Origin of the sequence: Salibacterium salarium (genome assembly GCF_030813635.1) — a bacterium.
GTDB classification, from domain to species: Bacteria; Bacillota; Bacilli; order Bacillales; family Marinococcaceae; genus Salibacterium; species Salibacterium salarium.
In genome coordinates this window covers 980,418-1,095,760 of the sequence record NZ_JAUSUM010000001.1, presented here as the reverse complement: position 1 = coordinate 1,095,760, position 115,343 = coordinate 980,418, and the positions used below count along the sequence as shown (strand labels likewise).

105 protein-coding genes, 1 tRNA gene, 1 pseudogene and 5 other annotated features (2 of these 112 cut by a window edge) are annotated in these 115,343 nt (G+C 39.5%); of the genes and pseudogenes, 14 read left to right on the top strand and 93 right to left on the bottom strand.

Translation table 11 applies throughout. The features are described 5' to 3' along the window. The 19 genes from ilvN to J2S78_RS05165 form a co-directional block, all read right to left on the bottom strand. Nucleotides 1-467, bottom strand: partial view of an acetolactate synthase small subunit gene (gene ilvN, locus J2S78_RS05255; protein ID WP_125556993.1) — the 5' portion only. Its footprint begins 55 nt before the window's first position; only the first 467 of its 522 coding nucleotides appear in the window; its start codon is at nt 465-467; its stop codon lies off the left edge, out of view. Then, entirely contained in the window at nt 464-2,191 is a 1,728-nt protein-coding gene (gene ilvB / locus J2S78_RS05250) for an acetolactate synthase large subunit (protein ID WP_306896883.1), read from the bottom strand. Before ilvB ends, ilvN begins: the two co-directional genes overlap by 4 nt. Nucleotides 2,192-2,284: 93 nt before the next feature. Next, nucleotides 2,285-2,545, bottom strand: a binding site (T-box leader). A 60-nt stretch (nt 2,546-2,605) separates the two neighbouring features. Further along, a complete protein-coding gene (gene ilvE, locus J2S78_RS05245) occupies nt 2,606-3,517 on the bottom strand; it encodes a branched-chain-amino-acid transaminase (RefSeq protein ID WP_306896882.1) in 912 nt (303 codons plus the stop codon). A gap of 257 nt (nt 3,518-3,774) precedes the next feature. Next, on the bottom strand, nt 3,775-4,470 hold the full coding sequence (locus J2S78_RS05240; RefSeq protein ID WP_306896881.1) for a class I SAM-dependent methyltransferase: 696 nt from the start codon (nt 4,468-4,470) through the stop codon (nt 3,775-3,777). An 89-nt stretch (nt 4,471-4,559) separates the two neighbouring features. Then, nucleotides 4,560-4,694: a sporulation histidine kinase inhibitor Sda gene (gene sda, locus J2S78_RS05235; protein ID WP_125556987.1), complete on the bottom strand. Its 135-nt coding sequence runs from the start codon at nt 4,692-4,694 to the stop codon at nt 4,560-4,562. Between the two features lie 270 nt (nt 4,695-4,964). Then, nucleotides 4,965-5,041, bottom strand: a tRNA-Arg gene (locus J2S78_RS05230). Nucleotides 5,042-5,203: 162 nt separating this feature from the next. Further along, a complete protein-coding gene (locus tag J2S78_RS05225; RefSeq protein ID WP_306896880.1) occupies nt 5,204-5,719 on the bottom strand; it encodes a metallophosphoesterase family protein in 516 nt (171 codons plus the stop codon). A gap of 26 nt (nt 5,720-5,745) precedes the next feature. Beyond that, complete coding sequence (locus J2S78_RS05220) at nt 5,746-6,336, bottom strand: XTP/dITP diphosphatase (protein WP_306896879.1); 591 nt, start codon at nt 6,334-6,336, stop codon at nt 5,746-5,748. After that, nucleotides 6,336-7,094: a ribonuclease PH gene (rph, locus tag J2S78_RS05215; protein ID WP_125556981.1), complete on the bottom strand. Its 759-nt coding sequence runs from the start codon at nt 7,092-7,094 to the stop codon at nt 6,336-6,338. The genes J2S78_RS05220 and rph overlap by 1 nt, the downstream gene beginning before the upstream one ends. A 203-nt stretch (nt 7,095-7,297) precedes the next feature. Next, nucleotides 7,298-8,404 carry a GerMN domain-containing protein gene (locus tag J2S78_RS05210; protein WP_306896878.1) on the bottom strand — a complete coding sequence of 369 codons (1,107 nt, stop codon included), beginning with the start codon at nt 8,402-8,404 and terminating at the stop codon, nt 7,298-7,300. A gap of 142 nt (nt 8,405-8,546) precedes the next feature. Next, entirely contained in the window at nt 8,547-9,353 is an 807-nt protein-coding gene (gene racE / locus J2S78_RS05205) for a glutamate racemase (protein ID WP_306896877.1), read from the bottom strand. A 23-nt stretch (nt 9,354-9,376) separates the two neighbouring features. Continuing rightward, the gene (locus J2S78_RS05200) at nt 9,377-9,841 is read right to left on the bottom strand and encodes a MarR family winged helix-turn-helix transcriptional regulator (RefSeq protein WP_306896876.1); all 465 of its coding nucleotides are present in this window, start codon (nt 9,839-9,841) and stop codon (nt 9,377-9,379) included. Nucleotides 9,842-10,031: 190 nt separating this feature from the next. Further along, complete coding sequence (gene ptsP, locus J2S78_RS05195; protein ID WP_306896875.1) at nt 10,032-11,756, bottom strand: phosphoenolpyruvate--protein phosphotransferase; 1,725 nt, start codon at nt 11,754-11,756, stop codon at nt 10,032-10,034. Further along, entirely contained in the window at nt 11,756-12,019 is a 264-nt protein-coding gene (locus J2S78_RS05190) for a phosphocarrier protein HPr (RefSeq protein WP_125556973.1), read from the bottom strand. Before J2S78_RS05190 ends, ptsP begins: the two co-directional genes overlap by 1 nt. A gap of 394 nt (nt 12,020-12,413) precedes the next feature. Further along, complete coding sequence (locus J2S78_RS05185; RefSeq protein ID WP_370871521.1) at nt 12,414-12,629, bottom strand: helix-turn-helix domain-containing protein; 216 nt, start codon at nt 12,627-12,629, stop codon at nt 12,414-12,416. Nucleotides 12,630-12,921: 292 nt separating this feature from the next. Then, nucleotides 12,922-13,683: a succinate dehydrogenase iron-sulfur subunit gene (sdhB, locus tag J2S78_RS05180; protein WP_306896874.1), complete on the bottom strand. Its 762-nt coding sequence runs from the start codon at nt 13,681-13,683 to the stop codon at nt 12,922-12,924. Next, a complete protein-coding gene (sdhA, locus tag J2S78_RS05175; RefSeq protein WP_306896873.1) occupies nt 13,683-15,449 on the bottom strand; it encodes a succinate dehydrogenase flavoprotein subunit in 1,767 nt (588 codons plus the stop codon). The genes sdhB and sdhA overlap by 1 nt, the downstream gene beginning before the upstream one ends. A 14-nt stretch (nt 15,450-15,463) precedes the next feature. After that, the gene (locus J2S78_RS05170; protein ID WP_125556965.1) at nt 15,464-16,093 is read right to left on the bottom strand and encodes a succinate dehydrogenase cytochrome b558 subunit; all 630 of its coding nucleotides are present in this window, start codon (nt 16,091-16,093) and stop codon (nt 15,464-15,466) included. Nucleotides 16,094-16,532: 439 nt separating this feature from the next. Beyond that, entirely contained in the window at nt 16,533-17,885 is a 1,353-nt protein-coding gene (locus J2S78_RS05165; protein WP_306896872.1) for a TrkH family potassium uptake protein, read from the bottom strand. Between the two features lie 115 nt (nt 17,886-18,000). Here J2S78_RS05165 and J2S78_RS05160 point away from each other — a divergent pair, with 115 nt between their 5' ends. Together J2S78_RS05160 and J2S78_RS05155 are read left to right on the top strand one after the other, a co-directional pair. Further along, the gene (locus J2S78_RS05160) at nt 18,001-18,234 is read left to right on the top strand and encodes a DUF2507 domain-containing protein (protein ID WP_306896871.1); all 234 of its coding nucleotides are present in this window, start codon (nt 18,001-18,003) and stop codon (nt 18,232-18,234) included. Further along, nucleotides 18,231-18,380: a hypothetical protein gene (locus tag J2S78_RS05155; protein ID WP_306896870.1), complete on the top strand. Its 150-nt coding sequence runs from the start codon at nt 18,231-18,233 to the stop codon at nt 18,378-18,380. The genes J2S78_RS05160 and J2S78_RS05155 overlap by 4 nt, the downstream gene beginning before the upstream one ends. A 59-nt stretch (nt 18,381-18,439) precedes the next feature. Here the strand turns inward: J2S78_RS05155 and uvrC are convergent, their stop codons facing one another. The 16 genes from uvrC to J2S78_RS05075 form a co-directional block, all read right to left on the bottom strand. Continuing rightward, a complete protein-coding gene (gene uvrC, locus J2S78_RS05150; RefSeq protein WP_370871507.1) occupies nt 18,440-20,158 on the bottom strand; it encodes an excinuclease ABC subunit UvrC in 1,719 nt (572 codons plus the stop codon). 69 nt (nt 20,159-20,227) lie between these two features. Further along, a complete protein-coding gene (locus J2S78_RS05145) occupies nt 20,228-20,596 on the bottom strand; it encodes a DUF488 domain-containing protein (protein ID WP_306896868.1) in 369 nt (122 codons plus the stop codon). Nucleotides 20,597-20,673: 77 nt separating this feature from the next. Continuing rightward, the gene (gene trxA, locus J2S78_RS05140; protein WP_306896867.1) at nt 20,674-20,988 is read right to left on the bottom strand and encodes a thioredoxin; all 315 of its coding nucleotides are present in this window, start codon (nt 20,986-20,988) and stop codon (nt 20,674-20,676) included. Between the two features lie 162 nt (nt 20,989-21,150). Further along, on the bottom strand, nt 21,151-22,122 hold the full coding sequence (locus tag J2S78_RS05135; protein ID WP_306896866.1) for an electron transfer flavoprotein subunit alpha/FixB family protein: 972 nt from the start codon (nt 22,120-22,122) through the stop codon (nt 21,151-21,153). A 14-nt stretch (nt 22,123-22,136) separates the two neighbouring features. Beyond that, complete coding sequence (locus J2S78_RS05130; RefSeq protein WP_306896865.1) at nt 22,137-22,910, bottom strand: electron transfer flavoprotein subunit beta/FixA family protein; 774 nt, start codon at nt 22,908-22,910, stop codon at nt 22,137-22,139. A 68-nt stretch (nt 22,911-22,978) separates the two neighbouring features. Further along, on the bottom strand, nt 22,979-23,578 hold the full coding sequence (fadR, locus tag J2S78_RS05125; protein WP_306896864.1) for a fatty acid metabolism transcriptional regulator FadR: 600 nt from the start codon (nt 23,576-23,578) through the stop codon (nt 22,979-22,981). Nucleotides 23,579-23,728: 150 nt separating this feature from the next. Beyond that, nucleotides 23,729-25,444, bottom strand: coding sequence for a long-chain-fatty-acid--CoA ligase (locus J2S78_RS05120; RefSeq protein ID WP_306896863.1), 1,716 nt, complete (start codon nt 25,442-25,444; stop codon nt 23,729-23,731). Between the two features lie 136 nt (nt 25,445-25,580). Beyond that, nucleotides 25,581-27,284 carry an AMP-binding protein gene (locus tag J2S78_RS05115; protein WP_306896862.1) on the bottom strand — a complete coding sequence of 568 codons (1,704 nt, stop codon included), beginning with the start codon at nt 27,282-27,284 and terminating at the stop codon, nt 25,581-25,583. Between the two features lie 465 nt (nt 27,285-27,749). Next, a complete protein-coding gene (locus tag J2S78_RS05110) occupies nt 27,750-28,148 on the bottom strand; it encodes a DUF350 domain-containing protein (protein ID WP_125557134.1) in 399 nt (132 codons plus the stop codon). Between the two features lie 39 nt (nt 28,149-28,187). Continuing rightward, nucleotides 28,188-30,545, bottom strand: coding sequence for an endonuclease MutS2 (locus J2S78_RS05105; protein WP_306896861.1), 2,358 nt, complete (start codon nt 30,543-30,545; stop codon nt 28,188-28,190). Nucleotides 30,546-30,597: 52 nt separating this feature from the next. Beyond that, nucleotides 30,598-32,316, bottom strand: coding sequence for a DNA polymerase/3'-5' exonuclease PolX (polX, locus tag J2S78_RS05100; RefSeq protein ID WP_306896860.1), 1,719 nt, complete (start codon nt 32,314-32,316; stop codon nt 30,598-30,600). Nucleotides 32,317-32,377: 61 nt separating this feature from the next. After that, on the bottom strand, nt 32,378-32,917 hold the full coding sequence (locus J2S78_RS05095; protein WP_306896859.1) for a CvpA family protein: 540 nt from the start codon (nt 32,915-32,917) through the stop codon (nt 32,378-32,380). A gap of 3 nt (nt 32,918-32,920) precedes the next feature. Further along, a complete protein-coding gene (gene zapA / locus J2S78_RS05090) occupies nt 32,921-33,181 on the bottom strand; it encodes a cell division protein ZapA (protein WP_306896858.1) in 261 nt (86 codons plus the stop codon). A gap of 177 nt (nt 33,182-33,358) precedes the next feature. Then, nucleotides 33,359-35,779: a phenylalanine--tRNA ligase subunit beta gene (gene pheT, locus J2S78_RS05085; protein ID WP_306896857.1), complete on the bottom strand. Its 2,421-nt coding sequence runs from the start codon at nt 35,777-35,779 to the stop codon at nt 33,359-33,361. A 14-nt stretch (nt 35,780-35,793) separates the two neighbouring features. Beyond that, nucleotides 35,794-36,828 carry a phenylalanine--tRNA ligase subunit alpha gene (gene pheS / locus J2S78_RS05080; protein ID WP_306896856.1) on the bottom strand — a complete coding sequence of 345 codons (1,035 nt, stop codon included), beginning with the start codon at nt 36,826-36,828 and terminating at the stop codon, nt 35,794-35,796. A gap of 52 nt (nt 36,829-36,880) precedes the next feature. After that, nucleotides 36,881-37,115, bottom strand: a binding site (T-box leader). A gap of 80 nt (nt 37,116-37,195) precedes the next feature. Then, nucleotides 37,196-37,960 carry a TrmH family RNA methyltransferase gene (locus tag J2S78_RS05075; RefSeq protein WP_306896855.1) on the bottom strand — a complete coding sequence of 255 codons (765 nt, stop codon included), beginning with the start codon at nt 37,958-37,960 and terminating at the stop codon, nt 37,196-37,198. 116 nt (nt 37,961-38,076) lie between these two features. Here J2S78_RS05075 and sspI point away from each other — a divergent pair, with 116 nt between their 5' ends. Next, complete coding sequence (gene sspI / locus J2S78_RS05070) at nt 38,077-38,283, top strand: small acid-soluble spore protein SspI (protein WP_306896854.1); 207 nt, start codon at nt 38,077-38,079, stop codon at nt 38,281-38,283. A gap of 217 nt (nt 38,284-38,500) precedes the next feature. Here sspI and J2S78_RS05065 read toward each other — a convergent pair whose 3' ends face one another. Continuing rightward, a complete protein-coding gene (locus J2S78_RS05065) occupies nt 38,501-39,589 on the bottom strand; it encodes a M42 family metallopeptidase (protein WP_306896853.1) in 1,089 nt (362 codons plus the stop codon). A gap of 76 nt (nt 39,590-39,665) precedes the next feature. Beyond that, on the bottom strand, nt 39,666-40,145 hold the full coding sequence (locus J2S78_RS05060; protein WP_306896852.1) for a dUTP diphosphatase: 480 nt from the start codon (nt 40,143-40,145) through the stop codon (nt 39,666-39,668). A gap of 144 nt (nt 40,146-40,289) precedes the next feature. Here J2S78_RS05060 and J2S78_RS05055 point away from each other — a divergent pair, with 144 nt between their 5' ends. Next, complete coding sequence (locus tag J2S78_RS05055) at nt 40,290-40,688, top strand: sigma-w pathway protein ysdB (protein ID WP_306896851.1); 399 nt, start codon at nt 40,290-40,292, stop codon at nt 40,686-40,688. On the opposite strand, the gene J2S78_RS05050 is transcribed toward J2S78_RS05055, so the two are convergent. The 11 genes from J2S78_RS05050 to nrdR form a co-directional block, all read right to left on the bottom strand. Continuing rightward, complete coding sequence (locus J2S78_RS05050) at nt 40,629-40,907, bottom strand: DUF1294 domain-containing protein (protein WP_306896996.1); 279 nt, start codon at nt 40,905-40,907, stop codon at nt 40,629-40,631. The genes J2S78_RS05055 and J2S78_RS05050 overlap by 60 nt on opposite strands. Nucleotides 40,908-40,996: 89 nt before the next feature. After that, nucleotides 40,997-41,353, bottom strand: coding sequence for a 50S ribosomal protein L20 (rplT, locus tag J2S78_RS05045; RefSeq protein ID WP_125556922.1), 357 nt, complete (start codon nt 41,351-41,353; stop codon nt 40,997-40,999). Between the two features lie 39 nt (nt 41,354-41,392). Continuing rightward, entirely contained in the window at nt 41,393-41,596 is a 204-nt protein-coding gene (gene rpmI, locus J2S78_RS05040; protein ID WP_125556920.1) for a 50S ribosomal protein L35, read from the bottom strand. 49 nt (nt 41,597-41,645) lie between these two features. After that, complete coding sequence (gene infC, locus J2S78_RS05035; protein ID WP_125556918.1) at nt 41,646-42,158, bottom strand: translation initiation factor IF-3; 513 nt, start codon at nt 42,156-42,158, stop codon at nt 41,646-41,648. Nucleotides 42,159-42,356: 198 nt separating this feature from the next. Then, nucleotides 42,357-42,477 (bottom strand) — a sequence feature (ribosomal protein L20 leader region). Nucleotides 42,478-42,551: 74 nt separating this feature from the next. Beyond that, the gene (locus J2S78_RS05030; protein WP_306896850.1) at nt 42,552-44,660 is read right to left on the bottom strand and encodes a sensor domain-containing protein; all 2,109 of its coding nucleotides are present in this window, start codon (nt 44,658-44,660) and stop codon (nt 42,552-42,554) included. A 256-nt stretch (nt 44,661-44,916) separates the two neighbouring features. Next, nucleotides 44,917-46,860 (bottom strand): threonine--tRNA ligase, encoded by a 1,944-nt coding sequence (thrS, locus tag J2S78_RS05025; protein WP_306896849.1) that lies wholly within the window; start codon nt 46,858-46,860, stop codon nt 44,917-44,919. Nucleotides 46,861-46,916: 56 nt separating this feature from the next. After that, nucleotides 46,917-47,156: a binding site (T-box leader), on the bottom strand. A 53-nt stretch (nt 47,157-47,209) separates the two neighbouring features. Then, nucleotides 47,210-48,067, bottom strand: coding sequence for a sporulation protein YtxC (ytxC, locus tag J2S78_RS05020; protein ID WP_306896848.1), 858 nt, complete (start codon nt 48,065-48,067; stop codon nt 47,210-47,212). A gap of 236 nt (nt 48,068-48,303) precedes the next feature. Further along, nucleotides 48,304-49,413 (bottom strand): cyclic dehypoxanthinyl futalosine synthase, encoded by a 1,110-nt coding sequence (mqnC, locus tag J2S78_RS05015; RefSeq protein WP_306896847.1) that lies wholly within the window; start codon nt 49,411-49,413, stop codon nt 48,304-48,306. 144 nt (nt 49,414-49,557) lie between these two features. Continuing rightward, entirely contained in the window at nt 49,558-50,490 is a 933-nt protein-coding gene (gene dnaI, locus J2S78_RS05010) for a primosomal protein DnaI (protein WP_306896846.1), read from the bottom strand. 11 nt (nt 50,491-50,501) lie between these two features. Next, entirely contained in the window at nt 50,502-51,938 is a 1,437-nt protein-coding gene (locus J2S78_RS05005; RefSeq protein ID WP_306896845.1) for a replication initiation and membrane attachment family protein, read from the bottom strand. A 56-nt stretch (nt 51,939-51,994) separates the two neighbouring features. Then, the gene (gene nrdR, locus J2S78_RS05000) at nt 51,995-52,456 is read right to left on the bottom strand and encodes a transcriptional regulator NrdR (protein ID WP_125555126.1); all 462 of its coding nucleotides are present in this window, start codon (nt 52,454-52,456) and stop codon (nt 51,995-51,997) included. A 198-nt stretch (nt 52,457-52,654) separates the two neighbouring features. Between nrdR and J2S78_RS04995 the strand changes: the two genes are divergently transcribed. Then, on the top strand, nt 52,655-53,140 hold the full coding sequence (locus J2S78_RS04995; protein ID WP_306896844.1) for a CBO0543 family protein: 486 nt from the start codon (nt 52,655-52,657) through the stop codon (nt 53,138-53,140). 103 nt (nt 53,141-53,243) lie between these two features. Here J2S78_RS04995 and J2S78_RS04990 read toward each other — a convergent pair whose 3' ends face one another. From J2S78_RS04990 to dnaE, 20 genes are all read right to left on the bottom strand, one after another. Next, nucleotides 53,244-54,269, bottom strand: coding sequence for a glyceraldehyde-3-phosphate dehydrogenase (locus J2S78_RS04990; protein ID WP_306896843.1), 1,026 nt, complete (start codon nt 54,267-54,269; stop codon nt 53,244-53,246). Between the two features lie 241 nt (nt 54,270-54,510). Then, nucleotides 54,511-55,104: a dephospho-CoA kinase gene (gene coaE / locus J2S78_RS04985; RefSeq protein WP_306896842.1), complete on the bottom strand. Its 594-nt coding sequence runs from the start codon at nt 55,102-55,104 to the stop codon at nt 54,511-54,513. A 28-nt stretch (nt 55,105-55,132) separates the two neighbouring features. Beyond that, a complete protein-coding gene (gene ytaF, locus J2S78_RS04980; protein WP_306896841.1) occupies nt 55,133-55,777 on the bottom strand; it encodes a sporulation membrane protein YtaF in 645 nt (214 codons plus the stop codon). Between the two features lie 72 nt (nt 55,778-55,849). Then, on the bottom strand, nt 55,850-56,677 hold the full coding sequence (gene mutM, locus J2S78_RS04975) for a DNA-formamidopyrimidine glycosylase (protein WP_306896840.1): 828 nt from the start codon (nt 56,675-56,677) through the stop codon (nt 55,850-55,852). 12 nt (nt 56,678-56,689) lie between these two features. Next, nucleotides 56,690-59,314, bottom strand: coding sequence for a DNA polymerase I (polA, locus tag J2S78_RS04970; RefSeq protein ID WP_306896839.1), 2,625 nt, complete (start codon nt 59,312-59,314; stop codon nt 56,690-56,692). A gap of 117 nt (nt 59,315-59,431) precedes the next feature. After that, on the bottom strand, nt 59,432-60,370 hold the full coding sequence (gene hflC / locus J2S78_RS04965; protein ID WP_306896838.1) for a protease modulator HflC: 939 nt from the start codon (nt 60,368-60,370) through the stop codon (nt 59,432-59,434). Next, nucleotides 60,360-61,367, bottom strand: coding sequence for an FtsH protease activity modulator HflK (hflK, locus tag J2S78_RS04960; protein WP_306896837.1), 1,008 nt, complete (start codon nt 61,365-61,367; stop codon nt 60,360-60,362). The genes hflC and hflK overlap by 11 nt, the downstream gene beginning before the upstream one ends. Nucleotides 61,368-61,745: 378 nt before the next feature. Then, complete coding sequence (gene pnpS, locus J2S78_RS04955) at nt 61,746-63,503, bottom strand: two-component system histidine kinase PnpS (RefSeq protein WP_306896836.1); 1,758 nt, start codon at nt 63,501-63,503, stop codon at nt 61,746-61,748. Continuing rightward, nucleotides 63,500-64,204 (bottom strand): response regulator transcription factor, encoded by a 705-nt coding sequence (locus J2S78_RS04950; RefSeq protein WP_125555116.1) that lies wholly within the window; start codon nt 64,202-64,204, stop codon nt 63,500-63,502. Before J2S78_RS04950 ends, pnpS begins: the two co-directional genes overlap by 4 nt. Nucleotides 64,205-64,331: 127 nt before the next feature. Continuing rightward, on the bottom strand, nt 64,332-65,276 hold the full coding sequence (gene mdh, locus J2S78_RS04945; RefSeq protein ID WP_306896831.1) for a malate dehydrogenase: 945 nt from the start codon (nt 65,274-65,276) through the stop codon (nt 64,332-64,334). Nucleotides 65,277-65,300: 24 nt separating this feature from the next. Continuing rightward, nucleotides 65,301-66,569 (bottom strand): NADP-dependent isocitrate dehydrogenase, encoded by a 1,269-nt coding sequence (gene icd, locus J2S78_RS04940; protein WP_306896827.1) that lies wholly within the window; start codon nt 66,567-66,569, stop codon nt 65,301-65,303. Nucleotides 66,570-66,625: 56 nt separating this feature from the next. Next, the gene (gene citZ / locus J2S78_RS04935) at nt 66,626-67,741 is read right to left on the bottom strand and encodes a citrate synthase (RefSeq protein WP_306896825.1); all 1,116 of its coding nucleotides are present in this window, start codon (nt 67,739-67,741) and stop codon (nt 66,626-66,628) included. Between the two features lie 242 nt (nt 67,742-67,983). After that, nucleotides 67,984-68,457: a DUF441 domain-containing protein gene (locus J2S78_RS04930; protein ID WP_125555152.1), complete on the bottom strand. Its 474-nt coding sequence runs from the start codon at nt 68,455-68,457 to the stop codon at nt 67,984-67,986. A gap of 84 nt (nt 68,458-68,541) precedes the next feature. Then, entirely contained in the window at nt 68,542-68,937 is a 396-nt protein-coding gene (locus J2S78_RS04925) for an FxsA family protein (protein WP_306896823.1), read from the bottom strand. A 162-nt stretch (nt 68,938-69,099) separates the two neighbouring features. After that, on the bottom strand, nt 69,100-70,854 hold the full coding sequence (gene pyk, locus J2S78_RS04920; protein WP_306896821.1) for a pyruvate kinase: 1,755 nt from the start codon (nt 70,852-70,854) through the stop codon (nt 69,100-69,102). Between the two features lie 64 nt (nt 70,855-70,918). Next, a complete protein-coding gene (pfkA, locus tag J2S78_RS04915) occupies nt 70,919-71,878 on the bottom strand; it encodes a 6-phosphofructokinase (protein ID WP_306896819.1) in 960 nt (319 codons plus the stop codon). Between the two features lie 159 nt (nt 71,879-72,037). Further along, entirely contained in the window at nt 72,038-73,015 is a 978-nt protein-coding gene (gene accA / locus J2S78_RS04910) for an acetyl-CoA carboxylase carboxyl transferase subunit alpha (RefSeq protein ID WP_306896817.1), read from the bottom strand. 20 nt (nt 73,016-73,035) lie between these two features. After that, on the bottom strand, nt 73,036-73,896 hold the full coding sequence (gene accD, locus J2S78_RS04905) for an acetyl-CoA carboxylase, carboxyltransferase subunit beta (RefSeq protein ID WP_306896814.1): 861 nt from the start codon (nt 73,894-73,896) through the stop codon (nt 73,036-73,038). Nucleotides 73,897-74,075: 179 nt separating this feature from the next. Next, nucleotides 74,076-75,344: an NADP-dependent malic enzyme gene (ystJ, locus tag J2S78_RS04900; protein ID WP_306896812.1), complete on the bottom strand. Its 1,269-nt coding sequence runs from the start codon at nt 75,342-75,344 to the stop codon at nt 74,076-74,078. Between the two features lie 83 nt (nt 75,345-75,427). Next, nucleotides 75,428-78,751 (bottom strand): DNA polymerase III subunit alpha, encoded by a 3,324-nt coding sequence (dnaE, locus tag J2S78_RS04895; protein WP_306896810.1) that lies wholly within the window; start codon nt 78,749-78,751, stop codon nt 75,428-75,430. A 155-nt stretch (nt 78,752-78,906) separates the two neighbouring features. On the opposite strand from dnaE, the gene ytrH reads away from it, so the two are divergent. Both ytrH and ytrI read left to right on the top strand, forming a co-directional pair. After that, on the top strand, nt 78,907-79,245 hold the full coding sequence (gene ytrH, locus J2S78_RS04890; RefSeq protein WP_125555106.1) for a sporulation membrane protein YtrH: 339 nt from the start codon (nt 78,907-78,909) through the stop codon (nt 79,243-79,245). Continuing rightward, entirely contained in the window at nt 79,242-79,748 is a 507-nt protein-coding gene (gene ytrI, locus J2S78_RS04885; protein WP_306896807.1) for a sporulation membrane protein YtrI, read from the top strand. Before ytrH ends, ytrI begins: the two co-directional genes overlap by 4 nt. 30 nt (nt 79,749-79,778) lie before the next feature. On the opposite strand, the gene J2S78_RS04880 is transcribed toward ytrI, so the two are convergent. Continuing rightward, nucleotides 79,779-80,729 carry a DHH family phosphoesterase gene (locus J2S78_RS04880; RefSeq protein WP_306896805.1) on the bottom strand — a complete coding sequence of 317 codons (951 nt, stop codon included), beginning with the start codon at nt 80,727-80,729 and terminating at the stop codon, nt 79,779-79,781. A gap of 103 nt (nt 80,730-80,832) precedes the next feature. Between J2S78_RS04880 and J2S78_RS04875 the strand changes: the two genes are divergently transcribed. Continuing rightward, nucleotides 80,833-81,144, top strand: coding sequence for a YtpI family protein (locus J2S78_RS04875; RefSeq protein ID WP_306896803.1), 312 nt, complete (start codon nt 80,833-80,835; stop codon nt 81,142-81,144). Nucleotides 81,145-81,273: 129 nt separating this feature from the next. On the opposite strand, the gene J2S78_RS04870 is transcribed toward J2S78_RS04875, so the two are convergent. From J2S78_RS04870 to J2S78_RS04855, 4 genes are all read right to left on the bottom strand, one after another. Beyond that, nucleotides 81,274-82,584, bottom strand: a complete 1,311-nt coding sequence (locus J2S78_RS04870; RefSeq protein WP_306896801.1) for a CBS domain-containing protein — start codon at nt 82,582-82,584, stop codon at nt 81,274-81,276. 277 nt (nt 82,585-82,861) lie between these two features. Further along, nucleotides 82,862-83,545 (bottom strand): metal-dependent hydrolase, encoded by a 684-nt coding sequence (locus tag J2S78_RS04865; RefSeq protein WP_306896799.1) that lies wholly within the window; start codon nt 83,543-83,545, stop codon nt 82,862-82,864. A 106-nt stretch (nt 83,546-83,651) separates the two neighbouring features. Next, the gene (locus tag J2S78_RS04860) at nt 83,652-84,026 is read right to left on the bottom strand and encodes a hypothetical protein (protein ID WP_306896797.1); all 375 of its coding nucleotides are present in this window, start codon (nt 84,024-84,026) and stop codon (nt 83,652-83,654) included. A 63-nt stretch (nt 84,027-84,089) separates the two neighbouring features. Beyond that, complete coding sequence (locus J2S78_RS04855) at nt 84,090-84,848, bottom strand: SDR family oxidoreductase (RefSeq protein WP_306896795.1); 759 nt, start codon at nt 84,846-84,848, stop codon at nt 84,090-84,092. Nucleotides 84,849-85,017: 169 nt separating this feature from the next. On the opposite strand from J2S78_RS04855, the gene J2S78_RS04850 reads away from it, so the two are divergent. After that, nucleotides 85,018-85,455: a universal stress protein gene (locus tag J2S78_RS04850; protein WP_306896793.1), complete on the top strand. Its 438-nt coding sequence runs from the start codon at nt 85,018-85,020 to the stop codon at nt 85,453-85,455. A 71-nt stretch (nt 85,456-85,526) separates the two neighbouring features. Here the strand turns inward: J2S78_RS04850 and J2S78_RS04845 are convergent, their stop codons facing one another. From J2S78_RS04845 to J2S78_RS04775, 15 genes are all read right to left on the bottom strand, one after another. Then, nucleotides 85,527-86,663, bottom strand: a complete 1,137-nt coding sequence (locus tag J2S78_RS04845; protein ID WP_306896791.1) for a zinc-dependent alcohol dehydrogenase — start codon at nt 86,661-86,663, stop codon at nt 85,527-85,529. A 118-nt stretch (nt 86,664-86,781) separates the two neighbouring features. Beyond that, nucleotides 86,782-88,161, bottom strand: coding sequence for an argininosuccinate lyase (argH, locus tag J2S78_RS04840; RefSeq protein ID WP_306896789.1), 1,380 nt, complete (start codon nt 88,159-88,161; stop codon nt 86,782-86,784). Beyond that, nucleotides 88,158-89,363: an argininosuccinate synthase gene (locus tag J2S78_RS04835; RefSeq protein ID WP_306896787.1), complete on the bottom strand. Its 1,206-nt coding sequence runs from the start codon at nt 89,361-89,363 to the stop codon at nt 88,158-88,160. Before J2S78_RS04835 ends, argH begins: the two co-directional genes overlap by 4 nt. Before the next feature lie 528 nt (nt 89,364-89,891). Then, nucleotides 89,892-91,079, bottom strand: a complete 1,188-nt coding sequence (locus J2S78_RS04830) for an acetate kinase (RefSeq protein WP_306896785.1) — start codon at nt 91,077-91,079, stop codon at nt 89,892-89,894. Nucleotides 91,080-91,302: 223 nt separating this feature from the next. Further along, on the bottom strand, nt 91,303-92,295 hold the full coding sequence (locus J2S78_RS04825; RefSeq protein WP_306896782.1) for a class I SAM-dependent methyltransferase: 993 nt from the start codon (nt 92,293-92,295) through the stop codon (nt 91,303-91,305). A 275-nt stretch (nt 92,296-92,570) separates the two neighbouring features. Further along, nucleotides 92,571-93,071 (bottom strand): thiol peroxidase, encoded by a 501-nt coding sequence (tpx, locus tag J2S78_RS04820; RefSeq protein WP_306896780.1) that lies wholly within the window; start codon nt 93,069-93,071, stop codon nt 92,571-92,573. Between the two features lie 124 nt (nt 93,072-93,195). Then, the gene (ytfJ, locus tag J2S78_RS04815) at nt 93,196-93,627 is read right to left on the bottom strand and encodes a GerW family sporulation protein (protein ID WP_306896778.1); all 432 of its coding nucleotides are present in this window, start codon (nt 93,625-93,627) and stop codon (nt 93,196-93,198) included. After that, entirely contained in the window at nt 93,627-94,307 is a 681-nt protein-coding gene (locus J2S78_RS04810) for a DUF2953 domain-containing protein (RefSeq protein ID WP_306896775.1), read from the bottom strand. The genes ytfJ and J2S78_RS04810 overlap by 1 nt, the downstream gene beginning before the upstream one ends. Nucleotides 94,308-94,588: 281 nt before the next feature. After that, complete coding sequence (locus J2S78_RS04805; protein WP_306896773.1) at nt 94,589-95,113, bottom strand: RDD family protein; 525 nt, start codon at nt 95,111-95,113, stop codon at nt 94,589-94,591. A 12-nt stretch (nt 95,114-95,125) separates the two neighbouring features. After that, nucleotides 95,126-96,130, bottom strand: coding sequence for a signal peptide peptidase SppA (gene sppA / locus J2S78_RS04800; protein WP_306896771.1), 1,005 nt, complete (start codon nt 96,128-96,130; stop codon nt 95,126-95,128). A 2-nt stretch (nt 96,131-96,132) separates the two neighbouring features. Beyond that, nucleotides 96,133-97,743 (bottom strand): amidohydrolase, encoded by a 1,611-nt coding sequence (locus J2S78_RS04795; RefSeq protein WP_306896769.1) that lies wholly within the window; start codon nt 97,741-97,743, stop codon nt 96,133-96,135. 113 nt (nt 97,744-97,856) lie between these two features. Next, nucleotides 97,857-99,068: a tRNA uracil 4-sulfurtransferase ThiI gene (gene thiI / locus J2S78_RS04790; RefSeq protein WP_306896995.1), complete on the bottom strand. Its 1,212-nt coding sequence runs from the start codon at nt 99,066-99,068 to the stop codon at nt 97,857-97,859. Further along, a complete protein-coding gene (locus J2S78_RS04785) occupies nt 99,065-100,216 on the bottom strand; it encodes a cysteine desulfurase family protein (RefSeq protein ID WP_306896768.1) in 1,152 nt (383 codons plus the stop codon). Before J2S78_RS04785 ends, thiI begins: the two co-directional genes overlap by 4 nt. A gap of 206 nt (nt 100,217-100,422) precedes the next feature. Continuing rightward, nucleotides 100,423-100,863: a hypothetical protein gene (locus J2S78_RS04780; RefSeq protein WP_306896766.1), complete on the bottom strand. Its 441-nt coding sequence runs from the start codon at nt 100,861-100,863 to the stop codon at nt 100,423-100,425. Nucleotides 100,864-100,970: 107 nt separating this feature from the next. Then, entirely contained in the window at nt 100,971-102,656 is a 1,686-nt protein-coding gene (locus J2S78_RS04775) for a septation ring formation regulator EzrA (RefSeq protein WP_306896764.1), read from the bottom strand. 201 nt (nt 102,657-102,857) lie between these two features. On the opposite strand from J2S78_RS04775, the gene hisJ reads away from it, so the two are divergent. After that, complete coding sequence (gene hisJ, locus J2S78_RS04770) at nt 102,858-103,655, top strand: histidinol-phosphatase HisJ (RefSeq protein WP_306896762.1); 798 nt, start codon at nt 102,858-102,860, stop codon at nt 103,653-103,655. A gap of 13 nt (nt 103,656-103,668) precedes the next feature. Here hisJ and refZ read toward each other — a convergent pair whose 3' ends face one another. Then, complete coding sequence (gene refZ / locus J2S78_RS04765) at nt 103,669-104,319, bottom strand: forespore capture DNA-binding protein RefZ (protein WP_306896760.1); 651 nt, start codon at nt 104,317-104,319, stop codon at nt 103,669-103,671. Nucleotides 104,320-104,494: 175 nt separating this feature from the next. Between refZ and msrC the strand changes: the two genes are divergently transcribed. After that, the gene (msrC, locus tag J2S78_RS04760; RefSeq protein WP_306896758.1) at nt 104,495-104,980 is read left to right on the top strand and encodes a free L-methionine (R)-S-oxide reductase MsrC; all 486 of its coding nucleotides are present in this window, start codon (nt 104,495-104,497) and stop codon (nt 104,978-104,980) included. 150 nt (nt 104,981-105,130) lie between these two features. On the opposite strand, the gene J2S78_RS04755 is transcribed toward msrC, so the two are convergent. After that, the gene (locus J2S78_RS04755; RefSeq protein WP_306896756.1) at nt 105,131-106,891 is read right to left on the bottom strand and encodes a sensor domain-containing diguanylate cyclase; all 1,761 of its coding nucleotides are present in this window, start codon (nt 106,889-106,891) and stop codon (nt 105,131-105,133) included. 454 nt (nt 106,892-107,345) lie between these two features. Between J2S78_RS04755 and rpsD the strand changes: the two genes are divergently transcribed. Next, complete coding sequence (gene rpsD, locus J2S78_RS04750) at nt 107,346-107,948, top strand: 30S ribosomal protein S4 (protein WP_306896754.1); 603 nt, start codon at nt 107,346-107,348, stop codon at nt 107,946-107,948. An 83-nt stretch (nt 107,949-108,031) separates the two neighbouring features. Here rpsD and J2S78_RS04745 read toward each other — a convergent pair. Beyond that, a pseudogene (locus J2S78_RS04745) lies at nt 108,032-108,358 on the bottom strand (DUF3658 domain-containing protein); the annotation flags it as partial. 129 nt (nt 108,359-108,487) lie between these two features. Next, nucleotides 108,488-109,762, bottom strand: coding sequence for a tyrosine--tRNA ligase (gene tyrS, locus J2S78_RS04740; RefSeq protein WP_306896752.1), 1,275 nt, complete (start codon nt 109,760-109,762; stop codon nt 108,488-108,490). A gap of 196 nt (nt 109,763-109,958) precedes the next feature. Further along, nucleotides 109,959-110,179, bottom strand: a binding site (T-box leader). 223 nt (nt 110,180-110,402) lie between these two features. Between tyrS and J2S78_RS04735 the strand changes: the two genes are divergently transcribed. Next, nucleotides 110,403-113,312 carry a transglycosylase domain-containing protein gene (locus J2S78_RS04735; protein WP_306896749.1) on the top strand — a complete coding sequence of 970 codons (2,910 nt, stop codon included), beginning with the start codon at nt 110,403-110,405 and terminating at the stop codon, nt 113,310-113,312. Between the two features lie 31 nt (nt 113,313-113,343). Here J2S78_RS04735 and acsA read toward each other — a convergent pair whose 3' ends face one another. Then, the gene (gene acsA, locus J2S78_RS04730) at nt 113,344-115,062 is read right to left on the bottom strand and encodes an acetate--CoA ligase (protein WP_125555079.1); all 1,719 of its coding nucleotides are present in this window, start codon (nt 115,060-115,062) and stop codon (nt 113,344-113,346) included. Nucleotides 115,063-115,324: 262 nt separating this feature from the next. On the opposite strand from acsA, the gene J2S78_RS04725 reads away from it, so the two are divergent. After that, nucleotides 115,325-115,343, top strand: partial view of a GNAT family N-acetyltransferase gene (locus J2S78_RS04725; RefSeq protein WP_306896747.1) — the 5' portion only. The gene runs 614 nt beyond the window's last position; 19 of the gene's 633 nt are visible here — the first part of the coding sequence; it begins with the start codon at nt 115,325-115,327; its stop codon lies beyond the right edge, outside the window.

Below are 115,343 nucleotides of genomic sequence, written 5' to 3'. Positions count from 1 at the left end.
TTAAAGGCTGTAATACCTGTTCTTGCGAGTTCCTTGATGCCATATGGTTTGAGCAAATCAATCAATGCCTCTACCTTTTGCTGATCCCCTGTTACTTGAAGGGTAATACTTTCTCTACCAACATCAACAACGGAAGCACGAAATGGTTCAGCAAGAGCGGATATTTCTCCGCGATGTTGTGGAGCAGACACTACTTTAATTAGTGCAAGCTCTCTTTCAACCGTCGCATCATCGGTAATATCGCGCACTTTCAGCACATCCACTTGTTTATTCAATTGTTTTATAACTTGATCAAGCCCGCGTTGGTTATCTACACTTACAACAAATGTCATTCTTGATACCGATGGGTTTTCAGTCATCCCTACAGTTATGCTGTCAATGTTAAATTGGCGGCGGGCAAATAACCCTGTTATGCGATTCATTACGCCGGATGTGTTATTTACTGTTGCTACAATTGTTCGTTTCACGGTTTGATTCCCTCCATTTCATGATGACCTTTACCAGGGGCAATCATTGGATATACATTCTCATCTTTTTCTACGCGGCAATCCATCAAAACAGGTCCTTCATAATCTAAAGCTTCTCTTAAAGCCGCTTGCATTTCATTTGGATCCTCTATCTTCCAACCTTTAATATTATAAGCATCAGCCATTTTCACAAAATCTGGCTGTATAGGAAAGATAGAATTAGAATAGCGCTGATCATAGAATAACTCTTGCCATTGACGGACCATTCCAAGAGAAGCGTTATTCACAAGAATGATTTTTACTGGTAAATTCAATTCCTGCAAAATGGACATTTCTTGAGCTGTCATTTGAAAACCAGCATCTCCGAGAACCGCTACTACTTGTTTATCCGGCGCCGCAAATTGTGCTCCTATGGCGGCCGGGAAACCAAAGCCCATCGTTCCTAGGCCGCCTGAGGTAACCCAACAGTTCGGGTTATCAAACTTATAATATTGAGCAGCCCACATCTGATGTTGGCCAACGTCTGTGGTAACAACCGCTTCTCCTTTTGTTTCTTCATAAATCATCTCCATAAGACGTTGGGGCTTTAACGATTCACCTTCTTCTTTGTACCAAAGTGGGTATTCCTCTTCCCAGCTGTTTAGTTGTTCTTTCCAAGCTGAAAACTCACCCGGCGTGCCGTCATATTCATTCAACATACGCAATGCTTCTTTAGCATCTCCAACAACAGGAATTTGTGTTTCAATATTTTTTCCGATTTCTGCCGGATCGATATCAATATGGGCTACTTTTGCATTTGGTGCGAAGTATTTCAAATTGCCGGTTACTCGGTCATCAAAACGGGCCCCAATACTGATAAGTAAATCCGCTTCATGTAGTGCCATGTTCCCAGTATACGTGCCGTGCATCCCTACCATCCCGAGAAACAGTTCATGGTTCCCCGGGAAAGCACCTAAACCAAGTAAAGTACTTGCTACCGGGATTTGCTGCTTTGTAATATACTCCATCAATTCATCAGCACCATGTGCGTGGAGAATACCGGCACCAGTTAACACCACCGGCTTTTTCGCTTCTGTTACTGCGTCGGCTAACTTTTTAATTTGAAGTTTATTTGGAATAACAGTTGGCTGATAACCCGGCAAATCTATGGATTGCTCATAATTGAAAATGCCAGAGGTACTTGCTACGTCTTTAGGAAGATCAATCAAAACCGGTCCCGGCCTCCCTGTCGTCGCGATATGAAAGGCCTCTTTAATCATTCTTGGTAAATCTTCAACTTCGCGTGCTTGGAAATTGTGTTTTGTGATTGGCATTGTTACTCCAATGACATCCGCTTCCTGAAATGCGTCTGTTCCGATTGCAGAAGTAGCGACCTGACCTGTAATAACAATTAAAGGCAGAGAATCAATCATTGCATCTGCAATGCCCGTCACAACGTTAGTAGCTCCCGGACCAGATGTAACAACGCAGACTCCCGGTTTTCCTGAAACTCTTGCATAACCTTCTGCTGCATGGACTGCTCCTTGTTCATGACGAGCCAATACGTGATGAATTCCGGTTCTATAAATTTCATCATAGGTAGAAAGGTTGGCTCCGCCTGGATAGCCAAAGATGACATCCACTTTCTCCCTGCCCAATGCTTGAATAAGCATGCTAGCCCCCGTCATTTCTTGATATTCTTCTTTTAGCTTGCGACCCTGTACCTCTTCCATTTTAGGACCCATCTTTGCTTCCTCCCTTTCTCCAATTTTTAATGTTTTCATTATCCTGTAGATATAAAAAAATCTTTCCACCCCTTCGACCAGAGATTAGCTGGTCAAAGGGGTGAAAAGATTACTTTCACGGTACCACCCTTTTTCACGGTTTTCACAACCGCCTCAAGACAGAACATGTTGCTCCGTCTGTTTATTTAACGAGTGAGTCGTTCATACTTGTCACCCGGCCTAAATTACTAACTGTCGTTTTCACAAAGGCACTCGGAGGCGAGTTCGTTCATGGTGGTTTTACCGCTTCTCAGCTCTAACGGTTCTCTGTAAAAACTCAGACCAAAAACTACTTTTCCTCTTCTACGTTTTATAATATTCTGTTTTATTAGTGTATGATACTTCTTTAAAATATTGTACATCTTCAGAAATAATTTATCCGATTTCTATTTCAGATTCTGTTTCTTTTGGATAAACACTTACGCCGTCTTCAACTACTTTTTTACGAAAAGCATCAAGTAAGCGCTGTGTTTCTGTACCAGGTTTCCCGTCTCCTATAATACGGCCGTCTACTTTCACTACTGCTATGACTTCAGCAGCAGTACCTGTCAGGAACACTTCGTCGGCTGTATATACATCATGACGAGTAAAAGGTTCTTCTCTCAAATCATAACCTAATTCTTTTGCAAGTTCAACTATTGCTTGGCGGGTTATACCTTCTAAAGCTCCTATATATCCTGGCGGCGTATAAAGTACACCACCCCGGAGAATGAAAATATTGTCCGCAGAGCCTTCCGCTACATACCCCTCGTTATTAAGCATTAAAGCTTCACTAACACCGGCAAGGCTGGCTTCAATTTTCACAAGAATATTATTAAGATAGTTAAGAGATTTTACTTTTGGGCTTAAGACGTCCGGTCGATTTCTTCTTGTTGCAACCGTAATAATGTCAAGGCCATTTTCATAAAATTCTTTTGGGTAAATGGCTAATTCTTCTGCGATAACGACAATTTGAGGGCTTGAACACGATGCAGGATCCAATCCCAGATTACCAACTCCACGAGAGATAACCAGACGGATATAAGCATCACGTAATTCATTTTTTTTCAAGGTTTCGATTATAATTTCCGTCATTTCATCCATCGTATGCGGTATTTCAAGCATAATTGACTTGGCGGAATTATAAAGACGTATGAGATGTTCATCTAATTTATACACATTACCGTTATAAACCCGAATGCCTTCAAAAACACCATCACCGTACAAGAAGCCGTGGTCAAAAACGGAAATTTTTGCATCTTCTTTCCTTACAAATTCTCCGTCTAAATATATCCATTGCTCCTCCATGGCTGATCACCTCTGATGCTTCTCTTTAAATTTATTTCAATGTTGTTATATGGTTTATTTCAGCGAAATAATTAATATTTTATATCATTATCGTATTTGACGTTTATAATACGCCGATTGACGTTGTTGGTCAACCGTTTTTTTAAAATTATTAGACGATTCAAACAAGCGTGTAAATAAATGAATACGCTTACGCTATATATATGTCAAGGTTTTGTGTCAGTTTTTCTCTCAAAAAAAAGAAGCCAGTCAAATGATTAATATTTTTGTGCAAGAAAAGTTATTACTTTTTTTGACTGTTCAATCGTTCGTTGTTCGCGGTTAACAACATTGTAATGTTGCTCTTCTTTTTCGACTACAATACGCCAGGACGCAAATGCTTGCCGTAAATATTTTTTCATTTCGGATGCTTCCATATTTTGTTCAACGAGAGGTTCCAACATCTTTTGTGTTCCTGCTTCTCTTTCTTTAACGTCTGTGTCAATTACAAATGTGACATAACGCTTTGAAATGACACCGGCTTCTATACGCAGAAGTAATTGTAAAAGGGCTGTTTCAGAAGATACATGCTCAAGCAGAGAAACTGCAAATACCCAATCGAAATTTTGTTCAGGTATGTCGATATTTTCTACTTCTGCCACCTCAGTCTGAACACTATTTTCTACTTCATATTGAAAACTGTACATTTTTAATTGTTCAATGGCCTCAGGCAGATAATCAACAGCCACTACTTGTCCACCTTGAGGAGAGATAGCCTTAGCTACAGGAATAGCATGACGGCCAGGTCCGCATCCTAAATCCAAAACTTTGCTATGTGGCGTTTTTTGGATAACCGGAATGTATTTTTGAATGGTTTCCGAAGGGGTTTCAAGCCATGAACCCTTTTCGAATAATGTGTGATTGTGGTAAAGATGGGTATAGTAATAACGTGCTCTTTCTCTGATTTGACTCATTTTTTTCATCCTTATCTCTATCTAAATTCTTTCATCCCTATTATATCGTCCCCCATTACTAAAAAATAGGGAACGATGCATTTGCGGTATTATTTGGTTGTTGTATATAGGCGGTTCTCTAACATTTCTTTTAATACAAGAATAAATTCATCATTAAGATCCATTTCTTTAGCCTTCTGGTAGGATTCTAAAAGTACAGAGGTTGATACTCGTTTTAACTCCATCGATTTTCCTCCTATAGTTATTTTATATACCTCGTTAAGTATAAACTAATATTCTAATATTTCAAACATTTTTAAATCATTATATATTAAATGTTTTTTATTATCATTTAATTTTAATACCACACACTAAATAAGACAAAACCTGCTTGTATGATACAAATAAAAAATACCTCTTTTGTCAGACAGTTAAGTCTAATAAAAGAGGCATGAGATTCCACTATATTATACGATGTAAATACGGATATATTTATCATTTCGTATGTATTAATTTGGTGTCCCAGGCAGGATTCGAACCTGCGACCTACGGCTTAGAAGGCCGTTGCTCTATCCAGCTGAGCTACTGGGACATTTTTTATCTCTGTTTTGCAGCGACATAAATAATTTTATTACACTCAAGATGTGAAGTCAACCGGTTTTTTATGGTTCCATTATTTAATTTGTAATACGAGAAAGTAACGTTTGCTGCTGTCATCAAAACCTTAGATGACAGCAAGAACGTCTTTTTATTATTATTTCGGGAACGATTGATAAAGATCTTTCAATTCTTCCCCTGATTTTCTTTCTAAAAATCGAATTTCTGCTCCTCCATTTGTATCAAACGAAGCTATAGCATATGTTTGCTCAGGACGGCTTCTTGGTTGCAGTAGACTGCCTGGATTTACGAAAATAACGCCATTCTCTTCAAAAGCGGCTGGGACATGGCTATGGCCAAAGCAAGCCATACGAGCTTCTTTTTCCTCCGCTCGATAAGAAAGCGGCACGTGAGTCATTTTAATGTTGTATAGATGCCCATGGGTAATATACACCCGTATTCCCTTTATTTCTTCTGTTCTATCTTCTGGGAACTCCCCTGGAATATCAACGTTTCCCTGCACCGGATATGTATAACGAAGGATCGAAGAGGATTGTTTTAGTTCAGAATCTCCACAATGAAAAATAGCATCTACGGATGAGCGATGTCGCTCTATCACTTCTTCTAATTCTTGTTCACTGCCATGACTATCACTAATGATTAAACACTCCATACATAAGTCTCTCCTTTTAAACAACATTAACCATAAATATTATTCCAGTTTTGTACAAGTTTCTGAAGGGCATGGTGTCTGTGGCTGATTGCATTTTTTTCTTCGGATGAAAGTTCAGCCATTGTAGCATTTTTTTCTGGTACAAAAAATACAGGGTCATAGCCAAATCCTTCTGTTCCTTTTTTTGAAAACGCTATCTGTCCTTCACACGTTCCCCGATACGTCTTTGTTTCTTTCCCAGGAACAGCTGCTGCCATGACACAAACAAAACGTGCCGAACGATCTGACTCTGGAACTTGTTTTAATTCTTCGAGTACTTTTGTTATGTTATTTTCATCATTTTTGTCCTCTCCGGCATATCGTGCAGAATACACTCCAGGACGCCCATTTAAGGCGTCTATTTCAAGCCCAGAGTCATCAGCTATAGCCGGAAGATGGTATGCATTTACAATGGCCTCCGCTTTAATGACGGCATTTTCTTCGAATGTTTCTCCCGTCTCTTCGATATCTTTCACTTCCATGTCAAGTAAAGATTTCACTTCAACCTTAGGACCAAACATTTCTTGAAACTCTTTGATTTTACCTTGATTTTTCGTAGCAATAATTATCTTTTCCATTATTCCGCTTCCTTTAAATTGGTTATATGATCGGCTGTGCTCCCAAGCAATTCGCGCTGCAGGTTAAACAACTCCTGCATCCCTTTCTCTCCAAGGTCTAACATGTGGTTAAGTTGTTCTCTTGAGTAAGAAGCTTCTTCACCGGTACCCTGCAACTCTACAAACTCTCCTGTACCTGTCATGACAATATTCATATCAACCGCCGCCGATGCGTCCTCTTTATAGCATAAGTCTAGCAATTCTGTCTGTTCCGGGTCAACTCCAACCGACACAGCTGCTAAAAAATCAGTAACAGGCCATGATTTAATCTTTTTAAGATCAATAAATTCTTTAATCGCCATTGTCATTGCTACAAATGCCCCTGTAATCGATGCCGTTCTAGTTCCTCCGTCTGCTTGGATTACATCACAATCAATCCAAATCGTACGTTCTCCAATTTTTGTTAGATCAACAACAGAACGTAGCGAACGACCGATAAGACGTTGAATTTCCATCGTCCTTCCACTTAATTTTCCTTTTGCTGCCTCACGAATGTTTCGTTGTTCTGTTGCTCTTGGCAGCATTGAATATTCTGCAGCAATCCATCCCTTTCCCGAGTTTCTCATAAAAGGGGGGACACGATCTTCAATGCTGGCGGTACAAATTACTTTCGTGTCCCCAACTGTAATCAACACAGATCCTTCCGGGTGTTTTAAATAATCGGTATCCATCGTTATCGGCCGCATTTCATTGTTTTCTCTTCCATCAATACGTGTCATTCTTTTTCATCCTCCTGATGTTGCCGAGAGCAACAACTTTTTTAATTCATGTCTCGTTTTTGCAAATAAAACTCGGCTTATCACCAGTAGTACTAAGGTGCAAGCCGAAGTATTTAATATTTGTTCAATATTTCAATAATATACACATATCAAAGTTTATCGATGAAGACATCGCTCTATTATTTCATTTCGCTCCTGCTTCGTCAAAGGTCAGCGTTAACAAGAGCAGGACGAGCTAAAGGCTCCACAGATTCGCCGTTGACTTTAACGACATCATCTACTCCTTCTACATTTAATTCAACTTCTTCAATACCCTCAAACTCCGTTGCAGAAAGGGCAATAGCATGTAGGGCCTCGTCCGAGACAGCAGTTCCTTCTTGCTCGGTTAAAAGACCTTCGTCAAAAGAGAGAGACGCTGTTTTTCCATCAATTATTACTTCATCTGCTAAAGAAGTACCTTCACGAAACACATCATAAAGAGAACTTTCCGGAGACGGACCTTTTACTAGTTCTTCCATAGCTGCACCTAAAAGACTTCCGTCTTCTTGCCCTTTGATTCTGCGAGTCACCGGCACATAATAAGATTCATCCTGATTTTGGGATAAAAAGTATATTGTTACACTGTCACTACCAGTCATATCACTAACTTGACCATTTTCTAGATTAATCCCATTTTCTCTGCTGTACGATTCACCAATAGGAGTGTCATTTACAGGCATCGTTTCTTGCTCATACCCATTTATTTGAAAGGATACATCGTCAACATTTTCAAATTGCGTCAATGTCCAAGTTACAGCTTGCAAAATAGATTGTTCATGCTTTGGATCATAATCTCTAAACTCAGGTGAAAAATCAGTGATTGCTGTTCCATCTTCCGTTAGATGAACATCCACTTCAGTACCAGCAGGAAGTACAGCCTGAAAACCATTAGGAAGCATAGATGTCAATGGACCTTCGGATACAAGATATTCGAGAGATTGATTCAGTACCCCTTCCTCTTTAGGAAGTTCAAATGTTTGCGGAACGACCATACCTTCTTCATCCAACAAATATAACTCTCGCTCTACTGTATCTGTGTTCCCATCCGTTTCATCCCCCTCTTCAGAAGATGATCCTTCCATTTCTTCTTCCTCCGTGTCACCTTCTTCATCACCTGATTCTAAGTCTTCCCACTCAATCTCTTCTGTAACTTCTTCAGGCGGCTCATCCATCTCCTCAGAACCTTCATTATTGCCAAAACCGCATCCTTGTAAAACAAAGGGTACGATAAGGAATGCTGCTGCCCCACTTATCCATCTTGTTTTCATCATCCATTCCCTCCCAGACCAGTTTGTACTAATATTTATACGAGCCTAGAAAAGAAATAGACCTAACAATCAATGAAAATTTGTAAGAAAAAGTGGAAGACCCATTATACACAATCCTGTTACGATATGTACCTGAGATTTTGTTTTATACTACTTCGCCGAGATGAATCGATTGAACATCTGTAGCGTGTCCATCGAGCCAGCGATTAGCTATAAGTCGAAAATGATCTGCCTTGCCGGTTGTATAAAATGTATGATCAGACGAAGGAGCACCAGTATACAATATTCCATTGTAATGAAGAATTGTGCTAACTTCTCTTGCTGTTTCATCCCCTGAAGAAATTAAAGAAATTGATTGTCCAACAACATCCTGTATTACTTCAGAGAGAAGCGGATAGTGAGTACAACCAAGAATTAGTGTATCATATGATGATGTAGCAAGCGGGGTCAATGTATTTCGTACGATAGATACTGCTTCTTCCCCTTCACATATGCCTTGTTCTACAAGCGGGACAAAAGGCGGACATGCCAATGTATCTACTTCTACCTCCCCATTAATGGTCCGTAAAGCTTTCTCATAGGCACCGCTTGCAATCGTTCCTTCGGTTCCTATGACAGCTACATGATTATTCTTTGTGATTTTCAATGCTGTAATTGCCCCTGGTTGAACAACCCCCACTACTGGAATGTCTAGTTTTTCTTTCACCTCATCGAGTAAAACGGCAGTAGCTGTATTACAAGCAATAACAAGCATTTTTATATTTTCTTGCCGTAGTCGTTCGATCATTTCCCATGTAAACTGTTGAACCTCTTGCACAGGACGCGGTCCATACGGACAACGAGCAGTATCACCTATATATATAATCCTTTCTTTAGGAAGCTGACGTGCTATTTCGCGAGCAACAGTCAATCCTCCGACACCAGAGTCAATGATTCCAATTGGTTGATTCACGAGATGTCCCTCAATTTCTATTATTATTTAATATCTTCACGTTCTTTTTCGATTTCTACCGATGTCATACAGTCATGAAGCATCATGATGCTTTGTTCCACATTACGTACCTCTTCGGTGGAAAAATGACCTAATATATTATGCAAATAGAGCTGCCTTTCCTTCACCACTTCTTTAATAATATTTTCCCCTTTTTCGAGCAGATGAATATAAACAACTCTACGATCTTTTTTATCTTTCACACGTTCGACTAAATCGTTTTTTTCCATTCGGTCTACTAAATCAGTTGTAGTGCTGCATGCCAAAGAAATTTTTTGTGATAAACCACCAATCGTCATTTCTCCTTCTTCTTGGAGCCATTGCAATGCAACGAATTGAGGCGGCGTGATAGGAAATTGATTTAAAATTTCTCTTCCTTTTTGTTTGACGATATAAGACACGTGCCTTAATGATTTTTCAATCCCTGTTACTTGGGTTTGATCCGCCATAATTTTCCTCCCTGTTTATCTATCTTTTTACATTTTCTCTTTTTTCAATCTACATTGCAAGAATTCTAAGGGCATCGTCACAGCTTTGTAAGGCCGTTACCTATATATTATGTTGTCTAGCGTTCAACAGCCACATCTAATACGAAAAAAACTACCGACACGCATTATCCGTACCGGTAGTTCATCATTCTCAAGAGACAATAAAACCTTTTTTCTCAACTAATTCAGCTACTTCTTTAGAAGTTGGTAACTGTATTGCTTCTTCTGCTAATAATTCTGTATCCTGTTTGGAAAGACTTCGAACCTGACTTCTTGCCGGAAGTACAGAGGTAGCACTCATGCTGAACTCATCAAGGCCTAAGCCTAGGAGCAACGGAACTGCTGTTTCTTCGCCTGCCATTTCGCCACACATCCCTGCCCACTTTCCTTCTTTATGAGCAGCTTCTATAACGTTTTTGACAAGACGGAGAATAGCTGGGTGATAAGGCTGATAGAGATGAGCCACTTTCTCACTCATTCTATCTGCTGCAAGAGTGTATTGAATTAAGTCATTCGTACCAATACTGAAAAAGTCCACTTCTTTTGCAAACAAGTCAGCAATGGCAGCAGTGGAAGGGATTTCCACCATAATTCCAGTCTCAACTTTTTCTGCAACAGCCTGTCCTTCTTTAAGAAGATCTTTTCTAACATCATCCACCATTGATTTTGCTTCCCTGAATTCTTCAAGTGTAGCTACCATCGGAAACATTATTTTTAAATTCCCAAACGCGCTTGCTCGAAGCAGTGCTCTTAACTGCGTTCGGAACATGTCCTTTTCCTCAAGACAAAGCCTGATAGCACGAAAACCGAGGAATGGATTTAACTCGTGGGGCAGGTTTAAGTAAGGAAGTTCTTTATCTCCACCTACATCAAGAGTACGGATAACAACTGGTTTACCTTCCATTCGTTCAAGAACAGTTTTATAAGCTTCGAACTGTTCTTCTTCGCTCGGTAGTTCGTTACGACCCATGTATAAAAATTCTGTACGGTATAAACCAATGCCTTCCGCTCCGTTGGATAACACACCATCTAGGTCATTAGGAGTACCAATATTGGCGGCAAGTTCTACTTGATGTCCATCGGTCGTTATCGATTTTTCATTGACAAGTTTCGCCCATTCTTCTTTTTGACGAATGTATTCCGCTTGTTTTTCCTTATAAGAATCTACAACAGTTTGTTCCGGATTCACAAGGACATGACCTTCCATCCCGTCAATAATGATCGTATCACCTGTTGAAACAGCTTTTGTAGCTTCTTTCGTCCCAACAACCGCTGGGATCTCCATCGAACGTGCCATAATTGCGGAATGGGAAGTTCTTCCACCAATATCCGTCGCAAAACCTAGAACATAATTAAGATCTAACTGTGCAGTATCAGAAGGAGTCAAGTCTTCAGCAATGACCACAGTTTCTTCCTGTATAGCTGCCAAGCTTGTGTTCTCCACACCTAGTAAATGCAGTAATATGCGCTGGGAAACATCCCGAATATCGGATGCCCGTTCTTTCATGTAGTCATTATCCATGCCTTCAAACATCGTGACATACATATCAGATATTTCTTTCATCGCATGTTCAGCATTTACGCTGTCTTCCTTAATTTTAGAAGATACTCCATCAATGATTTCCGGGTCCTCTAAAACGAGCAGATGGGCCGAAAATATTTCAGCTTTATCTTCTCCCATTTCTTTTAACGTTTTATCCTTAATAATTTGAAGTTCTTCTTTTGAGCTGTTCACAGCTTCTTTAAAGCGGTTGATTTCAGAATCCTGATTGGTTATTTCTTTTTTTTCAATAGTCATTTCTGGTTGCTCAAGGACAAAAGCCTTTGCGAAAGCAATTCCTTTCGAGGCTGCAATGCCCTCTAAGGTATTAGCCATTACTCTCCAAGCCCTTCTTTCACAACTTCGTCTACCGCTTTCATTGCTTCTTCTTCGTCCGAACCTTCAATTTTAATAGTAACTTCTGCATCTTTCCCTACACCAAGGGACATAACACCCATAATTGACTTTAAGTTTACAGATTTACCATTGTACTCTAATGTTACTTCAGAAGAAAATTGTCCGGCTTTATTAACTAACTGAGTTGCTGGTCTAGCGTGAATCCCTGTATCGTTGGTAATAGTGTACTTTTGTTCTTTCATTATAGAAACCCCTTTTCAAAAAATTTATATCGCTTACATAAACATACTAAGTAATGCAGCATCTAGTCAAGCGGGATACCCGTCCTAGTATGGACTATCAAATATGTGTTAAAAAGTAAAAAAGCATGAGCAAACGCAAAAGGCTAGTGTAGAAATAAGCCTATAACCATACTCATTTCTTCCTGATGCATTTACTCATGCCTGATCATATCAGTAACACGTAAACAAAACATATTTTGACTAAAACGCACTGCAAACTTTGTTAATAATTATAGCATCCCCTAAAAAAACTAGCAAGTCATATTCCTTCAGTTTGTGTATTATTTTTGTGTTAACCATATTTCTTTAAAATACCGGCTTTTCCAAAATAATAAAAGAAAAGCCGGCTTCTAAATTAAATAGTAAGTTCCCCTAGTTTTATTAGCTCAATTACAGCTTGGGAACGCCCCTTCACTCCCAGTTTTTGCATCGTATTGGATATATGGTTACGAACTGTTTTTTCACTTATAAATAACTGGGCAGCTATTTCTTTAGTCGTCTTATCCTGGACGAGTAATTCAAAGACTTCCCGTTCCCTTTTAGTAAGCAGATTACGGTAGCCTCTGTCCATCTCCCTCAATGGCTTCACCCTTTCTTGACAAGGCTGTCCCCGTCCTATGCCTGACGGCGTAAGGGTCGGAGTATGGAAAGAATATAGTCAGCATATTTTATGCTTACTTAAGGCGGTCTGTTACGGGCTAGTGTCGTTATCCAACGCCCTTTTGAAGTTATTTCTTTATAGATTTACATATCAAAACAGTCTGTAAGCGGAAAGGAGAAGGATTCTATAATCCTGAAAAACTTATATCAAAAAAAGCTGTTCTGTACGGAAAACCCGTATCAGAACAGCCAAAAATAATAATTTATGCTTTGTCGCTTCCGAAGAAATTTTTAAATGCTTGTAAGGATGTGTCACGGTTCATCGCTGCAATAGACGTTGTAAGCGGAATACCTTTTGGACAGGATTCTACACAATTTTGAGAGTTCCCGCAGCTTCCAAGTCCACCTTCTCCCATTAAACTTTCCAACCGCTCAGATTTGTTCATCTCGCCGGTTGGATGAGCGTTAAACAAGCGAACTTGTGACAACGCTGCAGGTCCGATAAAGTCGGAATTGTCGTTAACGTTCGGACAAGCCTCTAAACAAACACCACATGTCATACATTTTGAAAGCTCATATGCCCATTGCCGTTTGTTTTCTGCCATCCTCGGCCCTGGCCCTAAATCATAAGTCCCATCAATCGGGATCCATGCTTTTACTTTTTTCAAAGAATCAAACATTCTACTCCGATCTACTATTAAATCTCTCACAACCGGAAATGTTTTCATAGGTTCAAGGCGTATAGGCTGTTCAAATTGATCGATAAGTGCGGTACAAGACTGTTGTGGTTTTCCATTAATGATCATTGAACAAGCGCCGCATACTTCCTCTAAACAATTCATATCCCACACAACCGGTGATGTTACATTACCATTTGCATCTACCGGATTACGGCGAATCTCCATAAGTGCGGAGATAACGTTCATATTAGGACGATACGGCAATGCAAATTCTTCGGTATATGATTCACCTTCTGGATTATCTTGACGAGTTACAATTAGACGGATGTTTTTTTCTTCACTCATTATTTACCAGCTCCTTGTTTCCCTTTTGAATAATCCCGTTTGCGCGGCTTAATAAGGGAAGTGTCCACATCTTCATACTCAAAATCAGGACCGCCTTTGGCTGCATTGTATTTTGCCTTCGTTGTTTTCAAGAATTCTTCATCATTTCGTTCAGGGAATTCTGGTTTGTAATGGGCACCGCGACTTTCATTACGATGGTACGCACCAAGAGTCATCACGCGAGCTAAATTAAGCATTCCCTTTAACTGACGAGTAAAGGAAGCAGCTTGGTTACTCCAGCGTGCCGTATCCGTCATGTTAATATTTTCATAACGCTCCATGAGTTCTTGAATTTTCTCATCTGTCTTGAGAAGTTTTTCATTATCTCGTACTACCGTTACGTTACTAGTCATCCATTCGCCCAGTTCTTTATGAAGAGCATAGGCATTTTCTTCGCCTTCCATATTAAGTATTTTTTCAAATTCTTCTTCTTCTTTCTTTTTATTTTTATCATAAATATCAGAAGGAAGATCATCAGAAAGCTTGTCTAGTCCATTAACATATTCTGCCGCACTTGGTCCGGCAACCATACCGCCATAAATAGCGGATAAAAGCCCGTTTGCACCAAGACGATTAGCACCGTGTTGTGTATAATCACATTCACCCGCTGCAAACAATCCAGGAATGTTGGTCATTTGATCATAGTTCACCCACATACCACCCATTGAGTAGTGAACCGCCGGGAATATCTTCATTGGAACTTTACGAGGATCATCTCCCATGAACTTTTCGTAAATCTCCATAATACCTCCCAGTTTAACATCTAACTCTTTCGGGTCTTTATGAGACAGATCCAGGTATACCATGTTCTCGCCGTTAATACCGAGTTTTTGGTTCACACACACATCAAAAATTTCACGTGTCGCAATATCACGCGGAACAAGATTTCCGTATGCCGGATATTTTTCCTCAAGGAAATACCAAGGCTTACCATCTTTATATGTCCATACACGTCCACCTTCACCGCGAGCAGACTCACTCATCAGACGAAGCTTATCGTCCCCAGGGATAGCCGTCGGGTGAATTTGAATAAATTCTCCATTCGCATAATACACGCCTTGTTCATACAAAGAAGCTGCAGCAAATCCAGTGTTAATCATCGAGTTAGTCGATTTACCAAAAATAATACCAGGACCACCTGTAGCTACAATAACAGCATCCGCACGGAATGTTTCAATCTCCATCGTTGTTAAATTCTGAGATGTAATCCCACGACAGGTACCGTCTTCATCAAGAACAGCCGAAAGAAATTCCCAGCCTTCGTATTTATTAACAAGTCCCTCTACCTCATATCGACGAACTTGTTCATCCAATGCATAAAGCAATTGCTGTCCACTAGTCGCACCAGCGAAAGCTGTACGGTGATGCTGTGTCCCACCAAAACGGCGGAAATCAAGCAAACCTTCAGAAGTTCTGTTAAACATAACACCCATGCGGTCCATCAAATGGATAATTCCCGGCGCTGCTTCCGTCATCGCTTTGACCGGAGGCTGGTTTGCCAAAAAGTCACCGCCGTATACTGTATCATCGAAATGTTCCCACGGAGAATCCCCTTCCCCTTTTGTATTCAACGCTCCATTAATGCCTCCCTGGGCACAGACGGAGTGAGAACGTTTCACGGGAACAACAGAAAAAAGTTTAACGTTTTTTCCGGCTTCTGCTGCTTTTATCGTCGCCATCAGTCCGCCAAGACCACCGCCGACTACAATAATATTACCATCGCTCATGTACCATACACTCCTTACAAATTGGCTAAATCGGGATTAATAAACGCTAATAAAGCACTCATTCCAATTACGGACAAAGCAACAAAAATAACCGCTGTCGCATAAGTCGCAATTCTTTGAGAACGAGGATTGACTGTAATTCCCCAAGATACCAAGAAAGACCACAGCCCGTTGGAAAAATGAAATGTAGCTGCTAAAACTCCAACGATATAAAAGACAAGCATGAAAGGACTGCTAAGTATATCTGCCATCATATCATAATTCACATTTGCGCCTAAAGCAGCCTGCACTCGAGTCTGCCAAACGTGCCAGGCTATAAAGATTAATAAGTAAACACCTGTTATACGCTGAAATAAAAACATCCAATTTCTAAAATACCCAAATCGTCTTGTATTGCTCTTCCCTTGAAAAACAATAAAAAGACCATAAATAGCGTGAAACAAAATAGGAAGATAAATAACAAATATTTCTAAGAAAATACGGTACGGTAAAGATTCCATAAAATGAGCAGCTGCGTTAAATGAATCCGCGCCGCGCGTAGCAAAAAAGTTTACCGTCAAATGCTGGATAAGAAAGACGCCGATAGGAATAACGCCCAGCAAGGAATGCAGTCTGCGATTCATAAATTCACGGTTTTCAGCCATGCCAATGTTCCCCCTAATAATTTTTTGCTTCTTTGTTTTGTCGAAATCACTGCATATTACTTCTTTTCAATGAAACGACCTCCTGCCTTTCCCAGAGAGAACTAACATTCCCCACAATGAAGAAAACAGCTTTCTAGTTTACCTAGACTGTTCATTTTTTATCAATCATACTATGTATAGGGGATGTACCTTTCTCCTCTAGTAATAATTGTTACTCTTGTCCTAGTTAGCCTTGTTATTTTCAAGATTAACAAAACAATCGCTGGCCAAATAGTCTAACTACTCCACAAAATATTTTTTATCTTTCAGAATTCCGACAAATTTATTGTACTCCCAGTTTCACGGCGAGTCAAGAAACCGGATACAGTCATATATACGATTTCCGATAAGAAAAACCGGCCTTTTCAATCACTGACCGGTCTTTCATTAGTTTCTCTTATTAACCAATAATCATGCGTTCTGTTGGATAACGATAATGAGACTTCGTTTCTTTACGTTTCACCGAAAATAATAACACCAAAATCCCGACACGTCCGATGAACATAAGAGTCATTAATAAAACGAGACTGGCAGTTGATAAACTGTTCGTAATGCCCGTTGACAAGCCACTTGTTCCAAAGGCGGAACTTGTTTCAAAAATAATATCTATCAGCTCCACGTTTTGGTTCCCCTGTTCAAATGCACTGATTAATATTACGGCACTGAACAAACCAAACAAGAAAAATGACAAGACCATAAACGCCTTTTGTTTATCTTCTGGATGAATTTCTCGTCCAAACACTTTCACTTCACTTTTTCCAAGAGCAAAACTGCGAATAGACAAAAACATGACAGCAAGTGTCGTCGTTCGAATACCTCCCCCCACACTCGAAGGACTTGCTCCTATAATCATGAGTGAAGATATGAACAACAATGTGGGCAGTGTGAAGGATGACACTTCCATTGTAGACAAGCCGGCACTTCGAGCTGTTGCTGAATTAAAAATAGAATAGAAAAACTGTTGATGCCATGACATACTCTCATAAAACATATTTTTTTCCAGTACCCAAATACCAACAGCTCCTACAACAAAAATAAGAAAATACGTCGTCACTGTTACTTTTGTAAACAAACTGAATCTAAAGAGATTTCCCTTCGTCATGAAATATTCTTTAATTTCCATCAAGACCGGAAACCCAATTGCACCAGCAAAGATCAGTAACAAAACAATAAATTGTACGTAATAGTCATTAGCAAACGGTATCAAAGATTCCCCTGTTACATCAAAGCCCGCATTGGTAAATGCACTAAGTGCTGCAAAAGAGCCTTGATAGTAAGCTTCACCAACCGTATCAAAATGTTGAAGGTAGTAAGTACCCAAAATAAGTGCTCCCACAGCCTCTATTGCAAGTGCAAGCAGTAATATACCACGCATCAATTTGACCATACCAGAAAATTGATATTGGTTTTGGTCAACCATTATTAATAAACGCTGGGACAAATTAATTTTCCGCTTAAACAGCATCCACACAAAAGTACCGAGTGACATAATACCGATACCGCCAACCTGCATGGCGAGCGCAAGGATGAACACACCGACGTAGCTTAATGTATCGGATATGTCAACCAAAGTCAGCCCCGTCACACTTACCGCAGAAACAGAAGTGAAAAAAGACTCGAAGTAAGAAAGATTTACTCCAGGCTGATGAGAAAATGGCATCCATAATAAAAAACTGAATAAAAACATCGATAAAATATACGCAACAATAATCATCCGAAACGGTGTCATAAATTGTTCTAATCCCTTTTTCATTTCTCTTACCTCCGAAAGAACTCGGGCTTCAGTATATCATTTCTACTATACGTTAGCTATAGAGATTTCCACTTTTTAAAGTTATAATAATATGAGGAGAAAGGGTGAAAATATTATGAGTTATCCAGATAATCAAGAGCTTCATTTCGGGTATAATTTATTGAGGGAAACGTTGATTCCAGAATTGTTAGGAAGTGAAGAATCCGATATTTTGTATTGGGGCGGAAAACGAATTGCCCGCAAATATCCAGCTGCTGATATAGATGAAATGATACATTTTTTTCAAGAAGCGGGATGGGGACATCTTGAATGGACAAATGACAAAAAAAAGAGAGTCAATTTGAAATGAGCCTGATGCCATCAAAAGAATCAATCGACCGTCACATGGAAGCGGGATATCTTGCTCAACAGATAGAATATCAAAAGGGAAAACCAGCAGAAACTTTTATTATAGAAAAACGAAAACGGATTATGTTTCAAGTACAGTGGGATTAAAAACGCCAAATACTACCCTTACATAAGTAAACCGCTGATTTTCATACGAATCAGCGGTTTTACTCTGTTTCCTGCAGACGCTGCATTAATTCACGTGACACATTATCAGGAATGGAGATACCTCTGAAATCTTCAATAGACGCTTCTTTCATCTTTTTAATGGAACCAAAATGACGAAGTAGTAATCTCTTTCGTTTTTCACCAATCCCGGAAACATCATCGAGTATAGAAGTGAACATGTTTTTTTGGCGGGTTTGGCGGTGAAAAGTTATCGCAAACCGGTGAACTTCATCTTGAATTCGTTGGAGCAAATAAAAGGAATGGCTGTTTCTTTTTAGTGTAATCACTTCAGCCGGGTCCCCCATGATAAGCTCCGATGTTTTATGCTTATCATCCTTGGCCATACCAGCAACCGGCAAAAGCAGCCCCAACTCATCTTCAATAACACTTTTCGCAGCGCTGAGCTGCCCTTTTCCACCATCGATTAATATTAAATCGGGCAAGGCAGTTTTTTCTTTTAAGATTCGCACGTAACGACGGCGAATAACCTCTTTCATAGATGCGTAATCGTCTGGTCCCTCAACACTTTTAACTTTGTACTTACGATAATCTTTCTTAAACGGTTTGCCGTCCAAAAAGGTAACCATCGCTGCAACTGGATCTGTCCCTTGAATATTTGAATTGTCAAATGCTTCTATACGGAACGGCGTATCAATTTTCATCGTTTCTCCCAGTTGTTCCACTGCTTTGATCGTTCGTTCTTCGTCTCTTTCAATCAGTTGAAAACGCTCCGTCAATGCCTGTTCTGCATTCTTTTCTGCCAGACGGACTAATTCCCGCTTTTGTCCTCTTTTTGGCTGCAGCACTTTTACGGAAAGAAGCTGTTCGGCCATATCTAGGTCAATGCCTTCTGGTACTAACACTTCCCTTGGGAGCATATGCTCTTCTTTTAAATAAAATTGACCTAAAAAAGTTAAAAAGTCTTCTTGGTGGTCTTGATAAAACGGAAAAATGGATACGTCACGTTCTATTAATTTGCCCTGGCGCACAAAGAACACTTGTACACACATCCAACCTTTATCATAAGAATAAGCAAATACATCTCGATTCATCTGATCATTGATAGTCATTTTTTGTTTTTCCATGACGGCATCAATATGCTGAATTTGATCACGCAATTCTTTTGCCCGCTCAAAATTTAATTCTTCTGCTGCTTCTTCCATTTTTTCCTTTAAGTCCGTTTTTACTTGTTGATGCCCATTGTTCAGAAACTTTGTCATTTCTTGAACAAGATTGTGATTCGTTTCTTCGGATACATGAAATTCACACGGCGCCAAACATTGTCCGATATGATAATACAAACATACCCTATCAGGAAGCGTCCGGCATTTTCTCAAAGGGTAAAGACGATCAAGTAATTTTTTTGTTTCATTTGCTGCTCCAGCATTGGGATAGGGCCCGAAATATTTCGCCCCATCTTTTTTCACTTTTCTCGTTATAATTAAACGCGGATGTTCTTCGTTTGTAATTTTTAAATACGGATAAGATTTATCATCTTTTAAAATAACATTATACTTCGGTTCGTGCTTTTTGATTAAATTCATCTCTAAGATAAGGGCTTCTACGTTTGAAGACGTAATAATATATTCAAAATCGGTAATCTCGCTAACAAGCTGTTGTGTTTTTCCATCATGAGATCCGGTGAAGTATGAACGGACACGATTTTTCAACACTTTAGCTTTGCCTACATAAATAATCGTGCCATGTTTATTTTTCATTAGGTAACATCCCGGCTGTGCCGGAAGCACTGCGAGTAGTTCCTTTATGGTGGACAAGTCCGGTCACCTCTACTCCTTTTCTAACTTTTCTTCCATCCATTGCTGTAACAGCACAGCATGATTGTATTTTTCATCTTTGGCAGCAAAAACCAGAGTTACCTCTTTATCTACTGCTATATTTGTAAGCTCATTTAGTTTTTGTCTTCCTTCTTTGTTTGATTGTAATTCTTTTTTATATTCCTCTGCAAATACGATAAATTTATCTTTTTCATGATTAAACCACTTTCTCAGCTCCGGAGTTGGAGTTATCTCTTTGGCCCATTCATCAAGTTTTGCACGTTCTTTTGAAACACCACGCGGCCATACTTTGTCAACCAATACTCTATAACCGTCTTTTTCAGACACTTGTTCGTATATTCTTTTTATTTGAACAGGCATTTTCAACCCTCCCTCGGCGGCTTATAGTTCTTATCTGATTAAAAAAACTGCTGAGTAAATATCAGCAGTTTTTTATATTAAACATGTTTGTTAATAAGTTCCACCAATTGTTCTTTTGGCTGGAAACCAACGATTGTTTCCACCACTTCTCCATCTTTAAACATAAGAAGTGTTGGAATACTCATTACTCCGTATTTACCAGCAGTTTCTTGGTTCTCATCAACATCGAGTTTGGCGATTTTGACTTGATCTCCCATTTCCGAATCAATTTCTTCAAGTACGGGAGCAATCATTTTACAAGGTCCGCACCATGTAGCCCAGAAGTCAGCCAATACGACTCCTTCTGATGTTTCTTCAGCGAAACTTTGATCTGACACATTTACTATTGCCATTGTAATTGTCCTCCTTTTTAGCTAACAATCTGAATCTATTTTTCATTATAGCATCATGATTTATTCGTTGCGAATAAATTGCTTTAAATAATTTACCCAAGATAAAAATGAGTAAAACATTAAAAATGGGTTCCTTAAAAGAAAACCCATTTGTTTATTTTCTTATGTGGTTACGTTTTTGCATTCTTCAGTCAGCATCGGGATGACTTCAAAAAGATCCCCGACAATGCCGTAATCTGCCACATCAAAGATAGGTGCTTCTGGATCTTTGTTTATCGCAACAATTACTTTAGCATTAGACATACCGGCTAGATGTTGAATCGCACCAGATATACCGGCTGCGATATAAAGGTCCGGGGTGACGACTTTACCGGTTTGCCCGATTTGCAAAGAGTATTCACAATACTCTGCGTCACAAGCGCCTCTTGACGCCCCAATTGCCGCCCCCAGTACGTCCGCCAATTGTTCAAGCGGCTTAAATCCTTCCGCACTTTTTACGCCGCGGCCGCCGGCGACAATAATATTTGCTTCTGCCAAATCCACACCGTCGGTTGTTTTTTTCACCACTTCTTTAATCGTTGTTCGTAAGTCCTTCAGCTCTACATCCATACTGGTAATTGTACCCGTTCTCGATAAATCTTCAGTGCGTGCAGGAATATTATTCGGACGAATCGTTGCAAAAATAATGCCCTCTTCCATTATTTTCTTTTCAAATGCCTTCCCTGAATAAATAGGACGTGTGAACACGGGTGTTCCCGAGTCATTTTCTATAGCAACAACATCTGAAACGAGTCCATTGTTCAACTTTGCTGCTAACCTAGGTGCTAAATCTTTACCAACAGATGTATGAGCAAGAATAATTCCATTTGGCTTTTCTTGTTCATACACTTGTAAAAATGCCTGGCTGTAGGCATCCGTTGTATAATCTGCTAATTCTTCCCTCTCAACCGTAATGATACGGTCCGCTCCATAATGGATCATCGCTTTTGCGTGACTAGTCAGATTTTCTCCAAACAACACCCCGACAATCTCACCACCATCTGCTATATTCATAGCAGCAGCAATCGTTTCAAACGAAACATGACGCAATGTGTTATCTTTGACTTCCCCTACTACTAACATTTTCCTTGTCATAAGATATCCCTCCGTTATATAACTTTGGATTCATTCCGTAATAAACCAACCAGTTCCCTTACTTGATCCTTCGTTTCCCCTTGAAGTACTTTGCCTGCTTGCTTTTCTGGAGGAAGAAAACGATCCAGCGTATTTGTTTTAGCTTCTATTTTTTTCTCATCCAAATCGAGTTCATCTACGTCTATGGTCTCTAACGGTTTCTTTTTTGCCTTCATTATACCGGGAAGGGAAGGATATCGTGGTTCATTTAACCCCTGTTGACAAGTGACAACGAGCGGGAGGGAAGCCTCTACATATTCCACATCCCCTTCTACTTCTCTTTCTATTTTCACATCTCTATCTTCCACTTCTATTTTTGTAATCGTCGTTACCTGATTGATGCCTAATTTCTCTGCCACACGTGGAGCTACTTGACCAGATCCATCATCAACAGCAACATTGCCACCAAGAATGATATCTATTTCTTTGTCTATAAAATAAGCTGCTAATACCTCGCTAACAGAATAGTGATCCACTTCTCCTTCTAATTCTTCTATATCTAACAGGACAGCTTGGTCTACCCCCATCGCCAGTGCTGTGCGCAGTTCCTTTTCAGCCTCTTCCTCTCCTACAGTTACAACAGTTACTGTCCCGTCGTGTTTGTCACGCAAAACAATCGCCTCTTCTAAGGCATATTCATCGTAAGGATTGATAATAAATTCTACATCTTCTTCATCAATGCTTCCATTTTCAATAACAACTTTTTCCTCTGTATCAAACGTCCTTTTCATAATTACAAAGATATTCATTTTTCCTCCCCCTCATTTTGTAAAGGTTTTCAAAAAATAATAAACAATATGGCAAATTCAACGGCTTTTTATAAAACATCTTCTCGTAACTTAAATCCTTGTAAAAGCATATCAAATACCGGTTTTGAAAGAGACTCTAAATCATATTTACAATCTTTCATAACCCAATTTGTGGTTACTTCATCTAACGTTCCAAATATCATCTGGCGCGCCAATTTATCATTTACATCTTGTGAAAATACATTGGATGCTTTTCCTTTTTCAATAATACTTTCCATCACGCTTAAATATTCTTTCAACACTTCGTTAATACGTTGGCGCAACTTATAATTAGACTGTCTAAGTTCCAATTGCGTCACCACGGCAAGGTTTTTATCCGCAGCTAATTGCTTCAAATGCATTTCCACTAAGAACTGAAGCTCTTCTTCAATTGTGTTTGCTTCCGTGAGCTTAGAACGGATATGATCGACAAATGTTCCCATTTTCTCTTCAAACAAAGATATTAAAATATCTTCTTTATTTTTGAAATACAAATAAATTGTTCCATCTGCTACACCTGCTTCTTTTGCTATTCTTGAAACTTGTGCCTGATGGTAACCATTTTGCGCGATAACAGTTACTGCTGCATCTATAATTTGATCATACTTGGGTCCTTTTTTCGTAGCCATTGTTTAACGTCCTTCCTGTCCGCTTATCTTGTTTGTTTTCCTATGTCAGCCTTCAGATATGAATGAACAATCATTCATATCTGTGTTTTAATTGTAAAAAAACTGTTCTATTCTGTCAATAGGTGAACGAAGCATGGGCAGAAGAACCCTTTAACTCCGTTCTTTTTCTTCTTTGATTAACACTCTCTTCAAAATCTTTCCCACGCTCGTTTTTGGCAGCTCGTTACGAAACTCATACGTACGCGGTACTTTAAAAGAAGCCAGTCGATTTCTAGAAAACGTGTTTAAATCGTCCTCACTCAATTGCTCTCCTTCTTTTTTTACGACGATTGCTTTAACTGTTTCACCTCTGTATTTATCGGGGACACCGATCACTACTGCTTCTTGTACCGCCTCATGTTCATACAGAACTTCTTCAATTTCTCTAGGATAAATGTTAAAGCCTCCAGCGATAATCATATCTTTTTTTCGATCAACAATGTAAAAATATCCTTCTTCATCCATATAGCCCATATCCCCTGTTAACAACCAGTCGTTTCTAAACGCAATATCGGTTTCCTCCGGTCGGTTCCAATACCCCTTCATTACTTGCGGGCCTTTAACAACAATTTCTCCGACCTCCCCTGGTTCAGCAAAATCTCCTCCTTCTTGAGAAAGTATAGCTGCTTTGGTATCAGGCCATGGTAAACCAATACCTCCATCTTTTCTCCTTCCCCAAATTAAATTACAGTGTGTCACAGGAGAAGCTTCTGTCAATCCATATCCTTCGACTAGTTTGCCACCGGTTAACGCTTCAAATTGTTGCTGAACTTCTCGTGGAAGTGAAGCTGAACCGCTAATGCAAGCCTCGATGGAGGAGAGATTGTAGTCGTTAATATTTTTCTGGTTTAATAAACCGATATACATAGTAGGAGCTCCGGGAAACAGAGTTATTTTTTCTTTCTCTATCGTCTTCAATACTTTTTCGGGATCAAATTTCGGTAATATAACAAGCTCCGCTCCATGCATAATGGATAAATTCATGGATACCGTCATTCCATAAACATGAAAAAAAGGTAGCACGGCTAACGTTTTTTCTTGTCCCTTTTCTAGTTTATACATCCACTGCAAACATTGAGTAGTATTAGCAACAAGATTATGATGGGTGAGCATTACTCCTTTAGCTGGTCCTGTTGTCCCACCTGTGTATTGTAGCAACGCTATATCCCGCCTCGGTTTGATCTCTACTTCAGGAACAATACAGCTTCCCCGTTGGATTAGCTTTTCAAAGCGGTGAACATTTTCATCATAATTAATGTTCACTTTCATTTGTTGTGACCTCTTTTTTGTAAGCGGATACAATAAGTTTTTCGGAAAAGCTAGAGCATCTTTCACTCCTGTAACAATGATATTCTCAATCGATGTATTCTCCAGTACCTTCATGACACGCGGAAAAAGCGTATCTAAACATACAATCACTTTTGCGCCGGAATCTATTAGCTGATGTTCAAGCTCTCTTTCAACATATAAAGGATTGGTTTGCACTACAATAGCACCAGCCATTAATACTCCGTAATAACTTATAACGGATTGTGGCGTATTCGGCAACATAATCGAAACTCTGTCCCCTTTTTCAATCCCAAATGTCTTTATGAGCTGATTTGAAAATGCCGCCGCTTCTTTCAAGAGCTGTTCATACGTCCATTGATTTCCGTGAAAGCTCATTGCCTTGTGATTCGGGAAATCAGCAGCCGTCGTACTTAAAATGCCATGCAAAGGCGTATCAGGGTATGAAATAGTAGAGGGAATGTCCTTTGGATATTGTTGAAACCAGATGTCTCCCATTTTTGTTTGCAACCAATCGTCCTCCTCTTTTCCCTCTTTCATTTAAAAGCGTCTCCTCTTTCCTTTTATTATACTGAATAGCAATTCATTTTCATAGCGTTTTTTATGTAAAGATTATCACTCCACCTAAATTTCTTTTATTACAATGAAATTCAGGCGGAAATGATGATTTTTGCTCTTAATGGTTCCCTGTAGTCTCATCGCTTTGAAGCTTTTTCTTTTCTTCTTCCAGTAGAACACGCCTTAATACTTTACCAACCATCGTTTTTGGAAGCTCATCTCTGAACTCAAATAACCTCGGTACTTTAAACGAGGCCAAACGTTTACGACAGAAAGCTTGAAGTTCATCACTTGTAAGACGTTGATGTTCTTTTAATACAATAAACGCTTTAACTGTTTCGCCCCGGTATGGATCTGGGATACCAATGACTACAGCTTCTTGTATACCGACGTGTTCGTATAACACTTCCTCAATTTCACGTGGATAAATATTGAATCCGCCTGCAATAATTACATTCTTTTTGCGGTCGACAATGTAAAAATAACCATCCTCATCCCGGTAACCCATATCTCCTGTTAAAAACCAGTCTTCATTAAACGAAGCGGCTGTTTCTTCCGGCTGATTCCAATATCCTTTCATCACTTGGGGCCCTTTTACTATTATTTCACCAATTTCACCATCTTTAGCAGATTGATTTGTTTGAATAGATAAAATGTCTGCATCCGTATCCGGCCAAGGTATGCCTGTGCTCCCTATTTTTTGCTTTCCCCAAATGGGCATCGACATAACAACCGGAGAGGTCTCGGTTAATCCGTAGCCTTCTACTAGTTTTCCTCCCGATAGTTTCTCAAACCTTTCTTGAACTTCTAAAGGAAGAGGAGCTGATCCACTTAAACAGACTTTAATAGAGGATAAATTATATTTTTTCATAGAGGGTTCATTTATAAGACCAACATACATCGTCGGTGTGCCTGGAAAAAGTGTAATATCATGTTTATCAATGGCTTTAAGTGCCTGCACTGGATCAAATTTTGGCAAAATAATCATTTTTGAACGATACATAATTGAAAAATTCATAACAACAGTCATTCCATACACGTGAAAAAATGGCAGTGCTGCTAACGTCCGTTCTTCTCCCGCTCGCATTCGGTACATCCAAGCTCCAGCTTGCTGGGTATTTATAACAAGATTAGAGTGTGTCAGCATCACTCCTTTAGCCAAGCCCGTTGTCCCACCTGTATATTGCAGTAACGCTAAATCCTCACTTGGATCCACCGTAACTTCTGGTTCCACAGCTTGCCCTGACGTTAGTATAGATGTCAGATGATGAGTGTTGTCATTATAATCAATAGTTACTTTCATTCCTGTCTGTCTTTTTTGAACAAACGGATATATAAGATTTTTAGGAAAAGAAAGATAGTCTTTTATACTTGTTACAATGACATGTTCAAGACTGCTATTTCCACGAATCTTTTCCACCCTGGGAAATAAAGCATCCAGACAAATCATTACCTTTGCTTCTGAATCATTGACTTGATGTTCAATTTCACGTTCAACGTAGAGAGGGTTTGTTTGGACAACAATAGCTCCTGACATAAGAACCCCGTAATAACAGATGACAGCTTGTGGGGAATTAGCCAACATCACAGCTACCCTGTCTCCCTTTTTTATGCCAAGCAATATTAACTGGTTTGCAAGACGCAGTGCTTCATCGTACACCTCATGATATGTCATTGTTTTCCCAAGAAAATCGAGTGCTTCTTTATTTGGAACCGCATGAGCAGCTTCTTTTAAATAGGAATGTAAGGTTTTATTTTCATATGAAAGCGATGAGGAGATTTGATCAGGATAATGACGTAGCCATATTTTGTCTGTGGTCACCGGTTGGTCCTCCTTTATGTGAAAAAATAGCAATATCTTCTTTCTTTATCCTCTATTACTGTATGAGAAGCGAAGAGTCCTCATCCATATTATTTTCATTTAAAAGAAGGCGCTTACAACAAAGGTGCGATAACAGGGAGATACAATATTCGATACTATAAAATTATAATCATTCAAAACCGCTCCCTTATTACTGTCTACGCAAGAAAAACGGAATCTGGTAACCAGAGTTCCGTCTTGTGTGGGGCCACACTTTTTTTAAATATGCTTCTATCCACATCCGGTGGAACGCCCGTCTTCCGCTCCTGCTAAACGCCCAAAATATAAATCGCGTAAATTCTATCTTCTCCTATCTAACTAAAAAACAAAAGGTAAACTGCTCCAGACAGTACGAATAATATACAACAAATAATTAATATTTTTGAGAGACGCTCCACTTAACTTTCCTCCATATCTTATACTCTCTTACGCTAAGATACCTGCTCCGATGACAAATGACATTCCCGTAGAAATAATGAACGAAATAAAGCCCACCGCACGATTGTCTTTTGCTATTTCATCGTCTACTTTAAACATAGGTGTTAAAAACTCGAACATAACATAACTGAACACTAACAGAATAAATCCATAGGTTCCCCATAATACCATGGTTAAAACAGCATCATTATGTTCAATTGAAAAATGAAGAATGTTGGCCACCCCAAAAATTTTCCCGCCTGTGGCAAGGGCGACTGCAATATTACCATTTTTGATTTCTTCCCAATTTCGATAAGATGTAATCGTTTCAAAGATTGCCAGAAAAACAATAAGAGACAAGACCGCTACGCTAAAATGAGCGGCTGTTTCTACGAATGCATTTTGCATCAATGCTTCCACGTCTGTTCATCCTCTCTTACAGCCTGTTTATTTTAATTGAGCAACGGTATTTCCAATCCCGCCCTCATTCATTCCACCATCTCTCGTTTCTGCGACACTAGGATGCTTTTTCAACAGCTCTTTAACCCCTTTGCGCAATGCACCAGTGCCTTTACCGTGAATGATATGAACTTGTGGATAGCCTGCAAGAACTGCGTCATCTAAATACTTTTCGACTTTTCTCATTGCATCTTCATAACGAACGCCTCGCAAATCAAGCTCTGGTTTAACCGTTGTATTGGTCGAAACTGTAGAAACTGGGCGCGTCGGTTGAGACACAGATTCCTGTTTCACCTTTTCCATATCCTCTGCTTTTACATTTACTTTCATAATACCAAGTTGTACCCGATATTCTTTGTCATTTGATTTCTCTAGTATTTGACCTTGTTGACCAAAGCTTAGGACCCGTACTTCGTCTCCTGGTTCAAAAGACTGCTGTTTTTGAGCTTGTTTTTTTATTTGTTTTTGACGTTTGCTTAGTTCAGGAGCAGCAGTTTCCATTCGCTTTTTAGCATCAATTAATTCGTGCTCTTTTACACTGTGTCCCTGTTTTTGTAATTCTCTTAAGTCATGGATAATAGAATCAGCTTCATTACGCGCTTTATCCAACTCTTTTTGTGCCTTGTCTTCGGCGGATTTGAGAATGTCGTCTTTTTTCTTTTCTAACTCTTTCATTTTTTGGTCAAGATCATGATGAAGTTGTTCTGCTTCATATCTCGTTTTTTGGGCTTGTTTCATTTCTTCTTCGGCTGACCGCTGCTTTCCCTCAAGGGAGGTAATCATATTTTCCACTTGGCGGCTTTCAGCATTCACTTCTGATTCTGCCGCTTCAATAATCGATTCGTCGAGGCCAAGCCGTCGTGAAATTGCAAACGCATTACTTCGACCTGGAATTCCTGTTAACAGTCGATATGTCGGACGCAGCGTTTCTACATCAAACTCTACACTTGCGTTCATGACACCTTCACGATTATACGCATAACCCTTCAATTCGCTATAGTGTGTGGTGGCGACAAGTTTTGCACCGCTGTTGTACACATAATCAAGAATGGAAACGGCTAATGCAGCACCTTCTGTAGGATCCGTTCCTGCCCCTATTTCATCAAACAGGACAAGACTTTCATGATCCACCTGCTGTAAAATATCAACAATATTCGTCATGTGGGAAGAAAATGTACTTAAGTTTTGTTCAATTGATTGTTCATCCCCTATATCGGCAAACACGCTCGAGAACACAGCTGCTTCCGAGTCTTCTTCAACAGGCAAAAATAGACCAGATTGCGCCATTAAGGTAAGTAGCCCTACCGTTTTTAATGTAACAGTCTTACCACCTGTGTTCGGCCCTGTTATGACAAGTGATGAGAAATCCGTACCAAGTTCCACATCAATGGGAACTACTTCATCTTCAATTAAGAGAGGGTGCTTGGCATCTTTAAAGTGTAGCCGTCCCGTTCCGTTTAACCGTGGCTGTGTCGCTTTCATTTCTCTAGCATAGTAAGCTTTGCTAAAGAGGAAGTCCAGTTCTGCCAGATAGTTGATATTTTGTAACAATTCTTCCGTATATTCTTGCACTTGAGCCGACAGTTCTTTTAAAATTCTTTCTATTTCCTGGCGTTCTTTGCCTTTTGCTTCATTCAACTGATTGTTCATGGTGACAACAGCCTGAGGTTCAATAAACAGCGTCGCACCAGAAGCAGATTGGTCATGAACTATACCGCCGAATGAAGAACGATATTCTTGTTTTACCGGTACAACATAACGATCATTACGAACGGTCACAATCGAATCTGATAATTTTTTTTGCTGTTCAGATGACCTTGTCATTCGTTCCAATTTCGAACGAATTTCTGCTTCACTGCTTCTTATTTGCTGACGAATACCTCGAAGTGTGTGACTCGCGGAATCTAATACTTCTCCGTGGTCATCAATACATTGTTTTATCGTACGTTCCAAATCTGTAAGCGGTGTAATATATTCAACAAGATCAGCTAACAAAGGAACTTCTATTTCCTCTTCCACCATTGTTTCAACAAAAGATTTCATTCTCCGTCCGCCATACACCGTATCTGCTATTTCCATTAATTCACCTGCATTAAGCGTTCCGCCAATTTGTGCTCGTTTCAGGTGAGCATGAATGTTTCGAATGCCTCCTAAAGGTACTTGTCCTTTAAGACGAAGAACTTTTGCTCCTTCATAGGTTCTGCTTTGTTCAAGCTGGGCTGTCTCAAGATTAGTGTGGGGCTGAAGCTTTTCCACCCTACTTCTGCCAAGCGATGATGCTACGTGCGTTTTTAACTGTTCTTTCATTTTTTCGTATTCTAGCACACGGTTTACTCGTGCGTTCATGCCTGTCATCCTTTCAAGCTTTATAAACTGAAGTTGAGTAGTCTGTTCTGTTTTACCTGCTCCGTTTTTCCCGCAGAAAAGACAGAAGAGACGCATAGCTCCGCGTATTTACAATTTGGTCTTTTGTGAGCAAAGCTTTTCTTGCAATACCCGCCCCTATTTCCATATGACTTAACATGTCCGGCGAATGTGCGTCTGTATTTATCGTAATCACCGTGCCAATCTCACCAGCTTTACGAAGCCATTCCGCCGATAAATCAAGTCGATTTGGGTTTGAATTCAACTCAAGTGCGGTGCCAGTTGAGGCTGCTTGCTGCAACAGTGATTCTACGTCTACTTTGTAACCATCCCGCCGTCCAATCAAGCGCCCAGTCGGGTGAGCAATAATATTTACATATGGACTGTATAACGCTGCTTTCATCCTGTTCATAATTTCTTCTTCTGATTGTGAAAAAGACGAATGAATCGATGCAATCACAACATCAAGTTTTTCAAGTACAGTTTCTTCTAAATCAAGTGTTCCGTCCGGACGAATGTCCATTTCAATTCCAGCCAACACTTCGATGTCATCATACTTATTGTTTACTCTGCGAATTTCTTCTATTTGTCGAAGAACTCTTTCTTCATTCAAACCATGAGCCACTTGTAAAAATTTCGAATGATCGGTTATCGCAATCCATTCGTGTCCCCTATTTTTGGCTTCTAATGTCATTTCTTCGACAGAAAGAGCTCCGTCACTCCAGGTTGTGTGCATATGAAGGTCCCCGCGAATATCTCTTCGTGTAACAGACTCAAATGGTTCTCTGTAGCGCTCGATTTCTTCCCCACCCAACCTTGCTTCTGGTGGAATATAGTATAACCCGAAATGAGAAAAAAAGGCTTCTTCTGAAGAAAATGTCTTGATTTCTCCCGTTTCAAGATCCTCAATGCCATACTCACTGACTTTTTCTCCTTGTGCTTTAGCCATTTGACGGATGAGTACGTTGTGATCTTTTGATCCTGTAAAATGGTGAAGTGTTGTTGCGAAAGCTTTTTCTTCCACAAGACGAACATCAACCTGAACCGGGTAAGTAAAAGTAAGTTCTAACGACACTTTTGCCTGTCCGTCCGCTATTACTTCAGAAACCAATTCCAATTCTTTTAACTGCTGCCGTGCCACATCAGGATCTTTCACTACCATAATATAGTCAAGATCTTTAATCGTCTCTTCCATCCTCCGCAAACTGCCCGCTCTTTCATAACGTTCTACTTCGATATTCTCTTCAATTTGCTGTTCTACCACTTTTGCAACCTCTAACATAAAATGAATAGGTAAACGTTCCGGACGGTTCCCCATATCTTCCAGCGCCGAGAGAATTTTTTCTTCCGTTTTTGCTCCGAAACCAGCCAATTTTTGTACTTTTCCTGCATGACACTCCGTTTTTAAAGATGCTGCGTCAGTTATTCCCAGCTCCTGGTATAACTTCGCGAGTTTTTTCCCTCCAAGGCCTGGTAAGTCTAACAGCGGAACAAGTCCTGAAGGTACGTCCTTTTTTAATGTTTCTAACAATTCTGATCGATTTGTTTCTCTCAACTCTTTAATCACAGCAGCTGTCCCTTTTCCTATCCCTTGCAATACCCCCGGGTCTTCTATTTCTGAAAGGGAGCGTTCGTCTTGCTCTAACGCTTGCGCTGCTTTACGGTATGCGGATATTTTAAATGAATTCTCGCCTTTTAGTTCCAAATAAACAGCAATCATTTCTAATGACTTGATTAACTCTTTTTTATTCATCGGCGTTTTTTCCTCCTAGTTAGAAAAAACTTCTCATCTTACAGAGAAGTTTCTAAATCTATCATACATCCGACCATAAGTCCTTTAACCAATCGGACAATATCGGGGTATGGTTAATTATTGCATTAGCCACCCATGAATCAGCTATTGCGTTTTGCAGCATCTCAATTGGCATAAGTGCAGCTGTTATTAACAAAATAAACAAAATCAAATACGTTTCTACTAATCCAAGCACTCCACCAAGCCAACGGTTTAATGTTTTCAACACTGGGAGTTTTGTTACAAAATCGAGCATGGAACCGATAATTTGCAATATAATTTTCGCAACAAAAAACAACAAGAAAAACGAAATACCTGAATAATAGACAGACTCCAAATCAAAGGATGCAACAGCCATGCTGACAACGCCGTCCCCATCACTTGAAATTTCCGGGTATGGGAGCCATAGCCGTAAATATTCCGCAAGATCTTGATAAAAGTAAAAAGCAATAAATAAAGCAACAAAAAAACTGACAAGGTGTATAAGTTGTAAAATGAATCCTCTTCGTAGACCAACGAAGAAACTAACTAATAAAATCAGGACTAACAGAAGACTTAGCATAACTTACCTATCCTCTTTCTCATTTCTATCATTATTCTCTATAGATTGTTTTAATTTCATATAATCATCAACGACGTTCAAGGCCGTTAAAACTGCGAGTCTCGATGTGTCTAAATAAGGGTTGTGACGTTTAAATTCCCGCATTTTCTGGTCAAGTTGTTCTGCAACACTTATTACATGCTCAGAAGGTTCGTCTCCTACAATCGTATAAGGCTGCCCAAAAATAGTAACAGTTGTTCTCTGTTTTTCCTTGTCTTCTTCCACCGGAAAAACCTCCTGTCTTCGCAAAATACCTATCCATTATAATAACAGAATCATTTTAGAATGGAAATGTTTTTAAAAGGGAAACAAAAACCGTTACGTTATAGAAGCTTATGCCTGCCGTGCAATCATTTATTATAAAAACTCCCGCACCTAAAAACGATAGCGGGAGTATAACATTTATTGTCGGAGGGAAGCGTTCACTTGCTCTTGAAGCTGTGTTAACACATTATCATGTGCTTTGGATACCTCTTCATCCGTTAACGTTCGTTCTGGATCCAAGTAGACTAGGGAAAAAGCGAGCGATTTTTGGCCATCACTCAAATTCTCACCTTGGTATACATCGAATAAGGAAACACGATGTAACAGATCACCGCCTGCATTTATAATAACTTGCTGCACGTCTCCTGCTGCTACTTCTTCCCCAACTACAAGCGCAATATCTCTCGTAATGGAAGGGTAACGTGGAATTGTTTCATAAAACAGCGCATTCGCTGTAAATGCTAGTAATGCATCTACATCAAGTTGGAAAACATATGTTTCTTTAATACCCCATTCTTTTTCTACCATCGGATGGGTTTGGCCGATGAAGCCGATGGTTTGTCCATCCAGATAGACATCAGCGCTTCGTCCAGGATGTAGTTCCGTATGGTTCGAGCGATGAAATTGAATATGGTCTGCCAGCCCGATTTCTTCAAACAAACCTTCCAATATCCCTTTCACAATGAAGAAATCTGTCTTTTTCTTCTCTCCCTGCCAAAGCTGCACATCCCACATTCCAGCAATGGCTCCAGCGAGTACTTGTTTTTCGTGCGGTTGTTTGGAAAGCGATTCTTTTTCCCCGATAAAAATAGATCCTAATTCAAACACCGCTACATCATTCAATTGGCGATTACGATTGTATTGAACGGTATCAAGCAGATGAGGCAACAAGCTGGTTCTCATTTTACTTCTGTCTTCACTCATCGGCATCGACACATCAACCGTTCCCGGCACATCTTGCAGTTGAAACCTATTACTTCGATTCGAAGAAGTTAATGTGTACGTAATCGCTTCGTGCAATCCTGAACCTTCTAAATATCTGCGGATTTTTCTCCTTTTTTGTTGAGCAGGAGAAAGCGATCCTGGTGTAGTAGTACCAGCCGGAAGCGTTGTTGGAATGTTATCATAGCCGTACAAACGAGCTACTTCCTCTGCTAGATCTACTTCCATTTCAAGGTCAGGCCGTCTCGTTGGCACATCCACAATAATATGATTCTTGTCTACTCTTGCTTCTAAACGAAGACGTCGAAAAATGGAGAGGATGTCGTCTTCTTTTAAATCCATTCCTAATAATTTGTTCAATTGAGCAGAGCTTGTTGTAATCATTGGGTTTTCTGTTGGACGATGATCGACTTCTACAGTTCCTTCCAGTACATCACCACCAGCATATTGTTCTAACAATTTTGCTGCACGTTCTGCTGCTTCTTCTATCCTTCCAGAGTCGATTCCTTTTTCAAAACGGATGCTTGATTCACTGCGAATTCCTATATCTTTTGACGCTTTACGAACGCGCGTCGGCTGAAAGTAAGCAGCTTCTAACAGAACTGTCGTTGTATCGTCCTGTACTTCAGAGAAGGATCCACCCATAACACCAGCAAGAGCCACCGGTTCTTCACCATTTGTTATAACCAAATGCTCGTTTGTCAATGTCCGTACTTCTTCATCCAGTGTCTTCATTTGTTCATCAGCATTAGCACGACGTACAACAATGTCGGAAGATCCAAACTTATCCAAGTCAAAAGCGTGCAGCGGTTGTCCATACTCCATTAACACATAATTCGTAATATCTACAACATTGTTTATAGGTCTAATCCCTGCTGCTGTTAACCTGTTTTGCATCCATTGTGGGGAAGGTCCAACCGAAATGTTGCGAATCACTTTTGCACCGTAATATGGATTATCATTCGGCGTTTCCACTTGAACAGCTATATAATCTTTCACGGATTCTCCAGCTTGCCCGTGAGTCACAGATGGGTGTTGAACACCTCTATCTAAGAGAGCTGCCATTTCGTAAGCTACACCTAAAATGCTAAGGCAGTCTGGCCGATTCGGTGTCAAGTCAAGTTCTAGCACCGTATCTCGAAGGGAAAGTTCTGCCACAGCATCAGAACCGATTGCTGCCTCATCAGAGAAAACATAAATACCATCCATGAACTCTTTTGCTACAAGTTTTTGTTCAATGCCAAGTTCTTGCAGAGAGCAAATCATACCTTCTGACGTTTGTCCCCGTAATTCTGTTTTTTCAATTTTCATACCACCAGGAAGAACAGCACCAGGTTTTGCCACCGCAACTTTTTGACCTGCCTTTACGTTAGGTGCGCCACACACAATCGGCGCTGTCTGTTCTCCAGTATTGACCTGGCACACATTTAGTTTATCTGCATCAGGATGCCTCTCACAAGACTCTACATATCCTACGACGACATTATTAATTCCTTCACTGCGCGGATGAAGCATGTCTACTTCTACACCGCCACGCGTCAAACGCTCTGCTGTTTCTTCTACACTTAAGTCTTTTATATCTACATAATCTTTTAACCATTGATAGGATACTAACATATCTTTAACCTCCTTTAAGCCCGTTTAAATTGGTCTAAAAACCGAATATCGTTTGTGTAAAAGTGGCGAATATCATCAATACCGTATTTCAGCATTGCAAATCGTTCCACACCCATACCGAACGCAAATCCGCTGTATTCTTCTGGATCAAAGCCACTCATTTCAAGAACATGTGGATGAACCATTCCAGCACCTAATACTTCAATCCAGCCTGTATGTTTACAAATGCGACAACCTTCTCCTTTGCATATGCCACACGAAACATCAACCTCCACAGAAGGTTCTGTAAATGGGAAGAAACTTGGACGCAAACGAATGCTTCGATCAACACCAAAATATTTTTGTACAAACGCTTCTAGAATTCCTTTTAAGTCACTCATACGAATATTATGGTCTACGTATAATCCCTCAATTTGTAAAAATTGATGGGAGTGTGTCGCATCATCATCATCCCGGCGATAAACTTTACCAGGGCATACAATCTTAACAGGGCCTTTTCCTTCATGTTTTTCCATCGTACGAGCCTGTACAGGAGATGTTTGTGTTCTTAGTAACATGTCTGTTGTTACATAAAACGAATCCTGCATATCCCTGGCCGGATGCTCTTGCGGCAGGTTCAGCGCTTCAAAGTTATAATAATCCGTTTCTACTTCCGGTCCTTCCGTCACTTGAAACCCTAACCCAATGAATATGTCCTCAATTTCTTCTACTACTGCTGTTAATGGATGGCGGGCCCCTCGTTTAATTTCCTTTCCAGGCAGCGTCACATCTACAGATTCTGCTTGTAATTTTTCTTCTAATGCCTTTTTCTCCAGCTCTGCCGACTTTTCATCCAGCTTTTCTTGAATATGTTCACGAACGTCATTAGCTTTTTGTCCGACTTTCGGTCTTTCTTCAGCAGATAATTTCCCCATTCCTCTTAACACTTCAGTGATAGGACCTTTTTTCCCTAAATATTTCACTCGGACATCTTCTAATGCCTTAACAGTGTTGGCTTCCTTAATTTCTTGCAAAGCTTCGTCTCCGAGCTCTTTAAGCCGTTCTATCATTAATGACTCCTCCTTTTTATATAAACACAAACATAAAAAAACCTCGTCCAACAAAAGGGACGAAGGTTCGCGGTACCACCCTTGTTAATCGCAAAAAAACACTCAGCGATTCACTCGATGTATCGATAACGGAATCCCGGGGCACTTTAACGTAACAGTCGTCAGCGTCTTCCAGTGCCGGCTCCAGAGCGAATTCAGTCAGCCTTTCGATAGGAATGTTTTCAGTCTATGACATTCCCTCCCTGCATGACGGTTCCTAACTTACTACTCTCTTTCCACGCCTTTTTTATATTTTTATTTAAGTATATAACGAACGGATATGGTGTTAGTATATGAAAAAATCTTTTTCATTGCAAGTTGTTTGCGATTATATCGTTTGTTTCAAGTGATATAGTAAAATCCCGGTGGCCACTGATACATTCAACGACTCCGCGTTACCGTATATCGGGACGTATATGTTTTGATCGGTCATTTCTAAATATTTTTCCTGTACACCTGCTCCCTCATTACCAACTAACAGAGCAAAACCTTTTTGGGATGCGATTGCGGAATGAGTAGTTCCTTTGCCAACTGCCGTCCCAAAAACAGGAATGGACATTTTGTTGCATCCGTCTATCCATTCTTCGAGTTCCCCTTTTATAACAGGAAGGTGAAACAGGGAACCTTGTGTTGCTCGTATCACTTTATCATTATAAGAATCTACAGTACCTTCGCCAAGGATAACAGCTGTTATACCAACTGCATCTGCCGTTCGAATGATTGTACCTAGGTTTCCGGGGTCTTGAACACCATCTACGAACAAATAATTGTTATTTTGATTCAATAACACATCCCTTTGATCAGGCATTCTGCAAATAGCTAGAATTCCTTGCGGTGTCTCGGTGTGACTCATTTCATTCATTACCTGTTCTGTTACGATAGTGACAGGAAGACCTGAAACGTCAAGATGTGGGCGAAATTCTTTGTTTTCGCTGATTAACAATTCTTGCACCGTTACCTCATGGCTGAGAACCTCTTCTAAAAGGTGCCATCCTTCCACTACAAATTGTTGTTCTCGTTCTCTGTACTTTTTTTTCGATAAACGCTTCACACTTTTCACTTTCGGGTTTTTCGTAGAATCAATTCGGTTCAATCGCATTCCCTTCCCTTGCTTGGCAAAAATACATATATTTTTCTTTATTTGTCATACTACAAATATCGACATATGTTGATACTTACTATTTTATCACAAATGAGGAGGAAAAGAAGATGTCATTTAATCTCCGATCGGCCGTACTTCAAAATGTATCAGGCCATAGCGAAGAAGACGTGGAAGCAACAATAAAAGACGCCGTTGAAAGCGGGGAGGAAAAAATGCTTCCCGGACTCGGTGTTTTATTTGAAGTGTTTTGGCAACAAGCCGGTGAAGAGGAAAAAAATCAAGTAATCACCGATATTTCCCAAGGTCTGCAATAGCAATTCCACAAACTATCCCTTACATTCCATCTCTTTTTAAAAAAGAAGCTGTCTCAAAAGTTAATATTAAACTTTTGAGGTCAGCTTTTTCACTTCCGTTATTAGTCATCTAGTTGTTGATATCCTGATTGACTGAACTGATTGATAAGAAATGATTTTTGCATAGTAACCTAATCGGCGTTCAGACAAAGCTCATGAAGAGTGGTTTTGTTCTAGCTTATACATCAAAAGTAATGGACTTTACTTTTTCTTCATCCAATCCTTTTACAATCTCTACAAAAAGTTGAACAGCGTGTTCAAAATCATCGTAATGTAAGATTGCCGCATGTGTATGGATATAACGTGTCGGAACAGTTATCGCAAGGGATGGGACCCCTTCACCAGAAAGATGAATCGAACCTGCGTCTGTCGCACCACCACTCATTGCGTCAAATTGATACGGAATATTGTGTTTATCCGCTGTTTCCGTAACAAAGTCACGCAAACCTTTGTGTGAAACCATAGAACGGTCAAACACTAAAATTTGTGGACCTTTACCGATTTCTGCTTTTGCATCATTTTCTGTTACTCCGGGGGTATCACCGGCAATACCAACATCAACCGCAAAACCGATATCGGGGGTGATTTTGTTCGCAGCGGTCTTTGCTCCCCGTAAACCGACTTCTTCTTGTACAGCTCCGACTCCGTATACCTCGTTAGCGTGTTCTTCATTTTGCAGGCGCTTCATTACTTCAATAGCAATGGCACAACCAATCCGATTATCCCATGCTTTTGCCATCATCAACTTTTCATTGTTCATCACCGTAAAGTCGCAAATTGGTACAACAGAATCACCGGGAGTAACGCCGAAGTTTTCTGCTTCCTCTTTACTGGAAGCTCCGATATCGATAAACATGTCTTTTATTTCAACGGCCTTTTTGCGTTGTTCTGCTGACAGAATATGTGGTGGCTTTGAACCAATCACACCGACAATATTACCTTTTTTCGTCATAATGTTCACGCGCTGAGCAAGCATAACTTGGCTCCACCAGCCGCCAACTGTTTGAAATTTCAAGAAGCCTTTATCATCAATTTGTGTAATCATGAATCCAATTTCATCAAGATGTCCGGTAATCATAATCTTCGGTCCACCGGCTTTACCAGTTTTTTTGGCAATTAAGCTTCCTAAATGATCGGTGGTTATTTCATCCGCGTAAGGTGAAATATTATCTCTCATGACGTCTCTTGCTTCTTTTTCATTACCCGGAATACCATTTGCATCCGTCAATTCTTTTAACATATTCGTTGTTTGATCTAAATTTGACACGATTACAACATCCTCCTTCAATTATGTACTTCCTTATTTTAGTATATAGCGAACTGTTTCGATACTCAAATAATTTTTAATATCCTTCATTTTGTCGTTTATGATTTGTATTATTTTTAGACATATACGCTGTCTCAATATCCTGTTCATCATAGCCTAACATTTCCCCAAGCTTTAAATACGTTTGAAACAACGTTAAGTAACTATCCTGACTTTGCTTTGTATTAAATACAGCTACAGCTTGATATACCGCATGAAATTGTTCTGTCAATGATTCCATTTTATCTGCAGGCTGAGCAGGAACCTTTTCCCATCCTCCATCTATACCAAGCGATAAAATAAAATGCAATCCATCTACATACTCCTCTAAAATAACCCTTTCATCCGCAGCTGGTTTGCGGCTCCAATATTTGAAACAGCGTGTTTCATTCGCAAGTTCCCCGATTTCAACTTGCAACGCTAATATTTTGTCTGTGCGGACTTCTTCTCTTTGAAGGCCGTGTTCTTCTAAAATTTTATTATCCAATTGACGCTGAATCGAAAATAATTGCTCCATCTTATCTTTTCCCTTCTCTTATCTTTTCCATTACAATGAAACTAGAAATGAATATATTTCGTATAGTATACTGCAAACAATTTCTATACTTCGAACGTTAATAAAAAACAGACTACACTAAAGTTACAAGGGAGGCAGTGACGAATGGCCCTTTTATTACGCGCACTCATTTTCATCGCTTTAATTATTCTGATTTATGCTGTCGTCAAATACATTTTAAACCCTAAACGAAAACTAGAATTAGCCCATGAAAAGAAAAACTTTTACTTTCTGGACGAACCGAAAAATGTACGCAAAAATTTTCTTATCACGTACAAAGGCGTTATGTTTGAAGGGGAAAAGTATTTAGGTACTACAGAAAACGCTTTTGATATTACTTTTGTCTCCATTTGGGTAAAAAATAAAGATCGTTTACAAGGACTTCAACTACAAGATTTCAATTTTCTTGAAAAAGAAATTCGTCAACACTATTCCCATGCAGAATTAGACTGGAAAAGTCCAATCAAAGAATTTATCCGACAAGCCGAACAAGATAAAAAGTAAAAGCGCCACGTGTATCAGTAACACAAATGGGACTCCGACAATGAATGGTGTATGTTTCGTTTTATGGCGAAACATGTACATCGAAAGCAGAGTTCCTGCACTCCCTCCTATTATCGTTAAAAACCATAGTTGTTTTTCACTTATCCTTTGTCTTCGTTTACGTGCATTTCGTTTATCTATCCCCATAATCAGCCACGATAAAACACTAATAAACCCCATATAACCTAAAATGTATGACAGCATCTATCTGTCTCCTTATGAAAATAAGCCCGGGAAACATATCAAACAGTTCCCGGGCTTATTATTTATTATTTCAAATGAGCTTTTGCTTTATCGGCTAACTCAGAAAATCCTTTTTCATCATTTACAGCCAAATCCGCTAGCATTTTACGGTTCATATTAATATCTGCCTGCTTCAATCCGTGCATCAAACGGCTGTATGATAGTCCGTTCAAACGAGCAGCGGCATTAATACGTGTAATCCAAAGTCTGCGGAAATCGCGTTTACGTTGACGGCGATCCCGATATGCATATTGTAGTGATTTCATTACCTGTTCTTGTGCTGTTTTAAACAAACGGTGCTTCGAACCTTGGTAACCCTTTGCTAGTTTCAGTACCTTATTCCTACGACGACGCGCCACATAACCGCCTTTTACTCTTGGCATCGTCTATCCCTCCTTCAATTTCAATTCGATTTATTCGTATTAGTATTTACTGTTTGGTAACAAGCTGTCGATACGCTTTTGGTCTGTTTTATCGACCATAGCTGGCTTGCTTAAATCTCTTTTTTGATCTTTAGATTTATTGCGGAACAAGTGACTAGTAAACGCGTGACTACGCTTTAGTTTTCCTGAACCTGTTCTGCGAAAACGCTTCGCCGCACCTCTATGAGTTTTCATTTTTGGCATGATTGGTTCCTCCTTGTTTTACTTAAGCTTTCGCTTTATTATTCACGGGTTACTTGCTTTCTTTTTCCGATTTTGGAGCGAGCATTAAAAACATGCTTCGTCCTTCCATCTTCGGCTTTGTTTCTACAGAAGCAATGTCTCCACACTCTTCAGCCATCCGTTCTAACACTTTCTTTCCGATGTCAGAGTGAGTAATCATACGTCCGCGGAAACGAATTGCTGCTTTTACCTTATCGCCTTTAGTTAAAAACTTACGGGCATTCCGAAGCTTTGTATTAAAGTCATGTTCTTCGATGTTTGGGCTCAAGCGTACTTCTTTGACGTTAATCACTGTTTGCTTTTTACGAGCCTCTTTTTCTTTCTTCTGCTGTTCAAAACGGTACTTTCCGTAGTCCATAATACGGCAAACCGGTGGCTTCGCGTTTGGAGCTACTAGTACTAAATCAAGGTCTGCATTTTGAGCCAAATCCAACGCTTCGTTTTTCGATTTTACCCCAAGCTGCTCGCCATTGGAATCGATAAGGCGTACCTCGCGTGCCCGGATTCCATCATTAACCTTCATGTCATTACGAATAATGAGCCACCTCCAAAAAATTTACGAATCAAAGCATCCAGATGCTTGCACAAATTGTGCCGACTTCTACATTGACTTATACAAAAAGAACATCTTTGTGAGCTATATAAGTTTATTAGAAGCTCTTTTTACTAGCAGAAGGTCCGCTACCGTTAAGTGCGAACTTAGCAGAAGGTCTTCTTTACCTTAAACACAAAAAAGTGGGCGCATACACACTGCGCCCACGATTGGTTGTTAGAGTTCACCGTGACCTGCCGACAGCCTTTAGCGTCAATCAGGTGAGAAGCGGGCGCTTCTGCTTTGCTTTGGTATCGTTATTGAAACACTTACTAAAGATACCACATGCCTATCAGACTGTCAACCTTCGTCCTGTTTATTACTTTAAAAATAGTGAATCTTAAGCAGTTTCTCTATGTCTGCTGCCGGCATAGGTTTACTAAAGTAAAATCCTTGCATCTCATCGCATTTTTCCTGCTGCAGAAATTGAAACGTTCCTTTTGTTTCCACACCCTCTGCTATCACTCTCATACCGAGACTTCCAGCTAGATGAATAATAGAGGAAATAAGAGCCCGATCTTTTTCCTTTTCATTAATATGATTCATAAATGATTTATCAATTTTCAGCGTTGTTAACGGAAAATGGCGCAAATAGCTCAAAGAGGAATATCCAATCCCAAAATCATCAATAGACAAATGAACACCCATTCGGTGTAGCGTATGGAGTGTGTTCGTTGTCAGACCGGTGTTTTGGAGAAGGCTGTTTTCGGTAAGTTCTAGTTCCAATTGTTTGGCAGGAACTTGAGCGTTCTCCAGCATTGTTTGTACGGTATTTGCAAAATGCGATTGGTTAAAATGCTCCGCTGCAATGTTCACACTCATTCGTAATTGAGAGTAACCCTGTTCACGCCATAATTGCAACTGGGTCAACGCCTTTTCTAATACCATTTCTCCGATTGGTATAATCAAACCTGAACTTTCCGCTATGGGTATGAATTTACCGGGAGAGATAATCCCTTCTTCTGGATGGTTCCATCTTATTAAAGCTTCTACTCCTACTATTTTATTCGTTTTCAAACAAACCTGGGGCTGATAATACAGTTCAAATTCATCATTGGATAAAGCTTTACGAATATTGTTTGTCATATAAATTTTTTCAGTAATGTGTTCATTCATTTGATCTTCATAGACGCAGCAAAGGTTTCTCCCTTTTTCTTTTGCTGTGTACAGAGCGGTATCTACATTTTTCAACAACTCCAGCGAAGACTTACCGTGTACGGGATAATGACTAACGCCGACACTAATTGTTACATAATAAGCAATTTCTTCAGAAATGAACGGCTCCTTAAAAGCTTCAAACAGTGAATCCACCACATCATTAGGCTGAAATGTTATCAATGCAAACTCATCCGCTCCTAAATGATAAACAGGAAGCTGCTTTCTCTGCAAGCGTTGAGCTGCCTGCTTTAAGACGTCATCTCCTACCTTATGCCCGGATGAATCATTAATTTGTTTAAATTGATCTAAGTCAATCATAATCAACTGAAACGGTTCTCCCTTTTTTATATGACAGGTAAGATCATCCAATAGCTTTTGTCTATTTGGCAATCCCGTCAATACAGTATGATATGTCATATGATGAACTTGCTGCTCTGTTTGTTTTTTCTCATCAATATCAATAGCAGTGCCCACAATTTCTTTGACACGTCCATTCTGATAAATCGGAGATAAACTGATATAAAAATATGTATGAAACAAATTAATTTCAAAAGAACAATTTTTTCCTGAAAAAGCTTCTCTATAATAGGATTCGAGTATATGTGCATCGTCTTCTAAAAAAATTTCAAACGCCGTCTTCCCGTACAATTTCTCCGGTTTTACGGAAAACCTTCTCTTCAATTTCCCTGCAAAAAAAGAATAAACGAAAGTCTCTTCATACTGTCTCACTTTAAAAACCAAACTGTCCATATGGTTCAAAATTTCATAAAAATCATCCTGCACAGATTCTAGTTTTTTCGCTTCTTGCTGCTTTTCTTCGGTCACATCTTTCATAACTGCTATACTCCTATATACGTTTCCACCTTCATTGAAGAATGGAAATATACTCGTTTGAAGCCAATATGTACCTCCTTCTTTATGATGATTCTTTATTTCCCCTTCCCAAACATGACCTTTTTTTATGGTATCCCACATTTTTTCAAAAAATGAACCAGGATGATAGTCTGATTTTAGAAAATGATGATATGTACCAATGATTTGTGATCTGGAACAACCTGATACTTCAGAAAATAAAGTGTTTACATCTGTGATGACACCGTTTTCGTCCATGACAGAAATCAGAAGCGATTGATCTAACTCTGAAATAAAGCCTTTTAATTGATAAAGGCTTTTCGATATTTCAGACGTTGTATTCACGCGCTGCTGCTTCCATTCTTCTTCTATTTTCTTTAACATTTCCGGCATTGTATTGGGGTTGTATAGAGGAATCTCCATTACACAACCTCCCTTGAACATTTTATAGGATTTATTTATTAGTCATCTTCCGTCTATCAAGAAATTTGTCGATAGCTGTTAGTTAAATTGTAACTATTTTCTCATTATTATTCAATCTTTTATTAATAAAATAATACCGTTTTCCTATTTAAAGTGAACATATAGGATTACATTTTACATATGCTTGGTTCATTGTCGGCATTTAAAAACCCGAATAAGGAGAAGAGTCCTCATTCGGGTTAAGAGAATTTTATTCTTAGTCTAAATGTCTATTGTCTATTTTTTCTTTTATTGTTCTCGTAAATTCTTCTAGTTCAACGGTCTCGGAGTCTTGTTGACTATAGCGCCGTACATTGACAGTACCGGCTTCTATTTCTTTATCCCCAATTACTAGCATATAAGGCGTTTTCTTCATTTGTGCTTCACGAATCTTATATCCGATCTTTTCATCTCGAGTATCTACTTCCACACGCACTCCCGCTTTTCTCAACTCATCTTCCACCTTACGGGCATAATCAAGATGTGCATCAGCAGATACAGGAATGACTTTGGCTTGTACAGGAGATAACCAAGTCGGTAACGCCCCTTTGTATTCCTCAAGTAAAAACGCAATAAAACGTTCCATCGTTGAAACAATACCACGATGAATGACAACAGGACGGTGATCTTGACCATCTTGGCCTACATACGTCAAATCAAATCGTTCTGGTAAACGATAATCCAATTGTACCGTGGAGAGTGTTTCATCTTTTCCAAGAGCGGTTTTGACTTGGACATCCAGCTTTGGTCCATAAAACGCTGCTTCTCCAATCGCTTCCACGTAATCGACATTCATGTCATCCATCGCCTCTTTCAGCATGGATTGAGCTTTTTCCCACATCTCATCGTTATCGATATATTTCTCTTTATCTTCAGGATCACGATAGGATAGACGGAAATAGTAATCATTCAAACCAAAATCTTTGTATACGTGTTGTACAAGTTCCACTGTCCGAATAAATTCTTCTTTTAATTGATCAGGACGAGCAAAAATATGCGCGTCATTTAACGTCATCGCGCGAACCCGTTGTAAGCCGGCGAGGGATCCAGATTTTTCATAACGATGCATCATTCCAAGTTCCGCAAGTCGAACGGGGAGATCACGATAGCTGTGAAATTGATTTTTAAATACCATCATATGATGTGGACAGTTCATCGGACGAATAACAAGGGTTTCATTGTCCATTTCCATCGGCGGGAACATATCGTCTTGATAGTGATCCCAGTGACCAGATGTTTTGTACAATTCTGAGCTTCCAAGGACAGGTGTATAAACATGATCGTACCCTAAACGTTCTTCCATATCGACAATATAACGTTCGATTGTACGACGAATTGTTGCCCCGTTTGGAAGCCATAACGGAAGACCTTGTCCTACTTTTTGATTTATTGCAAAGATATCAAGTTCTTTCCCGATTTTGCGATGGTCGCGTTCTTTCGCTTCTTCTAACATCTTCAAATGTTCATCCAGTTCAGACTGCTTCCCAAACGCCGTACCATATATCCGCTGCAGCATTTTATTATCGCTGTCTCCACGCCAATAAGCTCCTGAAATATTCATCAGTTGGAACGTCTTCAGTTTCGCCGTATTTGGCACATGAACCCCTCGGCACAAATCAAAAAACTCACCTTGTTCATAAATGGTAAGTGTTTCACCTTCAGGTATATCTTCAATTAATTCCAATTTCAAATCATCACCGATGTTTTCATAAATCTCTTTTGCTTGTTCGCGTGTCACTTCTTTTCGAACAATTTCATGATTTTCATCGATGATTTTTTTCATTTCTTTTTCGATTTTCGGTAAATCTTCCGGGGTTAAAGCGTGAGGCATATCTATATCATAATAAAAACCATTTTCAATGACGGGCCCAACCCCAAGCTTCACATCATCGAACAATCTTTTCACAGCTTGGGCCATCAAGTGAGCCGTACTGTGACGCAGAATCTCGAGTCCTTCCTCATTTTTTACCGTAATAATTTCAACGGCTCCATCCTCATGAATCGGTGTTCGTAAATCAATTAATTCTCCATTATGTTTTCCGGCAAGTGCTTGCTTTTTCAAACCCGGACTGATAGAGAATGCTATTTCTTCAGTGGTCACTCCTTCATCAAACGCCTTAACATTCCCATCAGGAAATGTAATATTTACTTGATTTTCCAACTTCATTCCCTCCTATGTCTTCATATATAACCATAAAAAACACCCCTTCCTTGTACAGAAGGGGCGTAATATACGCGGTTCCACCCTTGTTTTCAGACCTATGTCTAATCTCAAAGACCGAAGTAACGATTCGGTTGTCGTCAACGGATAGTAAGGAAGGTATGTAAGCAATTCCTGTTCCCCGCTGCTGCTAAAAGGTGGTAAGAAACTATATTTTTACGAAAAGCTTTCAGCCATGACTTTTCTCTCTAAAGTAAAAAAACCATAATTTCTCTTGTCCTTATGAACGCATTTTCCTTTTGTTAATACTATTTTATGATTGTCATTATAGAGAGAATTCCAATGAAAATCAAGCCTTCTTTTGTTTTAACGGCCATTCTTTTTTTGGAAAAGTTTTCATTTTTTCTTGAAAAATCATTTGAAACGTTTGAACCGTTCCGTCTTCTGTATCAGAATAAATAAATAATTGCTCCGGTGCTAGACTTACCGCTGGACTGATAACCATATATTCAAAAGGCAACTGTTTCTCAAAAACAATCGTCGGTTCTAAATGATGAAGTCTTGTCCACTCATCAATGATTTGTTTATCTTCATCTAAAAATACTGGTTCTTCCTGAAGTAAAACATGAAGTTCCGGACACGTCGGGTTTGTATGTTTAATGTAATGGCGGCACCCTTCAATCATTGTTTGATATTCTTGTTCCCATTTGTACTCATCAATTGCAGCTGAAGCCGCCTTTACAAGTAAGTGATGATAGGTGCCTAAACGGAATGTAAGCATAGGTTCCCATTGAATTTCTTTCGTTTGCTTCATTTCTTCGGTCATTTCCCGATAGACAAAGTGTTTTCTTTTTTGTAAAAGACTGGTTTCCGGAACATCTTCCCTCTTCCCGTCCAACAAGGAGTTCGCAATATCGGTAATAGCCGGGGCTTCTTCTTCATATAAAAATGTTCGTTCAATGTACCCTTGTACCCACTGCAATTCTTTTTCTTCTACCATATAATCACACAGACTGGCAGCCAAATAAGGAACAAGACTCTCCCGCCACTGTTGCTCATTTCCATAGAAATCCCACTTTATTTTGGCGTTATGTTTGTAAATATCACCGGTGTTTATTCCTTTTTGTTCCCATTCTCGTTTATCTTGTGTAAAAATTTGATAAACTACAGCGCTATCCGCTTCACATTCAAAATCGATTGAGAACAATCGTTCATTCCCCCTTACTCACGGCATCTTTATCTTTTGCATGGTTTGTACTGTTTTATAACTATGGAAAAGGAACAAGAAACATGCCTAAAAAAATCTGCGTAGGATGAAACGAATTCTTAAGGAGGAGATGTGAATAAAGCATGGATCAATATTATGATAATGGTGGGCGATATTAATTGTTCGAACCACGTAAAAACCTCCCGAAATCGTTTCAGGAGGTTAAATGTTTTATTTTAATTTTGCATGACGAAGTCTTTTTCTGCTGTCGTTTCGCCGTCGAACCGGCGTAAAATATTATATTTTGTATCACGTTGCGCCGGGATTTTTCCAGCTTCACGGATATACTTCAAAATTTCGTTCGTGTTCACCTTATGTGTTGTTCCGGCTGCTGATACAACGTTTTCCTCCATCATCGTACTCCCGAAATCATTACAGCCAAATTCCAATGATTTCTTCCCGGTTATTGGTCCCATCGTTACCCAGGAAGACTGGAAGTTAGGAATATTATCTAAGAATAAACGGGAAATCGCAACGTTTTTCAAGTAACCTTCAGACGAAATGATTTCTCCTTTCATCCCATTATTTCCAGGCTGAAATGTCCAGGAAATAAAGGCAAGGAAACAATCCATTTCATCTTGAGCATCACGAATCCGCTGCAGGTGCAGAGCGCGCTCTTCGTATGTCTCTGTTAATCCAATAACCATTGTGGCTGTTCCATGCATACCGACTTTCTTCGCTGTCTTCATGCACTCAATCCATTCTTCCCAGCTTGACTTTAAACGACTCACTTTTTGACGAGTCTTTTCCGTCAAAATTTCAGCACCGCCACCAGGTACAGAATCCAATCCTGCTTCATGTAATTCTGTTAACACCTCTTCAATGGAAAGGCCAGATACTTCCGACATTTTAAATATTTCAGAAGGTGAAAAAGAATGCATAGTGATGTTAGGGAACCTCTTCTTAATATTACGAAGCAAATCAGTGTAATAGCTGAACGGTAAATCTGGATTCGTACCACCCTGCATTAAGATTTCAGTGCCATCTACATCTTGTGTTTCTTGTATTTTATTAAAAATATCTTCATCTGAAAGAACATAGCCGTCAGATGATCCGGGTTTTCGATAAAATGCGCAAAAACGACAATACGTATCACATAAGTTTGTATAGTTAACATTCCGTCCTATAACAAATGTGGTTACCGGTTCAGGGTGCCACCTCTTCGTTATTTCATTAGCCGCAGCACCTATTTTTTCTAATTCATCACTTTCATATAGTGCCACCGCATCTTCCATTGTCAAGCGTTCTCCATTCAAAGCTTTTGTCAGAATCGAGTCTATACTCATTACTTAACCCCCAAACCTCGAGAATGAATCCGGGCATTTTTTGTCCGGTAAAAATAGTATACGTATGATTTGTCATACATTTATAAACAATACTTTCAGTCTACCATATTTTCCTATCATTTTCCCACAGATTGGCGGGAATCTTTACATTTCTCTTCGATTTTTTCCATCCACAAATACCGGAACCGTTAAATGTTTAACCCGTTCCATAATTCGTTTTGCTTTTAATTCTTCAATGCCACCTTTTTGAGAATAGGCAAGATGGTTTTCTAATTCATCATAGTCATAATTTGACGTATACACTGTTGGTAGTTTTTGCATCAAACGGTATTGAAGGATAACACCAAGGACATCATCACGGATCCAAGCTGACGTTGTTTCTGCACCAATATCGTCAAGCATTAACACTTCTGCATTTTTGACTTCATCCATTTTTTCCTGCACTGTTCCATCCGATAAAGCCTGTTTCATTTCTCGGAAAAAATCAGGAGCATACACTATCATGGAAGAAATATCACGCACCATCAATTCATTAGCAATCGCACCTACCATGTACGTCTTTCCTACCCCGAATTTTCCGTGTAAGTACAAGCCGGTTGCGTCCTCCCCCGGATTTGCTTCAAATGCGAATTTCAAACAAGCATTGCTTGCCGACAATCTGCTGGCATGATCTTGTTCGATATCGTCAAAGCTGGCTTCAAGAATTTCTTTTGGAATATGCATGCTTTGAATGAGTGATTGCTGTCTTTTTTGCTCATCGGCCTGTTGTTTGAGACGGCATGGGTGGTAACGAACAGTTAGTTGACCAGTATCTGAATACAATTCCGGCTGATAGCCCTGCATCATATTAGGACAATTTTTAAGTCCTGGACAGGTGTCACAATTCTGCCTTTCACGTTTGTATTCAAACAACTTCATCATGTTGTTCTCCATGGCTTCTTCTGTCACTTCTGGATGTTCCTGTTGGAATGTTTGTATCTTAGGATAAGATAATACTTCTTCCCGCAGTTCTTCGTAACGGCGTCGCCAGTCTTTGTTTTTCATAAACTGGTCCAACGACGACCGGATAGAATTCATTGTTGGTCACCTCATTTTTGGCGGCTGCTTTTACGCAACCTAAGCATTTCCTCAAACTGTTGTTTTTCTTCATTAAGCTTTGTTTCTTCTTCTTGTTTAGATTCCGCTGTTTTCTCTTGATTATTATCATTCTCAAGCCACTTTGGAAGCTTGTCCTTTCTCACATAAGGACGAGTAGAACGATTTTTATTGTTAGACGACGTGGAACGGGATGACTCCTGTTGCGCCCGTTTCTTTTTCTCCTGATATTCTCTTTTAGCAAGCTCCATTGCATCTTCCACTGTATAAATCTTCTTTCTCGACCACTGTCCTGCAATAGTCTGAACGAAATTTTTGACCAGCTTCATATTATTTAATCTCATAGCATAGTCAACCAATACGTTGACCACACCAGGCTGTAGTTGATAATCAAATAAGAGTGATTCAACAAGTTTCACATCTGTTTGCGGGGCCTTTGCTCCATCAGAAACACTTTCTAGAAAAGACAACGGCGATGTTTTTTCATAAAAAAGTACCATTTTTTCATGCTCTGTTAAAGATTCATCTTTTTCATCTTTTTCTTTCATCGTTCGATACTTATCCGGCTGCGTCCGCATTCCAAGAGCAGGCGGAGAACTTCCGTGTTCCGTGCGATACCATTCCTGTGCTCTGCGACGCAATTCGTTCTGATCTACCGTTTCATCACTAGCCAATGACTGCTGGACCAATTTGCTCATCACTAACGGCTCAATCCGGTACACAAAAGCCAAACGGACTATGGCTAATTTTGTAGGCTCATCTAACAATGTATCACCGTCAATAAAAACGGGAAGATCGGCTTTCAACAACTCTAAATCATACTCTTCTTCCCTAAATGTAACATCGCCGTTATGAACGATTCCTTGATATTCATGACTATCTGCAAAAGCATTCTCATTCATCACAGGAGTCATCTCTGAGTATTGTAAAGAAGTATAAACATCATTAAACGCTGCTGTTACTTCCGTATATGCTCTTTCATCAATGGCTTCAATCATAAAACGGTTTCTTAACTCAAGATATCGATTTTTCCCCAGTTTATTAAATAAAAAAACACTTAGAACATCATTTTGAAAAAATTGTGCCGGTGTCATAGGCGGCTGGATTTCATAAATAAATAACGTAGAAGTATCTTCTTTTCTTTGAAACGTACGCAGTAATCCAATACCTTCTAATCGCCTTCTTGCCTCAAAAATGTCATCGAGCGGGAGGCTGAGCATCGCCATTAATTCATGGTGAACCGCTTCACTGCTGAAAAAACAGTCTTTTTCCAATTTACTCCACAACATGGAATATAATGAAATAGCTGTCGACCCAACAAGAGGTTGATATAATAATTGCAATGTTTTAAAGTCTCTATCTCCTAATTGATCAGCTGTTCGTACTGAAAATCTATCAACTGGTAAAAGCTCTGTCCAGTGCATAATCATGGCTGCCTCCCCTCTTTGATTGATCAGAGCACATTTAGACATAACACAATCATTCTCTATTTTTCATCCTTACTAATCAATTCTTTCAATTCATCAATGAAAACATTAATGTCTTTAAATTGTCTATACACCGAAGCAAATCGGACATACGCGACATCATCGACATTAGCAAGTCTTTCCATAACCAATTCCCCAACTTCTTCGCTTTGTATCTCTGACTTTCCGTCACTGCGAAGCTGTTGTTCTACTTCACTAACGATATCTTCCAGCGTTTCTAGAGCAACCGGCCTTTTTTCACAAGCACGAATAAGACCACGCAATATTTTTTCGCGGCTGAATTCCTCTCTCGTTCCTTCTTTTTTTACGACAACAAGCGGAATTTCTTCTACCATTTCAAATGTGGTGAAACGTTCATGACAGGCATCGCATTCACGCCGACGCCTTATTGATTTCCCTTCATTGCTCGGTCTAGAATCAAGCACTCTTGTTCCATTGGAATGACAAGAGGGACAACGCATATTTATCATCTCCACTAAACGAACTATGTCCGACATCTTTATTTACAAAAAGCTTCATTTAACGATACATTCATATACTCCATCATACCATTAAAGCTTGCCGATTGGAAAGAAAGAGAGGAGAAGGGGAAAAGAAAGGATAAGAAAGGAACATATTATTTAAAAAAAGAGACAATATATGAATAGGAGGGTGTCGAAATGAAAGATAAAACGGTATTGAATATAACAACCATCATAGGAGTTGGAGGGATGACTCTTTTATTTCGCAAAGGGCCGATAAAAGAGTGGATTCTCGTTTATTTATTAAAAACATTGGTTTGTACGCTTTTGGATGTACCGGTCGTTCAGAAAAAATTAGTGAGGTATCCTAAACGTTATTTTGCCAAGTCTTTTGATTCTAATGTCGTCTACATTTACATCATATTTCCACTGTTATGTGTTGCCTACAACCAGTTTACGTTTCAAAAAAATTTACTGAAAACAATACCAAATGTGTTCTTCTTTAGTGGGCCTATGGCAATAGTGGAAAATTGGTTGGAAAAAAACACTAAGCTTATTCAGTATGGAAATGGATGGAACAGTTATTACACATTAGCGTATCTAACATTTTCCTTTTGGTTAGTCCGAACATTGATAGTGTGGATTCGCTGGATAGATAACAAAAGATCTTCTTTCCATTCTTGATGCCTGTTCTAGTTATATTGAGACTCTTCTGAGAAATAATGGTGATAAATTCCAACAACCCTATTCCAATCCAATGGAATAGGGTATTATCCATCATAACTATTTAACTAACCATCGTTTTTTTAGAAAGTAGACAGCCAACGTAATGAACTAAATCAACGACACGGCAGGAGTAAGCCCACTCATTGTCATACCAAGCTATTATTTTTGCTTGTTTTTTATTCATTACGGTTGTTGACAAACCATCCACAATGGCTGAGTGATTATTGCCGTTAAAATCAACCGACACAAGCGGATCATTTGTTATATCCAAAATTCCTTTCATATTTGTATGTGCTGATTTTTCAAATGCCTGATTAACATCTTCTGCATCGACACAGGTTTCTAAACTAACGACTAAATCAACAAGAGATACGTTTGGTGTTGGAACCCGCAACGCCATACCATTCATTTTTCCATCAAGATGGGGCAGTAATTTAGATATTGATTTAGCAGCACCTGTAGAGGTTGGAATGATGGACTGTCCACAAGACCTTGCCCTTCGTAAATCTTTATGAGGATTATCAATATTCATCTGATCATTCGTGTAAGAATGAACGGTTGTCATTAAACCACTTTCTATTCCAAACGTGTAATCGAGGACTTTCACTACAGGAGCTAAACAATTAGTAGTGCAGGAAGAATTAGATATAATATGATGATTATCCGGTTGATATTCCTCTTCGTTCACCCCCATCACAATTGTCACATCTTCTTCTTTACCCGGTGCGGTGACGATTACTTTTTGTGCACCTGCTGTAAGATGACGCTCAGCTTCGTGTTTTGATTTAAATTTGCCTGTAGCTTCCACCACGATATCTACTTGCAACTGTTTCCATGGAAGATATTCAGGGTTCCGATTATTCACTATAGCAATTCGTTTATTATTTACAATAATTTCATCGTTATCGCTTTCAATATTTCCATCAAAGATGCCATGAGTCGAATCAAATTTTAATAAATGAGCCAGTGTTTCCGCAGGATAACTGGCATTAATAGCTACGATATCAAGCGATTCATCCATTAACGCCTTTCGAAATACCATTCGTCCAATACGCCCAAATCCGTTTACAGCTACTCTCGGTTTCATAAAACAGATATCCTCCTCACAATTATGTTATACTAAATAGCCATTATTTCATAATTAGTATATCATAATTATAAAAATTTGTACCTTTTTTAAAAAAATAAGGGATTTGTTCCTATCTATAAAAAAGAATAGAGCTTAGGAAAAGTTTAAGAGAAGCCCGTCCAAACAACAAAAATTTTATATTCCCTATCGTATCTAAAAAACCTCTCCTTCGGTAAAAACACCTGAAGGAGAGGTTAAATCAATGTATATTCCATTGTTTTAGTATGTCTTTTAATTGAGTGATAGTATGTTCTCTTGTCGTATTATTATCAATAATAGCATCCGCATAATCCAATTTTTCATCTAATGACATTTGTGAAGCTATTCTCTGGTTTGCGTCTTCTCCTCCCGCTTGGTCCCGATGAATTAAACGTCTTTTCTGTTCTTCTTTGTTCACATAAACGAGTAACACTTTATCCACCATAAACTGAAGATTATTTTCTATCAACAAGGGAAGGTCAAACACGATCACATCATATCCTTGTTTTTCAAACATAGCTTTTTTCTCCAGCATTCGTTTGCGAATCGCCGGATGCATGATTTGGTTCAGTATTTGTCTTTTCTCAGAGTCCGAAAAAATCAATGTCCCTAGTTTTTTACGATTTAAACTTCCATCAAGTTCCAAAATTTCATTTCCAAAATGTTCGACAATTTGTTCGTATGCCAATTCTCCTGGTTCAGCAACTTCTCTGGCAATCTGATCCGCATCAATGACAGGATACCCATACTGCTCCAATTCCGTAGAAACTAGACTCTTTCCACTCGCTATTCCTCCTGTCAATCCGATAATCATCGTCTCTCCCTCCTTTCTGATTACTAAATTAATGCAAATTCCATACTCCTAAACAGATAAGTACAACCCCCGGCAAAAATGAAAACTTTTGAACCAGTGGTGTACCGGCTAATTTACGACCGCCTTTCATACCTACCGATAAAAATAAAGCACACATAAGTCCAACGGTTACAGCTAAAATGATAGGAGACAATCCTAATAAAGCAGATGCCGTGCCCGCACCAAATGCATCAAGCGAAAGAGCAGCACCTAAAAACACGGCTTCTTTAGTATTAATTGTCCCCGAATGATCAATATCCGCTTCATCCGGTTTTTTCACAATAAAGACGAGCTGCTTCCAAAACCCTTTTGGCTCGGATGTCGTTTTCTTTTCACCTTGTCTCACGCTTTGATTTTGATTTGTGTCATCCTTCAAGACTTGTATAATTGCCCATATCCCAATGCCTATTAAAATAACTCCACCCATTACTTCCGTTACGGCATCCGGAAGATATCTCGACATTAGTGCAGCCATCATTCCCCCAGTCAATACCGAAAAAGCTGAACACAAACTAATGCATAATAAAGAGTAGAACGGCAATTTTAACCCTCTAAGACCGTAAGCAAGACCCGCACCGAAACTATCAACACTCACAGCAAACGCCAATACACATAGTGAAAAAAATACTGTCATAGGAGATGAGCTCCTCCCTGTTTTTTCTACGATACTATATGGGAGGAGCCCACTCAGTGTTCTTCGATTTCTTTAATTTCGTTGACAGTGGGGACAAAAATGGGTCCCGCGACCAGCAACCACTGTCTTCATAATCTCATTACCACAAACCGAACAAGGTTCCCCTCGTCGTCCGTATACATTCAGTTGAAGCTGAAACATCCCCATTTCTCCGTTTCCATTGACATAGGACCGGACCGAACTGCCTCCTTTTTCGACGGCATCTTTTATCGTTTCTGTTATTTTTTTCTGTAACGTATTTATTCGTTTTTTAGATAATGTCGATGCAACCGTGTCTGGCCTAATACCAGCTTGATACAATGCTTCATCTACATATATATTACCTAAACCCGCAATCGCACGTTGATCGAGCAACACCGTTTTCACATCTCGGTTTGTTTTCGCACATACACGCTGTAAATAAGCTCCCGTAAAGACGGAATCGTTATATGGTTCCGGTCCTAATTGTTTTAAAGGAAGTTCTGCTTCCTCTTCCCCTTTTACAAACAAATGCATCGTACCAAACTTTCGAACATCCTTATAGCGCAGTTCTGTTTCGTCGGAAAAGAAAAAACGAACGTGAGTATGTTTATCTGGCTCGTTTCCATCTGCCATTTCATATTTCCCCTCCATCCGCAGATGAGAGACGAGAACATAGTCATCAAGATAGAACATCAAAAATTTTCCGCGCCGCCCAATGTCGTGAATTTTCTGGTCATTCAGTTGAAGCCGAAAAACATCGCTGTCATCCGGTTTTTTTATCATTTTCGGCCATCTCACAGCTACTTCTTGTATTGTTTTCCCTTGGACTAAGGATTGTAATGTCCGTCTGACCGTTTCCACTTCCGGTAATTCCGGCATTGTTCTCTCCCCTTACTTCGCGTCGTACCATGTATCCCCGTAAGAAACATCTGCTTTTATAGGGGCATCGAGTGTCATGGTTTTTTCCATCATTTCCGGTACAAGCCGTTTCATCATTTCTACTTCAGCAGGAGGCACCTCAAATATTAATTCATCGTGTACTTGCAAAAGCAGTCGGCTATCGAGATTCTGTCTTTTCAGTTCATCGCTGACATCGACCATGGCTTTTTTAATTATATCAGCTGCTGTTCCTTGAATCGGTGTATTCATGGCCGTTCGTTCAGCGAAAGAACGCATATTAAAGTTACGGCTCGTAATCTCTGGTAAATAACGGCGCCGGTGTAACAGTGTTGTCACATAACCATTTTCACGAGCCTCTTCTTTGACACTATCCATATACTCTTTAACATTTGGATAACTAGCAAGGTAACTGTCTATGAACGATTGTGCTTCTTTTCTTGTAATACCAAGACTTTGGGATAAACCATAGTCTGAAATACCATATACAATGCCAAAATTAACTGCTTTGGCGCTACGACGCATATTAGATGTTACTTCTTCCTCTGTTACTTGAAACACGTCCATCGCTGTTTTGGTATGAATGTCCTTATTGTTTTGAAAGGCTTCCAGCAATCCTTCATCTCCAGCGATATGCGCCAATACTCGCAGTTCAATTTGAGAGTAATCGGCTGCTAAAATAATCCAGTCCTTTTCAGAAGGGATGAAGGCTTTTCGAATTTTCCTCCCTTCTTCTAAACGAATTGGTATATTTTGTAGATTCGGTTCTGTCGAACTTAATCGTCCCGTTTGTGTGATAGCCTGGTTAAAAATAGTATGAATTTTATTCGTCTCGTTACGAACCACCTTAAGCAATCCTTCTACATATGTTGATTTCAATTTAGAAACTTGCCGGTATAAAAGGAGTTTTGGAATCACTTCATGTTCATCTTCCAGTTTTTCAAGCACATCAGCTGATGTCGAATATCCTGTTTTTGTTTTTTTAATAACAGGAAGCTCCAGTTTTTCAAACAGTATCGGACCCAGTTGTTTTGGAGAATTAATATTGAACGTCTCTCCGGCCAACTCATGAATTTCCTTTTCTAATTCTGTCAGTTTCGCATCCAATTCTTCTCCCATATTTTCCAACTGCGTTTTGTCCACTTGGACACCTGTTGTTTCCATCCGTCCTAGGACAAGCGATAAAGGCATCTCCAGCTGCGCGAAAAGTTCATATTGTTCGTTTTTCTTTAAATCTTCTTCAAGTGAATCTTTTAATGTAAAAACCGCTTCTCCTTTTCGTATTAGATGCTCAGCTAACGCTTCTTCATCCGGTACTGTTCGTTTCGCACCTTTTCCATACACCGCTTCATCACTGTTGACAACCTTTTTCTTTTTTCTATTGGCAATGTCTGCTACGTTGTGTGAGGACATCGACGGATCAATTAAATACGAGGCAATGAGCATATCATGCGTTACACCTGCTACATCTATACCTTTCCAACCGAGTGCAACGACTCCACGTTTCGTATCAACCATATATTTTTCTTTTGTCTCATCTTTTGCCCACATTCGGAATACGTCTGAAGCTAACGCTGTTTCCAATGGAATATAATAGCGCCCTGTTTGATTGACAACAGCTATTCCCCATATATCCCCGTTATGATAATTTTCATCCGGTACTTCTACTACAAGTGCAGACGGGGATTCGAACATGTTTTCTTTTATATCTTCCACTTTCTCAAAAGGTAAGTCTTCAAAATCTTGTTGTTCTTCCTCTACATTTTCAAATCTATCGAGGAGTGATTGAAATTCGAGTTCTTTAAATAAGTCTGTCACTTTTTTCGTCTCGTAGTCCTTGTACTTCAAATCTTCCAATTTTATATCAAGGGGAGTCTCACGGAATATGACCGCCAACTCTTTACTCATTAACGCTTGCTCTTTATTTTCATGCAGACGTTCTTTCATTTTCTTTCCTGATATTTGATCAATCGAGTCCAATACTTTTTCTACACTGCCATGCTCAGCCAGAAGCTTTAATGCCGTTTTTTCGCCAATACCAGGAACACCTGGTATATTATCAGAGTTATCGCCCATTAACCCTTTCATATCAACAATTTGCATCGCTTCAATGCCATATTTATCAGCTATCATCTGCTTATCGTATGTTTCTACCGTTGTGATTCCTTTTTTTGTTAAGGCAACCGTCGTTTTATCTGAAACGAGCTGAAGTAAGTCCTTATCTCCGGTAAATACTTTTACATCCCAACCTTGCTCTTCTGCGCGCTTAGACAATGTTCCTATTATGTCATCGGCTTCATAATTGTTTAATTCGGTATATGAAATATCAAATGCCGTGAGCATTTCTCGCAGTACAGGTAACTGTTCCGACAACTCTGACGGCGTTTTTTGACGTCCCGATTTATATTCTCCATACGTTTCATGACGAAACGTCGTCTTGCCCGCGTCAAATGCCACAAGAATATGAGTTGGTTCCTCTTCTTCTAAAATTTTCATAATCATCTGCGTAAATCCAAATACCGCGTTCGTATAGACACCTTTGTCGTTGTTTAAGAGCGGCAGGGCAAAAAACGCACGGTATGCGATACTGTTTCCATCAATTAATACTAGCTTGTCCACAGAGAAAACACCTCTCTTTGTTTAAAATTATTCCCGTTATGTCATGCTTAACTATTTTACCATAGCTCTCATCTTATAGAAAAAACAGCCCTCTCAGTAAGGGCTGTTTGTATCTATTTAATCAACATACCCCATAAGAATTCGGGCGTACGGAGAATCAGACGGAAGCACAATAACTGTTTCATCATCAACTGTTGTTTCATACGTTTGTAACGTTTTGTATAATTCATAGAAATCAGGGTCGCGGCTGAATGCTGCATTATAAACTTCAGCAGCTTCTGCTTCCCCCTCCCCGATGATTTCCTCTGCATCCGCTTCAGCAGAGGCAATCGTTTCTTTTACTTCTCTATCTGTATTAGCACGTATTCGATTCGCTTCGGCGTCCCCTTCTGATAAATACTCTTGTGCTGTGGACTCACGTTCAGATATCATGCGCTGATAGACGGCTTCCTCATTATCTTCAGGGAGATCTGTTCTTTTCATACGAACATCTGTTACAGAAATACCATAGTTATCTTCTGCGAGAAGCTCATTGACTCGTTCTCCTACCATTTCGTTAACGTCGCCCCTTGCCGATTCATCCGTTTCATTAATGATTTGTTCAAAATTCATCTGTCCAAGCTCAGAGCGAATCACCGAATTAATAAAATTCGCCATAATCGATTCTGCATTCTCCACTGTTTTTGCATTAGAAATCATTGCTTGCGGGTTATCTACACCCCAAACGACATAGTTATCAACGAGCACTCTTTTTTTATCGAGTGTATTGATTTCAGCAGAAGTAATATCATAATTCATTTGATATTTTGGAATCGACGAGACTTGCTGGATAAAAGGAATTTTTGCACTTAAACCTGGGTTTTCAGCAATTCGCACGACTTCACCAAATTGGGTGACCACTTTGTATTCATCTTGTTTTACAATAAAGACGTTCATAATACCTACGATGAGAAGAAACAGCAGGACGATAATAATGATGCCAGTACGAATCCATTTTGTCCAAGGAGCAGGGGATTGTTTTTCATCCATATCAAATACATTGTTATCATTGTTCATTTGACTCATCCCCTTCCGCTGCGTTACTTTCAGATTCCACGTTATCTTCTGATATCGTCGGCTGTCCATTTTCTTGATTTAATGGTCGTATCGGTAAATAATTAACGGTATCCTGCTGACTGTCGATAATATACATTTCCGTATTCGGTAATACGTCTTCCAATGTTTCGAGTACAAGACGCTGCCTTGTCACTTCAGGATCATTAACATATTCTTCATACAATGCATTAAATCGTGAAGATTCCCCGCGCGCTTGTTCTACTCGTTCGGTTCTATCTCCTTCTGCTCTAGAAATAATGGCGTCTTTTTCGCCTTCTACTTCGTTTTTTTCCTTATTACGATATTTATTAGCTTCGTTTATTTTTGTTAAACGTTCTTCCCGGGCATCAGTAACAGCAGTAAAAGCTTTTCTTACTTTTTCTGTTGGAAGTTCCACATCTTGAAGCTTTACATCAAGAACAGTAACCCCTATTTTATACCGATCAATAAGCTCGGTTAACGATTCGAGAACGGTTTCTTCAATCTCGGCCCTTTGATCCGTCAATACATCATCTACCTCGGAATTACCAATCACTCCACGTAAGGAAGCAGATGAAGCCTGATATAAAATATCATCCGGTTTATGTGCATTATATAAGTATTCTTCCGGATTTGTTATCCGCCATTGTACAACAAGATCGACAAATAGTATGTTTTCATCTCCTGTAATCATTTTCGCTTCATCTTCATACTCTGTAACTTCTCCGTCCTCCGACGCTTCATATCCCACACTTGTTGTATTTGTCGAAACCGGTAATATCTCGGCCTTTTGAATAGGCCATGGCAGTTTAAATTTCAAGCCTGGTTCTGTTATCGTTTCATTTACTTCACCAAACGTCACAAGCGCAGCTTGTTCAGACTCATCGACGGTGTACCAGCCTGTAATTAAAAACAAAACTAATATCGCCATGCCGATGAGCGAAAAGAAACCTAGTATAATTTGCTTGATAGTAAGCACAGCGTGACCCCCTTCTTTTTTCTCTACGACTTTCTTTCGAAATAGTTTCACATTGCTTCGAATTCCTCAAACTCCGAGAGAAAAAGTGAACCCGTTTCATTATATTATAAATAGAAAAAGTTTCCACCCTTATTTTTGAAAACCTTAAAACAGCAGTACTACATTCTCTGGTTAAAAAACGTAAAAAGAACGAAAGCCAAGGGGAGGCTTTCGTTCTTAAAAGGGGATGTAGTTCCGACTACCCAATTAGTATTGAAGGGATGATCAAATACTAATTAGCATGATAGAAGAAACCGTTCAATAATAATGGTAATGGATACAGGTTAATCCATCGTTGAGGAAATATTAAATTTTTGTAAAGATATCCAGTGACAGGAATTATTCCTTCAACCGTTTTTCAGGAAAATATATCTTGAAGGTTGTTCCTTTATCTTTTTCACTTTCCACATCAATGCTGCCATTATGAGCCTCTACTAAGTGCTTTACAATCGCAAGACCTAGACCTGTACCGCCAGAGTTTCTGCTTCTATCTTTATCTACACGATAAAATCGTTCAAAGATACGAGGCCATTCTTCCTTACTGATTCCAATACCAGAGTCCTGAACGATAAGCAAGATAAACATGCCTTCTTGTATTACTTCTGCATGAATATACCCATTTTCCGGTGTATAAACAATGGCGTTATTCATTAAGTTTATCAATATTTGTTTAAACCGTGCCGTATCCCCCTCCATAACCAAGTTCTCTTGTTTATTCACAGTAAACTCTAATCCTTTTTCCTTTATCCGTGGATCAAGCAAATCTACAACTTCCTGGAAAGCCGTTGTGACATCAACAGACTGCCAATTTAATTGGAAAAATTCTTGTTCAATCCTGGACAATTCCAATAAGTCAGTAATCAAATCTTGAAGACGGTCTCCTTCTTTCCAAATAATATCTAGAAATTGTTTTCGTGCCTTTTGGTCATCCATCGCTCCATCTAACAACGTTTCTGTAAACCCTTTAAGCGATGTTACCGGTGTTTTTAATTCGTGTGAAACATTTGCAACAAAATCTTTTCTAACTTGTTCAAGCTTTTTCAGTTCGGTTATATCATGCAGTACGAGCACAATCCCTCTTAATCGTTCTTTTTCCCCAACAATGGGGGCTCCGTACACATCATAGTGATGAACTTCTAACCTTGAATTCAGTTGAACTTGGCGGCGGACTTTCGTTTCGGTTAAGAATATTTGTTGAATGAGTTTTATTAACGTTTGGTCTTCAATGACCTTATGATACACAAGATGAAGCCACTGATCTGTATCCGTATCAAAAATATCCTTGCAATACTGGTTGATTAACGTAATATCACCGCGGTCATTAATGAAAATTAATCCGCTTCCCATATTATCTATTAATGTTTCCAACCGTTCTTGCTGTGTTTGGTAACGGCTCGTTATTTGATCAAGATTGTAGGCCAAGATATTAATGGATCGGGTTAGCTGACCAACTTCATCTTTACTGCCTACATATGTTCTTGCTTTAAAATTCCCTTTTGCTAATTCATTTGCCACATCTGTCACTTGACCAATCGGTCTCGTTAATTGATTAGCAATGCGGTAACTAAGTGTCATAATAACAATAAAGGCGAGCGAAAAGCTGATCGCAATGAACATCCAAATTTGTTGATTGACTTCTTTTATCCTTTCAACTGGCATCGCCAATCGTAAATAACCTTGGTCATCTTCAAAGTTGACGGGAGCGGCATAGAATAACAATTCATTCCCTGTTGCTGCACTATTACGGATACTTGTTCCGCCGGATTCATCTATTTCCTCAAATTCTGGTACATCTATGTCTACTTCTGTGGAAGACGCCTTTTCTTCTGTTTCTGCTTCTACTTCCCCATTTTCTTTTAGTACGGTAACACGTACATCCAAACGGTTCATTATGTCTTCTGCAAATTCCTGGCGATTATTTTCTTCCACATCTTCTATAGCAAGAGAAGCCAAAGAAGCTTCCTTCCCAAGTCTCTCCTCTAATTGTTCCACGTAAAACCCTTTTAGTAATTGGCCAATTAATATCCCCAGAGCAGCCATTACAAACAGGGTAACGATTAACAAACCGAAAATCAGTCTCGTTCTAAATTTCATCATGCAGACGGCGGCTCCTCAAACTTATAACCAAGTCCCCTTACAGTCTTTATATAAACTGGCTTCTTTGTATTAGGCTCAATTTTCTCACGTAAATGACTGATATGGACATCTACTATGCGTGTGTCTCCCACAAATTCATAATTCCATACTGCATTCAACAATTGATCTCTTGTCAGTACGCGACCCTTATTATTTGATAAATACAAAAGCAATTCAAATTCTTTTGGCGTAAGCTCGAGCTGCTCTGTTTTGACAAAAACCTCATAATTATCTGGATAAATTGTTAGGTGGCCGATAACCCTTTTGAAATCATTTTGTATGGTTTCAGGGGCATAATCAAGCCGTCTTAGAATAGCCCGTACCCGTGCTACAAGTTCCCTTGGGCTGAACGGTTTTGTCATATAATCGTCTGCACCTAGTTCAAGACCAAGTACTTTATCGAACTCTTCGTCTTTGGCTGTCAGCATTAAAATCGGTACTTTTATTTTTTCTTGACGTATTTGTCTGCAAACCTCTAGTCCATCAATCTCCGGAAGCATTAAATCTAAAACTATTAAATCATAAGATGAACTTTTTGCTTTTTCTATGGCTGACTGACCATCCATTGCCGTATCAACTTCATAGCCTGATTGCTCTAAATTATATGAAATAAGCGTTATGATAGATTCTTCATCATCAACAACGAGCAGTTTTTGAGACATGTTTTTCCTCCATCTAGCCAGGTTCCCCTTCACCTAGGCAGTAAAGATTACGATTTCTTTCTATATCCCCTATAGCGTTTGTTTAAAAAAGTCAGCTGTTTAATGTAACAGCTGACTTTATCTCATTTTAATCTTTCGGAAGAGCTTCCATTACACTGCGCACGGAATCCACAGACTTAGAAAGATCGGCTTTTTCTTCTTCTGTCAAATCGAGTTCAATTACTTTTTCGATGCCATCTCCACCGAGAACAGTCGGCACTCCCAAGTACAAATCGTTTTGACCATATTCTCCTTCTAAATACGCAATCGACGGAAGAACACGTTTTTTATCTTTTACAATCGCTTCAACCATTTTAGTTAACGATGCAGCTGGAGCATAGTAGGCACTGCCGTTACCCAATAGTTTAACGATTTCACCGCCGCCTTTTCTCGTGCGTTCAACAATCTCATCAATACGTTCTTGAGAGAGAAGTTTTGTCAATGGTACTCCGCCCGCATTGGAATAGCGGATAAGTGGAACCATATCATCTCCATGACCACCTAAAACGAAACCTTGAATGTCCTCTACAGACATGCCTAGCTCTTGTGCGACGAACGTTCGGAAACGAGCTGTATCCAATACCCCGGATTGGCCAATAACACGATTTTTTGGCAGTCCTGATTCTTTAAACACGGTGTATGTCATCGCATCTGCCGGATTTGTAAGTACGATAATATAGCAATCTGGTGAATGCTTTACGACTTGTTGCGTGACAGACTTCATAATATTTGCATTCGTGTTCACGAGATCATCACGGCTCATGCCAGGTTTTCTTGCGATCCCTGCTGTAATGACTACAACATCAGAACCGGCGGTGTCTTTATAATCAGAAGTACCAATTACATTCACATCAGAACCTTCTACCGGAGTCGCTTCAAGCATGTCCAATGCTTTTCCTTTAGTTGGGTCTTCCATATCCGGAATATCAACTAGGACAACATCACCTAATTCTTTTTGAGCACTCATCAATGCCGTTGTAGCACCGGTAAATCCACCGCCTATAACCGAAATCTTTTTGCGTTTTATAGCCATCTCGTTTTCCTCCTTCAATAAAAATTACATATTTTTAATGAGTTCGTCGCCAAATTCAGAACACTTGACTTCTCTAGCACCATCCATGAGGCGGGCAAAGTCATATGTTACTACTTTGTTTCCAATTGTTTTATCCATAGAAGTAAGAACAAGATTAGCTGCTTCGTGCCAGCCAAGATGGCGAAGTAAAAGCTCTCCGGATAAAATAAGAGAGGACGGATTTACTTTGTCCATTCCAGCATATTTTGGAGCTGTTCCGTGGGTTGCTTCAAAAATCGCATGCCCGGATTCATAGTTAATGTTTGCGCCAGGTGCAATACCAATTCCGCCAACTTGTGCGGCAAGAGCGTCAGATACATAATCCCCATTGAGATTCATAGTAGCAACAACATCGAATTCCTTTGGACGAGTAAGAATTTGCTGCAAGAAGATGTCTGCAATTGCATCTTTAATAATAATTTTGCCGTCAGCTTCTGCTTTGTCTTGTGCAGCATTAGCAGCATCTTTTCCTTCTTTTTCAACAATCTCATCATATTCCTGCCATGTGAATACTTTATCTCCATACTCACGCTCAGCAAGCTCATAACCCCATGCTTTAAAAGCACCTTCTGTAAACTTCATGATGTTACCTTTATGAACAAGAGTTACGCTTTTACGCCCTTCTTCAATAGCGTAATCAATAGCTGCACGAATCAATCGTTCACTTCCCTCTTTGGATACAGGTTTAACACCAATACCAGAAGTTTCAGGGAATCGGATGTTCGTCGCTCCCATTTCTTCTTGAAGGAAGTCCACGACTTTTTTCGCTTCCGGTGTTCCTTCTTTATATTCAATACCTGCATAAATATCTTCTGTATTTTCACGGAAAATAGCCATATTAACATCTTCTGGCTTTTTAACCGGAGAAGGTACACCTGTAAAGTGGCGAACTGGACGTAAACAAGTAAATAAGTCAAGTCTTTGACGTAAAGCAACGTTTAATGAACGTATACCTCCGCCAATCGGTGTAGTAAGAGGACCTTTAATAGCAATTAAATATTCACGGATCGTTTCCAACGATTGATCCGGAAGCCATTCTCCAGTATTATTATAAGCTTTTTCCCCTACTAGTGTTTCTGTCCAGTGAATCTTCTTTTTACCGTTATATGCTTTTTCCACGGCTGCATCTAATACTCTATGAGCAGAAGCCCAAATGTCGGGTCCTGTGCCGTCCCCTTCGATATAAGGAATGATTGGTTCATCAGGTACATTCAAAACTCCATTGTTTGTTGTAATCTTTTCTCCATTAGCCATTACATAAAACCTCCTGATAAGTAGTTAATAATTCCAATTCTATAGTAAATAAATTGTTACCGCTTTTCTACTGGGATATACTCTTGTTTATCTGGTCCAACATACTCTGCGCGCGGACGAATCAAGCGATTATCTTCATATTGTTCAAGAATGTGAGCTAACCATCCTGAAACCCTGCTTGTGGCAAATATTGGGGTGAATAAATCATGGTCAATACCTAAACTGTGATAAACGGATGCCGAATAAAAGTCAACATTAGGTAGTAGTCCTTTTTCATTAACAACAAGATCTTCAATCTTAACAGACATATCATACCATTTTGATTCCCCAGTTATGTTTGTAAGTCTTTGTGACATATCCCGCAAGTGTTTTGCGCGCGGGTCTCCATTTTTATAGACACGGTGTCCGAATCCCATGATTTTTTCTTTCTTCTCGAATACATCACGAATATAAGATTCCACATTATCTGTGTCGCCAATTTCGGTTAACATTGCCATAACTCTTTCGTTAGCACCGCCATGTAATGGGCCTTTCAATGCCCCAATTGCAGCTGTGATACCAGAATAAATATCAGATAACGTTGCCACACAAACTCTAGCAGTGAAAGTAGACGCATTCAGCTCATGGTCTGCATGCAGGACAAGAGCTTTATTAAAAGCTAGTTCTGACGTTTCATCTGGTTCTTCACCGTTCAACATATACAAAAAGTTACCAGCAAAGCTTAACGTTTCTTTAGGTGCCACCGGTTCCTTGCCTTCACGAATCCGGCTGAAACCTGTTACGATTGCTGGAATCTTAGCTTGCAGCTTAACAGCTTTGCGCTTATTCGCTGCTTCATTCATTTCGTCTGCTTCTTCATCGTACAAACCAAGTTGGGATACGGCAGTCCGGAGTGCTGCCATAGGGTGGACATCACCGATTGGGTAAGCTTTCATATAATCAAAAATTTCGTTCGGAACCTGCATATTTTTGGCTAAATCTTTCGTCAATTCATTAAGTTCATTTTCTTTAGGCAGGCGTCCATTCCAAAGTAAAAATATTACTTCTTCAAAGGAAGCATTTTCAGCTAAATCATCGATGTGAAACCCTTGATACGTTAAGACATCATCAATAATAGAGCTTACACTGGATGACGTTGCGACTACACCTTCAAGACCACGAGTTGTGCTCATACCAACCTCTCCTTTACCAAGAAATAAAATTCCAAATTGTTCAAAAAACGAAAATGCTTACATTTCATATTACTTTGTATATTAAGCCGTGTATTATGTAGAATGGTTAGTCTGTTGTGGGTACACTTTTGTATAAAACACGGTTTAATAACGGTATCATAAGCTATGTAAGAAGTAAGGAGGAACCATCTTTATTATAAACATTTTTCACTATTTTGTGAATGTAAACGATATAAAGTTCCTCAAACGCCAGTGGAAGAGAAAAACTCGACAGCTTTCATGATTGCGTATGCAATACCAGCACCAATAAGAGGTCCAACTGCTACACCATTAAAAAAGCCTACTGCCAAAATCGTACCTATAACAAGAGCTGCTGTTATATGGGGATCATTTTGAAGCAGTTCCACTCCGCCTTTTGCAATCAAAGCCACAAAAATACCAGAAGCAAGTGCAATCCAAGCGTAATACGATTTAACTGCCTCTCCCATCTCTTTAAATCCAATTTCACCAGTTACAATTGGTATTAAAACAGAAATTGTCAGTATCGTAACTGCTATTGGTATTCCCTTTGCTTGTAAAAAAGGAAAAGCTTTATCGCCTAATCCTGTCCATTTCATAATCAACAGTGCGATAACTGCTATTACTAGTGTTTGGTTTTTACCTATGACTCCGATCGCAAGCAAAATCAACATAAACAAGGTAGCCTGCGATATCAACGTCCGTACATCCTTCCACATAGACTTCGCTTTTATCCTATCACATTTAGACACAATCTGTCATGTAATTACAGACTGAATAGTTTATTTTCTACGTATGAAAACAACGCTTCCACTACTTATTAACTTATTAAAAAGTTTTTGCAATAATGCTTTCAACATTCCTCTTGTGTAGGGAATAAGCAGAAGAAAACCGATAACATCTGTAATAAAGCCCGGTGTTAATAACACTGTGCCTCCAATCAAAATACAAATACCATCTATAACGAGCGTGCTAGGGACTTCTCCATTCTGCATCTGCAATTGAGCTGTCCGAATCGTTTCCAGCCCCTCTTTTTTTGCCAGCCAGGCTCCTAAAAGACCTGTTAAAATAATGAGTAAAATGGTCGGCCAAATGCCTATTGTGTTCCCTGATAGTATAAGTACTCCAATTTCTAATGCTGGAACAATGATTAATAATAAAACAAACCATTTTCCCATAAAACAGTCCTCCTACATTCTGGCGTTCTGCCTGCTGATATTAACAATGAAGCGTTTTGGACGTCTCCCTCCAACCGCTTTTTATCATCTCATACTGTAAAACAAACCTCCTCGGCAAGTTTTTATCTCTTTTCTGGCCGGGGGAGGTTTGCATTCTTCTTATTATAGGACGCTTGCATGTCCACGGTAAAGGTCACCGCGGGCACTATCTACCGTTACTTCTTCACCATCTGTAAACAAATCCATTGCTTCATTAACTCCAACTATAACAGGAGTGCCTAAATTCAAACCGACAACAGCGGCATGCGAAGTAAGACCACCTTCTTCTGTAATCACAGCTGAAGCTTTTTCAAAGGCAGGAACCATCTCTTTATCTGTACTATAAGTGACGAGAATATTTCCTGTTTCCATTTTTTTATTAGCTTCTTCCGCGCTGCGCGCAAGAACTACTCGTCCAGAAGCTGTTTTACGGCCAATGCCTTGGCCTTTCCCAATAACTTCCCCTATAACATGCACTTTCATAATATTTGTTGTACCTGTTTCACCAACCGGTACTCCAGCAGTTATAACAACGAGATCTCCGTGACTTACTAGTTCTGCTTTAAGCGATTCCTGCACCGTACTATCCAACATTTCATCTGTTGTATTAGCTGCTTTCCCTAACAGTGGTGTAACACCCCATACAAGTGAAAGTTTACGATACACTGGCTCATTGCTCGTCACAGCAATAACGGGGGATTCAGGACGATATTTCGAAACAATTTTAGCAGTATAACCGCTTTCGGTCGCGGTCAAAATAGCAGAAGCCTCTAAATTGTAAGCCGTATGAGATACGGATTGGCTAATAGAATTCGTTATAGATTTATCACTTTCTTTTGTGCGCTGACTCAAGATTGTTTCGTATTTCAAGGATGACTCAGCTTTTATTGCAATATTACTCATTGTTTGTACTGTTTCCACTGGATAATCCCCTGCAGCTGTTTCACCAGAAAGCATAATAGCATCTGTACCATCAAAAATAGCATTTGCTACATCGCTTGCTTCTGCTCTTGTCGGGCGTGGATTACGCTGCATGGAATCGAGCATTTGCGTCGCAGTAATAACCGGTTTAGCCGCAGTATTGCATTGTTTAATAAGGTCTTTTTGAGCAAGTGGGACATCTTCTGGTGGTATTTCTACGCCTAAATCACCGCGAGCTACCATAAGCCCATCCGACACTTCTATAATGTCTTCAATATTATCAATACCTTCTTGATTTTCGATTTTTGGTATAATCTCTGTATTTTCTGCACCATGATTTTCCAAAATTTCTCGAATTTCAAGCACATCAGAAGGGCGTCTTACAAAAGAAGCAGCGATAAAGTCAACTTCCTGTTCAATACCAAATTTAATATCTGCCGCATCCTTGTCTGTAATGCCGGGCAAATTAACTTTAACATTTGGCAGATTGACACCTTTCTTATTCTTTAGCTCTCCATTATTTAATACTTTTGTCCGTAAATTCTTACCTGACACTTCAAGTACTTCGAGTTCAATTAGTCCGTCATCCAACAGGATTTTTTTACCCGGTTCCAAGTCATCAGCAATTCCAGGATATGTAACCGATATTTTTTCTTCGGTGCCTTCTACTTCATCAGGAGTAACAATCAGTTCCCGGCCTTCTACTAAGTTAATTGCTCCGTCTTTCATCGTATGAGTCCGAACTTCCGGACCTTTCGTATCCAATAGAATACCAACGTTTTTCCCCGTTTCGTCCGCAATTTCACGAATAGCATCAATTCGAGCCTTATGTTCATCAAAGTCGCCATGGGAAAAGTTAAGTCGTGCTACATTCATTCCTGCTTCCATCAGTTTCCGAAGCATTTCCGGCGATTCACTTGCCGGTCCAATCGTGCATACAATCTTCGTTTTTCTCATAATTGTCCTCCTCTTCTCTCCAACACATTTATTATTATAACATAGCTTTTCCGCATGCAGGCATTTAGATAGACAGTTCTTGTGATAACTTGTACATATCACTATCGACAACGTGCTTTTCTGCTAACGCTTCGGATATATTTCTATGGACAACTTTGTTATTTCTAATGCCTACCATACGTCCTTTTTCTCCATCCAACAGTAATTCCACTGCATTAGCTGCTAACCGGCTCGCGAGTACTCGATCGTAACCTGTAGGAGAACCGCCGCGTTGGATATGTCCTAATACGGTCACTCGGGTTTCGAGTTCTGTGGCATCTTTAATCTTTTGGCCAAATTCCGGACCGCTTCCGACACCTTCTGCTACGATAATAATACTATGTTTTTTCCCACGTTCGTGCCCTCTTTTTAAGCGGCTTATAATATCTTCCATGTTATGATCTTCTTCTGGAATTAATATCGTTTCCGCACCATCAGCAAGACCTGACCAAAGAGCAAGGTCCCCAGCGTTTCTTCCCATGACTTCAATAACATACGTCCTTTCATGAGATGTTGCTGTGTCACGGATTTTATCAATCGCATTGATTACTGTATTAAGAGCCGTATCAAAACCAATCGTGTAATCGGTTCCTGGTATATCATTATCAATCGTACCCGGTACTCCTATGGTAGGATATCCTATTTCGGTTAATTTTTTCGCTCCTTGGAATGAACCATCTCCACCGATAACAACTAAGCCTTCTATTCCAAGTGCGTTTAAGTTGTCCACCGCTACTTGTCTACCTTCTGGTGTTTTGAATTCTTCACAGCGGGCTGTATATAATTTTGTTCCCCCGCGGTGAATGATATCACCGACATCCCCTATTTCTAACTTATCAATATCATTACTAATGAGACCAGCAAAACCGTATTTCACACCATACACTTCTACTCCGTGATAGATAGCCTTTCTAACAACTGCACGAATAGCGGCATTCATGCCGGGAGAATCTCCACCACTCGTTAAAACTCCAATTTTTTTCACAAAAAATCACACCTTTTTATAAAATATCTATCTAAAGAATGACCGCATGTATTTATGGGTCATTTCTTAAAAGCTTATATCTTACAGTAATAATAGTATAACATTCTCAACAGACTGTCATGAAAAAATGCTTCCCGAAATTCTCAGAAAGCATTCCAACTATTCGGTGGAAGGCACAACATTTTCGCCAGCCAATAGACCAATTTTTTGATACTTGTCATATCGATTTAGAACAAGTTCATCTTCAGATAGTTTGGCTAAGGTATGTAATGAATGCTCTAAAACCTCATCAATATAAATAACTTGTTGCTCTAAATCTTTATGAGCGCCACCCCTTACTTCCGGAATCATTTTATCAATAATTTCTAATTCTTTTAAGTCAGGAGCAGTAATTTTCATTGTCTCTGATGCCTCTTTTGCATACGATGCATCTTTCCATAGTAAAGCAGAAGCACCTTCCGGAGAAATGACAGAATAAGTCGAGTTTTCAAGCATATGAATTTCATTTCCAACTCCTAATGCTAAAGCTCCTCCGCTTCCACCTTCTCCAATAACAACACTAATAACAGGAACTTTTAATCCTGCCATTTCCATTATATTACGAGCAATTGCCTCACTTTGCCCTCTTTCTTCCGCTGCTTTTCCTGGAAAAGCCCCTTTTGTATCAATAAAACATATAACTGGACGGGAAAACTTCTCTGCTTGTTTCATAAGTCTAAGTGCTTTTCGATAACCTTCTGGGTGAGGCATACCAAAGTTTCGTTTTAAATTTTCTTTCGTGTCTTTTCCACGTTGATGTCCAATAACTGTAACAGGACGTCCTTTGAATTTTGCAATCCCGCCTACTATTGCTTCATCGTCACCATAAAGGCGGTCTCCATGCATTTCCATAAAATCAGTAAAAAGATAATTAATATAGTCCAACGTTGTCGGACGTTCTCCATGTCTAGCAATTTGAACTCTCTGCCACGGCTGCAAGTTTCCATAAATATCTTTTTCAAGCTGCTCGAGGCGATCTTCTAACGTGGATATTTCATCAGACAAATCTATTTCTTTTTCTTCGGTAAATGACTTTAGTTCAGCAATTTTTTCACGTAGCTCTATTACTGGTTTTTCAAATGGCAAATAGCTATGCACTTCATTTCACCTCCTTGTTGTTATTGTTCTTTATACCCATGAATATCAAGAATTTTCACTAGCGTATCTTTCATTTCATCTCTTGGAATAACACGATCCAACTGCCCATGCTTTAAAAGGAATTCAGCGGTTTGAAAGTCGTCTGGCAATTCCTCTCGAATGGTTTGTTCTATAATACGCCTTCCAGCAAATCCTATCAAGGCTTTCGGCTCTGCAAAATTATAATCACCTAACGAGGCAAAACTTGCCGATACTCCGCCCGTCGTAGGATCAGTCATAACTGAGATATACAATAAACCTTTTTCATCTAATCGTTTTAAGGCAGCACTCGTTTTCGCCATTTGCATGAGACTGAGTACGCCTTCCTGCATCCGGGCACCTCCAGATGCTGCAAACATAATAAACGGTCTGTTTTTCGTTAAAGCTGCTTCGATAGCGCGGGCAATCTTTTCCCCTACAACTGATCCCATACTTCCCATTCTAAACCTTGAATCCATTACACCTATTACAACAGGACAGTCTTCCATATATCCTTCGCCAGTAACTACCGCTTCATTCAAACCTGTTTTTTCACGGTCTTTATCCAACTTTTGATGATACTCCGGAAAATCTAAAGGATTAGCTGAGGTCATACCAGCATCATATTCTTCAAAGGTTTTCTCATCCAGCAAAGAATCAATGCGCTCGTAAGCCGTCATAGAAAGATGGTGGCCGCAACTAATACAAACCATGTCATATTTTTTTAACTCTTTTGTGTAAATAATAGATTTACACTCTGGACATTTCGTCATGACACCTTCGTTCATATTCGTCGGCTGCTGGCGTTCGGATGGGATCGTCGCGTATTTTCGTTTTTTATTAAAAAAGTCTTTTAATGACACGAGGACACCTTCTTTTATTGTCTAAAATATGGGGGATGCTCATACTGCATTCAAAACATGAACCTCTGAACGAACAGAGGAGTGACCGTTCCTCTGTCGATCACTCGCTTTTTATGCTATACCTTGCGCACCCCGGTACGTAATCACTCAAGAGAACAGTTCCATCATGTTTTCAAGTCTTATTCCTTATCAATCATGGAAAGGCGACTTGTTTTCTCCGCTACTTCGTCCGGATTAACTTCTTTACGTGCCACACCAGTTTCCATCGCTGTTTTAGCAACCGCGGAAGCTACAGCCGGAGCTACTCGTTTATCGAATGGAGCTGGAATGACATAATCAGCATGTAATTCGTCATCTTCCATCAAATCGGCAATTGCATAAACGGCAGCCTTTTTCATATCTTCGTTTATATGCGTAGCATTAACATCAAGTGCTCCTCTAAAAATACCAGGAAACGCAAGAACGTTATTAACCTGATTCGGGAAATCCGAACGTCCTGTTCCAATAACTTTTGCGCCTGCTTCCTTAGCGTCTTTCGGCATGATTTCCGGATCTGGATTTGCCATTGCAAAAATAACTGGATCATCATTCATCGACTTAACCATCTCTTTAGAAAGAGCACCTGCTACAGATACACCAATGAACACATCTGTATCAGCAATAACATCGACTAAATCACCTTGAACATTATCTTTATTCGTGACCTTTGCAATCTCCACTTTCTGATCATTCATACCAACCGTTCTACCTTCATAAATAGCACCCTTGGAATCACATAGGATAACGTCACGTACTCCCATTCTAAGCAAAAGTTTTATGATTGCAATGCCTGCTGATCCTGCCCCGTTAACTACTACCTTTATTTCTGAAAGGGACTTTCCATTTAGTTTCAATGCATTAATCAGTCCTGCCGCTGTTACAATAGCAGTTCCATGCTGGTCATCGTGAAAAACCGGGATATTCACTTCTTTTTTTAAACGCTCTTCAATAATAAAGCAATTAGGTGCTGCGATATCCTCAAGGTTCACACCACCGAATGTTGGCTGCATTAACTTCACAGTCTCAACAATCCGGTCTACTTCTGTTGTATCCAAACATATCGGAAATGCGTCAACTCCCGCAAAAGACTTGAACAAAACAGCTTTTCCTTCCATTACAGGAAGAGCTGCTTCTGGTCCGATATTTCCGAGCCCGAGTACAGCGGTCCCATCCGAAACAACAGCTACCATATTTCCCTTCATGGTATAGTCAAATACTTTTTGTTTATCATCAAATATAGCCTTACACGGTTCAGCTACTCCAGGGGAATAAGCTAGACTTAAATCTTTCGTATTTTGAACTCGCACTTTAGATTTTGATTCAAGTTTCCCTTGATTCTCCCGATGCATTTGCAAGGCCTCTTCTCTAGTCGTTGACACAAACTCCACTCTCCTTCTTCCGCGATCCATGTTAATAAATTATTTTTCATTATCCTGTACATGGTCATACCGATGCAAAACTTACCTTATTATAACAGAAGACAAAGACATGTTCACCCTCTATGTTTTTTTAAAACAACAAATTCTTCGGAAAGAATGTTTTTTAATTCGTTTAAAGATCTTTCTGAAGCTTGAAAACGGTACTTGTCCGATAGTTGGACAACCTTATTTTCTTCTTCATAATAAAGACAAACCGCAACACTTCCTGGATACTTTTTCAAAACTTCTTTTATTTTTCCACCTGTTTTTACTGCATCTTCCTTGTTCTCCATTTTTAGATAAAGAATATCTCTGGAAGAACTCAATAATTCTTCTAAATCAATAACGTCGTCAACAAGCAGTTTCTTCGTTTCACTTTTTTTATCCGGACGTCCACCAATCAATACAGGATTTTGTTCATTCAGATACGTTCGAACATTTCGATATACATTTGGAAAAATAACAACTTCAAGTTCCCCTGTGCCATCCGTCACTGTCACAAATGCCATCGACTGTCCTTGTTTAGTACGTACCGTTCGTATATCTTCAATAATACCTGCTGTCCACACTTTTTTTCTATCTGTTGGAAAGGTGTCATATAGAAATTTAGGGGCAAAAGGCACGAGTACCTGTTCATATTTATCAAGCGGATGCCCACTTACGTAAAAACCGATAGCCTCTTTCTCTGCTTCAAATCGTTCCACATCAGAAAACGGTTCAATGTCTACGTACCGAAAATTTTCTTCTCCCCCAAACACAAAATCACCAAGGTCATTTTGAAATCCCGCGTACTCCATAGCACGGTCCAACGAAGCCAGTAACACAGCTCTATCTTTACCAAATTCATTAAATGCACCGGCTTTTATTAATGATTCCAACGCTTTCCTTCCAATATCCTCCTTTTCTGTTCGCATTAAAAAGTCAATAAAATCTTGAAACAGAGCATTTTTCCTCTCTTTTACAATCGATTGAACAGCATTTCTATTTACATTTTTTATCGTGGCAAGACCAAACTGAATACTATTTCCGTCTGCTTTAAATCCTATTTCACTCTTGTTCACAGAGGGAGGGATGATGTGGATGTTTTTTTGTTTTGCCTCCCTCAAGTAAGCACCCATTTTTTCTGTATTGCCGCGATTGACCGTTAACAGGGAAGCATAAAAATGAGCCGGATAGTGGGCTTTTAAATAGGCAAGTTGATAAGCGATAAAACTGTAAGCAACGGCATGAGAACGGTTAAAACCATATTCCGCGAAACGAACAATTAAATCATACACTTGAGAAGCTGCCGCAAGGTCATGTCCAAGCTGTTCGGCGCCTTTTAAAAACCGTGATCTTTCTTGTTCGAGCACAACCCTATCCTTCTTGCTTACTGCCCGCCGCAGCAAATCAGATTCTCCAAAACTGTATCCTGCAATAGCAGAAGCTATCTGCATAATTTGCTCCTGATATACAATCACTCCATAGGTAGGCGACAATATATCTTTCAAACTATGATGAGGATAATCCGGCTCCAATTGTTTTTGTTTTCTTTCTGCATATATCGGAATATTTTCCATCGGTCCTGGCCTGTATAATGCATTCACTGCAGCAATATCTTCAAACGTGGTCGGCTTAATTTGCTGTAAAGCTGTTCTCATTCCAGCAGATTCTAACTGAAAGATTCCAGTTGTATCCCCTTCTGCTAACATGTCATATGTCAAAGAATCTTGTAAGGACAGATTACGTAAATCTATAGTTCGTTTTTCTTTAAAATGAATAGAAGATGTTATTTTTTCAAGTAAACTTAAATTTTTTAACCCTAGCAAATCGATTTTCAAAAGACCTATTTCCTCAAGTCCTTCCATCGAAAATTGTGTTAGCGATAACCCATCATCTTTTTTCATTAACGGAACATGATTGTATAGAAAATCACCGCTCATAACGATACCAGCAGCATGTATAGAAGTGTGCCTAGGCAGTCCTTCTATTTTAAAAGCTAGCTTAAGGATTGTTTTAGCTAAAGGTTCTCTCCCGATAAGGTCTTGAAAAGTGCTGTTTTCTTCATATGCTGTTTTTAACGTCTTCCCTTGTGTTATAAAAGAGGCTATTCTATCAACCAGAGCTTGAGGTGCTTCGAGAATGCGGCCTACATCTCTTATCGCTGCTCTCGCACCGAAAGTACCAAATGTTACGATTTGCGCTACTTTATTTTTTCCATATTTATTTGCGACATATTCTATTACTTCATCACGGCGATAATCTGGAAAATCAATATCAATGTCCGGCATATTCACCCGTTCAGGATTTAAAAAGCGTTCAAACAACAAATCATGCTTTAATGGATCGACATCAGTAATTTCAAGTACATATGAAACGAGACTCCCAGCGGCCGATCCTCTACCTGGTCCAACAAGCATCCCAGCATTCCGGGCATATAAAACAAAGTCGGCTACAATAAGAAAGTAGTCATCGAATCCCATCTGGTGGATAATCTGAAGTTCATGTTCAAGTCGTTCTTTTATTGCATCATTCCACTTTCCGTAACGCAAAGTAACTCCTTTTTCACAGTGGTCTCTCAGTACTTGTTCTGCGTTTCTATCATACGACAACGGATACGTTGGAAGTAGCATTTGTCCAAAATCAATCGTCACTTCACATCTATCGGCTATAGCTTTCGATTGCTGGATAGCTTCATAATCGTTATCAAGTTGGGTTTTCATGTTAGCTTCTGTGATAAATGTACCGACGTCTTCATTATCTTCTATTTTCATATTTGCCAGCGTCTGACTGTCACCAATTGCTCTCAGGGCTTGACGAGCTTCCTTTTCATCTTTTTGAATGGAATGAACATTATTGCCAGCTACGAGCGGCAAGGACAAACGATAAGATATATCTTTCCATTGCCGCAATATCGTTTTTTCTTCTGTCGGTTGTCTTTCCAAATATATAGATTGTGCATCATATGACTGCTTCCATGCCGTTAACACGCGCAGCGCCTTTTCTTCTTCTTCCAATCGTAAAAGTTCTGCTGCTTCACTGTCTGCATAAGGAAAAATGACGACACAGTCCTTCAATATTTCTATCGTTTTTTGCATCGTAATGGCACTTTCTGTTTGCTTTATTGTTGATAGCTGCAACAAAGCTCGATACCCTTCCTTTGTCTCTGCTAGCAAAAGGACAGGATAGCTTCCGCTTAATTCGAGACCTTCCACCCAAAGCTCCAACCCGATAATCGGTTTAATGTTCGCTGCCTGACATTGTTTATAAAACGGGATTACCCCATACATCACGTCTTTGTCTGTGATCGCAAGTGCCTTCATATTTTGAGCGGCAGCTGCCTCTATTAATTTAGGGATACGAGCAGTACTTTGCAGCAAGCTATATTCCGTGTGGGTATGTAAATGGACAAACTCCATAAAAAGCATGCTCCTTTGCTTTATACCTTTCCTTCTTTTAAGTATGAACAGCTTTTCCTATGAAAACAAGCATATACCTTCAGTCATTTTCTTATATTTATAGTATAGAAGTAAATAATCATCGTTCACAGCAAGGAAAGAAGGAGGAATAAAATATGATAAGTCGAGATTTTGCCGGGACTCTTGTTATGGATTTCTTTGTTGCCTTCGGTGTTATTATAGGCGGTTCCATCATAGGCGGGATGGGGGCCTTATTAATCGGAAAACCACCTCTTTCTACGATTCATGACCTCGCTTCGAGTTTAAAGATATGGGCGTTGGTCGCAGCGATAGGAGGTACGTTTGACGCAATTACCTCGTTGGAACGAGGGTTGTTTTACGGAACACACGCTGATATGTATAAAACCATTGCTATGATATTTGTAGCTCTAGGTGGAGCTAACGCCGGTACATTAATTATCCAGTGGATTACACAGGAGCAGATTTCCCCATGAGAATACCGCCCTACTACAGGCGTCCAGGTTGGCAGCGTTTCTTTGCCGGTATTTTAATTGGAGCTCTCGGAGGATGGGCCTTTTTTCTATTTCAATTCGGATCCGTTCATGAAGAATTAGTGATTGAATTAAATAAACAAAGGCTTCAAATCAAAGATCAAGAAGAACAAATTGAAGTCCTCCGCAGTGAAGAAAGAGAAAGAAATGAGGAAAATGAACAGAAACTAACCATCCAAGATATTGTCATTGATTTCACAAATCAAGAAAAAGCCCGCTTAAATGAATTGACATTGTATGAATTGAAGCAGCAGGCGGAAGGAGAAGTGAACTTCTTAAAAAATAAAAACATCGAGAGCGTCGTCGAAGGAAAAGAACTTATTAAAAACGCAGTGGAAAACAAGGTTTACGACGTCGGAGAACGAGAATACAGGCTTCAAATTGAAGAAATGCATATCTATTCCAGTCTTGAACTTCATATAAAAATCATTTTACCGGATGAATAAAGCTCCGACTTATATCGGAGCTTCAACCGGTCATGTGTGCTGCCTGCAAAGTTCCTTTAATTCAGCAATAATTTCTTTGACCTCCGTCTCATCAGCCGCTTTCGCCCCGGATGCCATAGGATGTCCTCCACCGTTATGATTAGCAGCAACTTCGTTGATAACAGGACCTTTCGATCTCAACCTTACCCTGTACTGATCGTCTTCTTCTACAAAGAACACCCATGCTTGCAGACCTTTTGTTCCTGAAAATATATTCATAAGTGCCGAAGATTCATTTATGGTTATTTCGTACTCCTCTAATAATTCTTTCGTTAAATGCATAATCCCCAAGCCCTCTTCGGTCAATTCAAACTCTTCTAGCACTCTCCCTTTCAAACGGACCATTTTTTCATCACTTTCATAAAAACGGGTAAACAGTTCGGTTGTATCAATGGGATACTCTAACACTTCCGCTGCTAAACGCATCGTTTGTGGCTTTGTATTAGAAAACTGAAAACGTCCGGTATCCCCAACAATACCAGCATACAGCAATCTTGCAGCTTCTGTTGTCATTTCCCAATTTCTTTCTTTTTTCGCAAATAGAAAAAAATCAATAATCATTTCAGAAGTTGAGCTGGCTTCTGTATTTACCCAAATGGTATCGCCATAAGGCTCCACATTCGGATGGTGGTCTATTTTTATTAGCTCCGTTCCTTCTTGCCAATCCTCGCCGTCAATTCGTTCGGTATTGCCCGTGTCACAAACAATGGTCAAAAAAGGTTCACCGGAGAAAATGGATGTATCTATATTGTCCATTTCTGTAAGAAAGGTTAAAGAAGGCTCCTCCTCTCCAATCATATAGATTTTTTTGTTCGGATAGTTATATTTTAACAAAGTAGCCAGCCCTGCTTGCGAACCAAGTGCGTCTGGGTCAGGCTTTTCATGGCGGTATATAGCAATAGTGGAATAAGTCTCTATCCTATCCAATATGTTCTGCTTCATGTTATCTCCCTTTCTCTTCTATCATTTATAGTTGCTATCTTACTTTAACGACAAGTACAATGTAGTTGAATAGCTTATTTCATAAATCCAGGAGGGAAAAGTATTGACCCAAATCTTCACCATTATACTTGTTATAGCTCTTGCAATGTATGTGTTTTACAAAATAAAGACGTTCCGATCAAAAGCCCCGGCAGCAAAAAAGTGGATACAAACAAAAGCAAATATTAGTATAGGTTTATTCATGGCTGCTTTTGGAGCAATTTTGCTTGGTACAAACCGAGATACAATCGACATCATTATCGGCTCAGTATTTTTGGTACTTGGAGCTGCTAATATTGTTCTAGGCTACCGAGCTTACCGGATATACTTGCCTTATGCCATAAAAGAAGCAGAAGAGCAAAGGGTAAACACCTAATGAAACCTAATAGGAGGCTGTTCCTACTAAAACAGCAGAAGGTTCTGTCCGAAAAGCAATCTTTACAGGCAGACGCTTTCGATGGGCAGTGCTTCAGCCTCCTGCTTCACATTTTCCAAAGCTTAAAGGTTAACGATCTAATAATTGAGCCATCAATAACGCTTTGCCAACAATTTCTCCTTCATGATACAACTCTACATCCACTTTTCCGTGTTTTCTCCCGACTTCTAACAATTTACCTTTCATATCTATTGTGCTTTCTATTTGTACGGGCTTAATAAAGTAAAGGGTAATATTTTCAACTACAATATCCCCGCGCTTATATTGACGCAGTAATCTACTTCCGGTTTCCGTTACAAGTGTCGAGAGTACCCCATAAGAAATCATTCCTAGATGGTTTGTCATTTGTGGTGTTACATCGCTTTGGTAGTTATATTCAGAATCAGGGCCCATTTCATGAAAACCACCTGTCACTAAGTCATCAATGGTTTCCCCCACGTGTGGCTGACGCTGTGTCATCTGCAACGCTTTCAAAACATCCTGCCTGCTGATAACTCCCAACAAATGACGCTGTTCATCAATAACTGGAAGCAATTCGATCCCTTCCCAAACCATTACATGGGCAACCGATGCTACCGACGTTCGTTCTTTCACTGTTATCGGATTCTTTGTCATCACTTTTTCAATCGGCAATTGCATATTTGCGCCCAAAACATCTTTAGCCGCTACCATCCCTTGCACCTTCATTTCCCCATCGATGACAGGATAACGGCTGTGACTTGTACGTTGGTTGATTTCATGCCACTTTTCTACCGTATTATCTGTCGTCATGAAAAAGGTATCCTGTAAAGGAATTAAAATATCATCAACTAGTACAATTTCCTTTTTTATGAGCTGGTCGTAAATGGCACGATTTATCATCGTAGCAACGGTGAATGTATCATAACTCGTCGAAATAACCGGCATTCCTAATTCATCAGCAAGAGCGATCACATTTTCATTTGTGTCAAAACCACCGGTTATTAACACTGCCGCTCCAGCTTCAAGCGCCAGCTTATGAACCTGGTAACGATTTCCGACGATGAGCAGATTCCCCGGTTCTACATATCGCATCATTGCTTCTAGTTTCATTGCCCCTATGACGAAACGGTTTAACGTTTTGTGAAGACCATTTCTTCCACCCAAAACTTGTCCATCCACTATATTAACTACTTCGGCATAGGTCAGCTTCTCAATATTATCTTTTTGTTTTTTCTCTATTCTGATTGTTCCCACACGCTCAATAGTACTTACCATTCCTTGATTTTCCGCTTCCTTAATTGCCCGATATGCCGTTCCTTCGCTTACATTAAGGCTTTTTGCTACTTGGCGTACGGATATTTTTTCTCCTACTCCAAGCTCGGTAATATGTTGAAGAATCTGTTCATGTTTCGTAGCCATTTTTCCACCTCTCTTTCTATCCTACCTGTATCAATATCTATAACGAACTGTATTATATCTCATTATACGTTTTACATATAATCATAGCAAGGTTCTACTGTGACTGATTGTTGTCCTATAACCATTCAAAGATGATAGATTAATGTCTAAACACGCGCTTTTATCCCTTTTGAGTCCAAGGACGGTCTCCCGTTTTTTGGTACTGTTTGAAAACAGATAAATAAAAAAGCTGTTCCAAAAGTATATAAAATACTTTGAAACAGCTTTAGAAATCCTTTTATAATTCTATCGATTCACCAGCGCTCAGTGCTTTTCCTTTTGTTGGAGCAATAGATTCCACAAATGCATCTCCATCTTGATTAATCAAAGGGAATGTATTGTAATGAACGGGAACAACATATCCTGGGTTAGTCCACTGGACCGCTTGTTTTGCGTCTTCTGGTCCCATAGTAAAATTGTCTCCAATCGGGACGAACAACAAATCAATGTTATTACGTTCACCGATCATTTTCATATCCGAATACAAGCCGGTATCTCCCATGTGATACACAGTCTTTCCTTCCGATTCAAACAGAATTCCCGCAGGCATTCCAGTATAAACAATATTGCCATTTTCTTCTTCTGTGTAAGCTGAACCATGGAAAGCTTGTGTTAACTTAACCCATCCAAATTCAAATGTATGGGCTCCTCCTATGTGCATTGGATGAGCGTCAATACCCTGCCATCCAAGATACGTCGCTAATTCAAAAGGAGCTACTACAAAGGATCCATTTCGCTTGGCAATATCAACCGTATCGCCAACGTGATCATTATGTCCATGTGTAAGCAGAATAACATCAGGTTTTACCTTATCTGCTTCTAAATCGCAGGCACCATTTCCCGTAATAAAAGGATCAATTAAAATACTTTTACCATTGGTCTCAATATGGACGACTGAATGTCCGTGGTAGGTAACTTTCATATCTAATATGTCCTCCTTTTTGTTTTTCCTATTCTCTTTTCCCATTAAACCACACCTTTTAAACATATGTCATAGGAAAAACAATCGTCAATCAATAAGGGGTTCTTTATTCTTGATTTTTATCCCACAACCACGTATATAAGTCACCATTCTCATCCTGCCAGCGTACATCAATACGGCTCATATCTTCATATCCAGCGTTCCGGAACGCTCTTGCAATGGCTTCTTTATCCATATCTTGAGACAAAGAAATATCTTCATACATGTCTTCTACTTGTTGTTTAGCTTTTCCACCATGCAGGGCTTTTCCATTAACATGATATTCAAAATTATCCGGGCTGTTATATTCCCAATGGTAAGTTTCGTCATCTGCTTCCACCGTTGCCTTGAAGAGAAAAACTTCACTCAATGATTCTGCTTCTCCTACATGAGGAAAAGCAACAGATATCATCACAGCAAAAATAAGCATCCAACGTTTCATTATTAATCACCTCATTATGTAAGATGCCAATTTTTACTGAACATTATACGTGATAGAATGGTTTCAACGCCTTTTATGCAAAACATCGACGCCGCCTGTAATTTCTAACACAGATCCGGTAATCATATCCGAATTTTCTTCGCATAAAAAAGCAATCGCCCGCGCAATATCCTCTCCTGTCGCTGGACGTCCTACTGGTGTTTTTTTATCAATCACCGTTTGTGCATCTTCAATAAAAGCTTCCTTATAATCAGATGTCACAACACCAGGACAGACCATGTTTACAGTAATACCGTATTCGGCCTCTTCTATCGACACTGTCTTCGTCAACGACACAAGCCCGGATTTGGCAGCTGCATAAGCAGAACGATAAATCCAGGCCGGTGCATCTTCAGCTCCTTGAAATCCATAAGTGACGATTCGTCCATATTGTTGATCCCGCATGATTGGAATGGCAGCTTGAAATAAATAAAACATTGCAGTTAAATTTCCATTTATCATATCATGCCACTCTTCAATCGAATAATCCATTAACTTTTTCCGTTCAAATACATAAGGTCCAGCATTATTCACCAATATATCAAGTCGGCCAAACCGTTCTTTCACGGCGGAAATCATATTTTTAAGGTCTTGTGCTTTAGTCACATCAGCTTGTACGAATTGAATACAATTTATATAAGCAGCCCATTCTGTTTTAAGGTTTTCTACCGCCTGAATATCTTTAAAATAACTGACAGTCACGGTGTAACCTTTTTTTAAAAATTGTTCGGCCGCCATCTTTCCCAGCCCTTTCGTTCCAGCGGTTATCAATGCATGCCGCATGACAGAATCCTCCTTCAATCAATAAAAGCGTCTCTTTCTGTTGTCTATAATCAATTATACATGAACGGAGGGGATGTAGGAAAAATATTGACGTTTGCAGTATGTAAAGAAAGGGAATAGTGAAAACAAAGAGAAGGAAGCATTTCATCTTTCTTGAGGGGGCTTCAATATGGCAAAGTATAATAATGTCCTTGTTGCTGTGGATGGATCCGATGAATCAAAAATTGCTTTTAAAAAAGCCTTAGATTTAGCTAAAGAAAACAGTGCCAGTCTTACTATTGTTCATATTATCGACACTCGCACTTTTGCCACTATTGAACAGTATGACAGAACGATTGTTTCACGTGCCGAAAACTATGGACAAGAACTTCTTGAACAATACGAAGAAGAAGCAAAACAAACGGGAATTGAAGATGTGGCCACTGTTATTGATTTTGGCTCTCCGAAATCAAAAATCCCAAAAGACATTGCCAAACAATATAATATTGATTTAATTATTACTGGAGCTACAGGTTTAAATGCAGTGGAACGTATGTTAATCGGAAGTGTTTCAGAAGCTATTGCCAGACAAGCGGCTTGCGATGTACTCATCGTACGTTCGCCTTAAAAATCTATCTCAGTTAGAAGAGTCTGTCTCTTGATGATAACCCCACCGGAGAACAGACTCTTTTGTGCTTTTTACGGTTTTAATACAACTTTAATACAATCATCGTGTTTTTCGTCAAAAATATCATATCCGTATGCTGCTTGATCCATCGGCAGCTGATGAGAAATAATGTCGGTTGGATCGAATTCTTCGTTAATTATTTTTTTATAAAGGGTCGGTATATAGTGAATAATAGGGGCTTGTCCCATTTTCAAGGTAATATTGCGGGCAAAAAAATCTCCGAGCGGAAACGCATTGTAACGCGTTCCATAAACCCCGACAATGCTGACCGTACCACCTTTACGTACACAACGGCTTGCCAGTACAATCGGCCCCATCGTTCCGCCTTGCAGCTTTAACGCGGTTTCCACCATCTCTACCGCATTCTTTTTCCCATCCATTCCCACACAATCAATTACAGAATCAGCGCCGCCTTTGGTTAGCTCCTTTAAATGACTCCCTAAATCATCAAATTTAGAAAAATCAAAGACTTCAACATTGTTAGCCCGTTTTGCGTGTTCAAGACGGTATTGCACATAATCAACCGCGATTACCCGTTTCGCGCCTTTCATCCAGGCAAATTTCTGCGCAAGCAGTCCCACCGGTCCGCACCCTAATACAATAACGGTGTCGTCTTGTTTAACATTTGCCTGTTCTACACCCCAATAAGCGGTTGGAATAATATCCGACAAAAACAAAATCTTTTCATCTTCCAGCTCACAACTTTCTGGAACGACAAACGGTGTGAAATTTCCATAAGGAACACGCAGCAATTCCGCCTGGCCGCCAGGATACCCTCCAAACGTCCCGGAATAGCCGAAATAAGCGCCTGCTTCTCCATGCGGATTCGAGTTATCACACTGACTTTCCAGTTCATGTTGGCAGTAATAACACTCCCCGCAGGCGATATTAAACGGCACAATTACGCGATCTCCCTTTTTCACTTTTGTAACATCAGGCCCTATCTCTTCTACAATTCCCATCGGTTCATGACCAATAATATAGCCTTCCGGAAAATGCGGAATCATGCCGTGCACTAGATGTAAATCAGATCCGCAAATCGCTGTACTGGTAATACGAACTAAAACATCATCTTTCTTTTCTATGGTTGCATCCGCCACTTCTTTTACTTTTACATCTTTTATCCCTTGATAGGTTACAGCTTTCATGGCTTGTACTCCTTTTTAAAAAGTCGTACCTAGCGTCCCCTAAATATGGGCGTAATACACTTTTTGCATCATCAAGAAGGGGCTGGTCTCAAAATCACTTTTGGACCAGCCCCTCTTTTTACTTTTGCTGCAATGCGGTTTTTCCCGATTCAATTGCTTTACGAACTTGCTCAAATCCAGTTCCACCCGCACTATTTCGTCTAGCCACCACAGTAGAAGGTTTCAGCACATCATAAATATCCTCTTCAAACAAGGAGCTCGCTTGTTTATAATCAGTCATCGGTAAATCCAATAAATAGATACCTCTTTCGATACACGTGAGCACAAGCTTTCCAACAACTTCATGCGCTTCCCGGAATGGAAGTCCTTTTGATGCTAGATAATCAGCCAGCTCTGTCGCATTCGAAAAATCCGAATGGGTCTCTTTTGCCATCACATCTGTGTTTACTGTCATGGTTTCAATCATCCCAGTAAAAATCTTAATAGATCCTTTCACCGTTGTAACGGTATCAAACATGCCTTCCTTATCTTCCTGCATATCTTTATTATAAGCAAGCGGCAGACCTTTTAACAGCGTTAACAATGAAACAAAATTTCCATACACACGCCCCGTTTTTCCGCGCACTAATTCTGCCATATCCGGGTTTTTCTTTTGCGGCATAATACTGCTTCCTGTCGCAAACGTATCATCTAATTCCACAAAGTTAAATTCTTGGCTTGACCAAAGAATCATTTCTTCGGACAAACGGGAGAGATGCATCATAATCATCGAAGACGCACTCATAAATTCAAGTATGAAATCGCGGTCACTCACTGCATCCAGACTATTTTCATAAATACTATCAAAGCCTAATAACTCCGCCGAATAATGACGGTCAATTGGAAAAGTTGTACCTGCTAAAGCTCCTGCTCCAAGCGGCGACACATTCATTCTCTTCAAGCTGTCTTGAAGCCGTCCGTAGTCACGTTCAAGCATCCAGAAGTAGGCGAGCAAATGGTGGGCAAAAGATATTGGCTGCGCTCTTTGTAAATGAGTATAGCCCGGGATTATTGTTTCAATATGTTGTTCAGCCTGATGAAGAAGCGCCTGTTGCATCTGTTTGATAGCATCCATTATTTCCTCAGTATGTTTTTTTAAGTACAAATGCATATCTGTCGCTATTTGATCATTTCTACTTCTGCCCGTATGCAGTTTTCCCCCGACCGGACCTATTTCATCTGTTAAAAATTTTTCTAAATTCAAGTGAATATCTTCATTTTGAATAGAATAGTCTAGCTCATCTTTCTTTGCTTTTTCTAAAAGGGTTTCAAGACCTGTTTTGATTGTTGACGCTTCATCGTTTGTTAAAATATTACAGGCAGCGAGCATTTTCACATGAGCCAGACTTCCTTCAATATCTTCTTCTACAAGCTCCTTATCAAAAGGGATGGATGCCCCAAAGGCATCCACCCATTCTTCCGCGCTTTTTGTAAATCTTCCACCCCATAATTTCGTCATACGTTGACACCTTTCTTGTTCACCATGCTGTGTACTTTTGTAGGAAGTCCCCACAAGTTAATGAATCCAACCGCTGACTGATGGTTAAACTCATCGTCTGTAGAATAGGTGGCAAGCTTTTCATTATAAAGAGAAAGATCTGACTTTCTTCCTTCTACGATCGCATGTCCTTTAAAGAGTTTAACTCTTACCAATCCTGTTACATTTTGTTGAGTTTCCTTTAAAAAGGCTTCCAACCCGTCTCTGATTTGAGAAAACCAAAGGCCGTCATAAATTACTTCAGATAGCTTTTTCTCAATAGTTGGTTTAAAATGTGCTACTTCTTTTGGTAACGTAAGATCTTCTAATTCTTTATGGGCAGTAATGAGCGTCATCGCACCCGGACATTCATATACTTCTCTTGATTTAATACCAACCATTCTGTTTTCCACATGATCAATTCTGCCTACTCCGTGCTTTCCAGCCACTTCATTTAATTTCAAAATTAAGTCATCCAATTCATAAGATGTCCCGTTTAATGCAACCGGCTTTCCTTGTTGAAACTCAATTTCTACCATGTCAGGTTCATCCGGTGTTTCTTCTAGTGGCGCCGTTAGTTCATATGCTCCAGTTGGAGGGGTAGCCCACGGATCTTCCAACGCTCCGCACTCGTTACTTCTTCCCCACAGGTTTTGGTCCACGGAGTATGGATTATCAAGGTCAATAGGAATCGGAATCTCATTTTTCTTCGCATAGTCTATTTCTTCGTCTCTAGACCATCCCCATTCTCTTACAGGTGCAAGGACTTCAAGGTCCGGATTCAACGCTTGAATAGACACTTCAAAACGAACTTGGTCATTTCCTTTCCCCGTGCAACCATGAGCCACAGCGTCAGCATTCGTTTGTTCAGCTATTTCAACCAGTTTTTTAGAAATTAACGGTCTTGATAATGCCGAAACAAGTGGATATTTTTGTTCATAAAGCGTATGTGCCTGCATAGCTGGAAGGACAAACTCTTCTGCAAATTCTTTTTTAGCATCAACGGTATACGATTGAACAGCGCCAACTTGTAATGCCTTATCTTTCACAAATTCAAGATCTTTCCCTTCTCCTACGTCCAATCCAACTGCCACTACGTCATATCCTTGATCTGCAAGCCACCGAATAGCAACTGATGTGTCAAGTCCTCCGGAATATGCCAATACAATCTTTTTCTTCGCCATGGTGCTATACCCTCCATCTCCGGTATGAATATTCATACTAAAGTTATTATTTTTATACATTGTTTTGCAAAAATTGGAGAGGCCTTGGCCTCACTTTCGATTTCATTCATATTAACTGTTTGCTGTTACTAAATACTTTAACAAGACTTGTAGGGATTTGCAATACTTATTCACAAAAAAGCATAAAAATTTATTTTTAACTCATTAGAAAAACTAGCTCCATTATCTTTCATCCCCTTTTATAATAGCTTTTTTAATTGCATTACACTTTTAAACATAATAAAACCACGATGAATATACTTGCATTTTCTACACTTATATTCATTTCCACTATTTTTGTAACCTTTGCGAAAAAATCAAGAAATACAAAGCTTTGGAAAATAGTCCAACATCCGTTTGCAGCAGAGGTGTTCTCAAAGAATTTTCGTTTTATGCTTTTCCCGTTGTATTCGCTTCTGCTGCAAACTAGTGATGAACACAAAAAGCGGGCCCTGATCATCAGAGAGCCCGCTCTTAACGTCCTATATTCTATTGGCCGAGCCGAACTGTATCACGGGCGAGCATTACTTCTTCATTCGTTGGTACAACCAACACTTTGACAGGAGAGCCGTCTTTATTAATAAACGCTTCTTCTCCTCTTGTCTGGTTTGCATTTTTATCAAATTGAACGCCCATAAATTCTAGTCCTTGACATACTTTTTCTCGAATAGTCAGGCTGTTTTCACCTACCCCAGCCGTGAAAACAATAGCATCTAAGCCATTCATACTTGCTGCATACGTTCCGATATACTTATGAATTCTCGTTGCATATATATCTAAAGCCGTCTGGGCTTTTTCACTACCCTCATTTGCTTTTCCTTCAACATCTCGCACATCACTTGAAACATTACTCAACCCAACAAGACCGCTTTTCTTATTTAACATCGATATAATCTCTTCGGCGGATTGATTCGTTTTTTCCATCATAAATGGAATCAGAGCAGGATCAATATTTCCGGAACGAGTTCCCATCGTAACACCGGCAAGTGGTGTGAAACCCATCGATGTATCTACCGATTCGCCCCCATCAATAGCGGTAACACTAACACCATTGCCAATATGACATGAAACGATTTTGAGATCAGTTTGTGGTTGTTCCATTAATTCAGCTGCTCTCTGCCCTACATATTTATGAGATGTTCCGTGGAACCCATATTTACGTATTCCATATTGCTCATAATATTCATACGGAATACTGTATAAATATTTTTCTTTTGGCATCGATTGATGAAACGCTGTATCGAAAACAGCGACTGCTGGTACATTCGGCAAAATTTCTTTAAACGCTCTTATTCCTGTTAGATTAGCAGGATTATGAAGTGGAGCCAGTTCGCTTACTTCTTCTATTGCCTCAATCACGTTATCATCAATTAAGATAGAATCAGAAAACTTTTCTCCTCCATGTACAACACGGTGCCCGATGCCATCAATTTCATCAAGAGACTGAATAACATTATAATCAGTTAGAGCATCTAACAAAATTTTTACTGCTTCTGCATGATTTGGAATATCAGGAGTCTTTTCTACTTTCTCTTCATTAAGTTCAATAGTAATAATTGAACCATCTAAACCAATTCTTTCTACTACACCCTTTGTTATGATTTTTTCTTCGGGCATACGCAATAGTTGAAACTTCAACGATGAACTACCAGCATTGATTGCCATAATATTAGCCATAAATAATGCTCCTTTTTTATTAAATTAAACTTTCGTTTTTAAATCAGCAATTTCTTCGATCATTTTCACCTTTTCTATTTAAACACCCGACTGTCGTAAATGCAAGAAACCCCTGCTATATCAATGAAATTCAATACTTTCACTAAATTCTGATATGTATACGCTTGCCGAAAGTATAAAAACGGCACTCTTATTTAAAAGAGCACCGTTAGTGTTTAAAGAATCAGGAGGTGAACCCTTCTTCTTTAAACCATTTATCCATTTGTTTCATCATATCTAGCAATGCTTCCTGATTCGAAAAGGAAGGAAGTTCAGCTAACAATGCTTGTCCCGGCTGTACTGTCTCCGGACCTTTTTTCTGCAGAAGCCAGATGCTTTTCCAAAATTGGCCTGATTTAAACATCGAGCCTGGAAGCTGTAGGAGACCAAGAATCACTGCTTCATCTTTAATAAATTGATGCAGGGCAGAGGCTTCTTCACTTTCAAAAATAAAGTTCGGAATGAGTAACACGAAAAAACCACCGGGTTTCACGTGACTCATGCTTTTCTCAATCATAAGGTGATGAAGATAGGAATGACCTTCTTCTGCCTTCAATCGGAATGATTCTGCTACATCGTCTTTCGGATAATAACCAACAGGAAGATCTGACACAACAACGTCCGCTTCAGGAGAAGCTAAGTTCTCAATGCTGTCTTGATGAAACAGCTCTACATCATGTTCTTGTAAGTTCGACAGTACATATGCAATCTTCAACAACGTTTCATCTACTTCGGTACCGTACGCAATCGTTTCTTTTGGAATTTGATTTAATACCGCACTCAACAAATTAACAGTTCCCGCGGCAGGATCAAGCAGTGCTAACGATTCTCTTTTTGATGTCAACTTCTCCACAAGATAGCCCATAAACATCGCAACAGCATCAGGAGTCATGGCGTGGTGCGGCTGCACCGCTTCCTTCATCCCTTTGATGACTGCCAATTGGAAAGCTTTACGGATTTGTTCTTTTTTCATCTCTTCTGGAAGTTCTTGCTGTAGTTTTTCTTCAAGTCTTTTCTTTTCATCATCTGGCAAATTCTGAATGATGTCATGTTGAAATATATTCTCGCCTGCTTCAGCTAGCGCTTCTAGATACGTAACATCTGTGTGCTTTTGAATCGATGAAGCCATTTCATCGATTAATGTATGCAGTTTTTCTATCTCCGTTACCGGTTGCACGAGACATCGCCCTTTCTACAATCATCTTCTTTCACTTTTCCTTCGAAAGTATAGCAGAAATAGAGAAGAATTTAAATTATTGCGTTTAATATGAAAACCCTGTTCCGATACATTTCAGAACAGGGTTTTCTGCGGCTGTTTCAGCGCAAAGCTGTGGTTTGGATCACACAGGGACAACATTTGGATAATGCCGACCAAGTTACGATGCCATACGCTATGTTTCTTAAAACAGAGATGAAAAAATTGATGGACGATTCCTTCGCTCAATGCCGGGTTTATTTTGCCTTTTTTACAGCATCAATAGCCGCGTCATAATCTGGATGATTCGTTGCTTCTGGCACATATTCTGTATATGTGACTTCACCATCACTGTTAATAACGAAAATAGAACGTGCTAACAGTCGAAGTTCTTCCATCGCTACCCCATAATTCTTTCCGAAAGAAAGGTCACGGTGATCGGACAGTACTTGCAAGTTTTCGATACCTGCTGCCGCGCACCATCTTTTTTGAGCAAAAGGAAGATCGCAACTAATTGTAAGAACTTCTACGTTATCAAGGTTCGCAGCTTCTTCATTAAAACGGCGCGTCTGTTGATCGCATACACCAGTATCTACAGATGGTACGACACTAATTAAACGGACTTTCCCCTTTGAATCTTTAAGACTAACTTCTGACAAGTCGTTAGCTAGTACTGTAAAATCTGGTGCTTTATCGCCTGGTTTCACTTCATTCCCCATAAGAGTCATCGGCGTTTCTTTGAATGTAACATTAGCCATATTATTTCTCTCCCTTCTTGAATCTTACTATGTACAATTCTATCGTACGCTTTTTGAGAAAATTTATCAATTTATGGAGATGGCAAAAGCTGAACCCGGGAGAAATAATCTACCCGGGTCTTCATTAAATGGGAGGTTCTTGTCCATAATTATTTTGGTTAGTCGATTGGTTGGACTGATTCCCTTTTAACATGTCTTGAATTTTTTCCACCACTTGAGGTGTGAATTCAAGTAATTTTTCATATAGGTGCGTATTCTCGTCAAGATGTACCATCTTAACTCCATTTGATCCAACGATCAGGAATGCGACAGGAGTAATGGAAACTCCTCCCCCGCTCCCGCCACCAAAAGGATGTTCTGGCACTGATGCAGAGCTTTCCTTTGTTATAAATTCACTGCCGCCTGCAGCAAATCCGAAACCTACCTTTGTTACGGGAATAATAACACTACCGTCTGGAGTATCTACTGGATCACCAACAATCGTGTTTACATCCACCATTTCTTTTAAGTTTTCCATCGCTGTCCGCATTAAACCTTGAATAGGATGATCTGTCATTAGGATGCTTCCTCCCTTCGCAATTCTTCTTTCGATTTTTTCCACAACGAAAACATGTTTCCTTTTAAGTGTTTGATGACACGAATTCCTGCAATGATAGCATGCCCGAGACGTGTTGTTACCATACATGAGAACTCTACATCTAAAGCTGTTTTTTGAAAATCGGGCACGATATCTATTTGTGGATCACACCTTAGCTGTAATACAGCCGACATCAAACCAACGGCGATATGCTTCACAGACCATAATGATCCAGACAGCAATCCTGTCCAAGCTGCATCCCCCGTTCCAATTTTGCTTTTCCAGTAAAAATCTTTAACCTTCCATTTATTCAAAAAAGAATGCAAAATCGTGCGCAATCCTGTTATATGACGAATCCATAGCCAGAGCGATTCCACCTGATTCTGAAATTCTTCTGGTGTTTCTTTAATATCCTTTTCTTCTATTTTTCCTGTAGAAGCTTTCGTTTTCTCTTTCATTACAAGAGATCCCGTTTCTTCTTCAAAAGAGACGACAGGAAGTGCAAATGTTTTATAAAAAACATGCCATACCGTTATTTTTAAATAAAGATCTTGATTTGTTTTTTTCTGTATAAATTGAAACGACAAGGTCACAGGAGTAATGACCACGACACCTACAAGAATAATTAAAATACTTAAGATTCCTATTACCCATCCCATACATCTTCCGCCTTTTTATTTACTGCTCCCATTATATCCAATTCTTTCCTTCTTTAACCTTCACGGTGTGATGGATGACTTAACGTTTTAGCATAGGAGAAGCGAAAGCACCTTGAGAGCCGCGAGCAGTTTGAACCGGAAAGGTAACACCCCTTCCTCCGCCTCATCTAGAGGAAAACAACAAAATGAATATCCTACATTGTTCAAAAGTCACCCGCAGCATCCCTTTCTGAACTAAAAAAGGGAGCGTTCGGTTCCTTTCGAACCAAACGCTCCCTTTTTTATTTTTCAATATGAATGACCCTAGTGTCTGCGAAAACATCATGGATCCCTTGCTTTTGATCAGTAAAACCGACAATAATATATATTATATTTGTAAAAACGAGACTGCGGTACATAAAACGGCCGATAATTTCCCGAAAAACTAAATCTGACCACCGCGGAGCTGTAGCATCTTTGCGTACCACTTTCAGTCCCAACATCATCTTGCCAAGCGTCTGACCGAGCCATTTTGTCATCAATAAGAAATAGATATAGGACGTAACCGCACTAAGAATACCTTGTAAGGTGAAAAATCCCATAACGCTGATTTGATCTACAAACAAGAATGGGCTCAGTAAAAGACCGTTTAAACTCGAAACAATCACTAAATCGATAATATACGCCCAAAACCGCATCCAAAACCCTGCATATTTCAATGTAGGTTTAGGAGTCTCACGCTCGTTATCGTAATCTGACATACTCGTTTCCGTCTCTGTCTGCTGCTTTTCACTGACTTCCTTTTCATCCGGCGTATTCATATCCATCTGAGCACCTCCTTATTCTGTGTATAGATACATGGCACGTGGTGTTTCTGAATCCATTAACAATTGTTTAATACCAAATAAATCTGCGTCGTTCACAAACAAACTCCGCGCTGACGTTCCAAGAAATTGATTAAAATTAAACGCTTCGGCTTGGTAACGTACGACGTTAGGATTATTCATCCCTTCCTCTTCTGCCATCATGGCTATAGTATCATCAAGTGTTCCAAGATCATCAACCAATCCATTTTCTTTTGCTTGAGACCCAGAATAAACACGGCCGTCTCCGATTTCACGCACTTTCTCTTCTGACATATCGCGACCATCGGCTATGACGCCAACAAAATCTGAATAAAAATCATCAACGAGTGTTTGCAAGATTTCTTCTTCATCTTCTGTCATGTCGCGATTCCCTGACATAATGTCTTTAAATTCTCCACTCTTAATCGTTTCAAATTCGACACCAAGTTCATCCGCTAAATCAGAGTAATTAATGCTTTGCATAATAACTCCGATAGAACCAGTAACGGTTGCTGGATGAGCAACAATTTTATCAGCAGGCGCTGATACATAATAACCGCCAGAGGCAGCTGTATTTCCCATGGAAACATAAATAGGAGTATCTGTTTTTTCTTTAATATCTACGATTTTTTCGTGAATTTCTGCGCTTTCTACAACACCTCCGCCCGGTGTATTCACTCTTAGGATAATGCCATCAACCATCGCATCTTCCCCGGCTGTTTCTAACGTCCGTAAAAATTGACGATGATTGTAAGTCCCAGAACTCATAAACCCTGGTGTTTGTCCAGTATCTTGAATCGTTCCTTGTAAATCAATGACGGCAATTTTTCCGGAACCTGCTGAACCTGTTTCCATCACTTGTTCCTGAACGCCGTTTTCACTACTTGCAAAAAAATCTTCCATATTCGTAGTAATAACCGACCCTGCAAACTGAAAACCTAGTGATACTATAAACAATAAAGCTGCAATTCCTAAAGCTATCCATCTTTTTCCGTTCAATCTTATTTCCTCCTCTGTTCTTTCGCTGTACCGTACTGAAATTCACCTTCAATGACTGTTCCTGCTATAGAAACATGTACGATGCTATCGAGCGGAATATGAAAAATATCTTCTTCCAGTATCGTAAAATCGGCACGGTATCCCGCTGCAATTTTTCCTAATTCGTTTTCTTTCCCTACCGCAGCAGCACTTCCCTTCGTGTATAAGGATACTGCTTCAAACCGAGTTAACTTTTGAGCGGGAATATACCCTTGATGAGTAGTATCTGTTGGTAATTTTCTAGAGATGGCGGCATGGATTCCCTGCAAAGGGCTAACCGGTTCGATAGGGGCATCAGAACTACCGGCGCAATGAAGACCTGCGTCCAACAACGTTTTCCAGGCAAATGAGTGATGAAGTCGTTCCTCACCAAGCCTTTCTTCCACCCATGGAAAGTCAGATAATACAAACCGGGGCTGCAAGTCAAAAGTAACTGCCAAGTTTTGCAGACGTTCCACTAAATCATTCGGTGTTATTTGTGCGTGAATCAGCCTATCTTTTTCCCCTTCCGGTGGAGGGTATTCTTCTAAAGCTTCTACCGCATATTCTAAGGCTAAGTCCCCGATAACGTGAATCGCTACCGGCATATTTGACGCACGGGCTTCTTTTACAATATGTTTTAATCCATCTTTTGAATGAATGGCTACACCTGATGTTTCTGGATCATCATAATATGGACTTCTCAAAAGAGCGGTTCTACCGCCAATCGCCCCATCGGCAAAAATTTTAACTGCTCCAAAAGATAAATAGTCGTCAATTCTTCCATATTTATAGCCGAGTTCTTTCATGTCGTTTAGTACGCCGTGATGAACGAGCAAGTTTGTTCGAAATTTTATCCCGTTCTCGTTTATCACATCTTGGAAAGCACGAAAGGTTCGTTGAAAACTACCGTAATAATTCAAGTCTTCCGTATGTCCGCCAGTCAAGCCTTGTTCAAGCATTGACGAAACAGCCATACGCAGTGCAGCACGCAACTGTTCATCTTTCACAGGAGGTAGAATTTTTTTCACCAAATCAGCAGCTTGATCGAGTAGGTAGCCCGTTGCTTCTCCGTCTTCATCCCTAACAATAATACCACCTTCAGGATTAGTGGTATCCTTTGTAATATCAGCTTTTTTTAAGGCAGCAGAATTGACTAAGGAAGCGTGCCTACATATTCTTGTCAGCAACATCGGATTATTTGGAGCAATTTCATCAAGTTCTGTCCTGTGGAAAATTTTCCGATCTGAAAAATTATTTTCATTCCAGCCTTCTCCTATTAACCATTCTCCACTTTTTAGAGATTCTGTACGTTTTTGCAACGCTTGCTTCATCTCAGTGGCAGAAGTAATATCAGACAAATCTAAACTTAACATCGTTTCCCCAAGACCAAGCATATGTAAATGACTATCGGTAAAACCAGGATACATAGCAGCACCCTGCAAATTTATTTCTTCTGCAGGCTGATATTCTCTTTCCAGCATTTCTTTAGTTCCTGTTGCTTTAATCCAGCCGCTTTCGGTATAAACTGCCTCTGTGATGCTGTCTTCGTGTTCCATCGTATAAATAGATCCATTATACCAAAGTCGCCCCATGCCTAGCGCCCCCTTCTACCTTTTACGGGTAACATATAGCAAATGTTTCACTTTTATCTAAAAGAATATTATAAATTGAACCCCCTATCTATCTCATAAACAGGGGGCATATTTTATAACAAATCATCCATGTCTTGATTTGTTTTCTGTTGACCTCTCCCGAATGTTATCGTTTCTGTATTAGCCACTGCTTCTTCCACATACGATTGAAATTCAAAAGCTTCTTCAAAACGCGACGCTTTATCACGGCGTGGTTTTGTGACAGAGTTTGTCGGCAGAAAAATCGTACAGCAATCTTCATAAGGGAGAATTGAAATAGGATAAGTGCCGATTTTTTCAGATATCTCAATTACTTCCTGCTTATCCATTGTAACAAGTGGGCGCAAAATAGGGAGATTCGTTACTTCATTTATCGTGTGCATACTTTCTAGCGTTTGTGAAGCAACTTGACCTAAACTTTCTCCATTTGCAAGAGCCTTAATATTTCGGTTTTCTGCTATTTGTTCTGTGATACGAAGCATCATTCGACGCATAATCGTCATCGCATAATTCGAGTGAATATTAGCGTGAATCGCCTTTTGCAGTTCCGTGAATGGGACGACATGTAATGTAACAGGACCTCCGAACGTCGTGAGCATTTCAGTTAAGTCTTCTACTTTCTTGCGAGCTCTTTCATTTGTATAAGGAGGACTGTGAAAATGGACAGCCTCTAGCTCTGCCCCTCTTTTCATAGCGAGATAACCGGCCACCGGGCTATCTATGCCACCCGAAAGCATGAGCATTACTTTCCCAGCCGTTCCTACTGGCAATCCACCTGAACCTTCTACACGACCGCACGTAACATACGTGCCTTGTTCCCGAATTTCTACATTTACTTCAATATCAGGATGATGAACATCGACTGTAACATCTTCTGTGTTGGATAAAATATGCCCACCGATGATCTGATTAGCTTCTTGCGAAGAAATCGGAAAAGGTTTGAAGGCACGGCGCGCATTCACTTTAAATGTTCTTTTTTTTCCATCATGCTGTAAAAAAGCTTGTAGTGCGGTTTCTTTTATTTGTTCGATTTCATTCGGAGATTTCATCGCTAAACTAAATGAAGACAATCCGAAAACGTGCTTAAGAGGTTCCATCACCTTTTCTGGATTCTCATTATTTAATTCAATCATCATGCGTCCATATGTCTTTTTCACCTTTGCAGTAGGAAAATCTTGAATGGCGTATTGAATGTTCCGTTTTAATTTATTTTCAAATTCCGTTCGGTTTTTCCCTTTTAAAGCTAGTTCGCCGTATCGAACTAAAATATGATCATAACGCATTATTTCTTCTCTCCCATTACTTTTTGCATTTCTGGTACGTTGCTATTTAATACTGCCAACAGTCTATCAATTTCTTCCTGAGTTGTGTCGAACGAAAAACTGATTCTTATCGCACTAGCTGCCCGTTTTTCTCCTAGACCTGCTGCTTTTATTACTGCGCTCGGTTCTTGAAGTTTAGAAGAACATGCAGATTTGGTCGAAACGTGAATGGAGTGCCTTGTTAATTCTTGCACCAACACTTCCGGTTTCATCTCTGGAAAAGAGACATTGATAATATGCGGAGCGGATCCATATATTGGTGTATTCACTATGGCTCCGTCTATCTTTTGTAATCTCTCCATCAAGTACTCTTTTAAAGATGAAAGACGTCCTTTATCATCAGACTGCTTTTCTCTCGACATACGAAGTGCTTTAGACATTGCTACTATACCTGGTACATTTTCCGTTCCTGCACGTGCAGCCTGTTCTTGCGTTCCACCATGAAATAACGAAGAGAGATATACCCCTTGTTTCGTATATAAAGCCCCAGTCCCTTTTAACCCATGAAATTTGTGACCAGATATCGTACATAAATCTACGAAAGATTGACTTAAATCGAGTGGAACATGAGCGGCTCCCTGCACATGATCAGTATGAAAATACAGTTTCGGATAACGGGCAAGACGACGGCCAATTTCTTCAATTGGCTGAATAGTACCTATTTCATTATTCACATGAATGATAGAAACGAGAGTCGTATCTTCTCTTACCGCGTTCTCCACTTCTTCAGGGTCAATCCGCCCCCTTGCATCTACAGGTACATAAGTCACATCAAAACCGAATGACTCTAGTTCTAGAAATGCTTCTTTAACGGAGGGATGCTCTACGGTTGAGGTAACTAGATGTTGACCTCTATCTCGATGTTTCATTGCTATCCCTTTTATAGCCAGGTTGTTACTTTCTGTACCTCCAGAAGTATACACTAACTCTTCCGGTTTTGTATGAAGCAGGGAAGCTAAAGATTCTCTTGCTTTTTGCATTAACGTTTCTGCTTCCAAACCGGGATGATGTAAAGAAGAAGGATTACCGTAGTAAGAAGAGGCAGCTTTATAAAATGTATCAAGTACTTCTGTCCATGGTTTTGTCGTAGCACTATTATCTAAATAAACCATAGGTTTTACCCCTTTATTTCTATTTTATATATTACATTTTTTTCATTGAACGAAGGACAATGCAACAATAAATAGTAACACATTTTTTTATCTAAAGAAATATAACAACATTCTTATATTCTGCATTTTGTCGACGTTTACTAAATTTTTTCAAGAACCTACAAAAAGCTGCCCTATTCATTAGGGCAGCTAGCACCGATTACCTGTTATTCATTTATTATTTTCATCAGTTCATCTATCGGTACGCTTTCATCGTCCGGTCCTAGGGAAATAGCGCTAGATTCTGTTGTTCTAACAGATTCATTTATATCCTCTGATGACGGAGCTGATGCCAATGCTACAGAACGGTCTTTATCGGTTACCGTTTCTGTACCTTCTTGTTTTTCCGATTCCTCTGCTTCATCATCTGTGTTGTTTTGTTGTTCTGTTTGACTGTCTTTTATTGTTGAACTACTCTCGTCTGACTTTTCTTCGGACGAATCAACTCCGAGTGCCTCATCCAGTTCTCCGGCTAGCTCTTCTGTTGATTTTGTTTCCGTTTTACTATTACTATCGTCCGCACTATCATAAAGGAGAATCGTCGCGGCCGTTCCGATAATTGTAAAACACACAAGTACTGCAACACCTATCACATAAAACGGCTTCATAATCGCCCTCCTTCGCACGTGACTATTATATCACTTAATCAACCAAAAACAAAGGACTTTTGTAGGTCGTATAACGCAATCAGTAATAAAGACCTATTCTGGCCATTCTATGCTAAAGCATTAATTTTATCTACCGCATTTGGTTCTTTTTGTTCTATGGCTTGTATTGCCGTACTAACGGCTTCATCATAATATCCTTTTCTGAAGTAATTTTCTGCCTGTAATAAAGCTTCTTCGACAGCGGCGGAACTACTTCTGTACTTATTTCCATATTGTATAGCACGTTCAGCAAAGCGAGCTTGTTCCATCGTTGCCTTCAGCTGTTGATGAACTTTGTTCACATGATGTTCAGCATCTTCCACAGACCCATTCACTCTTCCTATTTCAACGGGAACTTCTTCTAAAATAGATGCCGCTGCCTCAAGCCGTTCCTCTGCTGCATCTATTTCGTTCAAGAGAGAAGATGGGACTTTCGGAAGAAAAGAACGCTGCAGCGTCATCTGGTCCCTTAATAATTGACGACGTAGGTTCTTTAACATTTCTAACGCTTTTACTTCATCCTTACGGAGAGTATACAGCTTTTCTTTTGATCCTCGTATGCTTTTTTCGAGATTATTAATTTCTTTTTTTATTTGTTCCAACGTCTTTTTCAGACCAGAAAACGACTGCTTTTGATGTTCTTTCACATCTTCAAAAACGCGCCATTGTTGAAAAGTAGCTTGTAAATTTTTCGCCGTTTTTTCCTGACGCTGTTGTTCCTCATCCGGAATACGGTAACTAGCTTGTACTTTTTCTCGTTCCTGTTCAAGTTCATTGATTTGCTCTTCTAATTGTACTAATTCTTGTTTTGCTTCCGGTGTCTGTTCTTCAACATAACGGCGGGCTTCTACTTCTTTTTCTAATGTATTAAAGGCTTCTTCTATAAAACTGCGAATTTCTTTTATTCGATCTTGAATCCCTTCTAGTTCAAGGTTAGAAACAGCCTTTGTCATTTCCGTAAATGCTTCTTGCGATTCACGGATACGAGTCCTGAAATTATAATGGTCAACTTTGTAGCCGTCTGCTTCCATCTCTTCAATACCTTGTTCTAGTTCCTTACATTCCTCTGGTAAATCTTTTTCAATCTCCACCAACATAGCTGGAACAGCATGCATTCGTTCTTCTTCCGCAGTCATTTCTTCATGCAGTTGATTTAAGATCTGATTCGCTTTTTTGTAATTACCCGCTTCTCTTTCTTCATAAAAGGCAGAGAAAGACTTCTCCATCTCCTTACATCTTTTCTCCAAAATAAGAGCTGCTTTCCCTAAAGAAAGCCAGTTTTGGGAAAGGAATTGACGCATATTCTCATATTGTTTCTGCTTATCGGTAATACCTGTGCGGTTTTCTTCTTCACTATGTATAAGCTGTTCCACTTCTTGAAAAATGGCTGCTATATGTGTATCAATGTCTTGAAGTTGTTGTTCCACACCTTCAATATGAACTTTCGATGTTCGAAATCGATATTTATTAGCCCATTCTTCAATATCAAACAGCGCTTCTTCCACATTCGGAAGCTGGATACCAAGGATGTCATCCCACTCTTTGCGCCATTCTTCAAACTTTTCTTCTGTTTCTCCTGACATCGTCAGCCCTTTTACTTTGGAAATTTCGTCTGCTACTGGCTTATTGGCAATCTTTGTTTTCCAACTTTCAAGACGATCCACAGCTTTGTAAATGTTTCGTCGATACAGTGCACCGTAAATAATAACGCCTGCAATTAGTAAGGCCAGTATTAATATCACATAATATATCATGAGTCTTCACTCCAGTTCCCGTCACTTGTATATAGTCCATTTTCGGCATTTTTCGTTATATTCCTGCTTATTTTGCTAGATTTTTAATAAATCCTTATTTCTGAAAGATACCTTTATGATAACATGGAAATACTTATCATGTGGGAAATCTATAATAAAATTACAAATTTTTATGCTGGGAATAAAGTTGGAGGAGATAATATGTCGATTAATCGGGACGGACACATCCACACACCATTCTGTCCACACGGGTCCGCGGATTCTTTCCACTCTTATATTGAGCAAGCTATATTAAACGGGTTACAAACAATAACATTTACAGAACATGCCCCATTGCCTGAGGGGTTTCATGATCCTGTCCCTGAAAAAGATAGTTCCATGCCATTTGACCAGTTGGAGGAATACATGGATACAATAGGTACATTAAAAAAAGAATACAAACAAGATATTACTATTTTAACCGGACTCGAAATAGATTATATTGAAGGGTTTGAAAAAGAAACGGCGGAATTTCTGAGGGAGATTGGTCCTAAGCTTGACGACAGTATTTTATCGGTTCATTTTTTGAAAGCCGGGGAATCCTATACGTGTATTGATTATAGTGTAGACAGTTTTGCTGAATTAATAGAAAGAACGGGATCCACCGAAAAAGCAGCGCAGCTGTATTTTCAAACACTGCTCTATTCTATCGAAAGTGATTTAGGTTTTTATAAGCCTAAACGAATTGGGCATATGACACTCATCAGAAAGTTCCACCAACAATTTCCAAATATGAATATTAACAAACATATAGCCCCTGTTCTAGAACGCATTCACCAACAAGAGATGGCAATTGATTACAACGGCGCCGGTACTGCTAAACCACTATGTGGTGAACCTTATCCTTCTAACGATATAGCCTGGCAGGCAAAAAAAAGAGGCATCCCTCTTATTTATGGTTCGGATGCTCATCGATCAGCAGATATGATGCAAGGCGTTCACCAAATGATATCTATTTGATAGTTGGGTCTATCTACCTAGATGCTGCATTGACTTTAGGGATGGGAGGATGAAATGAGTCGTCTCTTCCTTCCTTTTTTAATAACGCTTTGGACGCCCATTGTCGTACCTGTTTTTGATACAATGTAACAAAAGGCGGCTCTTGAGGGTTCATGTGAAAAACTTCTCGTACATATTGGTGGTGTAAAAAAGGCATCAAAATCATGTTTCTTAGATGCATCATCGTCCAATGTAACGGTTCAGATTCAAAGACCCCTTCCTGTACTCCCTTCTTCAACACGATGGAATATAAATGTTTTTCTTTCATGAGATATGTGCTCGTTACCTCGCGAATAAGAGTTGAATCAAGAGTCATTTCCCGAAGTACGAAACGCGCCCGCAAGTGCCGGTGCTGCATATATAACAAACTACTCTCGGCCATGTCCATCAATGTTTCAAACGCGTTAGAACACTTTTTTTTCATCACTTGTTCCAAACTTTCTATATACCCTTCTAAAAAATCTACCATTAATGCTTCCAATAATCCTTGTTTCCCTCCAAAATGGTAAGAAACAAGGGACAAATTCACCCCAGTTTTTTTTGCGATTTCACGCACGGACGTTCCATCAAATCCTCTACTTGTAAACAAAATCGTAGCAGCTTCTAACATTTTATCTCTGGTCAATGACAAACCTCCTTATTAGAAACCTTTACTACTACATTCCTTCACACAGCCGCCTTTCCCTTTAAAAAGTTCTCGACAATTTCGTTTGTTTTTTGCAGTAGGAAATAAGAGACGTATCATTTTTTTCTATGATATACTACCAAAATAATAAAGATAACAAAGGAGAGAATAAGATATGTTTCAATCAATACAATACAACGGTTCGCTGGAAGAATCTTATCAATCCGTAACAAAACAACTAGCCTCTCTGTTAGAGGGAGAATCCAATCAAATTGCTAATCTTGCCAATGCCGCCGCTTTATTAAACCAGTTTCTAAATAACGTAAACTGGGTTGGCTTTTATTTGTATCAGCCGCAAGATCAAGAATTGGTGCTTGGACCATTCCAAGGTTTGCCCGCTTGTATCAGAATTCCAATGGGTAAAGGTGTTTGCGGAACGAGTGCCAGCGAAAGAAAAACAACTAGGGTTGGAGATGTTACCCAATTTCCCGGTCATATTGCCTGTGATGCTGCTTCCTGCTCAGAAATTGTCATACCAATCATAAAAAATGATCAATTACTCGGTGTGCTCGACATTGATAGTCCTCACTATCATCGCTTTACTCCTGAGGAAGAAAGCTATCTTGAATCGTTTGTCCAAACATTACAAAACTATATTTAATGAAAATTTTAGTAAGAAACCTGTATTGGACTCTTACCTTACAAAAAAACCGAATAAGGGCACTTTTTTTCAAGTGTCCATTATTCGGGTTACAGTTCATTCATCACGGTTGCTTTTATTTTTAGAAAAGCGTCCAGGGCAGTTCCTTTTTTATGACTTCATTTCATATACTACTTGGTTTTTTCCACTTCGTTTTGCCTGATATAAAGCTTGATCGGCTCGTTGAAATAAGTCATCGAGGGTTATTTGTTCTTCTTGCTCCCAAGTTGTAGCTCCGCATGAAATAGTAACAGGTGGAGCCGAGGCTTCTTCTACGTTTTTAACTATGCGTTCAGCTACTTTCCATCCAGAATCTGCAGAAGCTTGTGGAAGATAAACAGCTAATTCCTCACCGCCCCACCTCGCCGCAACATCACCACTTCTAATATTATCTTCAATAATGCGCCCTACTTGAATAATAATACTATCCCCAGTTTGGTGCCCGTAATTATCGTTGACATTTTTAAAATTATCAATATCAAACAACAAAAAAGTACCTTGGGTTTCATTATTCAGCGAATCTCTAACACATTCATCCAAATGGTGACGAGAATGAAGCTTCGTCAAATGATCTGTAATAACCAATGTTTCAAGTTTTTCATGTAAGACGGCATTCATAAAAGCTAGGGTAGAATGATGAATCAATGACTGCATCAATTTAAACTGGTGAAATGTAAATGCATTAGGTACCTCTCCAAGAACGATAACTGCACCTTTCAGTTCACCACTTTGTTTCATCGGCCCAGCCATCATAGACCTGTATCCTGAAAATTGATAGGCGGATTCATCATTTAAATCACTAATAAAAATGGAATCTTGATCCCGTTCGAATCGATCCATGACACGGTATATCGTTTCAAGTTGATTGGAATCATTAAAATAGGAATCATTAAGAATTCTCAAATTACGTACGTCATCTATCAGTATAAATCCTACTTGACTTTCTGGAATAAATTTTTTAATTTGCTTTTGCATGCTTTGCACAGTTTCTTCAATTTTTAAACGTGAATTGAGAATATGAGACGTTTCATTTATTAACTGCAGGTCCTTAATTAACGTCCGGGACTGCTGATACAGCTCTGCATTTTCTAGAGCGTTCCCCCCTGTATCAGCAAGTGTTTTAATATATTCCCTTTCTTTCTCATCCTTCACAAGAGACCGCGCCGCTTCCATACTAAGTACCCCATATACACCTTGCTTTCCCCGCAACGGAATATAAATGACAGAAACGTTCCAATCCCTAGTTTCTTCTACCTGCATTTGTCCGACTAGGTAAGTTTGCTTCATTTTTTCATTCAAATTATGGAACCCGAAGGAACAATCAATATGTGCTAGATCCGTATGTACTTCCCAATCTTGAGCTAGGTGAAGAGTTATACGGCTAGACGGGTAAATAAATTCCAAAGCCTTTACAATTTCCTTTAATACTGCATCTGCTTTCATGGAAGAATGGAATTTTTTCGTTACTTGAATCATTAAATCATTCCGTTTTTGTGCAGCATATTGCAGGTTCGGTGCTTTATCCGTCAGCCATCTTTTCACAGACGGAACCAACGCCGTTAAAAATGCTTGTAATACCTGTTTTTCAGGATTATCTCCTATGATACCAACTTTCCAATCAGTTGGTCCGAAGCATATAGTCTTTTCTTCCGATTTATGCATTTCTTCCATTACTTCTATCAACCCTGCCTGCTGTTTAACGGCATTCGGCGCTTGTTCTGTATGGAACGTAGATAAAATGTGACGATTACTATCCTTAAGATAAAAGATACATGGACCTAAAACCGTTTGCATGTTGTTTGTAGGAAGGACGTTTTCCCACATTTCCCGGTATTGTGCCTCTTCTTCAGATAAATAGATATCTTTTTTCATTTTTCACACCACCGTATAGCATATTGCCTATGAATTAAGTATCTGTACACTGTTTTCAGGAACAAGGACTTTTTAACTAATCAATACGTAATGAACCATTTGACCTGTGACTATTATCTATAATAATTATTATAACTTATTTTCCAAAACATTTCTTGTATTTTTTTGAAATGAAACAAATTATTTTAATAAGTTTAATAGATTGCGCCATGTTGACTTTATGCTCTCAAAAATATATAATGGCTTTTGTGTAAAAAGACAGCCCGGACAAACTTGGTGTGTGCACCCTTGTCATTTTGTTCCTTACATTATGCGGCTGCAAGACTAATGTTAGGTGTATTGTGTAACCTCTAGCTGTCGAGGCGAAGATACTTGAAAACAAAATGGGCATGTCAAGAGATTGTCAACGTTGTTTTTTTCCAATACTTTTACAAATAAAAGGAGGCGTTCTTGTATGGCACGTTATACAGGACCTACTTGGAAAAAATCCCGCCGCTTTGGTGTTTCCTTAAGCGGAACGGGAAAAGAATTAGAAAAGCGCCCTTACCCACCAGGTGAGCATGGCCCAACACAACGCAGAAAGCTTTCCGAATACGGAGAACAGCTTCAAGAAAAACAAAAGCTTCGTTATATGTACGGGTTGAATGAAAGACAATTTCTCCGCACATTCAAACAAGCTGGTAATCTTCCAGGGGTTCATGGTGAAAACTTCTTGATTTTGTTGGAGTCTCGTCTCGACAATATCGTGTATCGTCTCGGACTTGCGCGTACGCGTAAAGCTGCCCGCCAGCTCGTGACACACGGTCACGTGACAGTTGATGGAGGACGCGTTGACGTTCCTTCTTACCGCTTGAAACCTGGACAAACGATTGGATTGCGCGAAAAATCCCGCAACCTTTCCGCTGTAAAAGACGCTCTTGAAGCTAGTAGCTTTGTTCCAGAATATCTAACATTTGATGAGGATAAAATGGAAGGCGTGTACAGCCGTTATCCTGAACGTTCTGAGCTTCCTTCTGAAATTACAGAAGCGCTTATCGTTGAATTCTATTCCCGTTAATCTGCACATGTTGCAGGTTAACGCAGAAAGAGCCCTTGAATGTTGTTATATCAACGTTTCAAGGGCTCTTTATTTATTGTCGGTTAGATTGACCGAAGTCTCACACTATAAAATCTCATTGCTTTTGGAACACCTTTCATTTCAAAAATTTCGTTTATTATTAAGTGTCTTAATCTATACTCAAAGTATTCGTCCCCAATATATTGATTTAAGTGTCCCATTCCCCCACCAACCAATCGTGCTGATTTTATCCACTCCCTATCATTCCGTTCGTTATGTAACGTTTTAGCTGTATTAATTATATAGTTATCATAATAGTCGTCATCAACACTGAATACTTCGTTATTTCTCCATATCCTTAAAACTTCTTGTGTCGTAGATAACTCTCCCCATTCCTCCTCAAAATATTTCCGTTCTTCTTGAGCCTCCTATAGCGTATGAAAATGACATCTTTTTTACGTACCGTCAAAGACATAAAAAACTCTCCCCTCGAGGAAGATAGACTTCTGCCTGTCGGGGAGATATCACATATAGGCCTATTATTTGTATTGAATCAAAAAGTATTTTTTCTTTCCACGTCGGATAACCGTAAAAGCTTCATCAATTTTATCTGCAGCACCCACAACTTTATCTAATTCCTGACAGCGGTCCCCGTTAATGTACACTGCACCGTTGGTTACGTCTTCTCTTGCCTGACGCTTCGATGATACAATCCCCGCTTCAACAAGCAATTCGACGAGTCCTATTTCATTTCCTTCTACCACATGAGCTGGTACATCTTTAAAGCCTTGTTCAATTTCGGCTGCAGTAAGTTCTTTAATATTTCCTTCACGGCCAAAGAGGGCTTGCGTTATATTTTGTGCTTGCTGTAACGCTTCTTCTCCGTGAACAAATGTTGTAACTTCTTCAGCCAGTCGGCGTTGAGCTGTCCTTTGTTCCGGCTGATTCTTCACTTCTTCCTCCAATTCTTTTATTTCTTCCTCTGTTAGAAAGGTGAAATAACGGATAAACGTCACGACATCTCTATCATCCGTATTAATGAGAAATTGGTAAAACTCGTATGGTGATGTTTTAGCTGAATCAAGCCAAATTGCTCCACCTTCTGATTTGCCGAATTTCTCTCCGTCAGCCTTTGTCACAAGCGGAATTGTAAAACCATAAGCTTCTGCCTGTTCTGTCTCTGTCTCTCTGCTCCGGCGAATAAGTTCCAGGCCAGCTGTAATGTTTCCCCATTGATCACTCCCACCAATTTGAAGCTGACAACCTTTTTCATCAAAAAGATAGTTGAAATCAAGCGACTGCAAAATCTGGTAGCTAAACTCTGTAAATGATATTCCAGATTGAATGCGAGAGTCCACCGACTCCTTACTTAACATGTAATTTAAACTGAAATGCTTCCCAACATCCCTTAAAAAGGAAGTAACAGACATATTCCCTATCCAATCATAGTTATTAACAACTTCCGCTTTTTCTCCTCCTTCAAAATCCAAGTACTTTTGAAGCTGGTTCTTGATTCGATCTGTATACATTCGGACAACGTCTTCTTCATTTAATGTACGTTCTGCTTTTTTACCGCTCGGATCACCTATTAAGCCAGTAGCGCCACCAACTAGTGCCAACGGTTTATGGCCAGCTAGCTGAAAACGCCGAAGTGTGATGATTGTTAACAGATGACCAACATGTAAGCTATCCCCCGTTGGATCAAACCCGCAGTAAAGGGTTACCTGTTGATTATTTAACAGTTTTTGCAACCCTTCTTCGTCTGTCACTTGATTAACTAACCCTCTGTTTTTTAAATTCTGTAAGATATCCATTTTTTAACTCCTTTTTTAAATAAGACTGTCAGCGACAAATCATAGTCATAACTTCTGTCTTGAGTACGTTCTGACATATGCCTTCACGCTGCTGCTTAAACACATTTTCTTTGATGTAACAACACTTGGACGCTTGCGCCAAACATGGAAAGCGTAAAATATACACATTTTCAATAAAAAACGCCCCTTCTTTAGCAGAAGGGACGATGTAAATCGCGGTACCACCCTTGTTGAAAGCTCGTGCTTTCCACTCGGTATTCTGTAACGGGAATTCCCGTTTCCACAGCAAACAAAGGCTGTCTGCTGAGAAAAAAGCTCCAGTACGTAATTCACTTCTTCCTGTGTACCGGTTCGCAGCTCCCACCGGCTCTCTGAAACAGGGAGAAAAAAGCTAGTTCAAACTTTCAACACTTTTCATTAATTTATACGTTTTATGAAGATTTATCGTTCATCCAAGCAGACTCAAAAAAATGTCCTCGCCACTATAATGCTTCTACTATTCTTGAATAAAAATAGACTATTCTTCTTTTACCACATTTATTTCCAAATTGTCAATATAACTTCTAGTAAATTGTCAAAAATGGATAGGAAGCAAAGGCAGGTTATGCTATAATTAGCGTTGATGTCTAGGGGGAATTTCATGAGAAACTTTTTTGAAAAACTTAATAACAATATTGATAACATGAAAGATAAACCTGTAATAAAAAGCCTTAATATTACATCCCAAGTTTTTTGGAATCTTTTATTAATACTGTTTGTTTCACTTATAATGTTAACGCTTTTTGCAGGAGGAACAGGGGCTGGTTATTTTCTATCTTTGATTGATGATCAGAAAGCTTACAGTCAAGAAGAATTTCAAAACACCATTTTTGATTATGAAGAAACAAGCGGAATTTATTTTTCAGAGGGCGAGTTTTTAGGAGAAATTCCCGCCGAACTTGAGAGAAAAGAACGATCACTTGATGAAATGTCTGATAATCTTGTAAATGCTGTTATTTCCACCGAAGATGAGTATTTTTTTGAACATGATGGTATTGTTCCTAAAGCACTTTTACGTGCAACATATCAAGAAGTTACGAATGCCGAAACCCAAACAGGCGGCAGTACGTTAACTCAGCAAGTTGTAAAAAATCAAATTTTGACAAACGAAGTGTCTTTCGATAGAAAAGCAAAAGAAATTGCGCTTGCTATGCGAATGGAACAATATTTTGATAAAGAAGAAATTTTAGAAGCCTATTTAAATATTGTTCCTTTTGGTCGTAATTCAGACGGACAAAATATCGCCGGTGCCCAATCCGCTTCGGAAGGGATTTTTGGTGTAGATGCTTCGGAATTAAATCCGGCCCAAGCCGCTTTTATTGCCGGACTTCCCAAAAACCCCTACACATATACTCCCTTCGCGCAAGGCGGGGAAGTAAAGGAAAGTTTTGAAGCTGGACTCAATCGTATGGAGCTCGTATTAGCTAACATGCGTGAAAATGATTTTATAACAGAAGAAGAATACCAGAAAGCCCTTGAATATAACATTAAGGAAAATCTCACTGGTCCAACTGAAAGTTCTCTCGATGATTATCCGTATTTAACGAATGAGACACAACGTAGAGCCAAGGAGATTATTCTTGATGATTTACTAGAAGACGCAAATATTAACCTTGAAGACTTGGATGAAGAAGAACGGCAGGAATATGATATGCAGGCAGGTAATGAATTGGCCGTTGGTGGATATAATGTCCATATTACCATTCAAAAAGACATTTACGATGCCATGCAAAATGCGGTTGCTTCCTCTCAGTGGTTTGGACCGGATAAAGTAGAAAAAGATGGGGAAGGAACCGTACAAGAAGAAGTCGGCGCTATGATGATCGATAATAACAGCGGTGCTATATTGAGTTTTGTCGGGGGACGCGATTTTAACGTTCAAAACCTGAACCATGCCACACAAACCCGCAGACAAAACGGATCTACAATGAAGCCACTGCTTGCGTATGGCCCAGCAATGGAAGAAGGTTTGGTACAACCAGGAACGGTTCTTCCCGACGTACCTGGAGAATTCAGCAACGGAGAAGGATATACAAACTATGGCGACGGATATGAAGGGTTCGTAAGTGTGAGAGAAGGTTTAAAGGAATCGAGAAACTCACCTGCCGTGCGTACTTTCGAAAAAATTGTAAATTTGGATCACGACATTGCAAGAAATGCCTTATTAGATCTTGGTTTTACCAACGTGGCACCGGCGGAACCTTATCCGTCCGCAGCAATTGGCGCTTTTGGTACAACGGTAGAACAAAATACAAATGCATTTTCTACTTTCGGTAACAATGGGGAATACAATGATTCTTATATGATTGAAAAGATTGAAACAAAAGACGGAGAAGTAATCTTTGAACAATCACCAGAAAGTAATGAAGTTTTCTCCCCTCAAACAACGTTTCTCATGGTCGATATGTTAAGAGATGTTCTAGACCCAGGGGGAACAGCCGGAGCATTGCCCGGTATGATGAATTTTGGAGGAGACTGGGCTGGAAAAACGGGAACGACGAATGACACCCGTGATTCATGGTTTGTCGGCTTTAACCCGAATGTTACATTCGGAACATGGATTGGCTACGATGACCCACAGACAATTGAAAATTATCACGGCCTTAGTTACGGGGCACGAACACAACAAATTTGGTCTGATATGATGAATGCTGCCTATGAAGCAGACGAAGAGACATTGGGGTTAGAAGATCAATTTGAGCAGCCAAACGGTATTGTCCGACAAACAATTTGTGGAATCTCAGGGAAATTACCTAGTTCCAGATGCCAGGAAGCCGGCTTAACAACGACTGATTATTTTAATGAAAAATATCTTCCATCACAATCAGATGATAGTCTAGAATCAGAACCATTTGTGACGATTAACGGCAACCGCTACTTGGCGTATGATTCAACTCCTTCTGAGTTTACTCAAACTGGCATTTCTATTGATGAAGATTTGTTTGACGTCGAAGAAGTAGGGGAATATCTTCCCGATGACTGGGATAACGTAACGCCGGATACTGAAGCGCCAAATAATGGCCGCACTCCTTCACCTGTAGCAAACGTTTCATACAGTAACGGTGAATTAACCTGGTCAGCGCATTCAGATAATGATATTGTAGGTTATCGTGTCTACAGTGATAATGGTTCTTCTATCGGGAGCGTTCAAGGAGATAGTACATCGTTCTCTATTGGAAGTGGTTCTTACTTTGTGACAGCTGTTGATTCTGTTGGGCGCGAATCTAGCCAATCGGCAACAACAGAAAGAAGTAATCAAAACGATAACGACGATGAGGAAGAGAACGAAGAAGATAGTGATTCGTCTGATGATAATACAGATAACAATGAAGATAACAACAGTGAAGATGACAACTCTAGTAACGACGATAATAACAATAATAATTCAGAGGACAATTCAGAAAATAGTACAGAAAATGAACAAAACGACAATTCCGAAGATCAGAATGATTCCGGAAACGATAATTCTAACGATGACGATGACAACGAAAACGAAGACTCCGCCGATTAAAAGGCGGAGTCTTTTTTTATCTTATTTGTTATTAATCATCCATCGTGGAAAGATCACCTGTTGGTAAGTCAAGCTCCCATGCTTTTAAGACACGACGCATAATTTTACCACTTCTTGTTTTTGGTAATTTATCTCTAAATTCTAATTCACGTGGTGCTGCATGTGCAGAAAGACCTTTTTTAACAAACGTGCGAATATCTTCTTTCAACTCTTCTGTTACTTCTTCTCCATCGCGTAACGATACGAAAGCTTTAATGATTTCACCGCGAACTGGATCAGGTTTTCCAATCACACCTGCTTCTGTTACAGCAGGGTGTTCTAGTAGCTTACTTTCTACTTCGAATGGACCTACTCTTTCACCAGCTGTCATAATCACATCATCTATCCGTCCTTGGAACCAAAAGTAGCCCTCATCATCCATATAAGCGGAATCCCCTGACACATACCAACCGTCAAGTTCAAAATAGCTGTTGAATTTCTCTTCATTGTTCCAGATTGTCCTCATCATTGATGGCCAACCTTTATCGATAGCTAAATTGCCCATACGATGCGGCGGTAACTCATTACCTTGGTCATCAACAATTGCCGCTTTTACACCAGGAATCGGTTTCCCCATTGATCCTGCTTTAATGGCCATGGATGGATAGTTACAAATCATCATTGCTCCCGTCTCCGTCATCCACCACGTATCATGAATACGAAGGTTAAATACTTTTTCTCCCCACATAACAACTTCAGGGTTCAATGGTTCACCGACGCTTAAGATGTGGCGAAGATTAGATAAATCATAATTCTTTACTACTTCATCGCCGGCACTCATCAACATACGAAATGCAGTTGGGGCACTATACCACACTGTTACTTTGAACCGTTCCAATGTTTCATACCAATCTTGCGGACTAAAACGTCCACCTCGTACAACGTTTGTCGTCCCTGTCAGCCATGGGCCAAATATGCCGTAAGATGTTCCTGTCACCCAGCCCGGATCAGCTGTGCACCAATAAACATCCCCTTCTTGCAGGTCGAGCACCCATTTTGCTGTTTGATAATGTTGAATCATTGCATTGTGAACATGAAGAACTCCTTTTGGTTTACCTGTAGAACCAGAAGTATAATGTAAAATCAATCCATCTTCCCGATCCACCCATTCTACTTCAAACGTATCACTGGCTTTATCTAAGCGTGACTTAAAGTCGTAATATGGACCTTCTTCCTTCACATCTTCTCCCATAACAAACACAGTGTCTAACTGCGGTAAATCATCTACAGGAACCCGTTCTAACAATGTAGGAGTTGTTACAATTGCTTTTGCATCGCTATCTTCTAAACGATCCCGCACAGCGCCTTCCATGAAAGCCTCAAATAAAGGTCCTACAATAGCGCCGATTTTGATTGCTCCAAAAATAGCAAAATAAAGTTCAGGAGAGCGCGGCATAAAAATAAAGACCCGATCTCCTTTTGTAATACCTGCATCTTTCATTGTATTTGCTGCTTGATTGGAGAGTTTTTTCATTTCTTCAAATGTATATTGTTCATCTCTGTTTGCATCACTGTAATATAACGCAACTTGATTTTTCTTTTCCGGCTGATCTGCAAAACGATCAATCGCTTCATGAGCAAGATTGACTTTACCAGTTTCAAACCAGCTAAACTCCTTTTCAACCTCTGTCCAATCAAAGTTTTGCGCTGTTTTCTCGTAATCTTTTAAGTTAAAATTTCCTTTTTCGGGTGGAAGCGTTTGCACATTCATATATCATCTTCCTCTCTATATATGTATTTGTGTTCTAATACACATTATAATATATTTAGAATGTTTCTTCAATTTAATTTACAGATAAATCAGCCCCTTTTGAATCATCTTACTATTTTTATACCACCATCTTTTCGAAATAAACCCGTAATTTTGAAAATTTTTATTAATGGATTTTTTCTTCCCCTCCATAGGATTCACTCAATCGTGTATAATAAAGACATTAACAATGATGGAATTACGCAATAAAGGTGGTACTCGGATGATCCATAAGAAGACGT

What these genes read in the sequence shown, in the direction of transcription:
- J2S78_RS04865 (WP_306896799.1), bottom strand. Translation starts at nt 83,545, where the DNA reads ATGAAAGTTACCTACCACGGACATTCAGTCGTCCATATTGAGACCAAT.
- J2S78_RS05170 (WP_125556965.1), bottom strand. Translation starts at nt 16,093, where the DNA reads ATGGCTGAAAACCGTGAATTTATGAATCGCAGACTGCATTCCTTGCTG.
- fadR (WP_306896864.1), bottom strand. Translation starts at nt 23,578, where the DNA reads ATGGCTACGAAAAAAGGACCCAAGTATGATCAAATTATAGATGCAGCA.
- J2S78_RS04805 (WP_306896773.1), bottom strand. Translation starts at nt 95,113, where the DNA reads ATGGATATGAATACGCCGGATGAAAAGGAAGTCAGTGAAAAGCAGCAG.
- dnaI (WP_306896846.1), bottom strand. Translation starts at nt 50,490, where the DNA reads ATGAATTCTATCCGGTCGTCGTTGGACCAGTTTATGAAAAACAAAGAC.
- argH (WP_306896789.1), bottom strand. Translation starts at nt 88,161, where the DNA reads ATGACGAAATTATGGGGTGGAAGATTTACAAAAAGCGCGGAAGAATGG.
- J2S78_RS05105 (WP_306896861.1), bottom strand. Translation starts at nt 30,545, where the DNA reads ATGAACGCACGAGTAAACCGTGTGCTAGAATACGAAAAAATGAAAGAA.
- J2S78_RS04845 (WP_306896791.1), bottom strand. Translation starts at nt 86,663, where the DNA reads ATGAAAGCTGTAACCTATCAAGGGATAAAAGATGTAAAAGTAAAAGAA.
- J2S78_RS05190 (WP_125556973.1), bottom strand. Translation starts at nt 12,019, where the DNA reads ATGAAAGAACAAAAGTACACTATTACCAACGATACAGGGATTCACGCT.
- J2S78_RS05220 (WP_306896879.1), bottom strand. Translation starts at nt 6,336, where the DNA reads ATGGAAAAGATAATTATTGCTACGAAAAATCAAGGTAAAATCAAAGAG.
- J2S78_RS04950 (WP_125555116.1), bottom strand. Translation starts at nt 64,204, where the DNA reads ATGTCTCAAAAACTGCTCGTTGTTGATGATGAAGAATCTATCATAACG.
- J2S78_RS05145 (WP_306896868.1), bottom strand. Translation starts at nt 20,596, where the DNA reads ATGCCTGTTCAAATAAAAAGAATATACGAACAAGTGTCTGAAAAAGAC.
- J2S78_RS04780 (WP_306896766.1), bottom strand. Translation starts at nt 100,863, where the DNA reads ATGAAGCCGTTTTATGTGATAGGTGTTGCAGTACTTGTGTGTTTTACA.
- icd (WP_306896827.1), bottom strand. Translation starts at nt 66,569, where the DNA reads ATGGCTAATGGAGAAAAGATTACAACAAACAATGGAGTTTTGAATGTA.
- hisJ (WP_306896762.1), top strand. Translation starts at nt 102,858, where the DNA reads ATGTCGATTAATCGGGACGGACACATCCACACACCATTCTGTCCACAC.
- rplT (WP_125556922.1), bottom strand. Translation starts at nt 41,353, where the DNA reads ATGCCAAGAGTAAAAGGCGGTTATGTGGCGCGTCGTCGTAGGAATAAG.
- citZ (WP_306896825.1), bottom strand. Translation starts at nt 67,741, where the DNA reads ATGAGCACAACTCGTGGTCTTGAAGGTGTAGTCGCAACGTCATCCAGT.
- sdhA (WP_306896873.1), bottom strand. Translation starts at nt 15,449, where the DNA reads ATGAGCGATGGTAATATTATTGTAGTCGGCGGTGGTCTTGGCGGACTG.
- J2S78_RS05200 (WP_306896876.1), bottom strand. Translation starts at nt 9,841, where the DNA reads ATGGCGGATCAAACCCAAGTAACAGGGATTGAAAAATCATTAAGGCAC.
- J2S78_RS04925 (WP_306896823.1), bottom strand. Translation starts at nt 68,937, where the DNA reads ATGGGAAAATGGTTTGTTTTATTATTAATCATTGTTCCAGCATTAGAA.
- J2S78_RS05055 (WP_306896851.1), top strand. Translation starts at nt 40,290, where the DNA reads ATGGCCCTTTTATTACGCGCACTCATTTTCATCGCTTTAATTATTCTG.
- uvrC (WP_370871507.1), bottom strand. Translation starts at nt 20,158, where the DNA reads ATGAAAAATAAACATGGCACGATTATTTATGTAGGCAAAGCTAAAGTG.
- rpsD (WP_306896754.1), top strand. Translation starts at nt 107,346, where the DNA reads ATGGCACGTTATACAGGACCTACTTGGAAAAAATCCCGCCGCTTTGGT.
- sspI (WP_306896854.1), top strand. Translation starts at nt 38,077, where the DNA reads ATGTCATTTAATCTCCGATCGGCCGTACTTCAAAATGTATCAGGCCAT.
- J2S78_RS05225 (WP_306896880.1), bottom strand. Translation starts at nt 5,719, where the DNA reads ATGGAGTGTTTAATCATTAGTGATAGTCATGGCAGTGAACAAGAATTA.
- ystJ (WP_306896812.1), bottom strand. Translation starts at nt 75,344, where the DNA reads ATGGATCGCGGAAGAAGGAGAGTGGAGTTTGTGTCAACGACTAGAGAA.
- mqnC (WP_306896847.1), bottom strand. Translation starts at nt 49,413, where the DNA reads ATGAGTATAGACTCGATTCTGACAAAAGCTTTGAATGGAGAACGCTTG.
- ytrH (WP_125555106.1), top strand. Translation starts at nt 78,907, where the DNA reads ATGATAAGTCGAGATTTTGCCGGGACTCTTGTTATGGATTTCTTTGTT.
- mdh (WP_306896831.1), bottom strand. Translation starts at nt 65,276, where the DNA reads ATGGCTATAAAACGCAAAAAGATTTCGGTTATAGGCGGTGGATTTACC.
- J2S78_RS04990 (WP_306896843.1), bottom strand. Translation starts at nt 54,269, where the DNA reads ATGAAACCGAGAGTAGCTGTAAACGGATTTGGGCGTATTGGACGAATG.
- pheT (WP_306896857.1), bottom strand. Translation starts at nt 35,779, where the DNA reads ATGTTAGTATCCTATCAATGGTTAAAAGATTATGTAGATATAAAAGAC.
- J2S78_RS04835 (WP_306896787.1), bottom strand. Translation starts at nt 89,363, where the DNA reads ATGGCGAAGAAAAAGATTGTATTGGCATATTCCGGAGGACTTGACACA.
- ytaF (WP_306896841.1), bottom strand. Translation starts at nt 55,777, where the DNA reads ATGACAGTATTTTTTTCACTATGTGTATTGGCGTTTGCTGTGAGTGTT.
- J2S78_RS05005 (WP_306896845.1), bottom strand. Translation starts at nt 51,938, where the DNA reads ATGATTATGCACTGGACAGAGCTTTTACCAGTTGATAGATTTTCAGTA.
- J2S78_RS05155 (WP_306896870.1), top strand. Translation starts at nt 18,231, where the DNA reads ATGAGCCTGATGCCATCAAAAGAATCAATCGACCGTCACATGGAAGCG.
- J2S78_RS04995 (WP_306896844.1), top strand. Translation starts at nt 52,655, where the DNA reads ATGAAAGATAAAACGGTATTGAATATAACAACCATCATAGGAGTTGGA.
- J2S78_RS04775 (WP_306896764.1), bottom strand. Translation starts at nt 102,656, where the DNA reads ATGATATATTATGTGATATTAATACTGGCCTTACTAATTGCAGGCGTT.
- J2S78_RS05060 (WP_306896852.1), bottom strand. Translation starts at nt 40,145, where the DNA reads ATGGAGCAATTATTTTCGATTCAGCGTCAATTGGATAATAAAATTTTA.
- J2S78_RS05120 (WP_306896863.1), bottom strand. Translation starts at nt 25,444, where the DNA reads ATGAAAGAGGGAAAAGAGGAGGACGATTGGTTGCAAACAAAAATGGGA.
- J2S78_RS05160 (WP_306896871.1), top strand. Translation starts at nt 18,001, where the DNA reads ATGAGTTATCCAGATAATCAAGAGCTTCATTTCGGGTATAATTTATTG.
- J2S78_RS04735 (WP_306896749.1), top strand. Translation starts at nt 110,403, where the DNA reads ATGAGAAACTTTTTTGAAAAACTTAATAACAATATTGATAACATGAAA.
- tyrS (WP_306896752.1), bottom strand. Translation starts at nt 109,762, where the DNA reads ATGGATATCTTACAGAATTTAAAAAACAGAGGGTTAGTTAATCAAGTG.
- coaE (WP_306896842.1), bottom strand. Translation starts at nt 55,104, where the DNA reads ATGATTATCGGATTGACAGGAGGAATAGCGAGTGGAAAGAGTCTAGTT.
- J2S78_RS05110 (WP_125557134.1), bottom strand. Translation starts at nt 28,148, where the DNA reads ATGCAAAATGCATTCGTAGAAACAGCCGCTCATTTTAGCGTAGCGGTC.
- J2S78_RS05095 (WP_306896859.1), bottom strand. Translation starts at nt 32,917, where the DNA reads ATGCTAAGTCTTCTGTTAGTCCTGATTTTATTAGTTAGTTTCTTCGTT.
- ptsP (WP_306896875.1), bottom strand. Translation starts at nt 11,756, where the DNA reads ATGGCTAATACCTTAGAGGGCATTGCAGCCTCGAAAGGAATTGCTTTC.
- J2S78_RS05210 (WP_306896878.1), bottom strand. Translation starts at nt 8,404, where the DNA reads ATGATGAAAACAAGATGGATAAGTGGGGCAGCAGCATTCCTTATCGTA.
- tpx (WP_306896780.1), bottom strand. Translation starts at nt 93,071, where the DNA reads ATGGCTAATGTTACATTCAAAGAAACGCCGATGACTCTTATGGGGAAT.
- J2S78_RS04810 (WP_306896775.1), bottom strand. Translation starts at nt 94,307, where the DNA reads ATGGGATGGGTAATAGGAATCTTAAGTATTTTAATTATTCTTGTAGGT.
- polX (WP_306896860.1), bottom strand. Translation starts at nt 32,316, where the DNA reads ATGAATAAAAAAGAGTTAATCAAGTCATTAGAAATGATTGCTGTTTAT.
- J2S78_RS04850 (WP_306896793.1), top strand. Translation starts at nt 85,018, where the DNA reads ATGGCAAAGTATAATAATGTCCTTGTTGCTGTGGATGGATCCGATGAA.
- mutM (WP_306896840.1), bottom strand. Translation starts at nt 56,677, where the DNA reads ATGCCGGAATTACCGGAAGTGGAAACGGTCAGACGGACATTACAATCC.
- J2S78_RS04755 (WP_306896756.1), bottom strand. Translation starts at nt 106,891, where the DNA reads ATGAAAAAAGATATCTATTTATCTGAAGAAGAGGCACAATACCGGGAA.
- hflC (WP_306896838.1), bottom strand. Translation starts at nt 60,370, where the DNA reads ATGAACAATGATAACAATGTATTTGATATGGATGAAAAACAATCCCCT.
- sdhB (WP_306896874.1), bottom strand. Translation starts at nt 13,683, where the DNA reads ATGAGTGAAGAAAAAAACATCCGTCTAATTGTAACTCGTCAAGATAAT.
- pyk (WP_306896821.1), bottom strand. Translation starts at nt 70,854, where the DNA reads ATGAGAAAAACGAAGATTGTATGCACGATTGGACCGGCAAGTGAATCG.
- pheS (WP_306896856.1), bottom strand. Translation starts at nt 36,828, where the DNA reads ATGATAGAACGGCTTAAAGAGCTCGGAGACGAAGCTTTGCAAGAAATT.
- J2S78_RS05185 (WP_370871521.1), bottom strand. Translation starts at nt 12,629, where the DNA reads ATGGACAGAGGCTACCGTAATCTGCTTACTAAAAGGGAACGGGAAGTC.
- J2S78_RS05135 (WP_306896866.1), bottom strand. Translation starts at nt 22,122, where the DNA reads ATGACAAGGAAAATGTTAGTAGTAGGGGAAGTCAAAGATAACACATTG.
- J2S78_RS04860 (WP_306896797.1), bottom strand. Translation starts at nt 84,026, where the DNA reads ATGAAACGTTGGATGCTTATTTTTGCTGTGATGATATCTGTTGCTTTT.
- J2S78_RS05165 (WP_306896872.1), bottom strand. Translation starts at nt 17,885, where the DNA reads ATGAAAAAGGGATTAGAACAATTTATGACACCGTTTCGGATGATTATT.
- ilvE (WP_306896882.1), bottom strand. Translation starts at nt 3,517, where the DNA reads ATGGAGGAGCAATGGATATATTTAGACGGAGAATTTGTAAGGAAAGAA.
- ytfJ (WP_306896778.1), bottom strand. Translation starts at nt 93,627, where the DNA reads ATGACAGATCATCCTATTCAAGGTTTAATGCGGACAGCGATGGAAAAC.
- ilvB (WP_306896883.1), bottom strand. Translation starts at nt 2,191, where the DNA reads ATGGGTCCTAAAATGGAAGAGGTACAGGGTCGCAAGCTAAAAGAAGAA.
- J2S78_RS04785 (WP_306896768.1), bottom strand. Translation starts at nt 100,216, where the DNA reads ATGGTTTATTTAGATAATAGTGCTACGACAAAACCATGGACAGAAGTA.
- J2S78_RS05240 (WP_306896881.1), bottom strand. Translation starts at nt 4,470, where the DNA reads ATGAGTCAAATCAGAGAAAGAGCACGTTATTACTATACCCATCTTTAC.
- msrC (WP_306896758.1), top strand. Translation starts at nt 104,495, where the DNA reads ATGTTTCAATCAATACAATACAACGGTTCGCTGGAAGAATCTTATCAA.
- J2S78_RS04795 (WP_306896769.1), bottom strand. Translation starts at nt 97,743, where the DNA reads ATGGGGCGACTTTGGTATAATGGATCTATTTATACGATGGAACACGAA.
- J2S78_RS05130 (WP_306896865.1), bottom strand. Translation starts at nt 22,910, where the DNA reads ATGAATATCTTTGTAATTATGAAAAGGACGTTTGATACAGAGGAAAAA.
- J2S78_RS05030 (WP_306896850.1), bottom strand. Translation starts at nt 44,660, where the DNA reads ATGGAGATTCCTCTATACAACCCCAATACAATGCCGGAAATGTTAAAG.
- J2S78_RS05050 (WP_306896996.1), bottom strand. Translation starts at nt 40,907, where the DNA reads ATGGGGTTTATTAGTGTTTTATCGTGGCTGATTATGGGGATAGATAAA.
- infC (WP_125556918.1), bottom strand. Translation starts at nt 42,158, where the DNA reads ATGAAGGTTAATGATGGAATCCGGGCACGCGAGGTACGCCTTATCGAT.
- J2S78_RS04880 (WP_306896805.1), bottom strand. Translation starts at nt 80,729, where the DNA reads ATGAAGCAGAACATATTGGATAGGATAGAGACTTATTCCACTATTGCT.
- sda (WP_125556987.1), bottom strand. Translation starts at nt 4,694, where the DNA reads ATGGAGTTAAAACGAGTATCAACCTCTGTACTTTTAGAATCCTACCAG.
- ytrI (WP_306896807.1), top strand. Translation starts at nt 79,242, where the DNA reads ATGAGAATACCGCCCTACTACAGGCGTCCAGGTTGGCAGCGTTTCTTT.
- dnaE (WP_306896810.1), bottom strand. Translation starts at nt 78,751, where the DNA reads ATGGAGTTTGTCCATTTACATACCCACACGGAATATAGCTTGCTGCAA.
- trxA (WP_306896867.1), bottom strand. Translation starts at nt 20,988, where the DNA reads ATGGCAATAGTAAATGTGTCAGATCAAAGTTTCGCTGAAGAAACATCA.
- J2S78_RS04855 (WP_306896795.1), bottom strand. Translation starts at nt 84,848, where the DNA reads ATGCGGCATGCATTGATAACCGCTGGAACGAAAGGGCTGGGAAAGATG.
- rph (WP_125556981.1), bottom strand. Translation starts at nt 7,094, where the DNA reads ATGACACGTATTGATGGAAGAGAAAACAATGAAATGCGGCCGATAACG.
- pnpS (WP_306896836.1), bottom strand. Translation starts at nt 63,503, where the DNA reads ATGATGAAATTTAGAACGAGACTGATTTTCGGTTTGTTAATCGTTACC.
- nrdR (WP_125555126.1), bottom strand. Translation starts at nt 52,456, where the DNA reads ATGCGTTGTCCCTCTTGTCATTCCAATGGAACAAGAGTGCTTGATTCT.
- acsA (WP_125555079.1), bottom strand. Translation starts at nt 115,062, where the DNA reads ATGAATGTGCAAACGCTTCCACCCGAAAAAGGAAATTTTAACTTAAAA.
- J2S78_RS04830 (WP_306896785.1), bottom strand. Translation starts at nt 91,079, where the DNA reads ATGGCTAATATTATGGCAATCAATGCTGGTAGTTCATCGTTGAAGTTT.
- J2S78_RS04870 (WP_306896801.1), bottom strand. Translation starts at nt 82,584, where the DNA reads ATGGCTACGAAACATGAACAGATTCTTCAACATATTACCGAGCTTGGA.
- rpmI (WP_125556920.1), bottom strand. Translation starts at nt 41,596, where the DNA reads ATGCCAAAAATGAAAACTCATAGAGGTGCGGCGAAGCGTTTTCGCAGA.